Genomic DNA, 115343 nt, shown 5'->3' with positions numbered 1-115343 from the left:
TCCTTTTATTGAATATACAAAAGATGCTATTTACCTTGAAGATGGTGAGTTGGCAATTATCAAAAAAAACAAAGGAATAAAGGTTCGTAAAATTGAAAACGACAAAGAGATTGATGCGAATATTCAAAAACTACAGTTAAGCTTAGAACAAATTGAAAAAGGTGGTTACGATCACTTTATGTTGAAAGAGATATATGAACAACCTAAAGCTATTATAGACACCTACAGAGGTCGAATGTTAGCTAACGAAGGCATTATAAAAATGGCTGGTGTTGATGATAACATGTCTAAATTTTTAAATGCAGACAGAATCATTATTGTAGCTTGTGGTACTTCATGGCACGCAGGTTTAGTTGGAGAATATCTTTTCGAAGATATGGCTCGTATTCCTGTTGAAGTTGAATACGCTTCAGAGTTTAGGTATCGAAATCCTATCATAACTGCAAAAGATGTAGTAATTGCTATTTCTCAATCTGGAGAAACCGCTGACACTTTAGCTGCCATAAAGTTAGCTAAATCTAAAGGAGCTTTTGTTTTTGGAGTTTGCAATGTAGTAGGTTCTTCTATCGCAAGAGAAACACATGCTGGTGCTTACACCCATGCTGGTCCAGAAATTGGGGTTGCTTCAACCAAAGCATTTACAACGCAAATCACAGTACTTTCTTTAATAGCTTTAAAATTAGCGCAGGCAAAAGGAACTTTAGCTACATCTGTGGTAAATACTTATTTACAAACGATGCAGCAAATTCCTGCTCAAGTAGAGAATTTATTGAAAATAGATGCTCAGGTGAAAGAAATAGCTGCTGTTTATAAAGACGCTAAAAACTGTTTATATTTAGGTAGAGGATTTAATTTCCCTGTAGCTTTAGAAGGTGCATTGAAATTAAAAGAAATTTCTTATATCCATGCTGAAGGCTATCCTGCTGCTGAAATGAAACACGGACCGATTGCCTTAATTGATGAAAACATGCCTGTTTTTGTGATTGCGACAAGTAGAGGACATTACGAAAAAGTAGTAAGTAATATTCAAGAAATTAAGTCTAGGAGTGGAAAAATAGTCGCAATCGTTACTGAAGGTGACGAAACAGTGAAAGAAATAGCCGACCATGTAATTGAAGTTCCAGATACAGAAGAAGCTTTTTCTCCTTTATTAACCACCATTCCTCTTCAATTGCTATCATATCACATAGCGGTAATGTTGGGCAAAAATGTTGATCAACCAAGAAATTTAGCAAAATCAGTTACCGTTGAGTAATAATTGCTTTTATTTAAAATACAAATCCTGAGAAATTTCTCAGGATTTTTTTATTCCTCTTTTTCAAGCGTAATATAAACAGGAAAATGATCAGAGAAACCTCCTTTATAAAAAGGCCCTATAAATGTTCTAAATGGACTTCCTTCATACTTCCCTTTGTATATTTTTAACCAATCTTTATTATAAACTTTAGCATGTAAAAAACTATGCTTACTTTTTCCTAAATCAAAAAAATCCCTAGAAAATATAATTTGATCAAACAAATGCCATTCTTTATAGTGGGTAGTTGTTCCAATTCCCATATCATATAAGGATTTCATAGGGTTATACAAGTCGTCGGACATTAAGTACTCTGCTATACTTTTACTAATCGGATTATCATTAAAATCTCCCATGACAATAAATTTAGCCCCTCTCTCTTCCTCCTTGATTGCATCCATAACACTTCGTGTTAATTGCGCTGCTTTTATTCTATTCTTTTCCGTTTCCATTACTCCTTCTCTACGTGAAGGCCAATGATTGATTAAAACGTATATTATTTCATCATTAAACCTTCCTTTAACCACCAATAAATCGCGTGTATAATCTACCTCTCCATCATCATTTGTTAACAAAAGTGAGTGTGTTTTAGAGCATAGTATTTCAAAGAAGTCTTTATTATACATCAAGGCAACGTCTATACCTCTTTCATCAGGAGAATCATAATGAACATAATCATAATTAAACTTTGATAAATTTTGATGCTGTACTAAATCCTTAACAACATTGGCATTTTCCACTTCTACCAAACCAACTATAATTGGTGGATATGCTGATTGATTTTTTCCTAACTGACTAACTACAGATGTAATTTTTCTAAGTTTATGACTGTATTTATCCCTGTTCCATTTTAATTTACCATTTGGTGTAAAATCATTATCATAAGTATGGGGATTATCAACTGTGTCAAATAAGTTTTCCACATTATAAAAAGCAATTGTATACCTATTTTTTCTCTTGTTTCTTATCATTTAGAAAATATTTGTTTTTCGAAAATACGAAAATGAAGGACGTTATCTAACATAAAGCTAACCTTTATGATTAATGATTTGGACTAAATTTTAAAAACAACCTTATTGATTTTCATAAAAATTATTGAATTATTTAATAACTTCCTAAAGAAGAAAAGTAATAATGAAAAAATAGTCAATATTAATAAGATGTAAAATCGCTTACACCCTTCTATATGTTTTACTTTAAAACAATATTTTATTAACGAATAAAAACTACATAAACAACTCATTTACAATACTTTTACACTGTTATTTTTTAACACAAAAACTTAAACAAAACCCTAAACTTCTAAAAAATGAAAAAGTTATTCGTATTCGTGTTTGTTACTCTGATGAGTACCTCAGTATTTTCAATAAACGAAAATCCTGCTAAGAAACAAATTAGAACAAAAATTATCGAACTATTAGGAAACCCAAATTTCATCCTTGATAAGGAAGTAAAAACTACTGTAGAGTTTTTAATAAACAAAAACGGTGAAATAGTTATTTTAAATGTGAACTGTGATACTGAGCAAGTTTGCAACTATGTAAAAAACAGACTGAATTATAAATTAATTAATAAAGAGTTAACGGTAAAGAACCATATTTATAAAATGCCTTTAACTATACAGAAAAGCAGTAATTAGTCATTACCTACGATCATCCCCTAATAAAAAAAGCCTCATAGAATTCTATGAGGCTTTGATATGACTATTCGGTAAATTATACGACTCCTTGGTCAAGCATTGCATCTGCAACCTTAACAAAACCAGCAATATTTGCTCCTTTTACATAATCAACATACCCACCTTCTTGTGTACCATACTTTACACAAGCTTCGTGAATGTTATTCATAATAGAATGTAATTTAGAATCCACTTCTTCACGAGTCCAAGACAAACGTAAAGAGTTTTGAGACATCTCTAAACCAGATGTTGCTACACCTCCTGCGTTTGAAGCTTTTCCAGGTGCAAATAAGATTTTTGCATTTTGGAATACTTCAATAGCCTCAGGAGTTGATGGCATATTGGCTCCTTCTGCCACACAGATACATCCGTTTTCAACTAATGCCTTCGCTTCTTCTCCATTTAACTCATTTTGAGTTGCACATGGTAAAGCTACATCACACTTGGTTCCCCAAGGTCTTTCTCCTTTAAAGAATTTTGCTGATGGATATTTCTCTACATATTCGTGAATTCTTCCACGTTTTACATTTTTTAATTCTTGTACAAAAGCTAATTTTTCAGCATCAATACCCTCTTCATCGTAAATATACCCTGAAGAATCAGATAAAGTAACCACTTTAGCTCCTAATTGAGTTGCTTTTTCAGTAGCATACTGCGCTACATTACCAGAACCAGAAACAACTACAGTTTTACCCTCGAAAGAATCTCCTTTAGTTTTTAACATGTTTTCAGCAAAGTACACATCACCATAACCTGTAGCTTCAGGACGGATTAATGAACCTCCCCAAGAAGCTCCTTTACCTGTTAATACTCCGGTAAATTCGTTACGTAAACGCTTGTATTGACCAAACATGTAACCAATTTCACGACCTCCAACACCAATATCTCCAGCAGGAACATCAGTATCAGGACCAATATGACGTGCTAATTCAGTCATGAATGATTGACAAAAAGCCATTACTTCACGATCAGACTTTCCTTTAGGGTTGAAATCAGATCCTCCTTTACCTCCACCCATTGGTAAGGTAGTTAATGAGTTTTTGAATACTTGCTCAAATCCTAAAAACTTTAAGATTGATAAGTTTACTGAAGGATGAAAACGTAATCCTCCTTTATAAGGACCAATCGCTGAGTTGAACTCAACTCTATACCCTCTATTTACTTGAGTTTCTCCGTTATCGTCAACCCAAGGTACTCTAAACATAATAGTACGTTCAGGTTCCACCATACGCTCAAGTAATTTCTTATCTTGATATTTTGGATTATTTTCTATAAACGGAATTACTGTTTCTGCTACTTCATGTACAGCTTGCAAAAACTCTGGTTCATATGTATTACGCTCTTTTACGTAATCCATAAATGCTTGTATCTTAGATTCCATAAACTTAGTTGTTGTTCTGTTATTTTATAATATTAACAATTTTACTATGCAAATATAATTATTTTACGATTCGTTAATTTCTATTTTACTGTTTATTTCCCTTATTTTATTGGTGTTTTTGCAAACACTCTTAAAAGTCCTTTTTTTTACACAAAAAAACGTAAATTTGCACCTTAACTTTTGGAAAGATTATGTTAGACAAAGTAAAAGAATTGATTGGAGAGGTAAATGCTTTTAACACCACTTCGAAAGAAGAAATTGAAACCTTTAGAATTAAATATTTAGGAAGCAAAGGAATTTTAAAAGAGTTGTTTGCTGAGTTTAAAAATGTACCTAACGACCAAAAGAAAGAATTTGGGCAAACCATTAATTTACTTAAAAATTCTGCTGAAGAAAAGGTAAACACTTTAAAAGAGGCTATAGAAAATGCTGTTGAAGAAAAGGGTGTTTATGGTGATTTAACGCGTCCGTCAGAACCAATTAACTTAGGTTCACGCCACCCGATTTCTTTAGTGAAAAATCAAATTATCGAAGTGTTTAACCGTATTGGTTTTACCGTTTCTGAAGGACCAGAAATTGAAGATGATTGGCATAACTTTACTGCTTTAAACTTACCAGAATATCACCCAGCACGTGATATGCAGGATACTTTCTTTATTGAAAAGAATCCTGATACCTTACTAAGAACACATACCTCATCAGTTCAGGTACGTTATATGGAGAACAACGAACCTCCAATTCGTACCATTTCTCCAGGGCGTGTCTTTAGAAATGAAGATATTTCTGCTCGTGCACACTGTATATTCCATCAAGTAGAGGGATTGTATATTGATACTGATGTTTCTTTTGCTGACTTAAAACAAACCTTATTATACTTTACCAAAGAAATGTTTGGTAAATCTAAAATACGTTTACGTCCGTCATACTTCCCATTTACTGAGCCAAGTGCTGAAGTAGATATTTATTGGGGATTAGAAACTGAAACCGACTACAGAATTACCAAAGGTACAGGTTGGTTAGAAATTATGGGATGTGGTATGGTAGATCCTAATGTATTAAAAAACTGTAATATCGATCCAACTAAATATAGCGGATATGCCTTTGGAATGGGTATTGAGCGTATTGCCATGTTGTTATACCAAATTCCAGATATTCGTATGTTCTACGAAAATGACAAACGTTTCTTAGAGCAGTTTAAATCTGTAATTTAATCGCAGAGCGATAGCCAAGGGTATTGAGATTTGATTTAAATGCTAAGACGTATATCCTTTAAACATCTCGTAAGCTTCCCCCTATTTAATTGATTTTTAAATAAATTCAAACAATATAAAAGACGAAAGCACTCAACTTTCGTCTTTCCTTTTAAAGAAACATTCAATGAAAAAAGATATTGAAATTCCTAAAGTAACCGATGTAGAAATAGCCGTTGTTTTAGAAACCAATGAAATCGACGGTAAAGAGGATTGGAATGTATACATTCTTAACAAGAAAGATGTCGATTTAGAAATGGTCGTTATTGTTTCTCAAGGATTCTCAGACACTAAAACTACTTCTGTTTTCCGAAGAAAAATAGATAAATTACCTGCAAACAGCTATCAAAAATTTGAATTGATGCAACCTGAATTGTTCGATTTAGACAACCGTTTTCAGGTGACCTTTTTTGAAAACAATAGATTACATGATAAGACCTTTATTTTTCAAGCAGAAACTATTCAAGAAGGTTTTTTAAGAGATATTGAGTTCTTAGGAAAAAGAGGAATTGTTTGTAAGTAAAAATTCACAAAAGAACGATAGTTGTTAATTCGCAGCTATCGTTCTTTTGTTTATACTCACTTTTAGTACTTTCGCTTAAAATATCACTTTATGTTTGCAAACATTCAAGACTTAGTTGCTCAATTTTCTTCTTGGGTATGGGGAATTCCCTTACTAATTTTATTAATTGGTGGTGGTTTATACCTCTTTGTGTACTCAGGGTTAATTCCTTTTAGATACATCGGTCATGCTGTTGCCATTTTAAGAGGAAAGTATGACAAAGCTGATTCTCCTGGAGATTTATCACACTACGAAGCTTTATCTTCTGCTATCGCTGCTACAGTAGGAATGGGAAATATCAGTGGTGTTGCCATTGCCATTGCAACAGGTGGACCAGGTGCTATTTTTTGGATGTGGGTAAGTGCTTTTGTAGGCATGGCAACCAAGTTTTTTACCTGTAGCTTGTCGGTTATGTATCGTGGAAAAGATGAAGAAGGAAATGTAAAAGGTGGTCCAATGTATGTAATTACAGAAGGTTTAGGAAAGCGCTGGAAACCTTTAGCTGTATTTTTTGCTGCTGCTGGATTGGTAGGTACATTGCCTGCTTTTCAAGCAAACCAATTAACTCAGACATTGATTGATGTTTTTCATGTACAAGAAACCAATCATTTTACTGCAAAATTATTACTAGGTATTGCCATTGCCATTATTGTAGCTATGGTAATTTTTGGGGGAATTAAACGAATTGGTAGTGTTGCAGGTAAATTAGTTCCTGTAATGGTGGTCATATACCTTATTACAGTGTTAACTATTCTGTTTTTAAGAATGGAACAAGTTCCTGCTATTTTTTCTTTAATTTTTGAAGATGCCTTTTCAGGAAAATCTGTTTTAGGAGGTGCTTTAGGGGTTTTGATAATTACTGGTGTTAAACGTGCTGCATTTTCTAACGAAGCCGGTTTAGGTACCGCCCCTATGATGCACGGAACCGCAAAAACCAAAGAACCTATCCGTGAAGGATTGGTTGCTATGTTAGGCCCTGCTATTGACACACTATTGGTTTGTTCTTTAACTGCCTTGGCTATTTTAGCTTCGGGTGTTTGGAAAGGTTTTGAAGGCAACGGAATTTCGATGACCTTAGCTGCATTTGATGCGGTACTTCCTTATAACATAGGAAGTGTTATTTTAACCATTTGTGTATTGATTTTTGCGTTTTCAACCCTGTTTACTTACTCCTTTTACGGACTAAGTTGCTTGAGTTTTTTAACCAATACCAAAATAGGAAAGAATTACAACTACATTTATATTTTTACCATTGTAGTGGCTTCTATCATCAAATTAGACTTTGTTATCAATCTAATTGACAGTGCGTATGCTTTAATGGCAATCCCTACAGTATTATCCACGCTAATTTTAGCTCCAAAAGTAAAGAGAGAAGCTAGAAAATATTTTCAAAAACTAAAAACTAATTCGTTTTAATACGTGTAAGCTCTTCACTAATTTTAGACGATAGAGAATCTATTTTCTCTGATACCTCTTTTATATATTCTTGATGTTTTGTTGAACCCTTAACCACATCTAAGGTTGTCTTGGTTGAATTGATATACCAGTCTTTCCAAGCTGAAATAATGGATAATTGGGTTGATAACGAATCTCCCTTTTTTAATGCAATTTCGCTTTGCTTCTTTTCTTCTTGAAGTCTTGATATCGCTGCTTTTTCAATATCTTGAAGTATTGTTTTTGCTGTAACACCATCCGCATTTAATAAGGTATACGCTGAAGCTAATGAGGCAACCCCTACGTTTTTTAACGTTTTTTGAGATACTTTATCGATTCGATCGTTATCGGTATGATAAAATTGATCGGTAAAATGCCAGAACAAAACACTTGGAATGTTTCTTTTCAAAAAAGGCACGTGATCGCTTCCTCCTTCAAACGGATTGGTATTCACTACCCAATTTGTTCTCTTTCCTTGTTCTTTGAATTTATCAATTAAAAAATCATTCAAATAGTGCGGAGTCATTTCTTCCAACTTCATTTTTCGTCCTCCCCATTCAGTATGCTTATCGTTACCTCTTGTCCAAATTGCACTAGGATCAGGCATTTTTTCAATTAAAAATGTACCCCCTGTTTTTTGGGTATCTTCCCCAACCATGTCTAAAGAAATTCCCCATTTAATATCTTTTGCTCTTATACTATCTTCTTTCACATACCTGTTTGTTGAAATAATTTCATCACCCCATAAAAAAGTTAAGGTTCTGTTAGGTACAAATATGTTGTTTTTAATAAGTTCAGCTGTAAGTGTAGCCATTTCTAAAGCAACTCCAACTCCTGTAGCATTATCGTTTGCTCCAGGTTCTTGTATGTGAGCACTAAAAACCAACCGTTCTTTAGGGAACTTATTCCCTTTTATATCGGCAATAATTGTTAGTTCTTCTGATGGATAAATATTAGTTTCTATAGCTACATTTAAAGATACTTTTCCTTTTAATAATTCCTCTTTCAATTTTTCTTTAGCCTTATAAGACATGGCAATTGCCCACGATTTTACTTCTTCATTTAATGGGATCGTTCTAAATTGAATAGACGTAGTATTTTTTTGAGGTTGTAAGTATTTTGGGTTGCTATAGGTAATAAGTCCTAAAGCACCTCCTTTTACAATAGCTTGATTAAAAATGCTATGAGGACTTGTTTCTGCAAAAACAATTTTTCCTTTCACATCTAAGTCTTTTATTTTTTTTAAGTCTTTAACGTAAACAACCTCTGCATTAACTCCCTCTTTAGGGGTACTGTAAGAGTTTAAAGCAATCATATTTCTATTGGTGCTATGTTGTAAAAGAGGCATCTCTTCTCCAACTATCTTTACAGAAGCATTTACAGATTCCCAAGTAGGTTTTTTTAAGGATCTTTTTTCTATTCTGTAAGTTAAAACGTCATTATTCGCAGCGCTATCTTCCTTAACAAAACCTGATTTTTCTAATTCTTCAGCAATTTTGTACACACTTTTATTAAAGCCTGTGTTACCAACAACACGCCAATATTTTTCTACAAAAGAAGTTGTTTCATAGGCTAAATCTCCAGTAAACTTTTCATTTAAAATATCGAAATAATTAGAGGTATTTAAAACGGGAACTGTTTTTTCTTTTTTGCAGCTTATAAATAATAAAAGGACAACAGGTAATAGGTAACGTTTTTTTTGCATAACGGAGTTTTGTGGCTTTAAATGTACACTTTTTAAGTCTTCTTGTGCTTGTCTATTTTGCTTTCTTACTAACGACAACTTTTTTAAGTTGTTACAAAAAACTGTAAACTGTATTGAAATTAAAAGTGAATGAATTTTAAGAGGCTGTTGCTACTTCTTTATGTAGTTTTACTCTTTCCCTATCGGATGATCTTCATAAAAGTCTTCAAAAGTTTTATTGGTCGTGTAATGGTCTTTTAATACTTTGTAAACCATTAACACTACTAGTAACTGACCGATAACTGTAAGTATAAACACCCAGCTAAAGCCTATATTAGTATAGACCAAAGCAGTTAGCACCAATAAAAAAACAGTGACAAACAACACCAAAAACATCGCCGAAATCCTCATAACCATCAAATTACCCTATAATTTACGAAAAAATCAATAAACAATAAAGCTCTAATTACTTTATAAAGAGTTCCTTTGATATTGAAGCTGACTTTGGAATAGAAGAAACAGACTAACTCTCAAAAAAATCCTTAACGTTTTGTTAGCGCCACTCCTTCAAAAAATAAGCCTTCAAAACCAGTTTTTATAAAATTTCTAATGTTTTGATGATCTGTTCCTTCAGGATTTTTTAAAACATCTTCAAAATAATACTGTCCAAAACAAGCCAAGGTTTCTTCTTTACTGAACCCTTGTTGTATAGCAAACGAAAACACTTTACATGAACCTTGATTTTTTTCAGCTTCATTGTATAAATCTCCATTTTTAAAGGCAGTGGGTGTAAAATTATATACATTTTCAATCACTAACATAGTATCAGAAAATTCAACTTTTTCTGGTGTACTTTCTATGATTTGTTTAAATCTATCTAGTCTCATTTTAAAAAGGTTTTATGCTGCAAAACAAAAGATTAAAACTCGTAAAAACTAACCCGTAGTAATTTTTTACAAACTAACATTTATAGTTAAATTTGCACAGCAAAAATTTCAAGTTTCCGAAATACCTTCGGAATGACAATTTGTAGGAAATCTCGCTACGCGAGAAAAAAACTTTTAAAAATGTACAGAACGCATACTTGTGGCGAGTTAAGAGCATCGCACATTAATACTGAAGTAACCCTTTCTGGATGGGTACAAAAATCACGTGATAAAGGTTTTATGATTTGGGTAGATTTACGTGATCGTTACGGAATTACACAGTTAATTTTCGACGAAGAGCGTACTTCTAAAGAGTTACTAGATAAAGCAAAAACCTTAGGGCGTGAGTTTGTTGTACAAGTAACAGGTACCGTAATTGAGCGTCAATCTAAAAACCCCAATATTCCAACAGGTGCTATAGAAGTTTTAGTATCAACCCTAGAAATTTTAAACGAAGCGAAATTACCTCCTTTTACTATTGAAGATGAAACGGATGGGGGTGAAGATTTACGTATGAAATATCGTTATTTGGATATTCGTCGTAACCCAGTTAAAAACAGCTTGGTTTTCCGTCATAAAGTATCAATGGAAGTTCGCAAATATTTATCTGACAAAGGATTTATTGATGTGGAAACTCCCTATTTAATCAAGTCTACTCCAGAAGGAGCACGTGATTTCTTAGTGCCTTCTCGTATGAATGCAGGGCAGTTTTATGCCTTACCACAATCGCCACAAACTTTTAAACAGTTGTTAATGGTAGGTGGTATGGATAAATACTTCCAAATTGTAAAGTGTTTTAGAGATGAAGATTTACGTGCCGACCGTCAACCAGAGTTTACACAGATAGACTGTGAAATGGCGTTTGTTGAGCAAGAAGATGTGTTAGAGATTTTTGAAGGAATGACACGTCATTTACTAAAAGAAATCAACGGAGTTGAAGTAGACAAATTCCCACGAATTACGTTTGATGAAGCCATGCGTAAATATGGTAACGACAAACCAGACATCCGTTTTGGAATGGAATTTGGCGAGTTAAACGAAGTAGCACAGCACAAAGACTTTAAAGTATTTAACGATGCTGAGTTAGTAGTAGGTATTGCTGTTCCAGAGGGAGCTTCATACACTCGTAAAGAGATTGACAAATTAATCGACTGGGTAAAGCGTCCGCAAGTAGGAGCTTTAGGAATGGTATATGTAAAGTGTAACGAAGATGGAAGCTTTAAATCATCGGTAGACAAGTTCTACGACCAAGAAGATTTAGCTAAATGGGCTGAAGCTACAGGAGCTAAAGCAGGAGATTTAATCTGCATCCTTTCAGGAAATACTAACAAAGTTCGCGCGCAATTAAGTGCGTTACGTATGGAACTAGCAGAACGTTTAGGTTTGCGTAAACCTGATGAGTTTGCTCCGTTATGGGTTATCGATTTCCCATTACTAGAATTAGATGAAGAAACAGGGCATTACCACGCAATGCACCATCCATTTACTTCTCCAAAACCAGGTCAGTTAGCATTATTAGATACTGATCCAGGAGCTGTAAAAGCTAACGCTTACGATTTAGTGTTAAACGGAAACGAAATTGGTGGAGGTTCTATTAGAATTCACGATAAAGAAACACAAGCTATCATGTTTAAGCATTTAGGATTTACCGAAGAAGAGGCAAAAGCGCAATTCGGATTCTTAATGGATGCTTTTGAATACGGGGCACCACCCCACGGAGGTTTGGCTTTTGGATTGGATAGATTGGTAGCTATTTTAGGAGGTCAAGAAACCATTAGAGACTTTATTGCCTTTCCTAAAAACAATTCAGGGCGCGATGTAATGATAGACGCACCTGCTACTATAGACGATGAACAACTACAAGAACTAAGCATCAAACTAGCTGTAAAATCTTAAAAAAATAAAAACCCTGCAAAATTTGCAGGGTTTTTTATTACCTTTAATGTACGTCTTGAAAAGGTTAAACTTCACGAAAACAAACCAATAACATATTATGAAACAAGCTATCTCTAAAAAGCTTAATGAATTAGAGTCAACCGCTATTTGTGGTAACGACATCAGCTCCTCTGTTTTGTATGTATCAGCATTAGCTATTGCGTTTGCTGGTCAATATGCATGGATAACGCTATTAATCGTATCAGTAGTATTATTTTTATTTCGGAAAATTTATGGGGAAGTAGTTGGTGCAATGCCGTTAAATGGTGGTGCTTACAATGCTTTATTGAATACCACAAGTAAGTTAATGGCTTCTTTTGCCGCAACACTTACCATACTTTCTTATATGGCTACTGCTGTCATTTCTGCCAATGAAGCTATTCATTACCTACACCATCTAATTCCCTCAATGCCTATTATTATAGCAACTGTTGGACTTTTATTGTTTTTTGCTTTATTAACTATAGGTGGTATAACAGAATCGGCTAAAGTAGCTGTCGGAATTTTTTTATTTCACCTACTATCATTAGTCGTTCTTGCCTTTTTTATTGTTTTTTATTTATCTCAAAACGGAATTGACATTCTCTTTAACAATTGGAATCATCAATCTGAAAACAGTATTTGGTATGCTATCTTTTTTGGTTTTGCAGCATCTATGTTAGGAGTTTCTGGTTTTGAAAGTTCTGCAAACTTTGTTGAAGAACAACAGAAAGGGGTTTTTCCAAAAACACTAAAAAACATGTGGGTAATTGTAAGTATTATTAACCCTTTAATGGCTGTTTTTGCTTTATCTCTTTTCGCAATTCCTGTTTTACAGAGTACTGATTACCAAAATACTTTATTAGTTCAAATGGGAGAATTTGTGGGTGGTGATTGGGTTGCTGCTGTTATAGCTATAGATGCTTTTTTAGTATTAAGCGGAGCTGTTTTAACCAGCTTTGTAGGTGTTACAGGTTTGTTGGAACGTATGACATTAGACCGAATTATGCCTCAGTTCTTCTTAAAAAAGAACAAAAGAGGTAGTTCTTACCGAATTATTATTTTATTCTTTATTCTGGCAGTTTCTGTGTTACTTATAACGAATGGAAATGTTGCTTTATTAGCTGGTGTATATACTATTTCTTTTTTATCGGTAATGGCATTGTTTGCTATAGGAAATATTTTATTAAAAATAAGGAGAAATCAATTACCTAGACCAGAAAAGGCAACTTGGGCTTCTGTTTTATTAGCTATAGTTGCTGTATTATGCGCTTTAATAGGTAATATTTTAATGGAACCAAAAGATGGTTTACCTAGCAACACGTCTGTCTTTTTAAATTATTTTATCCCTACTATAATTTTTATCATAATTATGCTAAATCGTACTGTTTTATTAAAACTAGTACTACAAATAATTTATGCTCTTTTTAACCCTTTGAGACGTTTAGTTTCAAGCATGGATAGAAAAATTACTAAAACCATTAATAAAATAAACGATCAAGAGTTTGTCTTTTTTACCAAAGGAGATAATATTGCTACTCTGAACAAGGTTATGCTCTATATTATTAAAAATGAACACACTAAAAAAATAAAAATTGTATTAGCGCTTGACGAAGGGGATACAATTCCTGAAAACTTACCTAATGAGATTACTTTTTTAGATAGAGAGTACCCAAAGATTAAAGTAAACTTTCAAGTTGTTCAGGGAAAATTTAGCCCTGAGTTAATTAGAGAACTGTCTGAGAAATGGAATATCCCTATTAATTTTATGTTTATAGGAGCTCCAAGTAATAAATTTCCTTATAAAGTTGAAGAACTTGGTGGTGTCCGATTAATCGTTTGATAATTTTTTTTCTTCTTATTTAGTAAATCAAAAAGAGGATAGTATCTTTAAGTATTCTTAACTAGCTTTTCAAAAATTAACTAAGCATCTAAAAAACAATGCCTACATCTAAGGAAGCTTATAAAAAAATATTAATTTGGAGATACAAACATATCTCTGAACGACAGTTTGTATATGTTTTAAGTGTTTTAGTTGGTTTTTTAGCAGGGATTGGTACCTTAATTCTTAAGAACCTTACTTTTTACTTTCACCGTATTTTAGAAGATGGGCTTATTAAAGACTATCATCATTCTTTGTACTTTATTTTTCCTATTATCGGATTATTTTTAGTGTTTTACATCAAGAAATATTTCATCAAAAAAGATATTGGTCACGGTATTTCTACCACTTTACAGTCTATTTCTAAAAAAAATGGAATTATTGAGCGTTATAAAATTTATGCTTCGTTAATTACCGCTCCTATAACTGTAGGTTTTGGAGGTTCTGTAGGGTTGCAAGGCCCTGCTGTAAGTACTGGTGCTGCCTTAGGCTCTGGTGTTGCTCAGTTTTTTCATATGAATATGAGAACCCGTATGTTGCTAATTGGTTGTGCTACTGCTGGGGCAATGTCTTCAATGTTCAAAGCTCCTATTGCCGCTATCATTTTTGCAGTGGAAATTTTTAGCTTGGATCTTGCTTTTGCTTCGTTAGTTCCTTTATTATTAGCCTCTGTTTCTGCGGTAATTACTTCTTATTTCTTTTTGGGAAAAGATGTGTTGTTTAGTGTGCAACTGCAAGATGCTTTTGAAATTAACGATCTTATCTTTTACATAGCTTTGGCTATTTTTACAGGATTTTCTTCTGTATATTTTTCGAAAATCTATTTTAGAATCATTAATTTTTTCAAAAAATACACTCCCTTTAAACGATTAGTGTTTGGTGGAATTGCTATTGGTATAATGCTCTTTTTAATTCCTCCTTTATTTGGTGAAGGATACGGAATTATCAATAATTTATTATCTGAAAATGCTGGTGCTGCTCTCAAAAGTATTCATTATTCAATTGATTTTGACAATGTGTGGATGGTCATAATTTTTCTATTAATTATAGGTGTTTTTAAAGTAATTGCCATGACTACTACTTTTGCTGCAGGTGGAGTTGGTGGAATTTTTATCCCAACACTTGTTATGGGAAGTGCTTTGGGAAATGTTACTGCTAAAATTATCAATCAATTCGGATTTGATGTCTCGGAAACTAACTTCACGTTGATTGGCATGACAGGCTTAATGGCTGGTGTTTTACACGCACCTTTAACGGCTATTTTCTTAATTGCTGAAATAACTGGAGGTTATGATTTATTTGTTCCATTGATGCTCGTTTCAGCAGTTTCTTATGCCATTACCAAATACTTTGTTTCTAATTCAATTTACACTATTGAGCTAGCTAAACGCGGTGAACTTATTACACATAATAAAGATAAAAATGTAATGATGATGATGAAGATTAGTAAGATTATTGAAAAGAACTTTATTAAAATTTACCCTGATATGACCTTGGGAGAGATGCTTAAACAAGCTGTTTCTAAATCGAAACGAAACATCTTTCCTGTAGTGGATAGTGACAATAAGTTTAGAGGAATTGTTTTGCTAGATGATATCCGACCTATGATGTTTAATCAAGAGCTATACGACACAACTTCTGTTAAAGATATTATGAAAATAGCTCCCGCCATAATTTTTTATGATGATGGCACTGAAAAGGTGATGCAAAAATTTAAAGAAAGCGGTGCTTGGAACTTACCTGTAGTTAAAAATGGGGTATATGTTGGTTTTATATCCAAATCAAAACTGCTCTCTGTATATAGAAATAAGCTAATTGAGGTTACCGCTTAGTTCATTACTCTTAGTTCACATTTTGAAGTAAAAAAATAGCTTCCTTCTCTAGATTGCTTGGGTACTCTATTATCCACACACATATAACGCAATTCACAATCTCTACATTCATCTATTACATCTTTATTAATGCTCCAATACCTTTGAAACTGTTCTGAGTCTACAACCGCTTCCAGCTCCTTAAACCTTAATCTTGTGATGTTACCAAATAATTCTTCAGTTTCTGGAGCATTCAATACCCCCCCCTCTTTATTTATAAAAATCTTTTGATTAAAGTAGGTATTATATTTTTGAGATTCTGTAAATAAGGATATGTTTATCTTGAAAAAATATTCTTTTTTATTTACAAATCGCTTAGGTGATGTTATAAGAATTTTAGAAGATGCTGTTTTTAACTGTTCGTCACTTAAGAGAAAAATTGTCTCTATCCTTTTATTCTCAACTATAAGTTGTTCATAATCGGTTATTTTTTCTCCTTTGTTAAATGGTGTTTCAAACACAACAGAAAAAATAGCAGAGGTGGTTAATTTCTCCATAATATCTTTCATAAGAAGAAATGATGTAGGAGCATCAATTTTAAGATACAAATGTTCACAGCCTAATGCTGTAAGGTATGCTACTATTTTTTCGAACAAAGGGTATGTTGTTTCACTTATCTCAATAATTGCATTTGATATTTTAGCAGGAGAGGTCCATTTCATACTCAATTTAGGAAACAACTCTAGCTCATCTTTATCTATTAAAAATGTAAGTTCTTTTTTTGTTAAAAATTGAAAGTATTCTTCTACGACTTGCTCATTATCTTTTCCACATAATTCAAATATTTCTGAAATAGTATGTTTTTCGAATAACTGAATGAAGTTGTATAAATCGTTAGGAATATTAAACATTTGCTTTCTTTGCAAGTCGTATATAACAGATTTGTCTCTCCCCAAAACTGGAATGCAATTAGAAAACATTCTTACATATTTATTACTATTCTTCATTAATTGGGTGTTGTATTGTTATTGGCTTGTAAAAACTTCTTTTTAAAGCATACCTATCGTGATATTTGTCTATTGATATTCTATTGTGAATTAATGACATAGAATTGTTACTAATAGGTTTTATTTCTGATAAATAAATTACTGCCGGTAATTTGTTTTTATACTCTTCTTTCGTTTTGTTTAATAACTGTTGTGCTTCTTTTTGAGATATCATAGTTTTTGAGTTTGTACGCTATTTTTTCTTCTAAATAATAATTACATGGATAAGAAACCATACCAAATTGCCCTATAGGATTTACTTCTAAGAAAACATATTGTTTAGAGGGGGTGTAAATTAAATCGAAAGAACAACTCGTTAAATTCAGTTTTTCTGCCAACGTTTTTAATTTTATTTCAATGTCTGAAGGTAGGTTGAACGGAATTGTTCTATTGGGTTTTTGATTATTATAACATCTAAAATCTGTTTTAGTTTGTTCGTCTAACTGAGAGAAAATAGCCATTGAATAAAACTCTCCATCCAAAAAATAACTACGTATTTCGAGTATTTTTTTAATGTTTTCTTGAAATAAACTAACTCCGAAAGTATCGTCGAGTAAATCAGCTTTCTCTGTATTTATTGATGTTGTATAGGTAGGCAGCCAATAAGTATCTCCATACAAACTCATGGGGTCATTGATTGGCTTTGTAATTAACAATTTGTTTTTTAATTCTTCTCTTAAAACTTTTTTTTGATTTGTTATGGTGGTTTTAGGAATACACAACCCCAATTGTTTCGCTAAGGTTAATACAATAAGTTTATTAACTTTTTTAAAGTTATAATTATTTATAGAAGGTTTTTGATGTAGTAAAAAATGTAAGTACTCAAATAAATCTTTTTTTTCCTCATTATAAAACTCAGTTATTTTATCTCCTATAAAATCCTTTATCTCAATACAGTCATACAGGGTAAAGTTTCCTCTTCGATACCAAACCGAAGTAATTTCATTAAAATTAACAGTTGCGTCTTTAGTGCTAATAAATACCTCAGAGGTGTTTATATTTACGGTTAAGTTGCTTATAAGCTCATTATTGTTGAGCAGTATAAAATCTTCTTTTAAATAACTAAGCCATCTTATTATGTCAATGGTACTTTCATCTTGTTCTATCGATAAAATTAATATCATACTTCAACTATTTAACCCATTCTGCCAAAATAGAATTAACAGAATGGGTTATTAAGAACTAATTAATCTTTATAACCATCAGTTCCCATATTAAACCCGTCTACATAGGTTCCAATATTAAAACTTCCTACATAGTCTTCTTCTCTCTCGTCTCTCCAATAAACACCAGATCCGTAGTAAAGACCTCCTTTAGTTGTGTCCATCTCACTTTGAGACATTTCAAACTCTTTTAATGATTTCATTTTTGAATTCATAATAAAATATTTATTTGGTTACCTACTCTGTTTACTATGGGATTTTCGGCTTACTCCCTTTACTAACTATATCAATTCTTACGTATTTTTACGTCCCTTTTAAAAAAGGTTGAATACAAATATTGAATTTTTAGCAAGGTAAAATTGAAGTGTTAAGGAACTATTTATAAAATTAGGAGGTACTATTTAAAAATTATAACAGCTTAATAAAACTAATTTCTAATTCTAAAATCTTTTTTATGAGCGTCTCCACAAAACTTTTAAAACAGCATTAAACATTTTGCTTATTCTTAGACAAATGAGTGTGTCACAAACTTTTTTTTTGGGGGGGGTATAATAAAGTATTACACCTACAATCATCTCCAAAAAACTCTTGTTAACAGAATTCAAGTAATGTGGTTGTTACCATGACAACATAAGCTACATCTTTAAAAATTTTAAAAAATATAGTTCTCTCATTTTGGTAAACTGCCTGAAGTATATAGGCCTATTTATCTGGTTAAAAAAGTAACCATTTTATCAGGGAAGTCGGTAAAACCACCATCTGCATTAGCTTCAAAAAGTAATACTTGCAGCATTTCTTCAAAAGATGAAAATTCATCTAATTGATCAGCTCTAAAAGTGTACGGATGCACTTGTAACCCTAGTTTATGAGCTGCTTCAACCAATGTTGTAAACTGCCATTGAGCTCCTTCTTTCTCATCTAAAAGTTGTTTATACCAAGGCCCTAACCCGTCAGCATAAGTTGCAAAATGTTTCAGTTGTTTAGTTTCCTCTGGGAATTCAATTAATTGCACTAAAAACAAATCTGACTGTAATTCTTTTCGAACTCTCTCCAATTCTTTTGCATCAAAGCATTGAAACATGCATTTATCTTTCTTGGTTTTATACCCGTATTCTGAAAGAATGTTTAACGTGATTTTGGCAATGTCTTTTCCGTTTTGGTGATGGAATGCTGGATTTTTAATTTCAGGATAAATCCCGATATTTTTTCCTGAGGAAGCATTCAATCCTTGAATTAACTCTATTTCTTCTTGCAAGGAATGTAGTTTAAAATTGCCTTTTCCCTTCGGGAATCGATTTGGATACACCTGCTTCCCTGTTTTCGGATTAAAACGTTCTGTAACATTTAACTCTTGTAGTTCTTTAAAAGTAAAATCTATCACGTAAAACCGTTCATCTTCTCGCTTTCTTTCTGGAAATTTTTCAGCTACATCTGTAACATCATCCAAATAAATATCATGAATAACTACAGGAACATTGTCGTTACTCAATACCAAATCTTGTTCTATATAATCAGGACTCATAGCATGCGCCATCGCTTTGGCTTCCATAGTATGTTCTGGTAAATATCCTGAGGCTCCACGATGAGCAATTACAATCTTCTTTTGCATATTCGTCGGTTTTATTTCTGGATTACATCCAAAGAAAAGAGGTAAAAAAAACAGTACATGAATTTGTTTCATTATTTACAAATATACTTGAGCGGTTACAACCAGCATTGTAAAAACTGTTAAGATAATTACTAACGGAATTACAAACTTCAACCATTTATCATAACCAACCTTTACAATGGCTAAGGATGCTAAAATTAAGCCTGTTGGGTTGATAAAAGCAAATAAGCCCATACCGTATTGATATGTGTTTACAATTACCTCTCTACCTACTCCAACGGTATCTGCCAATGGCGACATAATAGGCATAGTTAAAACAGCCATACCTGATGAACTTGGAATAAAAAACGACAATCCTGAATAAATAAATAACATTACGTTTGCAAAAATACCTTTAGACATTCCTGAAGTCATCTCACTTGCGTGTTGTAAAATAGTATCGCTTATTAGCCCTTGTTCCATTAATACGGAAACTCCACGAGCAATACCAATAATAAAAGCGACTCCTAGCAAATCACCGGCTCCTTTAATAAACATATTAACAAAGCTTTCTTCTTTCATTCTAGCTAAAAAACCAATTAAAATAGCCCCTATTAAAAACACTACCGTCATTTCTTCAAACCACCAACCTAAGCGAGAAACTCCATAAATCATAATTATAAAGCACATCGTAAAAATGGTTAGTATAATTCGTAACCTACCTGTTAAGGTATGTGTATTTGATGTTGAGCTGCCAAAAAGATTTTCAATCATCTCTTTTTGATCGTAAATAATAGATTTTGTTGGATCTTTTTGAACTTTGTTTGCATAACGTAAAATGTAAATAACACAAATAGCAACACCTCCAATGAGCATTAACAATCTCCCAGTAAAACCAGTTGTCCAATTAATTCCAGCTGCATCTGAAGCTATTATAACACTAAACGGATTTACTGTTGAACACATTGTACCTATAGATGATCCAATATACACACAGGCTAATGCTACAATGGCATCATACTTCGCTGCTAAAAATATGGGAATTAATATTGGATAAAAGGCAATAGTTTCTTCTGCCAATCCAAAAGTTGTTCCTCCTATGGCTATTAAGGTTGTTACTACAAATATGAGCCAATACTCTTTTCCTTTTAGTGTTTTTGCTAACCAAGCTATTCCTGCATCAAAGGCACCCGTAAAATTCATTATTCCTATAACTCCTCCTAAAATTAGAACAAATAAAATTATATCAGATGATTGAATAATTCCTTTTATGGGGGATTTAAAAAAGTCTAAAAAACCTTGTGGTTTTGGGGCTAACTGGGTATATGTTCCTGGTACACTAATTGGTTTTGCTATGTCGCCATTTGTAAATTTCTCTAACGGAATGTTGATTCCTAAACCTTCAAGTGTTTCTTGATTTCCAGGCAACGTTTTTTCATCTTCTAAATGCAAATAGGTAAATGAATTACTGTTTTTCTGATACTGTAATGTATCAAATTTACCTGCTGGCACTAACCATGTTAAAATAGCTACGAACCCTGCTATTAATAATAAAATGGTATGTGGAGTTGGAAATTTAATTTTCTTCAAGACAATGAGTTATTATTTATCTCCATAAAAGTAAAAAAAACCAAGAGATGTGCATCTCTTGGCTTAATAATAATTAAAATAATTATTGAGAATATCTCGAAAAAAGACTTTGGTTTTCTAATTTAACATCACAACTCTTACTTTTTCTGATTGAATGATTGCTCTTATGCTGTTGTGTTATCCTTCTACAAACATCATTTGTATAATTTATATAAGACAATAATCTCAACAGCTAATTCTTGAGCCATTTCTTGCTTAGTATTCGTTTCACTCTAAGCATTAGTTAATGACCCTGTCATAATTACAAATCCTATAAAAATGGGGCATTCTTAAAGTCAGCGTTAACATTTTCATCTCATAGTTAGCCAATTTACAAATAACAACAACCAATAGAAACAGGAAAAACACCAAATAAACAACTCAACATCCTTTTGAGAAGATTTTATTTTTTACAACTAAAAAAGCCAAGAGATTTGGATCTCTTGGCTTTGTAATAATTGTAATAATTATTGAGAACGTCTTAAAAAAGACTATTGGTTTCTAGTTTAACATAGAAGCTCTAGCTCCTCCTGAAGCAAATAAAGCTCTCATTCTGTTACGTTGACCATCTGTAAACATATACATACAAGCATCGTTTGTATAATCCATGTAGTTCATAGTCATATCAGCAGACTTACAGCTAACATCTGGATAAGTTGGACATCCGTAGTTTGACGCATCAGAAGATGGAGTATCCGCTACGAAATCGTCTTGACGACATCTTCCGTCTCCCCAAATGTGACGTAAGTTTAAGTAGTGACCAACCTCGTGAGTTGCAGTTCTACCCATGTTATATGGAGCAGAAGAACCACCTGGTAAACTTCCAGCTAATAATACTACACCATCTGTAGATGAAGAACCTCCTGGGAATTGAGCATATCCTAAGATACCTCCTCCTATTTCACACACCCAAATATTTAAGTGAGTTGAAGGAGTAATTGGAGGGTAAGCAGCTTTAACAGCATCGTTAGTTCCCCAAGAAGACTTAGAGTCATTGTGTCTGAAAGTACCTGCTAATGTAAATTGGATTCCTGTATCAGTTGCATCATTGATAAAATCTGAAGCTCCTGAAGGAAGTTGATTTGTATTTGGATTACTGAAATCGTCATTTAACACATTCATTTGTGCTTGAATTTGATTATCAGAAACACTATTTGCATTTGGTAAAACAACGTGTACGTATACAGGAATATTTATTGTTCCTAAACCGTCTTCGATTGGTAATACATCTACATCTCCACCACCTGTGTCTCCACCTCCTGGTTTACCTTTTGCAGTTGTTAATTTTCTTGTAGCATACTCAATATTATACATTTTCTTGTATAATCCTGGGTTCTCCTTTACTTGTCTGTTTAAAACTCTCATTGAGTGACATTGCTCAGATCCTCCTTTGTGAGAAACTTCTTCAGTTTCTACATAGAAATCGCTCATGTCAATCGCTTCTTGGGTTGGTAACGCTTCCTCTTTTGCGTTCTCCTGACACCCTACTAGAACTGAGGCTGCTACAGCTAGTGTTAAAAAAATTCTTTTCATGTTGTGAATAATTAAAAAATTAGTTATTGAAAAACTGCCGAAGGCAATAAATTTGTTAAAAAACTCAAAATAAAAAAGGCTTCATTAATTAAATTGTTAAATACCTATTACTTTGATAATTATTTGAAGGGTTTTTTAACGATGTGCAATATATAATTTTTTTTTAATGCTAAAAAAAAGTTAAAAAAAAGTTAATTTCTTAGGTTTTATCACTTGCGAACCCCTATTTTTTAACAATATCTAAATGTTAAAATTTAACAAAAACAATAAAAAAACGTCAATTTTAAACAAATTAAATCATCAATACGATAATTTTAAAGTCACAAAACTTCATTTTTAACAACACAAACCTCTTGTTTTTAAATAATCTAAAAAGCATATCTTTACGTTTTAATAAAAAATTAATTATGGAAAACTCATTTAACTCAAAAGTGCTTGTTGCACAAGTCTCAGAAGCTGACAAAATTGCTTTTTACAAAAAAACCTATGCACATGTGGCGGGTGGGGTATTATTATTTGTACTGTTTGAATATTTATTTTTACAAAGCGCTACTATTGTTGAATTTGCTTTATCAATGACACAGGGGTATAAATGGTTATTGTTATTAGGTGGTTTTATGTTAATTACTAACTACGCTGAAAGTACTGCTTTAAAAACCTCTGATAAAAACTTACAATACTTAGCATATTCAGGATATATTTTTGCTGAAGCCTTTATTTTTATTCCGCTAATTTATATAGCTATAGCATACACTAACAACTTTGAAGTTATAAAACAAGCGGGAATTGTTACGCTGTCGTTGTTTGTTGGAATTTCATCAATCGTTTTTATTACCAAAAAAGATTTTTCTTTTATAAGAGCCGGATTATCTGTTGGATTTTTTATCGCTATTGGATTAATTATCGCAGGAGCTTTATTCGGATTCAATTTAGGGTTATGGTTTTCAGTTGGAATGTGTGTATTAGCTGCTGGTTCTATTTTATATCAAACATCTAACTTAGTTCACAAATTCTCTACAGATGATTACATTCCAGCAGCATTAGGCTTATTTGCTTCTTTAATGTTGTTGTTCTGGTATGTACTACAGATATTTATGTCAAGAGATTAAGAAAGGCTCTTATAAAAATTATAATAACATAAAAAAAGCCTCCAAAATTGGAGGCTTTTTTTTATTCTTATCTAAATTAAGTTTCTTTTAACTTAACATCATCTGTGCTTTCTTAACAGCATTTACCAATACATTAACTTCTTCTTTGGTATTGTAAAAAGAAAAAGAAGCGCGTACTGTTCCTGGAATACCGAAAAAATCCATAATAGGCTGTGCACAATGGTGACCTGTACGAACTGCTACTCCTAGTTTATCTAAAATAGCTCCAACATCATACGGGTGAATTCCTTCGAGATTAAAGGATATAACTGATGTTTTATTTGATGTTCCATAGATTTTTAATCCATCTATTTTTTCTAGCTCTTGCGTTGCGTACGATAACAGTTCGTTTTCTTGCTTCTCTATGTTAGAAAAACCAACTGAATTCATATAATCTACAGCAACTCCAAAAGCTATTCCTCCACAAATATTAGGTGTACCTGCTTCAAATTTGTGAGGTAACCCTGCATACGTTGTCTTTTCAAAAGTAACTGTTTCAATCATTTCTCCACCTCCTTGGTATGGTGGTAATAATTGCAATAGTTCTTCTTTCCCATATAACACCCCAACACCTGTTGGCCCACACATTTTATGAGCTGAAGCCACATAAAAATCGGCATCTAATGCTTGTACATCTGGTTTTATGTGCGGTACTGCTTGTGCACCATCAATCAACACATAAGCAGCAAATTTGTGTGCAGCATGAATAATTTCTTTTATGGGGTTAATTGTTCCTAGTGCATTTGATACATGATTACAGAAAACTAGTTTAGTTTTTGGAGTTAGTAATTCATGGTATAAATCCATGCGTAAAGAACCCTCTTCATCCATCGGAATTACTTTTAGAATAGCTCCTGTTTTTTCACATAACATTTGCCAAGGCACAATATTAGAATGATGCTCTAAAGCCGAAACAATTACTTCATCTCCTTCTTGTAAAATTGAGGCAAAACCAGATGCTACAATATTAACTCCATGCGTTGTTCCTGAGGTTAAAATAATTTCATACGAATGCTTCGCATTGAAATGTTTTTGAATCTTAATTCTGGCTTCCTCATACTTATCGGTAGCTTCCTGACTTAATGTATGTACACCTCTATGAATATTTGCATTATAATTAGAGTAATAATCTACAATAGCGTCAATTACTACCTGAGGCGTTTGTGAGGTTGCTCCGTTATCTAAATACACTAATTTTTTCCCATGTACTTCCCTTTTTAAAATAGGAAAATCAGCGCGAATTTTATCTATACTAAACATATAAAATATCAAATTTAGCACAAAGGTAGGGCTTGCATTTCAAATACAAACATCAAACAATTAAATTCTTACATTTGCTAGAAATCCGTCACATGAAAAACTTAAAAAGAATTCTTTTACTCATTCTGATTGCCTTGGCAATTGCTGTTTTTTACAATTATCCTAAGTTAAATATACTAGCAGGATATTCTGCAAAAAACACTGCTTCGTCTGTATTTCTCGCAGGAAGAAGTTTAGCCTTTACAGATGCTAATGACAATAATTTTTCTCCTATAAATATTACTTTTGATAAAATTAATACAGCAGAAAAATCGGCCACTGGTTCAGTATACGGATTACTCAAAAGAAAAGCTATTTACAGAGATGGTCTTGGTGCTGTTTTGGTTACTGATGATTTCGACATTACCAAACCTCAACTTACTCCAAAACGTTCAGAACCTGACAACGTTACTCCTTTTCCTTACGGAAATGCAGATCATAAAGACACTATTTTTGCTAACATTGATTATACAAAACTGAACGAAACCATTGATACCATTTTTAATGATAGAAATCAAACACGCTCGGTAGTAGTTGTATATAAAGGCAAGATTATTTTTGAAAAATACGATGCTGGTTTTACCAAAGAATCGAAACAGTTAGGTTGGTCTATGACCAAAAGTATTACAGGTACGTTGTTTGGAATTTTAAAATGTCGAGGAAAAATTAATCTTCAAGAAGACAATTTATTTTCTGAATGGGAAAATGACGACCGTAAAAACATTACAATTCATAATTTATTACAAATGAATTCTGGTTTGGAATGGAATGAAGATTACAATACTATTTCTGACGCTACTAAAATGTTGTTTTTAGAAAAAGACATGACCAAAGTTCAAGTAAACAAGCCATTAGTAGGCAAACCAAACGAAACTTGGAATTATTCTTCTGGAACTTCTAACTTATTATCGGGTATTTTACGAACAACATTCGATACACACCAAGAGTACCTTGATTTTTGGTACAGTGCTTTGATTGATAAAATAGGCATGAATTCAATGCTTGTTGAAACAGATATGAGCAATCATTTTGTAGGCTCTTCCTATGCTTGGGCAACAGCAAGAGACTGGGCTAAACTTGGATTACTATACCTACACAATGGTGAATGGAACGGAGAGCATTTATTTGATAAAGATTGGGTACGTTATGCTACAACTCCTACTCCTACTTCAGATGGTTGGTATGGTGCTCAAATTTGGTTAAATGCTGGTGGTAGATATCCTGACGCTCCAAAAAATATGTTTTCTTTTAATGGATATAAAGGTCAAAATGTATTTATTTTGCCTAGTCAAGATTTGGTAGTTGTTCGTACGGGACTTACCAAAAATGCAGATGTAAACACCTTACTAAAAGGAATTGTAAATTCTATTAAACACTAAACCATGAACCCTTTTTATTACGTGCTTTCTATAAACGGATTGCTTTTTTTATTCAGTATTATTTTTCATTTTTTCCCGCCTAAAAAAATCAATGCTATTTATGGGTATCGCACGAATAAAACTATGAAGAATGATACTATTTGGCAATTTGCCAACGCTTTTTTCACCAAAGAGTTTATGAAGTATTCAGCTATTTCGTTAGTTGCTGCTTTGGTATTGGCTTATATATCGAAAGAGTTAACATGGCAACCTATGGCAATTATGTTATTGTCACTAGCCGTATCTGTTGTTAAAACTGAACAAGAAATAAATAAGAATTTTGATGAGGACGGAAATAAGAAATAAAACTCCATCAAATTGTGTTACCCACAAAGACCCAGATGTTTTTATAAAAACATCTGGGTCTTTCTTTTTGTAATCAGAAATCCCTTTTGCACAGGCTTCTTTGAAAAATTACTTTTTATACTCTTCTTTAAGTAGTGCAATATCATCTATAATTTTCTGCATATTTTCTTTTTTGGTTCCATCATACGAACCTCTAATACGCCCTTCTTTGTCTATCAATACAAAGTTTTCAGTATGCACCCAATCATTCTCTCCTCCATCACCTTCATCCAACACCGCAAAATAATGCTTACGCGCTAAGTTGTATATATGCTTCTTTTCACCAGTAGTTACATTCCATTTTCCATCAATCACTCCTTTTTCAGTAGCATACTTTCGTAATTGTGGTACGCTATCCATTATTGGAGTTACGGAATGTGATAAAAACATAATATCATCATCATTTTTATAATGCTCTTGCAACTCACCCATATTATACGCCATGGCAATACAAATAGTTTGGCAGCGGGTAAAAAAGAAATCTGCTATGTAAATTTTCCCTTTATAATTCGCATTTGTGATGGTATCACCATTTTGATTAATTAGCTTAAAATCGCCTACTTTATGGTTTTTTGTTCTATTCCTTACAGAAACGTCCACCAATTTAGGGTTGATATCAGCAGGATTGTAAATCGGTAATTTATTGTCAACTTTTACTAAATGGTAAAAAACAGGTATGCCAATAGCACAAAAAACTAAAATAAAAATTAAGGTGCTTTTTGATTTTTTAAAGAATTTAATGTCCACAGTACTAAAATTTTCTACAAAAATACGACTTAAAACAGGGTTTATAAACCACTCCCCTAAAAACTTTGTTAAAACAAATGCCCATCTGTAACACAAACTTTTAGAACTGTGCTGAAAAACGTACATTTGTCAGATTTTAAATTTAGACGAACACCATTTATGGAAATTTTAATAAAAGCATCACAATTTATTTTAAGCTTATCGCTCTTAATTGTTTTACACGAATTAGGACATTTTATTCCTGCAAAATTATTCAAAACCCGAGTCGAAAAATTCTACCTCTTTTTCGATTATAAATTCTCTTTATTTAAAAAGAAAGTTGGAGAAACAGTTTATGGTATTGGCTGGATTCCATTAGGAGGCTATGTTAAGATTGCTGGAATGATTGACGAAAGTATGGATACTGAGCAAATGCAAAAACCTGCACAGCCATGGGAATTTCGTTCTAAACCTGCATGGCAACGTTTAATTATTATGTTAGGTGGAGTTATTGTAAACTTTGTACTAGGTATTTTAATTTATATCTCTTTAATGTGGGCTTATGGTGAAAAATACTTACCAAATGAAAGTTTAAAAGATGGAGTTTGGGTGCAAGACGAATTAGGAAAAGATTTAGGTTTAGAAACGGGAGATAAAATCTTAACAATTGACGGACAAAAAATAGAAAAGTTTAGAGAGCTTCCTCTTGAGTTTATCAATGGTACTACTTACACTGTTGAAAGAAACGGAACTGTTCTTGAAAAAGAAATTCCAACAGATTTTATCTCGAAGTTAGTAGATAGAGGTAAGGATGCTGGTGCTTTTATAACTCCAAGATATCCATTTGTTATTGCTGGTGTACAAAAAGATTCATTAAATGCTGATAGCAATATTTTACCAAAGGATATCATAACTGCTGTTAATGGACAAAATATAACTTATTTTGATCAAGCTAAACCTATTTTACATAGCTTAAAAGGACAAGAAGTTACATTATCTATAAGAAGAGGTAAAGAGAACTTAAGTGTTCCTGCAAAGGTTTCTAATTATGGAAATTTAGGAGTTGCTCTTGGTGCTGTTTCTTTGGTAGATTTAGAAAAGCTAGGTTACTATAACTTAGCTGAAAGAACCTATTCTTTTGGAGAAGCTATACCTGCTGGTACTCAAAAAGCGTGGACAACCTTAACTAATTATATTAAGCAAATGAAAAAGATTTTAAATCCTAGTACAGGTGCTTACAAAGGTTTAGGCGGGTTTATTTCTATTGGAAGTATATTTCCTTCTGAATTTAGCTGGGAAACTTTCTGGAACATTACTGCTTTCTTATCAATCATGTTAGGGTTTATGAATTTACTACCAATTCCTGCCTTAGACGGTGGTCACGTAGTATTTACCTTATGGGAAATGATTACGGGTAAAAAACCTGGTGATAAGTTTTTAGAGTATGCTCAAATTACAGGGTTTATCTTATTAATAGCATTACTACTATTTGCCAACGGAAACGATATATTTAGGCTATTCAAATAGCCTTCTAAACTATAAATAAAAAAGCATCGTACTATAAAGTACGATGCTTTTTTTATGCCATGTTTTAACTTAGTTCCTTTACTTATTTAAGTTCTCTGCCGCTCGACGTTCTAACTCTGCTTGAAATTCTTCCATAACAGGCTTTACGGTACTTTCTGGTATATCAGCTACCTTAATATACATTAACCCATCAATTGCGTTATTAAACTTCGGATCTACATTAAATGCAACTAAACGTGCATTTTGTTTTACGTATTTTTTAATCAATACCGGAATACGTAACTCTCCTGGTTCCAATTCGTCTATAATTTTATCGAACTTTTGCATATCAGCCTCAGTAGCATCAAATACAAAATCTTTATCAGCATCTTTTAATTTCACCTTGAATTCTTTCTTAGGGTGAATATATTGTGCTACATACGGATCGTAATAGTGAGATTTCATAAACTCAATCATCAAGGATTTTGAGAATTCAGAAAACTGATTACTTATACTTACCCCTCCCATTAAATATTTATGTTCAGGATAACGTAATGTAACATGTACAATTCCTTTCCACAATAAAAATAGTGGCATTGGTTTTTGTTGGTATTCTTTAATAATAAAAGCACGTCCCATTTCAATGGTTTTTTCCATCATTGGGTACAATTCAGGCTCTATTCTAAACAAAGTATGAATGTAAAAACCATTAACACCGTGTTTTTTATAAATATCTTTTCCTAAGCCCATTCTGTACGCTCCAACCAACTTTTTTTGTTCGTTATCCCATAAAAACAAATGGTGGTAATACTTATCAAACTTATCTAAATCAATAGGCTTATTTGTTCCTTCACCAACTTCCCTAAACGTTATTTCACGTAAGCGTCCTACTTCATGTAAAATATTTGGTATTTCTCTTGCGCTTGCAAAAAACACCTCATAGTTTTTGCTCTCTAACAACCTACTTCCTTTCTCTCTCAGAACATCTACTTCTTTTACAAATAAATCAGGTGACTTTTGAGAGGTAATATTTTTTGCCTTTTTAGGAATCTTAAGTTTTTGTGTTGACAATATTTTTTGAGATGCTTTCTCGTAAGGGTTGGCCAACATATAGGTTTTTCTACGTAAAAACTGATAAAAATCAGGAATCTCAGTAAATGAATCTTGATCTTTAACTGATATAGGCTTACCTATTCTTACTTTGATAACTCTGTTTTTCTGAGATAGTAACTCTGACGGAAGTTTTGCTGTTCTTAATGTATCACTAATTTTAGACAACGTGTAAAATAGCGGACTATTTTTAGCATGAAAATAGATAGGAATTACAGGTACTTTTGCTTTTTTTATCAAGCGTACAGCTCCTTGTTCCCATTCTTTATCTACCATTAATTTTCCATCTCGATACGTAGACACTTCTCCTGCTGGAAAAAGCCCTAACGGTTTTCCTTCTTTTAAATGTAATAAGGCATTTTTAATTCCTGCTACACTCGATTTAGCATCCTTATGGTTCTCAAAAGGATTTACCGGCATTACATAGGGCTTTAATGGCGCTATTCTATGCAGTAAAAAATTTGCTATAATTTTGTAATCAGTTCTGTGCTCTAATAAAAGCTTTAATAATAAAATACCATCTATCCCTCCAAGCGGATGGTTAGAAATCGTTATAAAAGGGCCTTCTTTAGGAATACGCTTTAAATCTTCTTCTGGAATTTCAAACTCAATCTGAAATTCCTCCAACAAGCCATTTAAAAAAGGTAAATCTTTCTTATGCTTATGCTTGTTATAAATTTCATTGGCGGTAGAAATTCGCAAAACTTTCATCAGCAACCAACCTGAAAACGTTCCGAAAACGCCGAACTTATCGGTTCCTATTGCTTTTGCAACTTCTTTAGGTGTTACTAATCCCATACATAGTTATCAATTGACATAACTGCAAATATAATCGATTTTTTGCAAGCTTTACATGTTTTCTTGAATCACTAATTGTGCAGTTTCTGTATTTATTTGACGAATGATTGATTTTCCCCGTTTTCTTATCGTTTTTATTGCTTCGTCATTGAAGTGACGAATTGTATACAAGGTCGTTTCTTTATATGCTCTTATGTTATAAGCCCCTTTTAAATCGTTGTAAAAATCTTCAAACTTATTGTACTTATCCTCTATACAAACAGAAAAACTAATCGCCGAATTTTGAATTAGATTTACTTTTAAATTATAATCATGAAGCTTCTTAAAAACATCACTAATATTGTCTTCTACCATGAAAGAAAAATCCTTTGCTGAAATCGCTACTAGAATTTGATTTTTCTTTACGATAAAACACGGAACCTCAGGTGTTATTTTTTTTCCTCTTCCAACACATGTTCCGGTCTTAGTAACATCTTCAAACGAACGCACGTATAGCGGAATGTTTTTTTGTTCTAAAGGCTGAATTGTTTTTGGGTGAATTACCGAGGCTCCGTAAAACGCCATTTCAATGGCTTCGGTATACGAAATTTCTTGTAACAAAGCAGTTTCCGAAAACACTCTAGGATCTGCATTTAATACACCTTGTACATCTTTCCAAATAGTAACACTATCAGCATCCAAACAATAGGCAAAAATACCTGCGGTATAATCAGAGCCTTCTCTTCCTAAGGTGGTTGTTTCTGTACCAAACCCACCTAAAAACCCTTGGGTAATATTTAGTTTTAATATATCAACCTTTTCTTGGATTTGCTGTTGTGTTTGCTCCCAATCTATTTTAGCATCGCGATAAGTTCCGTCGGTTTTTATGTACTCTCTTACGTCTAACCATTGATTCTCTACTCCTATTTCAGACAAATAAGCGCTTACTATAGTGGTAGATAGTAACTCTCCAAAACCAACCATTTGATCGTACACATAGTTATAATCTTTAGAAGTGTTTCGAGCCATGAAACCACTCAATTCACCAAATAAATGATTTACTTTATTATATACTTCATGATTTGGACTGAACAAATCGTTCAACATATTTTGATGAAAGTCTTCTACAAATTTCAAAGAGTCTTTAAGACTTTCTTTTTTATAGAAATAATCATTAACCACTTGCTCAAAAGCATTGGTCATTTTTCCCATGGCAGAAATTACAACCAACGTATTTTCTGTTCCTTCATGTTGCAATACTTTTGCAACATTTTTTACTCCATTCGCATCTTTTACCGACGCTCCTCCAAACTTAAATATTCTCATTACAAAACTGTTCTAAACTTTGTTCATTCATATGGCATACTCTCCACTCATCATATACGGTTGCTCCTGTATTTTTGTAAAAATCAACAGCTCCTGTATTCCAATCTAATACTTCCCATGCCACTCTTTTGCAATTGTTTTTATGCGCATAATTCATTACAGCACTATACAGTGCTTTTCCAGCTCCAATACCTCTTTTAGATTGTGTTACCATGAGATCTTCTAAATGAATTGCTTTTCCTTTCCATGTAGAATAACGTTCATAAAACAACGCCATTCCTATAATCTTATTACCTTCTTCAGCCACAAAGGTTTTAAACTTCGGTTCTTCAGAAAACCCATCTTTAATAATGTCTTCTACCGTAATTTTAACCGCGTTAGGTTCCTTTTCAAAAACAGCTAATTCAATAATTAAATCTAATATAGCTTGAGCATCTTTTTGCTCTCCTGACCTGATAATAAAACTCATTTCTTACTTTTTTGGGTAAAGATACTTCTCTTAAAACTTTCTGATAAAACAAATGAAAAATTAAAACACATCATATTTTTTTGTTGAAAATTTTAAATTACTAAATAAAAGTTGGCATCTTTGTACGCACAACACAAAAATTTGACATGAGTAACAAGCATATGACGCTGGGTGAGTTCATCATCAGCAAACAAAAAGACTTTAAGTATTCTTCTGGTGAATTATCTCGCTTAATAAATTCTATCCGCTTAGCTGCTAAAGTAGTAAACCACGAAATTAGAAAAGCAGGATTGGTTGATATTACTGGAGCTGCTGGTGATATTAATGTACAAGGGGAAGCACAACAAAAGCTAGATGTTTTAGCAAACGATTTATTTAAACAAACATTAATTAATCGTGAGATTGTTTGTGGTATTGCTAGTGAAGAAGAAGACGATTTTGTAATTGTTGAAGGTCAAAACAAAGCCAACGAAAATAAATATGTGTTGTTAATGGATCCTTTAGATGGGTCATCTAACATTGATGTAAATGTTTCTGTAGGAACTATTTTTTCTATTTACAGAAGAATTTCTCCAGTGGGAACTCCTGTTACCAAGGAAGACTTTTTACAAAAAGGTAGCGAACAAGTAGCCGCGGGTTATGTAGCTTATGGTACCTCAACCATGTTAGTGTTTACTACTGGTAATGGCGTAAACGGATTTACCTTAAATCCTGCTATTGGTACTTTTTACTTATCGCACCCTAACATGAGTTATCCTGAAATTGGTAGAATTTACTCGGTAAGTGAAGGATATTTTACGCATTTTCAAGAAGGAATGAAACGATTCTTAATTCACTGTAAAGAATTAAACGAAGCAGATAACCGTCCATACACAGCACGTTATATTGGATCGTTAGTTTCAGATTTTCATAGAAATATGATTAAGGGTGGTGTATATATTTATCCTGCTACTGCTATAACTCCAAAAGGAAAATTACGTTTGTTATACGAATGTAATCCGATGGCTTTTATTTGTGAGCAAGCAGGAGGCAAAGCTTCTGATGGGTTTACTCGTATTTTAGACATTAAACCAACCGAACTACACCAACGTGTTCCTTTTTATTGTGGAAGTATACAAATGGTTGAGAAAGCGGAAGAGTTTATGACTGAATTTTCTGCAGATGATAAACCAAACTATTAATCGTGGTAAAATGGCTTGTAATATTAATCTGTTTAATATTAGCAATAGGTTCTTTTTTTAAAGATAAAAACCTAGCTATTAACATACATGACACGTATTTTGTTATGAGTTATTGGCATTTAGCTATTATTATTTCAAAAATAATAGGAGTTATTACCTTACTACTATTCATCAAGTCAAAAATTAAATAATAGTTATTATTTATACTCAAATAAATTATCCCTAAGGCAAACAGTTGTTTGCCTTATTTTTTTGGGTTAAATTTACATTCGGAAAAACGAAAAAATTAATCTATTAAAAAACAAATAATTATGGCTTTTAACTTACCAGAATTAGGATACGCTTACGACGCTTTAGAACCACATATAGATGCTAGAACTATGGAAATTCACCATAGCAAGCACCACAACGGATATACCACTAAATTAAATGCTGCTATTGAAGGTACTGATTTAGAAGGAAAATCTATCGAAGATATTTTAACTAACTTAGATATGAACAACGCTGGTGTTCGTAACAATGGTGGTGGTTTTTACAACCACTCTTTATTCTGGACAGTAATGAACCCAGAAGATAGAGGATATTTATCTGGAGAATTAAAAGATGCTATCGAAGCTGAGTTTGGTTCAAAAGAAGCGTTTATCGATGCTTTTTCTAAGGCAGCTGCTACACAGTTTGGTTCAGGATGGGCTTGGTTATGTGTACACAAAGGAGGAAAAGTAGAAGTTTGCTCTACTCCTAACCAAGACAACCCATTAATGCCAGGTGTTACTTGTGGTGGAACTCCTATTTTAGGATTAGACGTTTGGGAACACGCTTATTACTTAAACTACCAAAACCGTCGTCCTGATTATATTGAAGCTTTCTTTAAAGTAATCAACTGGAACGAAGTAGAAAGAAGATATGCTGCTGCTAAATAATTAATAGCTTTAGCAATAAATACAAAAGACCTGCAAAAATGCAGGTCTTTTTTTATACCGTTTTTTGTAATCGAAAACTTTTTGTTCTTTCTTCAAAACTTGTTTGTGTGATTGGCAACACGGCTTTTTCAAATAATTCTAATAAATCTTCTGAGTGTTTTGCTGAAGTTAATTTTATCAAATCAAAATACACAAAAGAGCTCCAAAGTATCGCCTTTAAGTCAGTCTTATCCTCGTTCCACATACGTATTTCAACTAACAAATTTCTATCGCCATAATTGATTAGCTGAGAATCTATCGTTACGGTTTCCATTAAGGTTGCCGGTTTTAAATACGCTATTTGATGTGAACCTACCACCCAGCCTTTTCCTCTTTCTTTTCCGTGTTGGTAAATATCTAAGTTATAATTAGCTATTAATTGATCTTCTCTTGCATTGATAAGATAATTGAAATAGGATGCGTTATTTAAATGATTGAAAGGGTCGCAATCTTGGAATCTGATTTTTGTTTTGCTTTCTAAAATTTTTGGTATTTCCATGGTATTAAATTTAAAATATACCAATCGGTATATTTCTGATTAAAAAAATAGTTATTGTTGTAATTCTTGTTTTATGATTTGCTGTAATACTGCAGATACATCTTTTAAGTAACTGTCATCTTTCATAATATGTGTCATATACACCCCTCCTTCAATCATGTAAAAAAAGCGTTTAGCGTACAACATACTATCTATTGATTTTTTAATTTCATCAGTTTCTTTTGCTTTTTCAATTAGCTGAGAAAACTGCTCTAAAATTCTGTGATTGTACGATTGAACCAATTGAGCTATTACTTTGTTTTGATTGTTAGCATCTACACCAATATTTAAAATAGGGCAACCGCCAAATTGTTGATTATATTCATAATAACCTTCATAAAAAAGTGCCACATTGAATAACATCTTTAAAGGCGTCTTCCCTCTATTAACAGTTTCATTAAGGTCTTTTAGCACTTTTCTTACTGAAAACTTAAATGATGCTATGGCTAAGTCTTCTTTGTTTTCAAAATGTCCGTAAATGGCTCCTTTGGTTAAACCAGTCGCTTCTGTTATTTTTGATAAACTCATGGCTGCATAACCATTCTTATTAAAAATAGGAGCTACGGTTTCTATGATAAAAGCCTTTGTTCTTTCTGATTTAGACATTTTTCAAAAAAGTTTGAGATACAAATATATAAAAATATACTGAACGGTATATTTTGTTTTATAGAATAAAAAAACCGAAGCTTATATACTTCGGATTTTTCGTTTTTATTTTTAATAGTCTTTCTACTTTGAAAGCGCTTGTTCTAAATCAGCCAATAAATCGTCTATATCTTCTACTCCAACACTCAAACGAATTAAAGAGTCGGTAATTCCTATTTTCAAACGTTCTTCTTCAGGAATGGATGCGTGTGTCATGGTTACTGGGTGACTTACCAAGCTTTCTACACCACCTAACGATTCAGCCAAGGTGAAAATTTTAGTATTTTCTAAAAAAGTCAAAGCTGCTTGTTTACTTTCATCTTTTAAACGGAAAGAAACCATGCCTCCAAAATCATCCATTTGTTTTTTGGCGATTTCGTGATTTGGGTGACTTTCTAATCCTGGATAAAAGACTTCACTTACTTTTGGATGTGCTGATAAATATTGTGCTACTGCTTTTCCATTTTCACAGTGACACTGCATACGTAAGTGCAAGGTTTTTACTCCACGCAGTGCTAAAAACGAATCCATAGGTCCTGCAATAGCTCCTGCTGCAAACTGAATAAAATGTAATTGCTTAGCCAACTCCGCATTTTTAGTTATCAAAGCTCCCATTACCAAATCGGAATGCCCTCCTAAATACTTAGTTGCTGAATGCATTACGATATCAACTCCTAAATCTAACGGACGCTGTAAATACGGTGTTGCAAAAGTATTATCAACCGCTACTACAACATTTTTCTTTATTGTTTTTACCGCTTTGGTAATTTCCTCTACATCCGCAATTTTCATTAGCGGGTTGGTTGGTGTTTCAATCCAAATGAGTTTGGTGTTTTCAGAAATAGCATTGGTTACGTTCGCCACTTCGTTCATATCAACATACCGAAATTGCAATCCGTATTTTTCAAACATGTTGGTAAACATTCGATACGTTCCTCCGTAAATATCATCTCCTGCAATGACCTCATCACCTGGATTCAACGTTCTCAATACACAATCTATCGCCGATAAACCAGAAGCAAAAGCAAATCCGTGTGTTCCATTTTCTAAAGCGGCAAATGCGTTTTCTAGAGCAGTACGTGTTGGATTCGCTGAACGCGAATACGCATATCCTTTGTTCACACCCGGACTCGATTGTGCATAAGTGGACGTTTGAAAAATAGGAGGCATTACTGCACCTGTAGCTTCCTCAGGTTGTTGACCTCCATGTATGGTTTTCGTATTGAATTTCATCTGTTAACATTGGTTGATGCTTACTCCAAAAACAACATCAAATTATTAGAATTCTAAACCAATTTACTCAAGTTCATGATAATTCCTAAGTGCATTCCTTCATGTAGATTATTAAAGGCTACAGCACTTTCAAAAGAATCTATTACAAAACCTGTGCTTGTTTCGTATTCTTGATACTCTTTAAAAATACCTGCTTCAAAGTCTTCTTCTAAGGTTTCTGGCAAACCAATTAATAGTTCTTTTACCTCTTCAAATTCTTCTTCAGTAAAATCTTTGGTAGGAAAGGTTCCTTTTCTGTATCCTTCAATTAACTCATCAGGCGCTAAACAATCCAATCCAGATAATTTGTAATGTAATAATTGCTGTGTAACTACTAAATGTGCTACATTCCAAGCAATGTTATTGTTAAACCCTTCAGGAGTTATATGCAATTGTTCTAATGATAAACCTTCGATTCTTTTTAAAACTAAGTCTCTTGATCTTTTTAAAACTTCAAACTGTTTGTTCATTTTTCTACTTATTTTAGCTATTTCAAAGATACCTATTTAGCCATGAAAACCTGCAATGAGTGTTTGTTATTTAATGGTTAAAACTAAATTATAGCTAATACAATAAAACGTAAACAGATGAAGAAAGTGTATTTTTTACAAACCTGTGATACTTGTCGAAGAATTTTAAAAGACGTAAATATTGACGGTTTTGAAAAGCAAGAAATAAAAACCAACCCAATCACCGTTGCCCAATTAGAAGAAATGCGTGAGTTAACAGATAGCTACGAAAGTTTATTCAACAAGCGTGCTAAACTGTATCGAGAAATGGATTTAAAGAACCAGAATTTAAAGGAAGTTGATTACAAACAATATATCTCAGATGAATATACCTTTTTAAAACGCCCCGTTTTTATTGTTGACAACCAAATTTTTATTGGAAACAGTAAAAAGGTAGTAGAAAACTTAAAAGAACTTGTGGGTTAAAAAACTAACAAACTCCGACTGTAAAATATCGGAGTTTGTTATAAATTTATATACTTCCCTTCGACTACGCTCAAGGAATATAGAAAGCTTTATTAATTTGAAGCTATGCTTTTATTTTTTGTAGATGCTTCGACCATAGCAGATAATTCATCCATCGTAAGGTTGGTTTTAATTCCTAACAATACCATTTCGTCACTTTTATCATGAACATTGACAATAATTTCTTTAATACGGTCTTTTGTTTCTCTAAAATACACCGTAACTCTTTCGTTACCGTCTTTTACTCTTACTAAAGTTTTCAATTTATTTCTTCGTGCAAACTTTTGAAAATCTTTTTGTACAGAAGCCATGTTGTTATTAAACACCATGATTTTATAGTTTTTAGATTTCTTTAAGAAGACCCCAAACTCATCAGTATCTTCATCAGAGATGAACATGTTAGCAAAAAAACTAGGAATATTTAAAGATACCTCTGCTCTATCTTTATTAGATTGGTAAAATGTTTTAAAGTTTTCTTTTTGCGCAAAAGAACTTAACACAAAAAGGCAGCAAAAGATGGTTGCAATTCGTTTCATAATAAGAGTGTTTTAATTGAAGACGAAATGACTAAAGTTTTGTTACATAAAAATTATATTAGTGTTTAATAATTTTTATTGAGGTATTTTATTTGCTTTTTTGGTTAAGAGAATATTCCTATAAGTATTCCACCTATTATGTAAGCAATACTACCTACTGAAGAATAAAGGTAATATTGCCTAATTTTTCTTTTAAACTTAAATGTTTCAAATCTTTTAATATCTGAATTATGAGAATGAAGAAATACATTAATAATACCAAAAGGAACTAGTACATAAAAAAGCTTCAACTCAAGTTCTAAAGATTTATTAATTCTTTTGTAAGAAACATCAATATTATAAAGCAGACTTTCTGCTTCTTTTATAGTTAAAGAACTTTTATCATAAGCATTGATAAATGTATCTTTACTTATTTTATTATTATATATATACTCTATAAGTTCTTCAATTGAGTATTTTTTTACCTTTTCAATACTTACCATATAGCAATCCTCAATTTATTAATAACAACCCCAATTATACTCATTATAAATTTGATTAACTGTTCACAAAAAAAAAGCCTTAACTTATTCAGTTAAGACTTTTTAGTTGGCCCACAAGGACTCGAACCTTGAATATCGGTACCAAAAACCGGTGTGTTACCATTACACCATGGGCCAATGTTTACAGTGCAAATATAAAAACAAAGTTTTATATTTAGAAATCATTAAACACTTTTTATAAAAAAATCCTCACGAAGTTCGTAAGGATTTTGTTGGCCTACAAGGACTCGAACCTTGAATATCGGTACCAAAAACCGGTGTGTTACCATTACACCATAGGCCAATTGCTTATTGCGGGTGCAAATATAAAACAAAGTTTTATTTCAGCAAATTTTTTGTGCTTTTTTTCGTTTACTTCTTTTTCTACCTCAAAAATTTCATTTAACAGAACTTTATATGAGAGCTTATTTTAGAGAAACTGTTAAAATTATATTTTTGTTTTCAACGAAAAAATCATTAGTAATTAATACATTCGTACTTTATATCTAGATAAAAAACTATGACTGAGTTTAACTATAAAAAGTGGAACATCATTTTAGGATGGGTTTCGTTTGCGGTAGCGTTGATCACTTATACCTTAACCCTAGAACCTACTGTGAGTTCATGGGATTGTGGAGAATACATCGCAACTGCTGTAAATTTAGAAGTTGGACACCCTCCTGGTGCTCCTTTGTTTCAAATGTTAGGTGCTTTTTTCGCTATGTTTACTAGTGATCCTAGTCAGTTGGCAAAAATGGTCAATTTTATGTCTGGATTGGCAAGTGCTTTTACCATCCTCTTCATGTTTTGGACAATTACGAATTTGGCTAGAAGAATGGCTATAAAAAACGGAAAACTGGGAAATAATGAAGCTATTGCTGTATTAGGAAGCGGATTAGTAGGTGCTTTGGCCTATACTTTTTCTGATAGTTTTTGGTTTAGTGCTGTAGAAGGAGAGGTATATGCCATGTCTTCTTTCTTAATGGCGCTACTATTTTGGTTAGGATTACGTTGGGAAAGTGAATTAAATACTCCTAGAGGAAATAAATGGTTGGTATTAATCAGTTTTGTAGTTGGGTTATCTTTTGGGGTTCACATACTATCTTTATTAGTAATTCCTTCTATCGTTTTGGTATATTTCTTTAAAACGTATAAAGACATCAACATCAAAACAACGGCAATTGCTACCCTAGTTGCAATACTCGTCTTAGCATTTGTGTTTAAGTTTTTATTCCCTTTTACTTTAAAATTCTTTAGTGTTGCTGAACTATTTTTTATCAACCAAGTGGGATTACCTTATAACTCAGGAACCATTATTGCTGGAATTATTTTAATCGTTTTATTCTTTTACGGATTAAAATATACACGTAAGAAAAGCTTGGTGACTGCAAATACCTTGATACTATCTGTATTATTTATCATGGTTGGATTCTCCTCTTGGTTAATGTTACCAATTCGTGCGAATGCTGATACCATTATTAATGAAAATAACCCATCAAGTGCCCGCGAATTATTAGCATATTATAACCGTGAACAATATGGTGATTCTAATGTCTTTTATGATAATTACTATTCTGTAGCTTATGATAGAGAACAAGATGCCGACAATCCTTATAAAGACGACAAACCTAAGTACGAAAAAATAGATGGCAAGTATGTTATTGTTAACAAATACAAAAACGTACTTCCTAATTACTCAAGCAAACACAAAGGATTTATTCCTCGTATGGTAAATCCTGCTTCTGAGCAACAATACAAAAGCATTGCTGGAATTCCTGCTCGAAGTAAAAGACGTCCAACGTTTTTAGAAAACATCAAATTCATGGTTGACTTCCAATTCGGCTACATGTACGGGCGCTATTTTATGTGGAACTTTGTAGGTCGCCAAAACGATATTCAAGGACATTTAGACATTGAAAACGGAAACTGGTTAAGTGGTATTGATTTTATTGATGAAGCCCGCTTAGGCTCACAGCAAAAACTACCAGATGATGTTAAAAACAACAAGGGACGCAACACCTACTTCTTTTTACCTTTTATTTTAGGGCTTATTGGTTTGTTATATCAGCTCAATAGAGATAAAAAGAATTTTTATGTGTTAACACTGTTCTTTTTGTTTACTGGGTTAGCTATTATATTTTACACCAACCCTAAGCCTTTTGAACCTCGTGAACGTGATTACGCAGTAGTTGGTTCGTTTTATGTGTTTGCTATTTGGATTGGTTTCGGAGTGCTTGCCCTTTATGATTACTTTAAAAAGTATGCTAGTAAAAAAGTGGTAGCTATCGCTGTTTCAGTGGTTTCATTACTAGCTGTCCCTGCTTTAATGGGCTTCCAAAATTGGGATGATCACGACAGAGCTGATCGTTATTTAGCACAATTAAATGCACAAACCTATTTAGAGAGTTGTGACCCAAATGCAATCATCTTTACTATTGGAGATAACGATACGTTCCCTCTTTGGTACATGCAGCAAGTAGAGGGTATTCGAAGAGATATTAAAATAGTAAACACAAGTCTTTTTCAAACAGATTGGTACATCGACCAAATGAAAAAGAAAACCTACGATGCTGAGCCAATTCCGTCACAGTTAACACACGATCAGTACAAGTATGGAACCTTGGACATGGCATACTACTACCCACTTCCACAGTTAAAAGATTCTTTGCTTACCATAAAAGATTTTATGCGTTGGATAGCTAGTGATAATGATGCTACGTATTTAGATGCAGGAGATGGTGCTAAAGAAAAATTCTATCCAACTAACAAAATTCGCATTCCTGTTAACAAAGAAAATGCGTTAAAAACTGGGTTAGTAGCACAAAAAGATGCTGATAAAATAGTAGATTACATTGATATTACAGTAGATAATAGAGCTTTGTCAAAAGCAAGACTTCTAATGCTAGATATCTTAAATAATTTCGATTGGAAGCGACCTATTTACTTTACTGGTGGTGCCAATGCAGATGAAGAATACATTTGGTTAAAAGATTACTTACAATTAGATGGAATGGCGTACAAATTGGTGCCTATTAAAACCTCTAATAAAGGGCGAACAATTTTTGACATGGGACGTATAGATCCTGAAAAAATGTATGACAATGTTAAAAAATGGGATTGGAAAACAATCAATAACGGAGAAATTTACCTAGATGAGCAAAGTAAGCGTAACGCAATTTCATTACGTAATAACTTAATTCGTTTATCAGAAGAATTCTTACAAAAAGGAGATTCAGTAAATGCAAAAGACGTGTTAGATTTATCACTACACAAAATGCCTATCAAAGATTTTGATCACTACAACTTCTCTTTAGGTTATCCAGAGTTATATTATCGTATAGGTGATATTGAAAAAGCTCGTGAAACGGCTGAAACTTTGGCTGATATTTTCCAACAGAAGTTAAAGTATTATAGCACATTTAATACTCAGGACATTGATTTAATCGTCGATAATTTAGAAACAACTCTGTATATGTATCAAAACTTAGTTCAGCAAATCACTAGATATGACAAAGATGAAGACTACGGTAAAAAGTTTTTCGAAGGTTATATAACACATGCTCGTCTATTTAGTCATTTAATGCCAGAAGACGAACCTGAACTACCTCAAGAACTCGACACTATTAAACCTTAATTTAATGAGGTTATATTTTATAAAGACACCACGTATACTTAAACAACTTTTTGCTAAGTATACGTGGTCTTTTTTTACCAATAAGAAAGAAATATACCTCACTTTTGATGATGGCCCTATTCCTGAGGTTACTGAATTTGTACTTAATCAATTGAATAAATTCAATGCAAAAGCCACCTTTTTTTGTATTGGTGATAATGTTCGAAAACACCCTGCTGTTTTTTCAAGAATAGTTAACGAAGGACATTCGGTAGGAAACCATACTTTTAATCACTTAAACGGCTGGGAAAACAGTAATACGGCTTATATTGAAAACACGAGTAAATGTGAAAGCTTATTACCTAATCAAAGAACAAAATTATTTCGTCCTCCGTACGGAAAAATAAAGAGAAGACAAGCCAAGCAACTTCTTACTAATGGTTATAAAATTATTATGTGGGATGTATTATCAGCAGATTTTGATCCGACTATCACGAAGGAAACATGTTTACAAAACGTACTTAAAAACGTTGAGAATGGGAGTATCATCGTTTTTCACGACAGTATAAAAGCTAGCGACAACTTGTATTATGCGCTTCCAAAAGTTTTAAAAGAATTTTCGCAAAGAGGGTATGACTTTAAAGCAATCACTTAAACAAACTGCTGAACCAATCCTATTAGGGTATTTGCGTCTTGCTCTCCTGTTTGACGCCATTTCATCTCACCGTTTTTATAAATCATAAAAGTAGGATTCCCCTTAACTCGTAAGGCATCGGCAAGAATTTCATTCTTTTTAATATCTATTTTAATTACTTTGGCTTTATCACCTAATGCAGCAGCTACATCACGAAGTGTGTCTAAACTAGGTTCTAACTCACTCCAATCTGCATAAAAATCGATTAACACAGGTTTGTTAATGCTTATAATTTCACCAAACTTTGTCATCTTTTGCATACGTTTAATCACTAAAGAGTCTAAAATTACTAATTTTTTGTTAGGTAATTAGTATCAAATTCTTAAAAATACTGAAAATCAGGCTTTTTTTAACTCAATTACCGTAATTTCTGGCCAAATTCCTACCCTACCAGGAAAGGCATGATATCCAAAACCTCTATTTACATTAATATACCTATCGTACTCTTTATACAATCCTGCCCATTGCTTATAGACATATTTTGACGGACTCCATTTAATCCAACCAGGAATTTCAATACCAAACTGTAAACCATGCGTATGTCCACTTAAGGTTAAATGATAATTAAAGTCATCTTGTTTTACTTTATATTCCCAATGGCTTGGATCGTGCGATAGCAAAATTTTAAAATCGTCTTGTTGCACTTCTTTAGAAGCTACTTGCAAATCGCCTGCTTTGTTAAAACCCTTTCCCCAATTCTCTACTCCTATCAATGCTATTCTTTGCCCATCTTTTTCAATATATCTATGCTCATTTAACAATAAATCAAATCCTATTTTAGGATGAATCTCTTTTACCGCCTGAAAATTTGCTTTTTTATCTTCTGGTGTTTTCCAATCAGAATAATCACCATAATCATGATTCCCTAAAATAGAATATTTTCCCATAGGAGCTTTCAATTCAGAAAACACAGACATCCAATCGTCCATTTCATAAGCAAAATTATTCACAATATCTCCTGTAAATAAAATCATATCAGATTGTTGCTGATTGATTAAGTCTACTCCATATTTTATTTTTTCTTTATTATCAAAACTCCCTGAGTGAATATCGGTAATGTGAGATATGGTAAGTCCGTCAAAAGCCTCAGGCAAATCTTTAAAGCTTAACTGATATTTTAGTACTTTGTAATTGTATTTTCCTTTAAAAATACCGTATAGCATACTTGCAAATGGTAGTGCTGCCAACCCTAAGGCTAGTTTTGATATAAAAGCTCTTCTACCAACCAAGTCTTTGGTTTCTTCTTTGAACAAAAACGAGATTCCTTTTTGAGACCACCTAACTACATCTTCTCCAAACATCAATAAGAAAATTACCACTTTAGGAACCAAAACAAGTAAAAGCATACCCATTGCCCATTGAAATTCTCTTGTTTGCCCTGAACTCCTATCGTAACCAAAAATTACATAAAAAAAGTGTATGTAAGCTAACAACCCAATCAACAACCATCCATAACGAATAAGTTTACTTCTTGTAAGTGTTTTGATTGCTTGAAAAGCATACGCTTCAAACACAATAATTATTGCGGATATTATAATAACTGTAACTAACCAACGAGACATCTATTTCATTTTTAAGGAGAAACAAAGATACTGCGATTCTTAAAATTGATTTTTAACATCTTGTTAAAGTTTTGTAGCTTTACCTCCAAAGTTCATAGAAACAATAGTTTTTCTACTTTTTTTGTAAACACATCGGTATCAATATTTTATTTCAACAGGCTCAAAACACAACATGGCAAATTATAAACGACTTTTTTTACTCGACGCATACGCGTTAATTTTTAGAGGATATTATGCCTTTATAAAAAACCCACGTATCAATTCAAAAGGGTTAGACACCTCAGCTATTATGGGGTTTACCAACTCTTTACTAGATGTAATAAAGCGTGAAAAACCAGATTATTTAGCCGTTTGCTTTGACAAAGGAGGAAGTACTGACCGCGTTGAAGCTTTTGAAGATTACAAAGCAAACCGACAAGAAACTCCTGAAGCTATTCGTTTAGCAGTGCCTTATATTGAAAAAATATTAGAAGCCATGAATATTCCTGCCATTGTAAAAGAAGGGTATGAAGCTGATGATATTATAGGAACACTTGCTAAAAAAGCCGAGAAAGAAGGGCTTCACACCTATATGGTAACGCCAGATAAGGATTTTGCCCAACTGGTTTCTGAACATATTTTTATGTATCGTCCACCTCGTATGGGAAATGGATATGAAAAATGGGGTATTGAAGAAGTAAAAACTAAGTTTGGTGTTGAAAGCCCATTACAAGTAATTGACTTTTTAGGAATGATGGGTGATGCTGTTGATAACATTCCTGGTTTGCCTGGTGTTGGTGAAAAAACAGCCAAAAAATTCATTGCCGCTTATGGAAGTATGGAAGGCTTGTTTGAAAATATACATGAGCTAAAAGGAAAAATGAAAGAAAAAGTAGAAGCCAATCAAGAATTAGGCTTGCTTTCTAAAAAACTAGCGACCATTATGCTAGATGTTCCTGTTGAGTTAGAATTGGATAAATTGGTTTTTGAGCAACCCAATATTGAAGCGACCAAAGAAATTTTTACTGAATTAGAATTTCGTCGTTTAACCGAAAATTTCTTAAAAACATTTGCTCCTTCTGAAGAAACTACTACCACGACTGAAAAACCTAAAACAACAAAGGCTAGTACCGCAGGTCAGTTTGATTTATTTGCAACTCCTGGTAGTGGAAGCACTACTAAAGACACAAATATTAACGGTTTTAAAATCATTGAAAACACAAATCATTTCTATCAATTAGTAGAGACCCCTCTTTCAAGAAAATTATTGTTAGAGAAATTAATGCAACAAAGTTCTGTGTGTTTTGATACGGAAACAACCGGATTAAAAGCCTTAGAAGTTGAGCTAATTGGAATTGCTTTTTCATGGGAAGTAGGTAAAGGGTACTATGTTTCATTTCCAGAAGATCAAGAAGAAACAAAGACTATTCTAGAAGAGTTCCGATCATTTTTTGAAGCTGAAACCATTGAAAAAATTGGTCATAATTTAAAATACGATATCAAAGTATTATCAAATTACAACATGCCTGTAAAAGGGAGTTTGTTTGACACCATGATTGCGCATTACCTTATCAATCCTGATATGCGTCACAACATGGATGTGCTTGCTGAAACCTACTTAAACTATCAACCTGTGTCTATTACAGAATTGATTGGTAAAAAAGGTAAAAATCAACTTTCAATGCGACAAGTTGAACTCCCTAAGCAAACCGAATATGCTGTTGAAGATGCAGACATTACCTATCAGTTAAAAGAGCATTTTTCTAAAGAGCTAGAAAGTGGTAATGTTACGAAGTTATTCAACGAAGTAGAAACACCATTAGTTTCTGTACTAACAGCTATGGAGATTGAAGGTATTAATTTAGATACTGATTTCTTAAAAACACTTTCGATAGCCTTATCTAAAGACATCTTACAACTTGAGCAAAATATATACGAACAGGCCGGTGAAGAATTTAACATTGCATCACCTAAACAATTAGGTCCCATCTTGTTTGATAAACTAAAACTAGTTGACAAACCTAAGAAGACTAAAACAGGTCAATATTCAACAGCAGAAGATGTCCTTTCTTATTTAGCTAAAGACCATCAAATAGTTGCTGATATTTTAGAATATCGTCAGTATAAAAAATTACAAAGTACTTATGTTGATGCACTTCCTAATGAAATTAACCCTAAAACTAGAAGAGTGCACACCGTATACGCTCAGGCTGTTGCAGCTACAGGACGCTTAAGTTCTAACAATCCGAACTTACAAAACATTCCTATTCGTACAAAACGCGGACAAGAAGTGCGTAAGGCCTTTATTCCGAGAAATGAAGACTTTGTATTGTTAGCGGCTGATTACAGTCAGATTGAACTACGAATTATCGCTGCTTTAAGTGAAGAAGAAACGATGATTAAAGCCTTTCAACATGGTGAAGACATTCACGCTTCTACTGCTGCAAAAGTATTCAACGTTCCCATTGAAGAGGTAACCCGTGAACAACGTAGCAATGCTAAAACGGTAAACTTTGGAATTATTTACGGCGTTTCTGCCTTCGGATTGAGCAATCAAACCGATTTGTCTCGTAAAGAGGCGAAAGAGTTGATTGATACCTATTATGCAACCTATCCGAAACTACGAAATTATATTTCTAAGCAGGTAGATTTTGCGCGTGAACACGGATATGTAGAAACGATATTACATCGTCGTCGTTATTTAAAAGACATCAATTCTCGAAATGCTATTGTTCGTGGTGCTGCAGAAAGGAATGCGGTAAACGCTCCTATTCAGGGGTCTGCTGCCGACATCATTAAACTTGCCATGATTAATATTTACAAGCGATTTGAACAAGAAAACTTTAAGTCGAAAATGTTATTACAGGTACATGATGAATTGGTTTTTGATGCTCATAAAGATGAATTGGATACTATTAAACCGATTATTAAACACGAAATGGAAAACGCCTTTAAAATGAGCGTTCCGTTAGATGTTGAAATTGATACAGGAGCAAACTGGTTAGAAGCGCATTAAAGTTTAGCAATTGCCTTTGCTAAAATCTCTTTTACCTGAAGTTTTAAACTTTCTGGTTCAATGATTTTGGCATAATCTGAAAACACCATGTACCATCTTGAAAAACCGTGCTCTATATAAGATGTCATGAATGTCATTTCTACTTGGTTTCCTTTTACTTTTTCAGAGACAAAACCATGTTGCATTTTGCTATTGTTAATATATCGCACCACACTTTTATCAACAGAAATAACAACTTTTGTTTTGGGTATATTTTCATGCTGGTTGCGATATTCATCTAACGTAATGTGTTCTCTAGTAAAATTATGTTGGGTTGATTTTATCGCTAACATTCTATCGGTTCTAAACTGTCTGTAATCGCTTCTTAAATGACAAAAAGCCAATACATACCAAAATCCTGATTCGTGATAAATCCCCACAGGTTCCACAAAACGCTCAGAAGGTGCTTCTCTATTTAATGCTTGATATTTTAAAAATACCTGTCTTTTTTCTGCAATGCTTTCAAACAAGGTTTCAAGTGCATTTGGCAGACTATCATTAAACAATTTATTTGTAGGATCCACCAATATTTGTGATTCTAAGGCAGAAATCCAATCTTTTTCACGACCGCGCAACACTGATTTTAGCTTCATCATAGCAGATTCATAGTAGTTCCCTAAAGATTTATCTACAAACTTCTGCATTAATTTTTCGGCTGCCACAAAACTTCCTACTTCTTCTCTAGTAAACATAACAGGTGGCAAACGGTATCCTTCCATAATAGAATAACCAACTCCTGCTTCACTTATAATGGGTACTCCTGATGCTTCAAGGGTTCGTATATCACGATAAATGGTACGTAGGCTCACCTCAAATCTATCAGCTAATTCTTGTGCTTTTACTATACGTTTAGATTGTAACTGAATAAGAATGGCTACAATTCTATCAAAACGTTTTACCGTGTCTAAACTCATAATGTGATAACATATTTCCCAAAGATAGGATTTCAGGCTGAAGTATTTTTTAAATTTTAGCTTCAACATAATAACGATACTTTATACAAAGTAACATACAGTAGGTGACAACCGCTTGTCAATAGTCTTTTTTAAAGTTTATTTTTTCCTGCTGACATAAAGCTGTCACCACCCCATAGTATTTTTGGTTTCAAATAATAAAAATTATAATTATGGAATCAACAACGAACACATTATTAGAACAAGTAATTACACCTTCTGAGTTATTAGCACATTGGCAAGGACATCGAGGTCTAACCAGAAGAACTATTGAAGCTTTTCCTGAGGAAGCCTTTTTTAATTACTCTATAGGAGGTATGCGTACTTTTGCTGAGATGGTTATGGAACTTTTGGGTATAGCAGGTCCAGGTATTAAAGAAATTGCTACTGGAGAAATTCAAGAATTAATTGAAGAGGTTGATCACGGCAACAAAAAAGCAAAAATTCTTGAATTTTGGGATAAGGCTACAGATGAAATTAACACTTATTGGGCTAAGATAAAACCAGAGCAGTTTCAACAAAACATTAAAATCTTTGGTCAATATGAAGGTACGGTTTGGTCATCCATCTTTTATTTTATTGATAATGAAATCCATCATCGCGGACAAGCGTATGTGTATTTACGCGCTTTAGGTATTGAACCTCCATTTTTTTATGAACGTTAATCAAGCTAAAATGAAAACAGTTTTGGTATTTAAAACATCCGTTACAAAAAACAAAGAAATTAAAATTGTTCAACCTACTTTAAATCGTTTGATTACCGAAAATGACCGCTGGAATTTTGACTTAGAAGATTGTGACAATATTCTTCGGGTAGAGGCTCAAATGGTTAAAGCTGATGCCGTTTTAAAAGCAATACAACATCATGGTTTTTATTGTGAAGAATTGTTGTAAAAACAGCTATATTTTCTAGAAACAACAAAGTATAATGTAATAAGAAACCGAATAGAGAAGCAATTAGTTTCTTTATTCGGTTTCTTTATTCTTTCAAGATGGTATTATCTATTTTATTACAAATGTTTCATTTTGTATCCAGTTAGCCCTTAGTTTAAACACAGTTTCTAAATAGATAATTTGCTCTGGCTGTTTTCTTAACAAGAAATCTCCAGTATCCCACATACGATTGTTGTTTTTATCAACTATAGCCCTAACACTATATTCTTTCGGATCTAATAGGGTAAATTCTATTTTTTTAGACGAAGTAAGGTATCTTTTTTCTACGACCTTATCTTGACTTAATAGTTCAATAATAACAGGAAATTCTGTTTCTTTTTTAACATCCAATACAATACTTCCATAATCTTCTACAGTACGCGTTGTGAATTTATAATCTAACGTATCGTTTGTCGTTTCATAAAGATCAATTATTCCTTTGGGTACCCCTTTAAAAATGTATCCATATTTAGGTTTCTTTTCAAACAATACAGCTAATTTATTAATCGACTGCTTTTTCAACTCAAAAGGGACAGCAACAGTATCTTGATCAATCAATGAAAACTTTGACTTATCATAAGAAACAATTGGGTTGTTTGTTTGGATAAACATGGTGTCTTTTAAGTTTAAAATGCCATTTACACTAGATGACACAGATAAAGAGTCGATCTTCTTTTTTCTTAAAAACACGGTTACAGTGTCTTTAAAATTTTGGTTATTCACTATAAAATTTAAGGAATCTTTCTCTATAGGTGTATGCCAATAATTAAGTGTATCTTTATCTTCCTCAAACTGAGTAAATGATTTGTAATCTTGTGGAACTTCCGATAGCAATTCAATAGTCATGTCTTTTTGCTTACCTTCAAAACCGAACTGAATTTTTCCTTTTGTAACCTCTTTTCCTCTTTTAAATTTATACGGCTGAATTTCTTTAAAAAAACGAATGGGTTTGTTTAGTAAAGTATCTTTAGCTAACGTAATTGTATCTATTACAAAACCTATTTTATCTGTTCTACTATTAAATATATAATCGTTTGATGGTTCTTTTAACGCTAACATTAAATACTTTCCTTCACGCAGGTTACTAAACTCAAAATTTGTAGAATCTAACGTACTTGTTACATAGTTTGGTTTTTTCTTAAAAACAATAGAATCATTGTAGGTACTATCGAGCTTGTATAACAACACACTTACTTCTTTTACTTCTTTTTTATCAAAAGCATCAGCTACTGCACCTTTAATTTTTAAAGAATCAATATAATTTCCTGTTGAAAACACATATTTAAAACTCTCTAACTTATTGTTTTCATTGTTATCCTGAACAGCATTCCCAAAGTTAAAAGTATAGGTAGTATTTGGTTGTAATGTGTCTAATATTTTAATATTAATATACTTACTCGGTGTTCCTTGAGGCGTAATTAACAACGGGTTTTTCATTGGAGGAGAAACGACCAACTGTTTTTGCAAATCTTTTAAAATAATATACTCATCAAAATAAATACGAATATTATCCTCTTTAAAATGAATCGTTTCATACGGAGGATTTGCAGTAACCATTATAGGTGGAGTTTCATCTTTAGGACCTCCTTCAGGTCGTCCTTTACGTGCACAACTACTTATTAAAAAAGCGAAAAGAGTTACTAAGATAAAGTGTTTATTTTTCACAAATTAATGGTTTAAAATCCATTTTCAAAAGTAGTAAATTAAGATGGAATGGTATCAGTCTTTTTGTGTATACGCCATCGTTGCAACACTAATTGTAATGTTTTTTGTTTTTAAAAGCTCGTTTGCACAAGCTTCTAATGTTGCTCCTGTAGTAATAACATCATCAATCAGTAAAACATGTTTATTCTCAAAAAGAGTGGTATTAACAAGCTTAAATTTTGTGTTGCTATTAGAAAATCGTTCAAATCGTTGTTTTAAGGTTTGTGTTGTTGTTTTAGAGGTTCTAATAAGAACATTTGGTATATACTCTATGCTTAAAATATCACTCAATCGTTCACCAAACATAGTTACTTGATTATAGCCCCTACTTCGAAGCTTTTTTAAATGTAAAGGTACGGGAACAATGTAATCTACCTCTGCAAACGTATTCATTATTTTTAACTTCTCACCAAACCAGTCTGCTATGAATACCCCTATTGCCTGCTGCTTTTTATATTTTAACTCATGGATCAGTTTTTGAGTAACTCCATTCTTTTTGTAGAAAAGAAAAGAACGGACATTTTGAATAGGCACTTTTCCATAAAAATTTGACATTAATGTAACATTTATATGCTTATTATCGTCTATAATTGGTAAGTCGTTTTTACAGATAGTACATAAGAATGTTTCATTTTGTAACAACGTTATTTCACAATTAACACATAAATTGGGATAGAATAAATAGAATATCTCTTTTAAAAATTGCATCTTTACAAGCCTTTTTTAACAGAAAGATACAAAAAACAACAGAAGTTATATTTTGAGTAAAAAGTTTAATTTTTTCAAAGAAGCCGTAAAAAATTACAAAACATCAGGTACAATTGTTCCAAGTTCTAAATACTTGGCACATAAAATGCTAAAAGAAATTGACTTTAAAACGGCTGAAGTTATTGTAGAACTAGGCCCTGGAAATGGCGCTATAACTCAATATATTTTAAAAAAACTCCACCCAAAGACCATACTTATTTGCTTTGAAATAAACGATGCTTTTTACCAGGAGTTAAAAAAAATAAATCACTCCCAATTAATTGTTTTAAAAGCTTCTGCCGAAAACATAAAGTTAGAAATAGAAAAGTTAGGCTATACAAAAGCAGACTATATTGTTTCTAGTTTACCTTTAACTATAATTCCTAAAGAAATATCGCACTCCATCTTAACAAAAAGCTATAACTTTTTAACTACTACTGGGCTTTTTATTCAATATCAGTACAGTTTAACCTATTATAAAAAACTGAAAGAAGTCTTCGGCAATGCAATTAATTTAAGCTTTGAGCCTCTAAATTTTCCCCCTGCTTTTATTTACAAATGTGTTAAAAAATAAATAGTATATTAGCACAGAGCATAACCCTCATTACAACCCCTAAAATGATGCCTGTCTCAAAAATAAAAAACAACGGCTTCATTGCCTTTTTAATTTTACTAATACTTGTTATTGGGTTTTTATCTTATGAAAACGCCAGAGATTACTCTGAACTCAAAGCTGTTTTTGAGCTTGAAAAAAAGGAACTTGAAAGTGAATTAACAACTATTATTGAAGACTATGAAGAGGCTAGTTATAAGAAAAGTGAGTACTCATTAAAGCTAAAAGGTGAACTTCATAAAGTAATTCAACTCAGAGACTCTGTAACAAACTTAAAGGAAGTAGACTATAAATTTATTAGGTACTACAGAAAAAGAACTGGGATACTTATTGAGGAAAACAAAAAACTTTTTACTCAAATAAACCGCCTTAATTCAATTAACAATGAATTAATTACAAAAAACGATAGTGTTCAAGAAGCCCTATTAGTTAAAGAAAAACAAAATGCAAAACTCACCAATATAAATCATTTTTTAAGCAAAGAAAAACAAGCCTTAAAAAAGAAAATAGCTACTGCAGAAGTTATTGAAATTTCTACTATAAAAGCAGAAGCTATGAAGAAGAAAAAAAATGGAAGGTTTACCTCAACCTCCAGATCTAACAAAGTGAATGCCTTTAAAATAGAATTTGATTTGTTAGAAAACAAAATAGCATCTCCTGGCCCTAAAGAAGTTTATATTCAAGTAATAGACACCAACAAGAACGTTATTACCCCCATTAAAGAAGTAAGTTTACAAAACAATAAAAAAATATGGTGTAGTGATATTTTAATTGCAGAATATAACAACAAACAACTATCTATGATTTCTTTTGTAAATGTGGATAGTAAAATTAGTGCAGGCACTTATCATATAAACACATTTGTAAATGGTATTCTTACAGGCAATAAATCTTTAGCACTTAAATAAAAAACACTCAAATTAATAAATAACTTAATATAATCAATCCCCCCCTAAATCATGAATCAACAAAAAACCAAGAATGTTTCAATTTTAGTATTAATTATCTTATCTCTTTTCCTTTTTTATTACTCATTTCAAAAGTCAAATGAAAACAAAAATCTTCAAAACATATTCTTAGAAGAAAAAGCCGAGTTACAACAAGATCTCGACGAAATGATTAAAGACTACACCGATGTTGTAATTGGTAAAAAACGTTTAGCTGATAGACTAGAAATAGAGTTAACAAAAATGAAAAATTTAAGAGACTCTATAAAAGAATTAAAATCTGATAATTTTGGTCTTATTGGAAAATACCGAAGAAGGATTGCTAGTTTAGAACGCGAAAACAAAAAACTCTTCATTCAAATAGACTCTCTAAATAGTGCCAATGAAGCCTTAACACAAGAAAATGTTATCGCCAACGAAATTTTACAGCAAAAAGATAGTGTAAATGAAACTTTAACAGAAAAAAACAAAGAGTTGGAAGCCAAAGTAGCAATTGGCGGAGTTATTAAAACTAGTCCTGTAAGGGCTATTGCTATGAAAGAGCGTAGTAGTGGTAAATTAACCTCTACAAGTAGGTCGAGTAGAACAGATGCTTTCAGAATTAATTTCGATTTGTTAGAAAACCCAATTACTACTGCTGGTGAAAAAAATGTTTATATTCAAATTATTGATGAAAATAAAAAAGTAGTCGCTCCTAAAGGAAAAACTGACTTAAAAAACGGGCAAAAAGTTCAGTATACAGACTCTCTTGAAGTTAACTATAACAACAACCGTTTAAGTCTTGTTTCTTTAGTTTTAGTTAATAGAGACGATATTAAAAAAGGAAAGTATACTATTAGTGCTTTTGTTGATGGTGTATATTCAGGAAACACTACCATAAATTTACGATAAGAGTTGTTAAAAATAAAAAATGTAACTAAAGAGTGAAGAGTTTAATTAATTCTTCACTTTTTTCTTTTTACATACCTTTAGTTTAAATCCTTGTTTTATTTTTGCAACATGGCAAAACAAGAAGATCAATTTAAAAAAGTATTATCACACGCAAAAGAATACGGATATGTATTCCAGTCATCTGAAATTTACGATGGTTTAAGTGCGGTATATGATTATGCTCAAAACGGAGTAGAATTAAAGAAAAATATTCGTGATTATTGGTGGAAAGCAATGGTGCAAATGCACGAAAACATTGTAGGTATTGACGCATCAATACTAATGCACCCAACTACTTGGAAAGCCTCAGGCCACGTTGATGCTTTCAACGATCCTTTAATTGACAATAAAGACTCTAAAAAGCGTTATAGAGCAGATGTTTTAGTTGAAGATTTCAGAGAAAAAATTAATGAAAAAATTCAAAAAGACATCACTAAGGCAAAAAAACGTTTTGGAGATGCTTTTGATGAACATGAATTTAGAAGTACCAATCCAAATGTTTTAAGACGTCAAAAACAAATGGACGAGATAACTCTTGAACTTACAAGAGTGCAAGAAGAAAACGATTTAGAAGGGTTTAGAAACTTAATTATAAACTTAGGTATTACTTGTCCTGTTTCAGGTTCTAAAAACTGGACAGAAGTTAAGCAGTTTAACTTAATGTTTGGTACGCAACTTGGCGCTTCTGCAGACAGTTCTACTAAGGTATATTTACGTCCAGAAACCGCACAAGGTATTTTTGTAAACTTCTTAAACGTACAAAAAACTGGGCGTATGAAAATTCCTTTCGGAATTGCTCAAACAGGTAAAGCCTTTCGTAATGAAATTGTAGCACGTCAGTTTATTTTTAGAATGCGTGAATTTGAGCAAATGGAAATGCAGTTTTTTGTAAAACCAGGGACTCAAAAAGAGTGGTATGAAAAATGGAAAGAGAACCGCTTAAAATGGCATATGTCTTTAGGTATGGGAGAAGAAAATTATCGCTTTCATGACCATGATAAGCTAGCGCATTATGCTGATGCTGCAGCTGATATTGAATTTAATTTTCCTTTTGGGTTTAAAGAGCTAGAAGGAATCCACTCGCGTACTGACTTCGATTTGAGTCAGCATGAAAAATTTTCTGGTAAAAAACTTCAGTACTTCGACCATGAAGATAATACAAGTTATGTTCCCTATGTAGTTGAAACCTCAATTGGTTTAGACAGGATGTTTTTAGCTGTTTTCTCTAATTCTTTACAAGAAGAGGAGTTGGAAAATGGTTCTACACGAACTGTTTTAAAATTACCAGCAGTATTAGCTCCAACTAAAGCCGCTATTTTACCGTTGGTTAAAAAAGATGGGTTACCTGAGGTAGCTCGTAAAATTGTGGACGATTTAAAATGGGATTTCAATGTTGTTTATGATGAAAAAGATGCTGTTGGAAGAAGATATCGTCGTCAAGATGCTGTTGGTACACCTTTTTGTATTACTGTAGACCATGACACTTTAGAAGACCATACTGTTACCATTCGTCATAGAGATACTATGGAACAAAAACGTGTTAAAATAGAAGAATTAAGCAACATTATTAAACAAGAGGTAGATGTACGCTCTTGGCTACAAAAAATGGAAGCATAACTCTGAAAACGACAAAATAAAACAAGAATCCTAAACGTAACGGTTTGGGATTTTTATTTTTGCGATAGTAAATAACGTTACAAACCTTAACATTACTTAGAAGCTTTAATAGTAAACTAAAACTAAGAAAAATAGATGAAAACTATACTTAAAATATTATTCATCATCTTTTTAATTTGGATGATTGTAGGGGCTTATCTTTTAAACACAGAGCACCCTAAAGCTCAAGTCGTAATGGGCTTAGGCGTTTTATACATGTCTTTTATATTAATGCCTTTATTTATCTATTACAGATACAAAGATGGCAAGTATAAAAAATATGTAATGAATTCTGATAAAGACAAAAAAAAAGCTGAAGAGTAATCTTCAGCTTTTTTATTTTATATACAGTGCACTATTGTAACGTAGGCGAGTAATTTGTTGGGTAATCATCTGGTTTGGCTAAACCATCTTTACCAACAGTAAAGTTAGATCCGTAGGTAACATCAATAGCAGCTAACATTTTATTAGCCATTAAAGCATACCCTCTACCGGTTAAGTGAATTCCATCCAAACCAACTAAACCACCAGTTACTAAACTAGTATTCATATTGTAATTTCCGAACTCTAACCCAACTGTAGAAGCTTCTTCTAAAATAGCTTTAAAATCTACAAAAGCATATCCATTGGTATCTGCCATTGTTTTAAGACTTGTATTATACGCATCTGTTGCTACTTTTATTTCTGCTTGTTCACTAGGAACTAATACCCATTTGTCTTCTAATGGTAAAGACACTCCTTCTACAGAAAACATTCCTGCTAACTGTCCTGGTAAGCCTTGCATCATTAAAAACTGAACAGAATCCGTGTTTACTTCCCCTATTACATTCATGCTAGGCAGTACTAATAAATCATCTTCAGTTGCTTGTCTTGCTTGACCATAATAAGTACCTAATAACCCAGCTACTTTTTGTAAAGTGGTTACATCGGTAGGCAATCCAAAGCTCGCCACGAAAGGAGGGAACGTAGGACTTGCTAACAAAGCTCCCACAATTTGAGCCGTTTTATCTTCCAACGATTCATCCTTAATCACAACGGCACTTGCAGCATCTGTAGCAAATACAATTGATCTTTCTGGAACACCAATAGCCTCAAAAACTCCATTGATAGCTCCAAAAACATTATTTAATGTTGGTATTTGTGCACCAAAACTTGGATTGCTTGGATCTAAAGGAGCATATGGTACCGTCGTAAAATGAGGTAAACTAGTAATATATGGTAAGTTTGCTACTACACCTTTTGCTCCTGTTGATTTTAAGGCTGTTTCAACCGTACTTAAAGCAAAATCAAAGGTTGCGGTAGGTGTAATTGGACTAGAACCGTCTCCTCCAGAGATAGCATACCCTAACACATCGTTTCCTCCAAACTCAGACAACGTAAAAAATGTTGGACTTTGACCAACTGCCAATTCAATAATAGAAGCATTTGTATTGCCAGCTACTCTCACAGCATAAGGATTTGCAGCTGCTGGAAAATTAGCTAAACTACCATATCCTGGTGCGATAAAATGCGTACTCTTTGCTCCTGGCACTCCTACATTATTGAACGGTCCTGTTGGATTGTTCAATGCAAAATCTGTAGTAGACACTGCCATAGGATTAACATTACTTAAAGAGGTTGGCCCTTCACCATTAAAAGTTAGTCTTACATCAAATAACCTTTCTCCTGTTACTGGATGTAATACAGGGTTTCCTGCTAAAATTAAACCTCCATAATTATCATTCATTAAAGGCTGTGTAAAATCTCCGCCGCCTACCATCGCAAATTTTTTAGCTAAGGTATTTGGAAACGAATTTTGTTGCCCTGCTTTAAATAAAGCATTGTCAGTAAAACCAGCTGTAAAAGAGGCTCCGATAGCAACGTATTTTGAAAAATCTGCGCTTCCTGCTTGTAATGCTACGGTACTCTCTGCTTCCCCTTTTATTTCGGGTAATGTGTTATCTACATCACAGGCGGCTAACCCTAGAAATAATGCAGACAAAAAAGTATATTTAATTGTATTTTTCATTGTTTCTTTTTTTAGTTGTTGATTGTCCAAGAAATGTAGTACTGAGAACCTACTGCTCCTACTCCAGGTGCACTTAAATACTCTTCTCCTGTTAAATTAGACCCTCCTACTTTAAACACTGATTTAATTGAAGGAACAGAATAGTTAATTTGGGCATCAAGAACTGTTCTTTCCTCTACAGTACCTTCTAAGAAAGTAGACTGCCAGTAGAACTCATTTTGCCAACGAGCACTAACATTGAATCCGAAGTTTTCAAATAAATTTGAATGTCCAAATTGCATTTTTACTTTGTGCTCTGGTGTATTAAATCCAGCTTCAAAATCAGGGTCAGCAGCTTGATCAAAATCAAACTTAGACCATGTATAGTTTAATCCGACATCAAATCCATTAAATATTTTAGTATTCAATCCTAAACCAACTCCGTAAGAATCTACATCAACTGTTGAGTTCGTTTTTACACTAAATGTTCTAACTAAGTCTCTATTCGTTAAATTACCCACGGTTACTGGTGTATTTGGATCTACCAATACAACTACATCTTTATTAGAAATAAAGTCAGAATACATATTATAGTATGTACTAAAATCAATAGACAACTTATTCTCCCCTAAAGGAACCGCTGCACGATAACCAACTTCAAAAGATTTTACTTTTTCTGGCTCTACTAAATCTGTAGTTGCCAAAGTAGGATTTCCATTTGCAATAGAGTTAGCAGAATACCCTCTATCAAACACATCTTGTCCTGTTAAAACAAAACTTCCTGTTGTTGTAATTGCTGGTGCAGAAAAACGCCCAATATTATCCGGAGCTGTTCCTAAAATAAATCCTGCTCCTGTTGCTAAACCGATATATTGGTCCTGCGTTGTTGGGTTACGGAAACCTGTTTGGAAAGACGCTCTAAAGTTGTGATTCTTATTTTCTCCTGCTGCATATGCTAACGAAACTCTTGGAGTAAAGTTTCCATCAAAATTATCTGACTTATCATAACGAATAGATCCTGTAAATTTTAAACGATCATCCATCATTTTCTTTTGAATTTGAGTATACAACCCATATTCTCCATATTTAATTGGACCATCACTATCGGTATAAATAGTTCCATAAGAGTTCAATCTGTATTGTCTATATGACCCTCCTACTTGAACCTCTGCCCAATCAATATAATCGCGTAAATTTAAGTTACCATCTGCATGATAATAACTTGTATTATCTCTAAACTTTGATCCAGTTAATAAATCTGGATCTGCCGTTACTTCATTAAAAAGTCTTGTAAACTCAGCAGAACCAGGCTCTGGTCTTCCTGTATCAGCAACTGCTCTTGCCGCTGCATGATTTGATGCTGGCACTCCCGGAATAACCCCTAAATAGGCTGCTGCATACTGTCCGAACCAATCTGTATTAGATTTCCATTTGCTGTTGATATTAATGGCTGCAAAACGAGTATCATAAGAATCTCCTGCATCTTCTCCTGCATAATATCCTCGTATAAAAAAGTTTTTACCTCTTACTTCTAATTTATGTTGTTCCATAAAGAAGTTAGCTAAATTATAGCGGTTTTGACCTTGGTAAATTGTATTTCCTCTACCATATTTAGAATTCCAAATAATTTCAACACGGTCATTACCTAAAGGACGATAATGGATTGCTCCATTGAATTTTACACTTTTAGCTTCGTTAGACATTAGGTCTACTTCTCTATACCCTGTTCTACTAACCTTTCCGATAGCTCCTCCTAAATCAACAGAAACTTCGTCTCCATATACATTAGCTCCATCGTAGTTAGGATCGTCATTATGACTCATCCCTGGAATATAAGTACCTCCAATACCTGTTGTGTTTCTATAATCAGTTGCATGCCATTCTTCTCCTTTTAAGTAAGAAAAACTCGCTTTCACTGCTAAGTAATCATCAAAAGCATGTGCCATTTTAATAGTAGCATCATAATAGCCATTATCTCCTGCTGCTTCTTGACTTGTCAAACCTGTTTTTAAACCAACGCTGATTCCCTGCTCATTAAACGGGCTCTCACTACGCATTAACATAATACCATTAAATGCATTGGCTCCATATAAAGCAGAAGCTGCTCCTGGTAATATCTCAACACTTTTTACATCTACTTCAGAAATCCCTAATAAGTTTCCAATAGCAAAGTTTAATGCTGGAGAGGCATTATCCATTCCATCAACCAACTGTACAAAACGCTCATTACCAAAGGTAGCGAAACCACGTGTGTTTACTGTTTTAAACGTTAAACCTCCTGAGTTAATATCAACTCCTTTTAAATTTTCTAATCCATCGTAATATGAAGCTGAAGCTGTATTTTTAATTGCTCTTGAATCAAAACGTTCAATTGTCACAGGAGATTCCATCACACGTTCTGGAGTTCTCGAAGCCGATACAACTACCTCATCTAAAGAAGTGGCATTTTCTGTTAAGCTAACCTCAACAACTTGGTTGTTTTTTGTTATCTCAACTGTTTTTGTTTGATACCCTAAAGAAGAAATTTCAATGGTAAACGGAGGGATATCTGTTACCGTCATTGTAAACTTACCATCAAAATCAGTGGATGTTCCCACTGCTTTTCTCGAAACTTTAATGTTTGCTCCTGGTAGTGGTCCACCAAGCGAAGCATCATTAACCGTACCTGTAATGGTAGTTTGAGCAACCATCATTGCTGTACCAAATAGCACAAATGCAACAAGTAATAGTTTTTTCATCATAATGTAAAATAATTTGTTAACTGTAGTGCAAAATACAATTTTTTTTCATTTGCGAAATATTTACCCTGTTTTTTTGTAATTATACTAATTATTAAGATAAAAACTTACCAAAAGCTAATTTTAGTTTTTATTTATTAATTTATTATTTATCATCTTATACAAATTGTATTTTTGCCTAAACTTATTGGTAGTCTTGGAAATTATACATTCTATTTTTGATATTAGCCCCTCTCAAAAAACGATGGTTACCATCGGTACTTTTGATGGAGTTCATATTGGTCATCAAAAAATTATTGAGAAACTAGTTAGTGAAGCAAAAGCTAGTGATAAAAAATCGGTGTTGCTAACATTTTTTCCTCACCCAAGAATGGTGCTACAAAAAGATGTTTCTATTAAATTAATCAACACAATTGATGAAAGAGCACAGCATCTCGAAAAATTAGGTTTGGATTATTTAATCATTCATCCTTTTAGCAGAGAGTTTTCTAGACTTACTGCCTTAGATTTTGTTCGTGATATTTTAGTAAACCAACTACGTATTTCTAAATTAATTATTGGTTACGATCATCATTTTGGAAAAAATAGAGAAGGTAATATTGAACAATTAACCGAGTACTCTCACTTATACGATTTTACTGTTGAAGAAATTCCTGCTCAAGATATAGATGAAGTATCGGTTAGCTCTACCAAAATTAGAAAAGCCCTTGCCAATGGGCATTTAAAAACTGCTAATAATTACTTAGGGTATAACTTTTCACTTGCTGGGAAAGTTGTAAATGGAAAACAACTAGGTGGCAAAATAGGCTTCCCAACTGCCAATATTGATATTGCAGAAGATTACAAATTAATCCCTAAAACAGGGGTTTATATCGTAAAATCTATTATTAATACTAGCACTGTTTATGGAATGATGAATATTGGTAACCGACCAACAGTTGATGGAGAACATCAAACTATTGAAGTGCATTATTTCAATTTTAACCAAAACTTATATGGTAAAGAGTTAACTATTGAGCTACTTTACTATTTAAGAGACGAACAAAAGTTCGATTCTGTTTCTGGCTTAATTTCTCAATTAAAAAAAGACGAGCAAAACTCAATGCTTTTTTTAAAAAGTTACGCCAAGCTCTAACCTTAAAATCATACTCAAAGCCCCCCGGTTTCAAATAGCTTTAGAATTAGTATTATTGACGTAACTACATACAAAGTTAATTTTTTTAAAACCTACATAATGACAAGTATGTCATTATGTATTTCATATGTTTTTAAGATTTTGTATCGAAAAAGAATAATGCTGTCAAAAAAGGAGATTACCTTAAAAAAGGTAGCCCTTTGTGTAAAAACATTAAGGGAAGAGTATCATATTACTTCAAGTGAGTTTTATATTGATACAGGAATACATTTAGCGAGAATAGAACAAGGAAAAACAAATATCACGATTACTACTCTTCAGAAAATTTGTGATTATTTCAATATTACTCTATCAGATTTCTTTATGATGCTTGAAGAAATTTAGTACATAAAACACATTGCTTAAGTCTACAGCTTCTTTTATCTTTGCTATTCTTAAAAAATTAAAAAGATGTTACAGGTTCAGTTTATTAGAGAAAACAAACAAACTGTTTTAGACGGATTGGCAAAACGTAATTTTGCTAATGCCGAAACAATTATTGAAGAGGTATTAACTGCTGATGAAACACGTAGAACTACACAAGTTTCTTTAGATACTATTTTAGCTGAATCGAACAAAATATCCAAAGAAATTGGGGGGCTTTTTAAATCTGGTAAAATTGAAGAAGCAAATCAACTGAAAGCAAAAACAGGTGAATTAAAAGAGCAATCTAAACAATTCACAGAAGAATTAAACGCAGTTGTAGAGAAGCTAAACGAATTGTTATATCAAATTCCTAATGTTCCTCACCCGTCTGTAAAAGCAGGAAAGAGTGAAGAAGATAATGAAGAAGTTTTTAAGGAAGGAACAGTTCCTAATTTAGGAGAAAACGCATTACCTCATTGGGAATTAGCAAAAAAATACGATATCATTGATTTTGATTTAGGTGCTAAAATTACAGGGGCTGGCTTTCCTGTTTACAAAGGAAAAGGAGCTCGTTTACAACGTGCTTTAATCAATTATTTTCTAGATAAGAATACAGCTGCTGGATACAACGAGGTGCAGGTTCCTCATTTGGTGAATGAAGCTTCTGGTTTTGGAACAGGACAATTGCCTGACAAAGAAGGGCAAATGTACCATGTAACAGGTGATAACTTATACTTAATACCAACAGCAGAAGTACCTGTTACTAATATGTTTAGAGGTGATTTAGTACAAGAAAGTGATTTACCAATTGCTGTTACGGGCTACACCCCTTGTTTCCGTCGTGAAGCAGGTAGCTACGGAGCACACGTTCGTGGACTAAACCGTTTGCACCAGTTTGATAAGGTTGAAATTGTTCGTGTTGAGCACCCTGATAATTCTTACAACGCTTTGAATGGAATGGTGGAACACATCAAAGAAATTTTACGTGAATTAAAATTACCCTATCGTATTTTACGCTTATGTGGTGGAGATACTGGTTTTACCGCTGCCCTAACCTTCGATTTTGAATTGTATTCTACAGCTCAAGAACGTTGGTTGGAAATTAGTTCTGCTTCAAACTTTGAAACGTTTCAAGCAAACCGCTTAAAACTACGTTTTAAAAACAAAGACGGTAAAAGCCAATTGGTACACACTTTAAATGGAAGTTCTTTAGCACTACCTCGAGTATTGGCTGGTATTTTAGAAAACTACCAGACTGAAAAAGGAATTAAAATTCCTGAAGTATTAATTCCTTACTGTGGTTTTGATATGATTGATTAATTAATCTTCAAGATAAAAATAAAAAAATCCCAAGCCTCAATTACGATGCTTGGGATTTTTAATTAATCAATCCCCATTGAAAAAAATATGTTTAATTGGCAACCACTGCCACCATTAATCTCTTGTATTTATTCATTTCTAACAATGCTTCAAAGTATTGAGGTATTTGACCTTTTCTCATAAACTCATTTGCATTCTGCTTTGCTATTTCATATTGTGTCGTAAAATTTCTCATAGTTTACATTGTTTCGTTGTTTTACTAATAAGACAAAGTTCGTGCCAAAATGTTACACTGCTTTTCAAAAAAGCAACTCTTTTAATAGTATTTTAACAATTATGTTCTGTATTTTTGATAGATAGAATCCTCAAAAATGAATTAAGCCCCTCAAAAAACGCTTAAAATTTTTCCAAATGAAGAAAATCATTATCCTATTTAATTTATTGATTTTAAGCCTGTTTTGTCACGCACAACAAAACGAATTTATTATTGCTGAAAATTATTTTAGAAACAATGAATATGAAAAGGCAATTCAGTTATACAAAAAATTATACGACCAAAGCCCATTTAATACAACCTACTTAAAAAAGTTAATTACTTGTTATCAAGAAACTGAACAATTTACAGTTGCTGAAAATTTACTTATACAAAAACTAAAAGAAAAACCTAACTTATCTTATTTACACGTAGTTCTTGGTTATAATTTTGAACGTCAAGAAAAAAATGAAGATGCCAACAAGCAATATCAAAAAGCAATTGAATCTATTAATAAAAAAGCCAATTATGGTTCTTTAATCGCTGGGTTGTTTAAAAACTACAACAAATTAGATTTAGCCATTGAAGCGTTTAATAAAGTGATGACCGTTAACCCAAAGGCCAATTATGGGTTTCAATTAGCGCAGATTTATGGTGAAAAAGGAGATTTTGAACAGATGTTTAAATCTTATGTTGATTTGGTTGATAAAAATGAAGGTTACCTTAACAATGTTAAGCGCTACGCTGGTAAGTATTTAACCGATGATAGTGAAGATGAAAATAACCTTTTGTTTAAAAAAGCACTATTACGTAAGTCTATAAGCAACCCTAAAGATAGCTGGAACGATTTACTTTCTTGGTTGTTTATTAGACAAAAACAGTATAACAAAGCACTTATTCAAAACAAAGCATTATTGGCTAGAGACCCTAATAATTTAGGTAAAATTAATGACTTAGGTAAAATAGCTCTTGAAAATAAAGATTACACTGTTGCAAAAGAGTGTTTCGATTTAATTATTGAAAAAACAAATTATCCTAGAGATAAGTTTGGAGCCATAAATAATAACTTAAAAATTGCTATAGAAACCAAACAACCTGATATAGAAGGACGTTTTAATGCCATTTTCAAAGAATATGGAATTAATTCAAAAACGCTTTTCACACAAATAGAGTATGCTAATTATTTAACTTTTACCAAAAACAATCCAGCAGCAGCAGCGACTGTTTTAAAAAATGCTTTGAACTTTACCAATTCAAAATTTATAAATGCTTCTATAAAACTTAAACTTGGTGATGTTTTTGTGTATATGGGGAAGTTTAACAAAGGGTTAATTTATTTTTCTCAAGTTCAAACATTATTCAAAAACAATTACATAGGTCAAGAAGCCCGCTTTAAAGTAGCGCAAGCTTCTTACTTTAAAAATGATTTCACTTGGGCAAAAGCTCAGTTAAAAATTTTAAAAGGCTCTGCCACACAACTCATTGCGAATGATGCTGCTGATTTGTTCTTAACTATTTCAGATAACGAACCCAAAGACAGCATTACTACAGGCTTAAAAGAATATGCGAAAGCAGACTTATTATCCTATCAAAATAAAAATGACGAAGCAATTGCTATTTTTAACGACATCATTACTAATTATAGAGGACAACCAATTGAAGATGAAGCCTTGTTTAAGCAAGCACAATTGTTTGTGAAAAAGAAATCATACGATCAAGCTATTTTAAACTATACTAAAATAATAGCATTAGATAAAAAAGGAATTTATGTTGATAATGCATATTATCAGATGGCTGAATTATACAGCAACGAATTAAATAATCTTGAAAAAGCTAAAGAATACTATCAAAAGATTATTTTTGACCACCCATCGAGTATTTACCTCGTAGAAGCTCGAAAGAAGTTCAGAAAATTAAGAGGAGACGATATTTAATAAATCAATTTAAAGATGTATCAATTGCGATGCATTTTCCAAATTAAAAAAAATGTACATATACAACGTAACAATAAATATAGACGAAACTATACATGCTGAATGGTTAACTTGGATTGAAAGTCATATACCAGAAGTGTTAGCCACCGGACATTTTTTAAGCGCTAAAATGACACAGGTGTTGGTTGAAGAGGAAATGGGAGGTGTCACCTACTCTATTCAATATACTGCAAAAACACGTGAAGATTTGGATAACTATTATAAACATAGTGCAGACAAACTACGCAATGACGGATTAAAAAAGTTTGCTGACAAAATGCTTGCTTTTCGCACCGAATTAAAGGTTGTTAATGAATTTTTTCCAGCAGTGAATAGTAACTAGAATGCGAGAAAAAATTTATCGAAACAAAAAAGTAGTCTTACTTATTGGTATAAGTATAATTACTATTGGTGGAATAATGGGGTTTTATACCTACGGAAATGAGCCCGAGGAAACCATCAGTGGCATAGTTAGTGGAATAGGTTTTGGCGTAACATTTATAACACTAACATTAAAATCACCAAACAAGCAGATACTCTAAAAGATGACCGTAAGAGCAAAAAAACATTTAGGACAACATTTTTTAACCGATGAAAACATCGCAAAGAAAATAGCTGATACGCTTACCGAAAAAGGATATAATAATGTGTTAGAAATTGGTCCTGGAATGGGAGTTTTAACCAAATACTTGTTGGAAAAAAAACCAAAAGTAACAGTAATGGAGTTAGATTCCGAATCGGTAACTTATTTACAAGAAACGTTTCCTGTTGAACATATCAAACTCAATACTTCAAAAGAGAAATTTACCATTATTGAAGGAGATTTTTTAAAAAAGAACTTTGCTGAAATTTTTAATCAGCAACAAGTAGCCATTATTGGTAATTTTCCTTATAATATTTCTTCTCAAATTGTTTTTAAAGCTATTGAAAACCGTGAATTTGTTCCTGAGTTTTCAGGAATGTTTCAAAAAGAAGTTGCGCAACGAATTGCAGAAAAAGAAGGAAGCAAAACCTACGGAATACTCTCAGTATTAACCCAGGCTTTTTACGATGCTGAATACTTATTTACAGTACCTCCTACAGTATTCAACCCACCACCAAAAGTAGATTCTGGAGTTATTAGACTTATCAGAAAAGAAAATTATACGCTTTCTGTTGATGAAAAATTATTTTTTAGAGTGGTAAAAACAGCTTTCAACCAACGAAGAAAAATGCTGCGTTCTAGTTTAAAATCTTTCAATCTTTCGGATACCTTAAAAGAAGACCCTATATTTGCGATGCGCCCCGAACAATTATCGGTGCAAAAATTCATTGAGTTGACACAAAAAATAGCTCAAAACAATAGTTAATAGCCTATTTTAGAAGCATAAGTCTTCTTTTTGGGTTAGATGCTAACATATTCAAACCCTCGATAATCGAGCAAAATCGTAAGCGATGGCATTAGAAATCACTAAAGATTTATTAGAAAACGTACAAGATTTGATTAAACATCAAAAAGACTCAGCTCTTTATGAGGTTTTTTCAGATATTCACTATGCTGATATTGCAGAAGTTTTAGACGAACTTTCTTTTGAAGAAGCAGTTTATATTATACGTTTGTTAGATAGCGAAACAACTTCAGACGTATTGATGGAAGTTGATGAAGAAGTACGTGAAAAAGTTTTTGAACAACTATCTGCCAAAGAAATTGCTGAAGAGGTTAACGAGCTTGACACAGATGATGCTGCTGATGTTATTGCTGAGCTTCCTGAAGAACGAAAACAAGCCGTTATTCAGAAAATTGAAGATCGAGAACACGCCAAAGAAATTGTAGAACTACTCCGTTATGACGAAGATTCTGCTGGAGGATTAATGGCGAAAGAACTTGTAAAAGTAAATGAGAACTGGAATGTACTTACCTGTGTAAAAAAAATGCGTCAGCAAGCGGAAGAAGTTACTAGAGTTCACTCTATTTATGTGGTTGATGATGAGGGAAAACTAAAAGGACGTTTGTCGTTAAAAGACTTGTTAATGGCCTCTACTCGTTCTAAAATTTCAGATGTATACATTCCAAAAGTAGATTTTGTGCACGTACATGATGATGCAGAAGATGTGGCTAATATAATGCGTAAATATGACCTAGAAGCTATTCCTGTTGTTGATGAACTAGGGGTTTTGGTAGGACGAATTACCATTGATGATATTGTTGATGTAATTAAAGAAGAAGCCGAAAAAGATTATCAATTAGCAGCAGGTATTACACAAGATGTTGACTCTGAAGATGGTATTTTGCAATTAACCAAAGCTCGACTACCTTGGTTGTTTTTAGGTTTAATTGGAGGTATTGGAGCAGCAAGGATTATGGGCTTTTTTGAAGGGGCCTTAGAAGAAAACGCTGTTCTTTTTATGTTTACCCCTCTTATTGCCGCTATGGCTGGTAATGTTGGAGTACAATCGTCAGCTATTATTGTACAGGGCTTAGCTAACGATGATGTAAAAGGAAGCGTTACTAGTAGATTATTAAAGGAAATGTCTTTAGCAGCTGTAAACGGACTTGTTTTAGCTGTTATCTTATTTTTCTTTATCTGGATTTGGAAAGGAGATATAACCATTGCTTCGGCTATTTCATCTTCTTTATTCACCGTAATTATTGTCGCTGGTTTAGTTGGTACTTTTATCCCTTTATTTTTAGATAAGAGAGGGGTTGATCCTGCCATTGCAACTGGACCTTTTATTACAACGAGTAATGATATTTTTGGAATTTTAATCTACTTTTCAATAGCCAAAATAATTATTGGCTTTTAATCGATTGATTCTACTTTTTCAATTAAGTTATCAATCTTACTTTCAGGAATAAACCCTTTTAGCATTAATACCGCTCCAAAGACAATTAACAAGACCCCCATTCCTCGTTTTATTCTATAAATTACCAAGGGCGTTAACCTGCTTTTTAATTGCTTAGCAAGTAGTATCTTTCCTAAATCAGTAATTGCATACCCTGCTATTACAGTACCAAAATACCAAACTAAATACTTAGGATTCATATCATACGTAGGCCCTATAACTACAATTAGCCCCAACCAAAAGGCCAACACTCCTATATTTATAAAGTTTAAGAAAAAACCTTTAAACAATAGTTTTAAATAATTATTACTTTCTGGCAATGGTACATCAGGAGCTTGTGCTTCTTTCTTATTGTTTTTATCTAAATAAGTAATCAATCCATAAACAATAAGCACCAAACCACCGATAAGAAACAAACGCGGATCGTCTTTTATTTTTTCTAGCAAGCTTCTACTTCCAAAATAGGCTATTAACATAAAGGAAATATCTCCTAAAATTACACCTATATCGAAGGCAATAGCAGCTCGAGCTCCTTTTAGAATACTCGTTTTAATTAACATAAAAAATACTGGCCCTATCATAAAAGCCATGAAAACACCTACAAAAAAAGCATTTTTAAAGTCGTAAAAATCCATTCTATAAAGTTACGATTTTACCTATACATCATCAAAATCTACCACTATTTTCTGTGTCGTTGGATGTGCTTGACATGTAAGGATTAACCCTTCTTCTAATTCATCATCTGTTAAGATAGCATTTTTTGCCATTACAGCTTTTCCTTCAGTAACTTTTGCAATACAACTGCTACATACGCCTCCTTGGCAAGAATATGGAGCATCTAATTTATTACGCAAAGAAGCTGCTAAAATCGTATCGGTTTTTTCCATCATAAAAGTGTGTTCTTCATCATCTAACACCACCCTTATTTCCGATTTTCCATCAGGAATATCTAATGCCGCTTCTTCATCTGAGATACTCGCTGTAAACAATTCAAAGTAAATATCTCTTTCATCAAACCCATTTTCTTGAAGTGTATTAGAAACTGTTTGAATCATTTCTTCTGGCCCACATAAATATACCGAATCGAAAGAAACATCTTTGTGTATATTTTTTACGAAGTAGTTTACATGTCCTTTATCAATTCTACCAAACTTAGTATTGGTTCTCACCTCTTGACTAAACACATAGTGTAAGTTTAATTGAGAAGAATACTTTTCAGCTAACTCATTTAACTCATCATAAAAAATTGTACTTTCAGCTCTTTTGTTTCCAAAAACCAGTGTAATTGTAGAAGTTGATTTGTTTTCTAGCACCGTTTTTACCATTGATAGCACAGGAGTAATTCCACTTCCTGCAGCAAAAGCTAGGTAATTTTTTTGTGCTTGAGGCTCTAAAATAAACTTCCCTTCTGGTTCAGAAACTTCTAAAAAAGTACCTTCTTTCAGTTTTGTTGTTGCATAGGTTGAAAATGTTCCATGATCAACTGCTTTTACAGCAACTTTTATTTGTTTGCTATTAGGCGAAGCGCAAATAGAATAAGCTCTCCTTATTTCCTTATCGTCTAAAATTGCCTTTATGGTAATATATTGTCCTGCAACAAAAGTGTAGTTGTCTTTTAATTCTGCGGGGATATCAAATAAAATAGATACAGCATCTGCCGTTTCCTTTATTATTTTTTCAATACGTAGTTTATGAAATGTAGACATGTGATCTTTTTAAAGAACTACAAAAATAAGAAACTAAAGAAGAACAAAAGTTAGGGTTATTATAAAACTTTAACTTACTTACTTTTTCCCTTCAACCACAATAACAATTTCACCTTTCGGTGGTTTTTCAGTATAGTATACTAATACTTCTTTTATACTTCCTCGCTTGGTTTCTTCAAATAATTTTGTCAATTCTCTAGAAACCGATATTTGTCTATCCTCACCAAAATACTCCGAAAAATTTGCTAAGGTTTTTAATAGTTTATGCGGGCTCTCATAAAAAATCATGGTACGGGTTTCTTCTGCTAAGAACTGTAAACGAGTTTGACGCCCCTTTTTTACGGGTAAAAAACCTTCAAAAACAAATTTGTCATTCGGTAAACCTGAATTTACTAATGCAGGTACAAAAGCAGTTGCTCCTGGTAAACACTCTACTTCAATATTGTTTTGTACACACGCTCTTGTCAATAAAAATCCAGGGTCGGAAATGGCGGGAGTTCCTGCATCCGAAATTAACGCAAATGTTTCGCCACTTTGCAAACGTTTTACAATTGCTTCTACTGTTTTATGCTCATTATGCATGTGATGGGATTGCATTGGAGTAGCTATATCATAATGTTTTAACAATTTCCCGCTCGTACGCGTATCTTCAGCTAAAATATAATCTACTTCTTGTAAGATTTTTAACGCTCTTAGCGTAATGTCTTCTAAATTTCCAATCGGTGTGGGTACCAAGTACAATTTGCTCATACAACAAAACTACAAAGTTTTTAGCCTAAAAAGTTAGGAATCTCTACCTTTTTGTACTTTTGCTATATGTCGAACGACCTATTGAAAAACATTCAAATTCCTGCTGATTTACGTAAGCTAACATCAGAAGAATTACCTCAACTTGCCAAAGAATTGCGTGAGTTTATTATTGATGTGGTTTCCACAAAAGAAGGGCATTTAGGAGCAAGTTTAGGAGTAGTAGAGTTAACTATTGCGCTTCATTATTTGTTCGATACTCCTAACGATTTATTAGTTTGGGATGTGGGGCATCAAGCATATGGGCATAAAATTTTAACAGGTAGAAAAGATGTTTTTCATACCAATCGTCAATTTGGCGGGATTTCAGGATTTCCTAAACGCTCAGAAAGTGAGTACGACACTTTTGGTGTTGGTCACTCTTCTACCGCTATTTCAGCCGCTTTAGGGATGGCAATTGCCTCGAAATTACAAGATATTGAAAAACATCATATTGCTGTTATTGGTGATGCTTCTATCGCTAGTGGAATGGCTTTTGAAGCGTTAAACCATGCAGGAGATACCAATGCAAACCTCTTAGTTATTTTAAACGATAATGCCATTGGTATTGACCCATCGGTAGGTGCTTTAAAAGATTATCTAACAAAAATTAAAGCTCCACGATTGGAAATTGAGCAGCATAATATTTTTGAAGCTCTTAACTTTGATTACTCGGGTCCCATCGATGGACATAATTTTGAAGAGTTACTACGTGAACTAAATCGATTAAAAAAGATTCAAGGGCCTAAATTTTTACATGTAATTACCACCAAAGGGAAAGGGTTGCGACAAGCAGAACAAGATCAAGTAAGATATCATGCACCAGGGAAATTTGATAAAATTTCTGGAGACGTTTTACCAAAAGAAGCAAGTAAATACTCCAAGTTTCAAGATGTTTTTGGAAAAACGATTGTTGAACTAGCACAACTAAACGAAAAAATTGTAGGAATTACACCTGCTATGTTAACAGGTAGTTCGTTAAAATTTATGTTGGAAGCCTTTCCTGATCGTACTTTTGATGTCGGTATTGCCGAACAACATGCAGTGACCTTGGCTGCAGGTATGGCTACACAAGGGTTGATTCCGTTCTGTAATATTTATTCTACCTTTTTACAACGTGCTTACGACCAAGTAATTCACGATGTAGCTTTGCAAAACTTGCCTGTAATTTTCTGTTTAGACCGAGCTGGATTAGTAGGTGAAGATGGAGCAACACATCACGGAGTTTTTGATTTGGCTTATTTACGTTGTATTCCAAACCTACTTGTATTTGCTCCTCGTAATGAAATTGAGTTACGTAATATGATGTTTACCGCTCAACAGGGTCTTGAACATCCAATAGTTATTAGATATCCCAGAGGGAAAGGCAAATTAGAGCAATGGCAACTTCCATTCGAAACCATAGAAATTGGAAAAGGAACCTGTTTAAGAGAAGGAACTCAACTAGCAGTGCTATCTATCGGAACTATTGCCGATAATGTCTCTGAAGCAATCAATCAGCTTGAAAATAAAGAAGTCATTGCGCATTACGACCTACGTTTTATAAAACCTTTAGACACCCAACTTTTAGACACTATTTTCAACAAATTTGACACCGTTATTACCATTGAAGATGGTACCATAAAAGGCGGTTTTGGAAGTGCAGTATTAGCATATGCTTCTGAAGTAAACTACCAAGGAAAAATAAAATTATTAGGAATTCCTGATGAATTTATCCATCATGGAACCATTCAACAGTTGCAAGAAATCTGTGGAATAGATGTTACTTCAATTAAAAAAACAATTCAAAATTTATTATAAAAGAAAAGCGAACCAAATTGGTTCGCTTTTTATTGTTGTAAACTATTCAATATTAAATGTGATAGGCAAGGTATAACCAACTCTAACTGGTTTCCCTTTTTGTAACCCTGGTTTCATTTAAGGGAGTAGTTTTGCTATTCTAATCGCTTCTTCTTTAAGTTTTGGGTGTGGAGCCCTAGCAAAAACATCTTCTATTTTTCCTGTTTTACCTATTTTAAATTGAAGGTAAATTCTTTTTTTTCCTAGGCTAAGAACATTATCAATACAATGCTTTTCGTACACTTTTTTATCCTCATTATAAACCTCCTTTGTTTCTAAACAATTTAGAATATCTAGATTAAAATTACCATATACATGGTTAAAAATCATAGAGTTAAAGCATTTTCCTTTTTCCTTTTCAAGAAGAAATTTTTCACATCCAGGAAAAACAGGGACTTCTTCAATAACAGAAAATGGAACATCTGCATACTTTTTTTCTTTAGTTGTTATCTTTATAGTATCCTTTTCTTTATTCTCTACTATTTCTTGAGAACTACAAAGACTGGTTACAAACACAGCAATTATAAGTAATAGGTTCTTTTTCATCATTTATTTTTAATAAGGGCAAATTTAAAACAAAAAGACGAAAAACTATTAGTATTTCGTCTTTCCAACTATTAAAAATAGCTTCGCTTCTATCTCTTCATTATCTTCTCTGATAATTTTCTTTGTCCTAATTCATCATATATTTCAACAATGTAAATTGAATTACTTGAAACTGCAGAAACATCTATCGAATTATTAATTACAGGTACTTCTATTACTTTTCTTCCTGATACATCTACTATTTTTGCGATCCACAAAACTGTATTTTTTCCTCCTTTAATATAAATCCTGTCAACAGCTGGGTTTGGATAAATACTCATTTCTGAACTGTTTGTTTCTTCTATTTTTTGGCTTCTTAATTGTTCCTTTGCAACAGTAGAAGTATTCAAACAAACTTGTTTGGTTTCAGATGAGCCAAAACTTCCTCCTGAAGCTAATACGTCGCCTTTGCTATTTGTTATTTCATATGAACCACTTCCATAACTGCAACATATACCATCACCATATTCGTCATTAATTGTAAAATCATAACATCCAACAGGTACACATTTTGACACAGTAATAGACTCTCCATTTCCTTGAGTATAATCACCTCCGCTTATCACTGTTTGTCCATTGTTATCCTTCAAAGCCCAAGAAGTTTCATAAGAATATTTATCGAAGGTAATTGTTACGTTTATATCCTCACATTCTGGAGTTTCTCCTCCTCCATTATCAGGAGATCCTGTACTATAAGTAACCACAAGTTTTGGAGCACCAGCACTACTTCCATCATATGATTCTGCCGTTCGTTCACCTGTTCCAGAAATATAAAACATCATAGAGTTACCTGAATTCCAATTGGACTTATTCACAACATATTGTACCAATGCTTTTACATCAGGCGTTCTTTGTGCTGTTCCAGATGCTCCAACAGAACTCCATGAACTAGGATTCCAAGCAACCGATTGACTATAATAACTTCTTGAAGTTATATTATAGCTTTGTGAAGTAATGTCTGGTGCATTTGATGAGTCTTGAATTTTAATTGCTAATGATGTACTTCCCGAATTTGTCTCATCTGTCGTAAATTGTATATACGCATTCGTTATCGTAGCATTTGCCGGTATATTTAAGTTTCTAAATAGCATTCCTACATGCTGGTTTCCTTTTGAGCTTCCATCATACACCAATTCTAAATCAGAACTGTTCATATACATTTGCCCTGACGACTCATATTGTTCAGCATCATCATTGGTGCTATTAATTGTTGAAATTATCGTTTTAGAAACATTTCCTACAAAAACTGAAATTTCTTCAGAAGTAGTTTCGTATCCGTCATTATCTATAGCCGTTGCTTTAATAGTATATGATTGGTTATCAATTGTAGGTGTCCAGTTATAAGAATAAGGAGCACTCATATCAGTTTCTACTAAAGTAGTATTTACATAAAACTTAACACTTGAAATTGTTCCATCACTATCGGTTGCAGTAGTAGAAATTGTTATTGGAGTGTTTACGGTATGTGATGCGCCTGATGATGGACTTGTAATTGCAACTTCTGGATAGCTAACGTTACTACTTATAATTGTTACCACACTACCATTAGATGGATTCCATATATCTAAATTAGAGGGTATTGTGAATGGGTTTTGGTTTGAAACAGCCCCTACACTACTCGCATTATCTACCTTAATTGTTCTAATCTCTATTTTAGATTCTTCAACAAAAATCCATTTAAACTGATTAAAGGTACTCGCGTCTCTTGTCCAGTTTTTTGAATCATTCGATGATCGTAAAGGTGCTCCCCAACAACCTTCTCCTACATAAACGGTTCCGTTAGCATCGTCTCTAAGAAAACCCTCATCACAATTACTTCCGCTTGAACAAGGTTTTACTGGCCATGTTGTTTTTACGGTATGAGAATCCGATTCAAATACCAAGTTCACTCCCTTGTCATAAAACAATTGAGCCCAACTAGCGTATTCATCATTTCCTTCTGATTTTGATGATACGTGTGGGCGCATCGGTTTATGGTATTGAGCAGATTTCCAAATAGAGTTATTAGCATTCAACTTTTGACTTAGCCATGAATACTGAGTTCCTCCTGCTGAGATTTCTGAATTCAGCGTATAGATTGTATACAGATTGTTTCCAAAAGTTATATCATAATAAACACTTGTGGAAGGAACATTAAACAGGTTATAAATACTATTATTGGAACCTTCGTGGTTTCCTCTTGTCGGTACAATAGGAAACATTCTTCCGTCACTTGCTGTGGTATATTGCCAATCGTTAAACCAATCTTGCCATTCAGAACTAGAGTCTCCGTTAGTCATGTCTCCTCCAAAAAAAACAGCAGTTGGTTTTAATTTAGAAACTAACAGGTTAGCATCTCTTCTCGGTGTTCTATTGTTTCTTGAATCTCCTCCAGCAATAAACGACATTTTATCATTGGTATTTGGAGCTGTTTTAAACCAAAATCGACTACTTACCCCTTCACTGTCTTTAATCACAAAATAATAGTTAGTGTTAGGACTCAGACCTGTTAATTTAGCAAAAGTATTACTCATTCCTTTATAAGAAACGGAACGGTCTACTGATTTAGCGTTTGGATAATTTGACCAGTTGGTTCCGTTATCTGTCGTTCCATAATATATAACAGGATTGGCCCCTGAAATTTGATTCCAACCAATCATTATAGTAGTTGCTGGATTGTCTGTTATGATTAATCGGTACTTATCATTAGAGGCATGAATACTAAGAACTGCTAAGAATAACAGTGTTAAAATAATTTTTTTCATTGTGAGGGACTTTAAAGTTTACTAGTTACCACAAATATATTTTTTCCCTTTCAAATTAATCGGTTATTTTTATTAAAATTAATTATATAATAACCTGACTAACATTAACCTAACTATTGTTTTATAGTTTACTAATCTTATTTTAACAAACTACATATCCTCTATTTTTACTTTTGTTTAAACCCTAATTTATGAGTACTAAAACCCTTCTTACTTTTTTAAAAATTTCTTCTTTCTTTATTTTTTTTGGTAGAGCTTACCAGCATTTATTTTGGGATGCTCCATACAGAAGTTTCTTTTGGGATCAACATTTATTGGAACCTGTAATTAATTTTGTTTTTGGCATTAGTTGGCAATCATATGTTACTAACCTTAATACAGATTTTGCTATCCAAATTTTAACCAGAAGTATTGGTGTTTTATATCTAGTATGTGCTGTTATTTCAATTATAATTAATGAAAACTCAAAAAAATGGATGCGTAGCATTTTAAAATTAGGTGCAGTTAGTTTAGTCTTTTTAGCTTTAATGATTACCAAGAATAAGTTTTACCACCTCATTATGTTTTTTGAACACACCATTCAGTTTGGAGTTCCTATCGCTTTATTATATTTCTTAAAACACAAAAACACGCCTCTCTTATTTTTTTACCTAAAAGTTTTTATTGCCTTAGCGTTTACTTGTCATGGAATGTACGCTATTGGTGTTTTTTATCCGTTACCAGGTAATTTTGTTACTATGACCTTAAACATCTTACCTGTACAAGAAGAAATGGCTAAAAACCTATTATTTGTAGCTGGTATTTTAGATTTTATTATTGCCATTGCTATATTTATTCCTAAACTTTCAAAACCAGCCTTGCTGTATGCTTGTTTTTGGGGTCTTGTAACTGCTTTGGCTAGGATTTTTAGCGCTTTTCACTATGATTTTTCTTTGAGTATTATGCATCAATACTTATACTTAACAATATATAGGCTTCCTCACGGGCTCATTCCTTTGCTTGTATACTTATACCTAAATAAAAGCAGGTCAGAAAAAAGTAAGACTGTTAACAACTTAGTTTCATCTTAAATATATAGTACCATACTTAATAACAAATCTCAAGTTGTTTTATTCAACTTTCAAAAACTAATGGTTTGTAAAGTTTATATTCGCGAAAAATAACCCCCAAAATTTCAAAAATGAAACTATTATTTAAAACATTCGTTTGTTCTTCTTTTTTATTCCTTTCTTGTAGTGATAAGGAAAGTATTCCTAACATTGAGCTTACAACCTATTCATTTGATTCTGAAAGCAATTCTAGCTTAATGTTTCAAGACGGAGAATCTCAAGAAGTAATGACTTCTGAATCTCGTATGTACGAAATAAGTAAGGTAATAAGAGTTAAACCTATTGATAATAAAACCATTGAAGTTGCTAATTTTGCTCCAATAGCTATAGAAGACATAACTATTACCGCCACGATTGAAGTAGAAGGTTTTCATAAACCAATTAAATTATTTAAAATTGATAAAATAAGAGCTCATGGTAAACAAGAGATTAACTATCCGTTTATAAATAATTCTCCACTATTTTTAAACACCAGCAACCAAGAAGTTGATCTTTCTGTTTTTAAAGATACAGGTATAGCCCCAAATAATATTGCATTTGATTTTACTGGCGATAATGAAATTATCCAAAAGCTTAAAAGTTTACGTAAATTAAAGTGGATGATAAAATACCACGACTTCGACACAGAGAATAATCCTGATAATAATTGGGCCGAAGATATTACAGCAAAAGACATTCGCCGATTCACTGGGCTGATGATTAACCTTGGTGTTGTTTTTGCTTCTGATAATTTTAAAAATGAATTTACCAATGAGAATATTATTGGAAATGATGGCACAACTGCTTTAACTGAAAATGAGAAAAACGAAGCCTACAATATTATTTTAAACAAACCACGCTATAACTGTGGTAAGGTTGTTAATGTTTCTGGTTTAGGTGGTGGTGCGACCTTTGGTTTGGCTGAACATGTGCTTAGAGATTATATTCGTAAAGAAACCGGTTTTATAACTGCGCATGAAATAGGACATACTATTGGCTATAACCATTCTTCAAATATGACCTACCCTCATGAAGTAGACGGAGTAAATACTGGGATTAGTCCTGTTACTACTCGAATTATGAATCATTTTTTTGAAAGTGATTTATATCCAGTAACCTTAGAAAACTATTATTTAGCATCTGATTTTGAATAATAAAATGATAAAAAAAAAGAAAAGCGAACCAAATTGGTTCGCTTTTTTTATGCTAACTCTCAGAGTATTTCTGAGAAATGCTCTTTTCTTAGTTATTTAAAGCTTCTGCTCCACCAACGATTTCTAAGATTTCGTTTGTAATTGCAGCTTGACGTGCTTTGTTATAGGTTAATAATAACTCATCACGTAATTCTGTAGCATTATCAGTTGCTTTGTGCATTGCAGTCATACGAGCACCGTGTTCGGCAGCAAATGAATCACGAATTGCTTTGTATAATTGCGTCTTTAATGACTTAGGAATTAACTCTAAAATGATTTCTTCTTTAGAAGGCTCAAAAATGTAATCTGAATTAGCTTTTGATGCTCCTTCTACAGGTTGAATTGGTAAGAATTGTTCTACCTGTGGTATTTGAGTCGCTGCGTTTTTAAACCTGTTGTAAATGATTTCTATCTTATCATAAGAACCATCAACAAATAAATTCATTAACTGTTCAGCAACTTGAGCAACATTATCAAAAGTTAAGTCATCAAAAATATCGTTTCTATTTTCGATAACAGTATAATCTTTTGATAAAATATCGTTTCCTTTTTTACCAATTGTTAATAATTCAACAGTGGCATCGCTGTATTTTTTGTTAATCGTTTTAACTGTTTCTTTAATAATAGAAGAATTAAAACCTCCACATAAACCTCTGTTAGAAGTTACGGTAACTAACAATACCTTATTTACTTCTCTTTCTGTTGAATATACTCCACCTGCATCGCTATCTAATGTAGCACTTAAGCTTTGTAATAATTCGGTAAGCTTAGATGAATACGGACGCATTGCTGTAATAGCATCTTGAGCTTTCTTCAACTTTGCAGCCGATACCATTTTCATGGCAGAGGTAATCTGCATTGTTGATTTAATCGAAGTAATTCTGTTACGTATTTCTTTTAAGTTTGCCATTTAATTGAACTTAAAATTTATAAAATCCCCGTTATTACACGGGGATGCCTTTTTTTGTTTTTATTAAGCTGAAAATTTAGCTGAAATTTCTTTAGCAGCGTCTCTTAAAGTATCAATTACTTCATCCGTTAATTTTCCTGCTTTTAAAGTATCTAAAGTATCTCTATGCTTCGCGTTTAAGTACTCTAAATAATCTTTTTCAAATTCTTTTACCTTGTTTACAGGCACATCTTTTAACAAGTTCTTAGAACCTGCATAAATAATAGCCACCTGGTCTTCTACTGTATAAGGATCGTTTTGAGCTTGCTTTAAGATTTCTACGTTACGCTTACCTTTTTCAATTACATTTAAAGTTGCAGCATCTAAATCAGAACCAAACTTAGCGAATGCTTCTAATTCACGGTACTGAGCTTGATCTAACTTTAATGTACCAGATACCTTCTTCATTGATTTAATCTGAGCAGATCCTCCTACACGTGATACAGAAATACCTACGTTAATCGCTGGACGAACCCCTGAGTTGAATAAATCTGATTCTAAGAAAATCTGACCATCAGTAATCGAAATTACGTTTGTAGGAATATACGCAGAAACGTCTCCTGCTTGTGTTTCAATAATTGGTAAAGCAGTTAATGATCCTCCTCCTTTTACTTTAGATTTTAATGATTCTGGTAAATCATTCATATCTTTTGCGATAGAATCATCGGCAATTACCTTAGCAGCACGCTCTAATAATCTTGAGTGTAAGTAGAATACATCTCCTGGGTATGCCTCACGTCCTGGTGGTCTTCTTAATAATAAAGACACCTCACGATACGCTACTGCTTGCTTAGATAAATCATCATAAACAATTAAAGCTGGTCTACCAGTATCACGGAAATATTCTCCAATCGCAGCTCCTGCAAATGGTGCATATACTTGCATTGGTGCAGGGTCAGATGCATTTGCAGCAACGATAGTTGTATATGCTAACGCGCCTTTTTCTTCTAACATGTTAGCAATTGCTGCTACTGTTGAAGCTTTTTGACCGATAGCTACGTAGATACAGTACACTGGTTGTCCTGCATCATAAAATTCTCTCTGATTTAAGATTGTATCGATAGCAACGGTTGATTTACCTGTTTGACGGTCTCCAATGATTAACTCACGTTGACCACGTCCTACTGGAATCATTGCATCGATAGATTTGATACCTGTTTGCATTGGTTCTGTTACAGGCTCACGGAAGATAACTCCTGGTGCTTTACGCTCTAAAGGCATTTCAAAAGTTTCCCCTTCGATTGGTCCTTTACCGTCTATTGGTTGTCCTAAAGTGTTAACAACACGTCCTACAATTCCTTCTCCAGCTTTTAAAGAAGCAATTCTTTCTGTACGTTTTACAGTAGATCCTTCTCTTACTGAAGTAGAAGCTCCTAATAATACAACCCCTGCATTATCCTCTTCTAAGTTTAATACGATACCTTCTAACCCGTTATCGAATTCTACTAATTCTCCGTATTGTACGTTAGATAACCCATAAACACGTGCAATACCATCACCTACTTGTAATACAGTCCCTACTTCGTTTAATGAAGCTTTAGACTCAAAATTTGTTAATTGTTCCTTTAAAATTGCTGATACTTCAGCTGGTTTAATTGCTGCCATCTTATTTCTTTTGATGTATAATTAAATTTTTGGAATGTAATGACTGTTGTCAAACTCTCTCCTTAACTCATTAAATTGGCTAGAGATGCTTGCATCGTACTGCACATCTCCAACGCGTAAGATAAATCCTCCTAAAATATCAGGATTTACTATATTCTCAATACTAGCATTGTTTCCTGTAAGGGCTACAATTTTTGCTTGTATTTTATCTTCTAACTCTTTTGTTAAAGCTACTGCGGTAGTAACTCTAGCAACTTTCATGTTCTTGTAGTGATCATATATTACAGCATATTGCTTAGCAATAGGCTCTAACATCACCATACGCTTATTTTCCTCTAATAAATTAAATAACCCTTTTACAATGTTATCTACTTTATCGCCAAAAAGTGCGTTTAAAACTTTACGCTTATCTGCGGCTTTTATCACAGGACTTTTAAGCATAACATCTAAATCAGCGCTTTCAGCAATTGTATCAACGATGAACTTCATATTATCGTTTACTAAAGCTTCATTTCCTGATTCTTTAGCTAAATTTAAAATTGCTTTTGCGTAACGTAATGCTGCTCTTGCTTCTTTCATCTACTGATTAGTTTAAAGTAACCTCATCTAACATTCCTTCCACAAGCTTTAATTGATCATCTTGTGAAGCTAATTCTTTTCTTACAACCTTTTGAGCTATTTCAATAGATAAATCTCCTACTTTCTTCTTTAACTCAGCGATTGCTGCTTGTTGCTCTTGCTTAATCGTCGCTTTAGCATTTTCTACCATAGTAGTAGTTTGCTCTTCAGCTTCTTGCTTTGCATCAGCAATGATTTTATCTTTAATTTCACGAGCTTCTTTCATCATCGCATCTCTCTCAGCTCTTGCTTCTTTTAATAAACGCTCATTATCCGCTTGTAAATTTTGCATTTCTTTACGAGCATTTTCTGCTTGATCTAATGCATTTTGAATTCCTTCCTCACGCTCATTTAATGCGCTTAATATAGGTTTCCAAGCAAATTTTGCTAATAAAAATATTAATACTGCTAGAATGACTAGTTGCATGAAAAACAACCCTACCGAAAAATCATTAAATATACCCATTACTTATTGTATTCTTTTTGTTTTGTTTAATTTTTTAAAAACAGTTCTTTAGCCAACCGCTAAAGAACTGTTTTCGATTTTCTTGTATTATCCTAAAAGTAAAGCACCGAATGCTAAACCTTCTAATAATGCTCCAATAATAATCATTGCAGTTTGGATTTTACCAGCTGCTTCTGGTTGACGTGCGATAGCTTCCATTGCACTTCCTCCGATTTTACCTAATCCTAATCCTGCTCCGATTACGATTAAACCTGCTCCAACTAAATTAAGTGTCATAATAAATTGATTTATATATAATTAAACAAAATTTTAATTCTAATTTTTTCTTAGTGATGATCGTGTTCTTCAACCGCCATCCCTATAAATAACGATGATAACATCGTAAAAATATAGGCCTGTAAAAATGCTACTAAAACTTCTATTAACGTTAAAAATAAGGTTAATAAAAATGAAATGCTTGTTGCTCCTGCAGTTCCAAACTTCGCTTTCAATAATATCATTAATGCTGCAATACCCATAACCACTGAGTGACCTGCAGTAATATTTGCAAATAAACGCACAAATAACGAAAATGGTTTTGTTAACATTCCTAACACTTCAATAGGTGCTAACACAATTTTCATTAGCACAGGAACTCCTGGCATCCAAAAAATATGCTTCCAATAATCTTTGTTCCCTGAAAACTGAACGATAAAAAACGTGAACATTGCTAAACAAACAGTAACTGCAATTTGTCCTGTAACGTTAAACCCTAATGGGGTTAATCCTAATAAGTTTAAAGTCCAAATAAAGAAAAACACTGTTAATAAGAATCCCATAAATCTACGGTAATGTTTTTCTCCGATGTTCGGACGTGCAATTTCGTCTCTTACATATAACACTAATGGTTCTAAAACACGTGCAAAACCTGTAGGCACTGGTCCTTTCTTGTACCCACTTGCTAATCCTCTAAATCCAAAAAACATCAATAAACCCACTAACAACATACCAAACACACTCTTAGTAATAGAAAAATCTAACACTTTGTGTGCGTTTGTCGCGTGATGAGAGTCATCAAAAGCAACAGCTGTTGCTCCTTCGTTTAATTCGTATATTTTACTGTGAATTTTAGCAAATTTTACACCTCCGTTTTCTACGACAACATGACCGTCATCGTTGTGGTGAAATTCAGAAGACATAAATGTTTTTAATCCTTGACTTGTCCAAACAATTACAGGTAACGGAAAACCAATATGCTTACGCTCTCCTGCATCGTTTGTATATGAAAACAATGTAAAATCATGAGAGTCTGCTAAGTGGTGCTTAATGTATCCATCAATTTCACTCTTGGTGTTAACTCTTCCTCCATCATTTGAATTAGAAGTTGTATCTCCTCCTCCAGCGAATGCTGTAAATGAACTAAATACTATTGCTAGTACCGTTAAAAAATAGATAGGTTTTTTTGCTATCATCATACCTTGTTAAATATAGAATTATGGTCTCTAAATTTCCGTGCAAAGGTACACAATAAATTAAAACTACAAACGGTTTTTTTATTTAGTTTCACTAAGCTTAGAAAAGGGCACAAAAAACAGCGAACTATCTATTATTCAACAACTTTGAAACACTCGCAGCTTCAACAAATAAAAAAGTAAGAATAGGAATTAGTATCGATATTTTTTCTGGTTTGGTTAAACCTGTTTCAGAAAATATGGAATCTTGATATAACAAAATGAACACTCCAAACTTCACCAACATCAAACCAAGATACAAGTACCCTGTTTCATTAGGCAAATAATTTACCACAGCCTCAACAGCTATATAAATTACCAGTGAAGCAATTACATTGAACACATACACTGACAACAACGGAAAGGATAAATTTATCGTGTTTTTTTCTATGAAGTAACTATTAATAAAGAAGCCTATAGCAGCTAATATAATTGCAACTATAGTAAAAAGTATAATTCGTTTAATCATCTAATCATCATTATTTGTTAGTTTTATAACCTCTCTTATTACAGAGTACATAGATATAAATACTGCTGTAAGTGTACAAATTTTTACGTAAAGTTGATTGTCGTTTGGGTATTTTTGATCTAACCATTCACCTAGTAAACTTCCTAGGTAAATAGTTAGCCCCATTTGAAGTGCGATTCCTGTGAATCGTATGTATTTATTAAGCGGTTTTTTCTTTGAGTCTTTGCTCATTTTTATTCAATTCTTTTACCGCTCCTTTCATGGCACAAGTAGCATTGAATTCAGCTCCTGGCTCTACAGATAACTTTCCAATAACTACATCTCCAGTAATGTTTGCCGATGATTTTACTGTTAAGGTATTTGACACGAATAATTCTCCTGAAAATGCACCTTCAACATCTGCATTAGCGCACTCTACTTTTCCTTTAATAAAACCTGTGCTACCAATTATTACTCTACCATTAGTTTCTATAGTTCCTTCTAAGGTTCCGTCGATTCTAAAATCTCCTTCAGAAATGATTTCTCCAGTAATTTTAGTGTTTTTTCCTATAATGTTTCTCTCTGCAACTTTGTTTTCTCCTGTTTTTTTACTCTCTTTACCAAACATATTCGGGGAATTTAAGGGTGTTTATGTTTTATTTAATTGTTCTATGATTTCTTTTGCTTTCTTACCTTCTTGTGTAGTTGCATAACTAACCGCAACAAACTCTAATGCTTTTTTATAGGTATTTTTATCTTGATATTTACCTATAGCCAAGGCTTTTAGGAGGGCAAATTTAGGGATTAAATTTGAATTTTTTAGGGTAGTTGAAAAATTATCTATCTCATTAACAACCTCTTCAAACTTATTTTCTTTATATAAATAGTATATTTCTTTGTATTTATTTAAAACCTCATCTTCTTTGGTTTCTTCTACAAGTTTCTTATCAGGATGTAAGATTATTTGAGCAAAACTTGTTTCTGGATACTTCTGTAAAATAATAGTCTTGTACTCATTTGCCTTAGCTACTTCTCCTTGTTTTTTATAGATCTGATACAAATGGTAACTTATAGGCAATTCCAACGTGTCATCTGTGCTAACTTCTCTTAAACGCTCCAGGTTTTTAATGGCTAATGTTTCATTTGTAAACTGCTCTTTATAAATTAACCCTAGTTGATATAATGCGTCGTTGCGTTCTTTTACTAGCTCATTAATTATATTTTCATCTGTAGGTATGGCATCAAGATATGTTGAAAGCTCATACCTCTTATTTACTTTATTCCCATCTGTATCATTTGACACATTGTCTGCGACACCAATAGATTTGTCTGATAATCGCCAGTTGTCTTCTAGTGGGCGTGTTCCCCATATTTTTTGAAACTCTGCTCTCCCAAATCCTAAGGCTTGCGTATTGTAAAAGTACCACTTCCCTTTATTTGCTTTATTATTTATAGCTGTTCCACCTCCAAAACCGCTTCCAAAGTTCTGAGCATTGAGTATTTGTTGTCTTTTTTCTTCATCTTCTTTCTTTATTTTTTCTATGTACGCTTCAAAAAAAGAAGTTCTTTCTTCTGATGTCATAGCTACCAAGCCAAGAATACTATCATTCTTTTTAACTGTTTCTTCGTACTTCCTTAAAGTTGTGAGCCCTTTATTTTTTCTACGAACTCTACGAATTCTTTTTTCTTGATCGAATTCTTTGGAAACAACTTGCAATATACTATCGTAATATGAACCCGCTAACAAGTAGTTTTCTTTTTCAAAAGCCATGTTTGCTAAACGTTCATACGCATAGGTTTTTTGGTAGTTGTTATTGTGTTTCGCTTGTAACGATTTTTTATAATATTCTGCTGCTGCTTCAGGATTATTTCTCCCTTCCTGAATTACTCCTGCCTGATAATATAATTCGTTTAAAAACTTACGGTTATCAGAATTTTTAATCAGTTTTCTTAACCTCGCCAACATTAGTATTGATGTTGAATCATTCGGAGTATTTTTAGCAAGTTCAATATTCGCTCTTATACGGAATTTATCTGGTGCTCTTTTAAATTCTGATAGTTTTTGAAACACCATTCTTGCGGAGTCTTTTCTGTCTAATTCACTATAAACCTGACCTAAAACAAACATATTTCTAGCTGACTGCTCTCTGTTATAATGTGTTTTAGTAGCCAATTTTAGGTAGTCTACCATTTTTTGAATGGTATCAGTTTGCTCATAAGCCATTGCCATGGCGGTGTAAGCTTCCTCCTTGACTGATTTATTTATTCTTTCTTTCTCATCTAAAACATCTAATAGCAACAGCAGGGTTTCTATTGCTCTTTTTTCATTCCCTAAGCGAATATTTGCCTTAGCCCTCCAAATTTTTGTTTCGTAATTTAAGTCCGCTTTCGGATAATTAACTATTACGTAATTAAAAGCTTCTAAGGCAGGAATAAACCGTTGGGTATAGTATCTTGACTTTCCTAACAACAAATAAGCGTCATCTATCTGGCTATTTCTTTCATAGCCATTGATGTTCATTGAATGAGTTTGAACTGCTTTTATCGCTTTTTCTTCTGCTTTTTCAAAAGGCGTAAGGCTTTTATTCTCTTCTTCATCTACATTAAATCCTGTTCCAGGGTTGAGTACTTTTGTCGTTAGTTTGCTCTCATCAAAAGATATAGGTTCTATTTGTAAGCGTTTCCAAAAATTGTCTTCGTGCTTTTCTTGAAGTTCGTTAAGTCCTTTTAAATACGCTTGCTCTCCATTAAAAAGCACATTGTACTTTGTAGTAACTGCATGGTAACTTCGGTTCACAAAAGCATCTTTTTTAACACTACACGAATACACGATAGCTGCTAAAACACTGAATACTATTATCTTTACCCCTTTTTTCATATACTATTGTTTTTACAGTACAACAACGTAATAATTGTATTTTTTGTACGTAAAGAGGTAAAAATAATAATTATAAGATGATTTCTACCTTGTTTTATGCAGAAAAATAGCTTTCTAATTCTTGTAAGGTTTCTTGCGATGTGTTTATATCCTTTACAATGTTTCCTTTGTCTAAAACTACTATACGCTCACAAACCTCTGTTACATGACTTAAATCGTGGCTAGAAACCAATACTGTAACGTCGTTATTTTCTGTTAGTTTTTTGATGATTTTTTTTAGTCGAATTTGTGTTGTAGGGTCTAAATTAGCGAAAGGTTCGTCTAAAATTATCACTTGCGGATTCCCCATCATTGCAGCAACAATACCTACCTTTTTCTGATTTCCTTTACTTAAACTTCGTAAATACTTTTTCTTTCCTAAAATTTCATCATTAAAAAACTCATCAAATTGAGCTAAGAAGCTTTGTACATCAGCTTTATTCATTCCACGTAAGTCACCAACAAAATCAAAATATTCTTCAGGTGTTAAGTACCCTATTAAAAAAGTTTCATCTATAAACGACCCTGTAAACGTCTTCCAATTTTCACTTTTATTTACAGTAACTTCATTATTTATAATTTCTCCTGTAGTTGGTCTAATTAAATCTAACAGCAGGTTAAATAGCGTCGTTTTTCCTGCTCCATTATTTCCTACTAATCCAAAAGATTGTCCCTTAGGTATTTTTAACGCTTCTAAGTTTAAGACTTGTGTAGTTCCGTATGTTTTTGAAATGTTATTTATAAATATCATTTTGTTTCGTTTTTGGGTTGTTATGATTTTTGGCTGAATGCATGTATTACTGCGTACTTACTTTTAATGTATCTTTTTTCTATAAAGTTCATAAAGTAATTTTTGAACGCTAATGCTAGTACTCCTGCAATAGCAATTGCTAAAACTCCTGCATTAAAGCTGACAAACTTGTTGAAAACCCAGAATAGGAACATAGGAATTCCGATTATGGGAATTATGATTAAAAAATGGGTTGCACTGGTTCCTTGATAATTTGAAAACCCACTTTTATTTAGGTCTATACGTTTTCGGTTAAAAGAACCTGCAAATAACAAAAAGAGCGAGTTAAAACCAATATTAAATATTGCTCCTGCGGTTATCATTAAAAAAATGTTTACTCCATAGAAGTAAACATAAGGAATACTCAATAGGTATAATGCTCCTGACATTACAACCATTAAATACCACTTACTTTCTAAGAATTTTCGGTAACGAATATTTTGACTCATAAGCATGTTGTAGTACTCACTATCCCACGCAGGAATAAATTGTCCATAATTTATCGTAAAACCTCCTGTCACAAAAATTGCTGCAAAGACTAAGAAAGCAGGCATTTTTTCTCGATATGTTTCTTCTCCAAAGAAAATAGTTCCGTAAAAAAGAAATATAAACGACATAAAAAATACTGTTTTGGTACGTTTATTCCTCCAAATTTGACGAATATCATTTTTAATAAATGGTGCGACATCTCCTAGTCTATCAACAAAAGACAAATTAGACTCCTTGGCTACTTCATCTTTACTTTTTATGGCATCATCTAAATAGGCTTTTTCTCTTAATAGTTTAAAGTTTACATAATATAAACCTATCAATAGAACCACTCCTATTAATGCAAAAGCAGGAAAATTATATACTGATTGAAAAACAGGTGCAAATACATCGTTTACGTTAAATAGCTGGTATTTATTTGCAAAAAACAATATCGCTAGTACAGCAATCATTGCTCCCAGTGCGTAATTATTTTTATTGATTAGGAAATTTACATAGTTAGCACTTAACACCAGCGTAAGCATTAAAAACAACCACCCTAAAACCCCCATAACATCATAACCTTGCCCTATTAATACTATTGAAAAAGGCACATAAAAAAACAACGGCATTATATTGAAGAATGACACTGCTGATTTTCCTAATACAAAATGAACTAACTTTTCTTTTTTTACTGGTAAGTTTAGAAACGGCTTAATGTTTAGTACTGGTAATTTTTGCATTAAATAGCGAAAAATTAAATCTCCTAGTAGTAAAAAAACAAGAAATCCATTCACAAAAAAAAGAGGATCTATATCTGGATATTCTTTTTTAATGAAAAAATACCCTCCTATTCCTATCATTAAAAATGAAACTAGCATATACAATGCAAAAAGGCCCATGATAATTTTTAATGCAATACTTTTTCCGAAATAAGAGGAGCGAAAAAACTGCTTCCACTCTAACTTTAAAAAATGTGCAATCATTTGGTTTTGTTTTTGGTTGATTATCTTATTTGTCTTTTTCTACAGTTTTTTGTTACATAAAAAAAGCACCAATTTAAAAATTGATGCTTTTTAATATATTATTACAAGAGGTTTTTTACGCCCATTGACAAATTACTCCTCCCATTAAGGCTAGTGTAATAATCCAATACCCAGCATTAATAGCGACATATTTAACGCTTTTTCTTTCAAACAATGCCTGAGTGGCTAGAATAGGCAAGCCAATTAGTAGGCCTATCATCGTTCCGTGAAGGGCTCCGTGTTTAAATGTTCTAAATCGATCTCCAAAGTTTGCCATAAATTCTTGAAAATAAGCATAGGCTCCTCCTGTTTGCTCCATAAATCCTGCTTCTCCCATTAAAGTTGATTGTACTCCCCATTGATGAATTACTAATGTTTGTAATATAAAAGCTAACAAAAAACTAAATACATACGCTAAGCCAAAAATGAGCCCCATGTTTGACCCCTTCATAGATTCATCGGTAAAACCGACCTCTTTCATCCATGCGTTCTTAAAAAGCATCGGTCCATACCAAATAAAACCCATTATCATAGGTACTAATGCAGCAATTGCTGTAATTAAAAAATTAAATTTCATAAGATTATAACGTTTTGGTTGTCAATCAAATATAATAAAAAAAGCATCAAACTCACGTTTAATGCTTTTACTTATTTCTTATGGTATTATCTTTTTTATTTGATTTTTAACGACTTTGCTATCGCTTCTAGCTCAAAGATAAAGTCTCTTTTATTTACTGAGGGTGCATAGGTAAAACCTTCAAAAACAAGAACCCGTTTGTTTTTTTTATCGATTATTGTGTAATTAATAAATGGTCCTGCCATAAAATCATTTTTCACTTCCCATTTCCCTCTTGTTTCATAAGCTTTTCTTCCATCAATTTCTGCATCAAAAGTGAATGGTGTATATGCCTGCTCGGTAATCATGTGCATTCCTTCTTTGCTTCCAGGTATGTATTTTTTACCTATGGTATCTCGCATTCTTGTTATATTATCTTCTACCTTGCTTTCATCTTCTAATGGATAACTATACACTAAAATATTATTGGTTCCATCTCCTCTTGCAATTCCACTTTTTAAGTGCTGACGCAACCATAAAAAATCTCCAGTATCTTCAACTAATCTAAATCTTTCTGGGATGGTTAATGAAATCCCTAATTTTTTTATTGTGTTAAATTGAGTTTCATCTAATTTTTCTTTGTTAAAAATGCTTTGAGTAAATTTTACATCTTCGTCTTTAAATAATTTAATTATTTCTTTTCCTCTGTTGCGAATTAAATCAACCAAATCTCCTTTGCTTTTGGCCGTTGCATAAACTAATATCTGAGGATCAGCATATTTATTTTTTTCTACAGCTATTTTTTCTTTCTCTCCTTCTCTAAGAATTAAAACTGCTTTTGCATGTCTCATAAACCCACTAAATCCAACAGGGTCTATTTGACTTACAGAAAGTAATGTTTCTGGTTGAGGCAAGCCTACTTGATGCTCTCCAAAAACAGAACGGATCTCATCTCCTATTTTGCCTTCCCAATCATTTCCTTTAATAACTACTAATATTTTATTGGTGTTTCCATTTGATGTTGGTAAAACATAGTCGCTTTTCCCTCCTTTATTTTTACAGGAAACAGTTATAAATATTAGGACAAATAATGCTATTAGTTTATTCATAGTTTGTGGTGTTTAGTCGTTGTTTTTTTAGCTTTTAAAAATTTTAAGTTTCATTCCTGGTTTCAAACTTTTAACACTCCAAATATTGTTCCATTTTTTAATTTCTTCAACAGAAACTGATGGATACTTTTTTGAAATGGTCCATAACGAATCTCCTTCTTTAACAACATACACCTCATGCTTACCTGTTGGTGTTTTATATTTTTTCTTTGAAACCTCTTTTGGTACAGCCATTCTTTTAGGATAAATACTCAATCTTTGGCCTACTTTTAAGTGGTGAGTTCGTAAGCCATTCCACCGTTTAATATCACTTACGCGTACTCCAAACTTATTAGCTATTTTTCCTAAGTAGTCTCCACTTCGAACTCTGTAACGAATACGTTTATCCATTTCGAAGTATTTTGGCAATGGTTTCTCTCTTTTAGCATCGTCTTCATTTGCTAAAGTGTAAATTTCGTTTTCCTTTTCTAAGAAATCCATTAAGTTTCTTCGAGGGAGTCGAACTGCGTAGTTTTTTTCTTTTACATATGGGATAATATCTAGCTTATACGAGGGGTTTAAGAAAGCTAGTAAATCTGAGTCTATGCCTGTTTTTTCTGAAATCTGATCAAAACTTATGGTTCTTTTTACACGAACTGTATCTGTTTCAAAATTGAAGATTTTAGGTGCTTCAGGATAAATATGGTGCTTTTCTGCGTATTCAAAAATATACATCGTTGCATAAAATGCTGGTACATATCCTGCTGTTTCACGGGGTAAGAACGGACGTATATTCCAATAGTTTTTATACCCTCCTGAGCGCTTTATTGCTTTTGACACATTTCCAGGCCCTGAGTTATATGCTGCTAAGGCTAAATCCCAATCACCAAAAATTTTATATAGTTGACTTAAGTATTGACAGGCTGCTTTTGTTGATTTTACTGGATCTTGGCGTTCATCTACATACGAATTTACTTTCAAATCAAACTGAACTCCTGTTCCATACATAAACTGCCATAAACCTGTTGCTCCTACCCAAGACCGAGCATCTGGTCTCAAAGCAGATTCAACAATAGCCAAGTACTTCATTTCTAGCGGGATATTATACTGATCCAAGTACTGCTCAAACATTGGAAAGTAATATTGAGCACGAGCCATTAAGGCTGGATAATACTTTTTACGGTATTTTAAGTAACTGTTTATTACTTTTTCTAACGCAGGGTTGTACTCTAAATGAAACGGTGTTTTTACATTTAAATCTTGCAATCTTTTTTTTAATAAATCGGTTGTAAGAATTGTGGTTGTATTTCCTAGGATGTCTTTATCGTTGATTACATATTGAATACTATCAAACAATGATGAGTTGAATTTTTCTTCAATTAGTAAACTATCAATCATTTTTAAATCTTCCGTAGAAAATAGCTCTTGGTTTTGTGTTGGATTTATAGAATCGTTTACTACAATATTAACACTGTCTTTAGCTACGAATAAGCTATCAACAGGTTGTTGCGCAAAAATTGAAGTTGTAAAAAGGAGTAGTGTTAGTAATTTCTTCATCTTGGTTTTATAAATCTAATTCAACAGCAATTGGGCAATGATCTGAATGTTTTGCTTCTGGTAAAATATACGCTCTTGAAATTTTATTTTTTAATGGTTCGGTTACCATATTATAATCAATGCGCCAACCTTTGTTATTTGCTCTTGCATTCGCTCGGTAGCTCCACCAAGAATATTCTTGTTTTTCTGGATGTAAGTGACGGAAACTGTCAATAAACCCGCTATTGATAAATTTCCCTAACCATTCTCGTTCTTCTGGTAAAAACCCAGATACTCCTTTCATTTTTGGATTGTGGATATCTATTTCTTCATGACAAATATTGTAATCTCCACAAATAACTAAGTTAGGAATTTCTTTTCTTAACTCAGTAGCATAGGTTAAGATTTCATCCATGTAGTTGAATTTATAGTCTAATCGAGCACTATTAGTTCCAGAAGGTAAATACATACTCATTACAGATACCTCATCGAAATCTACACGAAGATTTCTTCCTTCAAAGTCCATCGATTCAATTCCCGTACCATACTCTACATGTTTTGGTTCTTCTTTACAGAAAATTGCAACTGATGAATACCCTTTTTTTTCTGCTGAAAACCAAAAATGATATGGATAGCCTGCGTTTTCAAACTCAGTTACATCTAATTGTTCTTTGTGAGCTTTGGTTTCTTGAATGCATATTACATCAGGATTTGCTGCTTGTAACCAATCTATAAACCCTTTTTTCAATGCTGCTCTAATTCCGTTTACGTTGTATGAGATTATTTTCATCTATTTGTTAAAATACAAAAACGTAAAGCATAGTGCTTTACGTCTTTTTTTTATCCTATAATTTTGTTAAATATCCATTTCTGGGATGTCTCCTTCCACAATTAAAGTTCCTTCTGTAGCTGCTTGAATTTCTTCTACAGATACTCCCGGTGCTCTTTCTAATAAGTGAAATTTATTGTCTTTAATTTCTAATACCGCCAGGTTGGTTACAATTTTTGTTACGCAACCTACACCTGTTAATGGTAAGGAACATTTTTTAAGCAGCTTTGATTCTCCCCTTTTATTGGTATGCATCATTGCTACAATAATGTTGTCGGCAGAGGCTACTAAATCCATTGCTCCTCCCATACCTTTCACCATTTTCCCTGGTATTTTCCAGTTCGCTATATCTCCATTTTCAGCTACTTCCATAGCTCCTAAAATAGTTAAGTGAACATGTTTTCCTCGAATCATTGAAAAACTAGTAGCAGAATCAAAAAAACTAGCTCCAGGCATAGTTGTTATCGTTTGTTTTCCTGCATTGATAACATCTGCATCTTCTTCTCCTTCAAAAGGAAAAGGTCCCATACCTAATACTCCATTTTCTGATTGAAATTCTACTTCAATATCATCACGAACAAAGTTGGCTACTAATGTTGGTATTCCGATACCAAGGTTTACATAATATCCGTCTTTTACTTCTTTTGCGATTCTCTTCGCTATTCCGTTTTTATCTAACATTTTTTAATTTGAAAATTTGTTGATTTGAAAATTTGATAATTACTTCTTTTTTGAAGAAGCTATTATTTTACTTATTATCTTAATAATTGTTTTCAAATCTGTTAGTAACTTCTTTTTTGGGCTTGGATAAAATTCTGATTGTTCACATAATAATAACCAATACTCTAATTCATCAGCTTCTTTCGCTGAAATTTTAAATTTATGAATAAAATCTGCTTTACTTTCTGCATTTTGTGCTGCTCTAATATTGGCTCCTATTGATCTTCCACTTCTAAAAACCTGAGATGCCATTTCATAACGATGTAAAGCCCTTATTTCTTCTGAAAACTTGATGATTTCAAGAGAAAACTCAAAAGTTAATTTTACAATTAAATTTTCTTTATCACTTCTCTTTGTTACATTTTCAAATTTTCAAATTGATCCATTAAAGACTAGTCTCGTTTGCGAACAGTTCGTTGTTCAATTCTCTTCTCATACTTTTCTCCTTGAAAAATACGTTGTACAAAAATTCCTGGAATATGAATTTGATTTGGGTCTAATTCTCCTACTGGGACTAACTCCTCAACCTCAGCAACTGTAATGGTAGCTGCCCCACACATATTTGGGTTAAAGTTTCTTGAAGTTCCTTTAAAAATTAAGTTTCCAGCAGCATCACCTTTCCATGCTTTTACAAAAGCAAAGTCTGCTTTAAATGCTGGTTCCAATACATACATTTTTCCATCAAACTCACGAGTTTCTTTTCCTTCTGCTACTTCTGTTCCATAACCCGCTGGGGTATAAAATGCTGGGAATCCTGCTTGTGCTGCTCTACATTTTTCGGCTAAAGTTCCTTGAGGTGTTAATTCTACTTCTAATTCTCCAGACAACATTTGACGCTCAAATTCATCATTTTCTCCTACGTAAGAAGAAATCATTTTCTTTATTTGACGATGTTGTAATAACAACCCTAAACCAAAATCATCAACTCCTGCGTTATTGGAAATACAAGTAACATCTTTTACTCCTATTTTTACTAACTCAGCAATAGCATTTTCAGGTATTCCACATAAACCGAACCCTCCTAACATAAAGGTCATTCCATCTTGTACACCTTGCAATGCTTCTTGTACGTTATTTACTTTTTTATTTATCATTATAGTTGTTGTTTTTAAGCTTTACTCACTAAGTGAGGTTTTAAATACTTTACAATTTACTAAAAATCTGTATCGTCTGGTACTGCTTCTTGTTCCTCTCCTTCTTTTGGTTCCTCAACTTTTGAACAGTCTAAGTTTATACTTATATCTTTAGGTTTTTCAAAACTTTCTTGACTAATATCTAATGTTTTATCTTCATAACACTTTCTCATAAAAATTGCCCAAGTTGGTAATGACATGGTCGCACCTTGTCCATATCTTAATCCTGCAAAATGTGTAGCTCTATCTTCTCCTCCAGTCCAAACACCAGTTGCTAAGTTAGGAACAATTCCCATGAACCAACCATCAGATTGGTTTTGCGTTGTACCTGTTTTACCTGCTATAGGATTTGTAAATTTGTAAGGAAACCCTGTTACTGCATCTCCCCCTGATGTCCATGTTGATCGTAAACGAGCTCCAGAACCTACTTGGGTTACTCCTTTCATAAGGTCTAAAATTACATATGCTGACTCTTCACTTAACACTTCTTTAGTTTCAGGTACAAACTCTTCTAAAACAGTTCCGTTTTTATCTTCTATTCGGGTAATCATTAATGGACTTACACGCAATCCTTTATTGGCAAAAGTTGAGTATGCACTTACCATTTCTAATAACGATAAGTCAATTGCTCCTAATGCAATAGACGGATTTGCCTCTAATTTAGATGTTATTCCTGAAGACTCTGCAAGTCGAACTACATTTATAGGTGAGACTTTATCAATTAATTGTGCTGTAATCACATTTATTGATTTTGCTAAGGCTTCTTTTAATGTCAGTTCACCTCCGTATTTACCTCCTGCATTTTTAGGTGTCCAATCTTCTGGCATTCCGTATTTTTCCTTAGGAATTGTATATGGAGTATTAGGTAACATATCACAAGGAGACATTTTTAGCTGATTGATGGCTGTGGCGTATACAAATGGTTTAAATGTTGAACCTACTTGGCGTTTTTGTTGCTCTACTGCATCAAACTTAAAGTATTTGTGATTGATTCCTCCTACCCACGCTTTTATATGACCTGTTTGAGGCTCAATAGATACCAAACCTGAACGCAAGAAATATTTATAGTAACGAATTGAATCGTAAGGGGTCATTACCGTATCGCGTTCACCTTTCCAAGTAAAAATGCGCATATCGGTTTCGGTCTTAAATGCTTTATCTATTTCCTCTTCAGATTTCCCAGCTAACTTCATTCGCTTGTAACGATCTGAATTTTGTTTGGCTCTTCTTATAATTTTGTCTATATCACTTTTGCTAATATCATAAAAAGGTGCCGTTTTATTTCTTTTTTGTTCTTTGTCGAAATATGATTGAAGGTTAGCCATGTGTTCATACACTGCTTCTTCTGCATACTTCTGCATACGAGAATCTATCGTTGTATAAATTTTTAATCCGTCTCTGTAAATATTATATTCTTCTCCGTTTGGCTTCGGATGTTCTTTTACCCATTCTTTCAAAATGCTTCTCAAATGTTCTCTAAAGTATGTGGCTAAACCATCACTATGACCTTCTCTATTAATATTGAGCCCTAAACCTAACTTTTGTAATGAGTCTTTTTGTTGCTGAGTGATAAATTCATTTCTATTCATTTGTTTTAAAACAACATTTCTTCGTTGCTTTACCATCTCTTTTCTTCTTAACGGATTAAACAAAGAAGAGTTTTTAAGCATTCCTACTAACATTGCAGACTCTTCTACATCTAACTCTTTGGGTTCTTTTCCAAAATAAATACGCGCTGCAGAACGAACTCCGACTGCCTGATTTAAGAAGTCGTATTTATTTAAATACATGGTTATGATTTCTTCTTTCGTGTATTGACGCTCAAGTTTAATAGCTACGACCCATTCTTTTACTTTTTGAAGTACCCTTTTTAAAATATTTCGAGAAGCTTTTCCTGTAAACAACATTTTAGCTAGCTGTTGAGTTATTGTACTCGCTCCTCCACTTCCCGGTTTAAAAATAGCTCTTGCTGTTCCTCTAAAGTCTATTCCTGAATGTTCATAAAAGCGTTCATCTTCTGTTGCCACTAACGCTTTAACCATGCTCTCTGGTATGTCTTTGTACTTTATGGGTGTTCTATTTTCAACAGCATATTTTCCTAAAGTTTTCCCATCTGATGAAATAATTTCTGTTGCTAAATTATTTTCTGGGTTTTCTAATTCTTCAAAAGTAGGCAGTGCTCCAAATACTCCCCAAGAAGCTAGCAAAAAAAGCAGGCTAACAAATAGAAAGCCTCCTATAATAATGCCCCAAAACCATTTAATATACTTACTAAAACTTGTTGTTTTCTTCTCTGTCATTACTTTATTTTTTCTATTCTAAACCCCACATGAGTTATTCCTTCTAATTCTTCAACACCTTCTATTTCTGCATTTTTCCGCATGGCTTGTCGAACCTTAAAAGTATACTCTCCTTTTCGGGGAAACGTTATATTTTCTTTATAAAAAAGTTTATTTTCTTTAATATCTGTAAAACCTTGTCCTAAAAATTTTCCTGTAACATCAGCCATATCATATTCTAACGTGTCTATGATTATTTGTCCATCAGGAAAATTCATTTGTGTAATTAAAAAAAGATTACTGTATGCATAATCTTTATTATTTCTAAGGTTTATAAAAAGGTTTTTCTTACCAATAGAGTCATTAATTGGAAATGTAAATTGTATTGTATTTCTTTTATTCCATGAGCTTTTAGGAAGCGCAATATAATTATCAAACTCACTATTTGAATCACATGAAGCTAATAGCATGGCTACTAAAAAAAAGAGGCCAATTTTATTTCTCATTATTGGTATTATTTTTATTATCGCTATTGTTTCTTTTTCGTTGATTGTTATTTTTCCTCCTAGGGTTCTTTGTTTTCTTTGGTTGCCCTTGCGGTTTATCCGTAGTTTTATTTTCTGGTTTTGGCTTTCTGGTTTTAAGGTTGTTTTTAGGTCTTGGTTTCCTATTATCAACTCTCTTTTTTTCTGTTTTTTGGCCTCCTTCAGTTTTTTCCGTTTTCCCTTGTGGTTTTTTCTTTTGCCTTTTATTTGTTTGCGGTTGTTTATCTACTTCCGTTTTACTTGTTGGTTTTCTTTTTCTACGTCTACTGTTTTTACGACTTTTTTTAGGTACATCAAAACGGGTTAAACTATCTTGACCAACAACATTTTCAAAGTCAACTGAAATTTCTTCGGTTATCTCCAATTCATATTCTTCTAACGGTAACGCAAGTTCATTATTTTTATTTAACTCTATAATTTCTTGAACTTGTTCTAACGATAGTTTATACCATTTAAAACTTTCTTCTTTATAAGTGTACCAAAGTAGTTTTTTAAAGATATCCATCTTAACAAAAACAGCGTCTCCTTTTTCTGTTTTTAGCACTTTATCTTGCTTTGGAAAGCTTTGTAATGCATCTAAATACGTATCTAATTCGTAGTTTAAACAACATTTTAACTTACCACACTGTCCTGCTAGTTTTAACGGATTTAATGATAGCTGCTGATAGCGGGCTGCTGCTGTATTTACTTTTCTAAAATCGGTTAACCAAGTAGAACAACATAATTCTCTACCACAAGAGCCAATTCCTCCTAAACGAGCTGCCTCTTGACGCATTCCTACCTGACGCATTTCTACTCTAATAGAAAAAGCGCTAGCTAAGTCACGAATTAACTGACGAAAATCTACACGTTCATCTGCTGTGTAATAAAACGTAGCTTTGGTTCCGTCTCCTTGATATTCAACGTCAGAAAGTTTCATTTTTAAGCCTAAACGGCTAACAATTTCTCTTCCTTTTCGTTGTGTTTCTAATTCTCTTCCTCTGGCTTCTTGCCAAACATCAATATCTTTTTGAGAGGCTTTTCTGTAAATTTTCTTTACTTCATCACTATCTACAGTAATTTTTCTTTTTTTCATTTGAACTCTTACAAGCTCTCCTGCTAAAGAAACAATACCAACATCGTGCCCTGAAGATCCTTCAACTGCAACTACATCTCCCATGGAAAGAGTTAAGTTTTCAGAGTTTTTATAAAAATGTTTTCGCCCATTTTTAAAACGGACTTCAAAAATATTAAATGGTGCTTCACCTGAAGGTAAAGTCATATTTGATAACCAATCAAAAACAGCGAGTTTATTTCCACTTCCACATGTGCCTGTTGCACAATTTCCGTTACTCTTACAGCCATTTGGCACACCGCTTTTGTTAGTTGAGCAACTGCTACAACTCATACGATAGTATATTTTTTTGAAATATTTTTTAAACCTGTGGTATTTACAGTATCAAAAAATATTTTTATTATTTGATTTTCAGTCGTATAAAATTTACTTTATAACAACTATCCTTAATCTGTAAAGATACATATTCTAATGAAAAGTGAAAATTGATTTTTTTGTTAAAAAAAATGCTGCTTTTAAGTTAAAAAGCAGCATTTTTTATTTGTTTTTATGTCTTTTAACCCTACTCGTTCTTTTTTGTCCAGTTATCTCTTAGTCCAACTGTTTTATTAAATACTAAATTTTCTGCTGTTGAATCATCATCTACATTAAAGTATCCTAAACGTTGGAACTGAAAACGGTCACCAATTTTTGCTGTTTGTAAGCTTGGCTCAACGTAAGCCGTAATTTTTTCTAACGAATTCGGGTTTAAGAACTCCATAAAGTCTTTGTCTTTATGACTATCTGGTGCTTCATCTGAAAACAATCTATCATACGCTCTTACCTCAGCCTTTACTGCGTGTTTTACAGATACCCAGTGTAAGGTTCCTTTTACCTTGCGCTTGCTTTCTTCCGTTCCACTTCCTGATTTCGTTAATGGATCGTATGTACAATGAATTACCGTAATGTTTCCATTTTCATCTTTTTCTACGCTATTAGCCGTGATAAAGTATGCATTCTTTAAACGGACTTCTTTTCCTAATTTTAAACGGAAGAATTTTTTATTTGCTTCTTCTCTAAAGTCTTCACGTTCTATATAAATTTCTCTTGAAAATGGAACTTCTCTTGTTCCTGAATTTTCATCTTCTGGATTGTTTTCAGCAATTAAAATCTCTTCTTGGTTTTCAGGATAATTATCTATTATCACTTTTACTGGGTCTAAAACAGCCATCACACGATTTGCTGTTTTGTTTAAATCTTCTCTAATTTTAAACTCTAGTAATGCTACATCAATCACATTTTCGCGTTTAGAAACTCCTACTGTTTCCACAAAGCTACGAATGGCTGCTGGTGTGTAACCACGACGACGTAACCCTGAAATGGTTGGCATACGTGGATCATCCCATCCTGAAACGATTCCTTCTTCCACCAATTTCATTAGCTTACGTTTACTCATTACCGTATAGCTTAAGTTTAAACGAGAGAATTCTCTTTGTTTTGGTGGTAATGGGTATTCTGATTGACTATACTCATACACGTTATCTCTAAACCAATTGTATAATTCACGGTGAGGTTTAAACTCTAATGAACATAGTGAATGAGAGATTTGTTCTATATAATCACTCTCTCCGTGTGTCCAGTCGTACATCGGATAAATTACCCAGTCATCTCCTGTACGGTGGTGTTCTTTTTTTAAAATACGGTACATGATAGGATCACGCATTAACATATTTGGTGAAGCCATATCTATTTTAGCACGTAATACATGAGAACCTTCTTCAAGCTCGCCGTTTTTCATACGTGTGAATAAATCTAAGTTTTCTTCAACACTTCTGTCTCTATTTGGCCCTGCTACTCCTGGTTGTGTTGGTGTTCCTTTTTGCGCTGCCATTGCTTCAGAAGATTGGTTATCTACATAAGCTTTTCCGTCTTTAACTAGTTGCACTGCCCAATCATATAATTGTTGGAAATAATCAGAAGAATAGCATTCTTTTTCCCATTGATACCCCAACCAAGAAACATCATGCTTAATAGCATCTACGTATTCTTGTTCTTCTTTTGCTGGGTTTGTATCATCAAAACGAAGGTTTACTGGAGCATTGTATTTCTCTCCTAAACCAAAGCTAATACCAATAGCTTTGGTATGCCCTATATGTAAGTATCCGTTTGGCTCTGGCGGAAAACGAAAACGCAAATTTTCTTTTGGCATTCCATTTGCCAAATCTTCTTCAACAATTTGCTCTAAAAAATTCAATGATTTCTTTTCTTCTGACATCTTTATAAATTATGTACGTGTTCTATTTTATAGCCTTTTATGGTTCTCTCTTAAAACATGGTTCTTTGAGAGCTGCCTGTAAGGTTTAAGCGACAAAATTACATAGAATCTATGAGATAATTACACAAAGAAAATTTTGGATTATTTTTTTTAATAAAAAAACGGAAAACCTATATGGATTTTCCGTTTTAATAATTTTATTTGGTTTGAACTTACTTCTCGAACGAGTTGTTTGCTTGATTTACATCTGCCATTAGTTTTGACGGATCAATTTCAACTGATTTCACCTCTTTTTTGGCTGTAAAAGTATAGGTTGGATGCGCAAAAGTCCAATCGGTAATAACTGTAGCATTGGTTGGTTTTTCTCCACGCATCATACGTAACGGAATATTAAATGATTCTTTTGAACCGTCTGTATACGTTACCTCAAGATCAATAGGCATTGGCATTTGACCAATACGTTCTAAGGTAATTTCTTTTCCGTTTACTGATTTAATTCCGTAATCGATAGTATGTGTTGTTTGCGTCCATTCATTCAAATACCAGTCTAACTGAAGTCCTGAAACTTTTTCAGCAGTACGTTTAATATCGTTTGGAGTTGGGTGTTTAAAAGAAAAATCTTCAAAATACTTCTTCAACGTTTTTGCTACATTTTCTTTTCCAATAATATATTCTAACTGAGATAAGAAAATATTTCCTTTAGAATAACTCGCAACTCCATACGCTGTATTTGTATGATACCTATCAGCATGTGTTGTTAAAGGCTCTTCCATATTATTTTTTACCACGTAATTATATCCTCTGTAAGATCCTGCGTGTGGATTTTCTTTTCCTTCTCCTAAAATTTCATTTTCTGCTTTGTTTGAAATATAGGTGGTAAACCCTTCATCCATCCAAGGGTGTTTACTTTCATTGGTTGCCAACAAGAATTGGAACCAAGTATGTGCTAATTCGTGTGCTGTTACACCAAATAAGCTTCCCCATTTACGTTGCCCTGTAATTAATGTACACATTGCATATTCCATACCTCCATCTCCACCTTGAATAACTGAGTATTGTTTATATGGGTATTGCCCAATATGCTTACTAAAATACTTCATTAATTCAGCTGTTTTAGGTTGTAGTTTTTTCCAGTTTTCTAAATACTCAGCATCTAATGTTTTCTTGTAAAGGAAATGTAAATCGATTCCATTATCCATCTTATAGGTATCATGAATAAACTCTGGATCTGCTCCCCATGTAAAATCATGTACGTTTGGCGCAGTGAATTTCCATGTTAATTTATCTCCTGAAGGAAGGTTTAATGGTTTTGTTTTGTCTTCGTAACCATGACCTACTTCTTGTGGATTTTGCACATACCCGGTTCCTCCAACTACATAATTTTTATCTATATGAAGTGTTACCTCAAAATTACCCCAAACTCCGTGGAATTCTCTTCCTAAGTACGGTGGTGTATGCCAACCTTCAAAATCATATTCAGCCATTTTAGGATACCATTGTGTCATTGACAAAGCAACTCCTTCAGCACTATTACGCCCAGAACGACGGATTTGTTTTGGTACTTGCGCATCAAAAATCATATCGAACGTTACACTTTCCCCTGGTTGAATTGGTTTATTTAATGTAACTTCTAAAATGGTTCCAACAGTTTCGTGTTTTACTACCGAACCATTTTGTTTTAAAGAATTTACTTTAATGTATCCTATTTCTGAGGGTGATAATTTACTAATACGATCTCCTACTCTTCTGTCTGGATCTTGAATATTTCTTGAACGAACATCCATTTGTGAGTTTGGTTGAAACGCATTGAAATATAAATGATAGAATACCTTATTTAACGCATCTGGTGAATTGTTTGTGTACACCAATTTCTGTGTTCCTTTGTATTGATATGTTTTAACATCCATATCAATATCCATAGTATAATCAACATGTTGCTGCCAATACCCTTGGTTAGATTGCTTGTGTACTTTTGTTTTTGTTACGGTTTTGTTTTTTGTACTATTTACAGTAGCACAAGAAATAACCGGTAACAATAAAAGGCTTAAAATTATTTTCTTCATATTAAACTGATTTAATCCCCATTAAGGTTAGTGTTCTCTTAAAATCACTTAGTTCTTTTTCATTTTTTAATACTGGAAAACTACGTCTTTTTCCATTACGTAATTTTAGAAAAACCCGATCTCTTCCGTTGGTTTTTCGGGTTTCTATCCCTTCTATTTCATTAAGTAAGTATTTAGATTTCCACGATCTTTTTACCACATAATAAAATATTACTACTACAGAAACTACTGCAAGCAAAAACATAAAAACAAAAAGAGTTTCATTGTTTTTATAACTCATTAAATACAACTGAACTCCCATATTAATTCCATTAATCAACATCAAAGAGATAATTAACCATGAATGCATGGGTACTTCATCTTTTATTGTTAATTCCTGTGTTTTTTTGTTGAATTCTAGTTGCATGTGTTTTCCTATAACAAAAAAAGAGCATCAAAAAATAATGCTCTTTTTTAGCTTGTTTATACTGGTTTTATTTTCTTCCGTTTACCATTCTATCAGCCATTCTAACAGCATTGTATGCATTTACAACACGCCCTGATACTGATAATTCTGAGAAAGGTACCATCTCATCTCTAGTTCCTGGTTTAACAACCTCTAAATCTATCTTCGTTCCAGAGTTCATTAAAATGTGCTTTACTTGACTTGCTGTTAACTCAGGATAATAAGAACGTACTAATGCTGCAACTCCTGCTGCTGCTGGAGAAGCCATTGACGTTCCATTAAACTTCTTGTATTCATTATCTGGAGTTGTTGAATATACCTGTACTCCTGGTGCAAATACATCTACATTCTTTTTACCGTAATTAGAGAAGTTTGCTGGTAATGTTTTATCATAATTAGCACTCATTGCTCCAATAGTTAAAAAGTTATCTGCAACTTCATTTAGTAAATCTGGTGCATCATTAGGAAAGGTTTTCTCTACGTCAATATTTTTACCATCATTTCCTGCTGCATTTACAATTAACACATCTTTAGATGCTGCATATTTAATTGCATCGTAAACCCATTCTTTATTAGGAGAGAAACCTTTACCAAAACTTGTGTTGATTACTTTTGCTCCGTTATCCACAGCATAACGAATCCCTAAAGCCACATCTTTATCATACTCATCTCCATCAGATACTGAACGAACAGCCATAATTTTCACATTGGCAACTCCGTTCATTCCTTTGTCGTTATTTCTTGTTGCTCCAATGATACCTGATACGTGAGAACCGTGCGCTTCTCCTTTTTCAGAGTGACCTGTATTACCGTTTCCGTATCCTGGTTTATCGTTAATATCATACGCATTATCACCAACAACTGTACGGTAATCCGTTTTTAAATTATCTCCATTAATAGTCTTTTGAGCATCTTTAATACCTTTTTCAAAGTACTCTTTTGCTTCTTCAAGTGTATCAAAATAACCAAACATTCTAGTAGCAAGGTTTTTTGCATTGCCTAACATTTCGTCATTGGTATTGATGGCTTCTACTTCTTCTTTAGTGTAGGTTGATTTTCCAAAGTATTTAGTAAAGGCTTTATCAGCATCCGAAATCATTCCTTTTAAACCTCCATAACGAGCAACTGTTTTCTTTGCTTCTGCTATTTTCTCAGCTTGATACGCTTTTACTTCTGCTAAGGTTTCAGCATCTGCAACCTCCGGCTTCATTAAAATACGCTCATACTCTAAATGCTCTTTGTACGCATCTCCTAAGAAATTCCATCCGTTAATATCATCAACATAGCCATTTTTATCATTATCAATTCCGTCTCCGGGAATTTCCTCCGTGTTTACCCAAGCTACATCAACTAAATCTTCATGTTTTAAATCAGTTCCTGAATCAACAACTCCAACGACAACTCCAACATGCTTTTTACCTTTTAAAAACTCATAGGCTTTATTTACACTCATTCCTGGAATTGTATCTGTAGCCAAGTCTAAATGTTGCCAGTTTTCTTGTTCGTAATCGGTTAACTCCGCTTTTTTCGCTGGAATATTCACTACGGTATTACTTCCTGCTGGCACAGGGATTTTGCTTACTGTTTTACAGCTAGCTAAGGTAGCCACTGCAATTGCCGAGTAAAATACGGGCTTTAAAACTCTCATAATCTCTATCTTAATTAAAAATATCTGTAAACTTAAATGTTTCTTTTAAACGAACTCCTTTTTCTGTATGCTTTACGGTTATTACTTCGTTGTAAGCATCGTGTTCTAAAAACAGGTAAAATTCTTTATCGGCTGCCTCGTTTAAAAAAGCTTCTTTTTCTTTTAAGGTAAGTAGTGGTCTTGTATCATACCCCATAACATAAGGCAAAGGAATGTGACCTGCTGTTGGTAATAAATCTGCCATAAACACCAATGTTTTTCCTTGGTATTCTATTTTTGGCAGCATTTGTTTTTCGGTATGTCCGTCTTTGAACAATACATCAAACCCAACATAATCTTTTGCATTTAGATGCAAAAAGTTTAATTGTCCGCTTTCTTCAATTGGCAAGATGTTTTCTTTTAAAAAAGAGGCTTTTTCTCTCGCATTTGGATGTACTGCCCAGTCCCAATGACGTTGGTTACTCCAAAAACGTGCATTTTTAAAAGCAGGCTCGTAGCCTGTTCTGTCTTTATTCCATTGAATTGCTCCTCCACAATGGTCGAAATGTAGGTGTGTTAAAAACACATCGGTAATATCATCTCTATGGAAACCATATTGTGCTAAAGAAGTATCTAATGAAAAGTCTCCATATAAGTAATAATATCCAAAAAACTTATCGGACTGCTTATTACCGATACCTGTATCAATTAGTGTTAAACGATTACCATCTTCAATTAACATACAACGCATGCCCATTGAGATCATGTTGTTTTCATCAGCTGGATTTGTCTTTTGCCAAATCGTTTTCGGAACTACGCCAAACATAGCACCTCCGTCTAATTTAAAGTTTCCTGTTTCTATCGGATAAATTCGCATAGCTACAAAGATGCAGAATTTTAACGAATTAATTTGTTAAGGAAAACAAAAAAGCACATCTAAACGATGTGCTTTTTGAGGTGTCGAGCGGATTCGAACCGCTGTAGATGGTGTTGCAGACCACTGCCTAGCCACTCGGCCACGACACCTTATATTGATAAGGACTGCAAATTTACAGCTTTTATCGTTTTTTGCAAGCTTTTTTTACTTTTTACGTACTTCTAATAAAACAATTGCTACCTCAGCAACATTTCCTCCAATGGGTGGGTTAATTTTTGCTACGCTAACTTCCGCTTCATCAACCAATTGTATCTCTTTAAATATTCTATCTAAAATTCGTTGAGCAACATGTTCTAGTAATTTAGAACGAATTGCCATCTCTTCTTTTACAATTTGATTCAAATGCACATAATCTACCGTATCAACCAGCTCATCAGTTTGTGCTGATTTTTGTAAATCGGCTTTTACTTCGATATCTACTCGGTATTCCGAACCGATTCTTGCTTCCTCATCTAAGCATCCGTGATTTGTAAAAACACGAATGTCGTTTACACGTATAATTCCCATGCCGCAAAAATAGTAATGTTTCTATTAGAATTCATCCAAATTTTTATCAGATTTCCTAGTTCGTAAAGAAATCGAATATGTTGCTTAAAGCACTCGTTCTCGCTTTGTAAAACTCAGTATAACTACATCTTTTACAAGTTACACTCGTAAACTTTTTGTTTTGTACATCAAAAATTTTAGATAACGTTCCTCCCGTTGCTCTCATTTCAGCTACTTCGTAGGTTTTATTATCACATTTTGGACAGGTATAATTTAATGGCTTACTCATAAATACTTTTAGTTTTTATTTATAAGAGTCAAAAAATTAAAAAATGTTACAAACTACTTTATTTCAAATGTTTGATTTAACTCACCCATCGTTACTTTATACTTTCCTTTTGGTAAATAGTATTTGTCATTCTTTGCTTTTTTTATCTCAGCATCTTTGTGTTTCTTTAAGTACTTTTTTCTTCCTTTTTCAGAAAAAGAAACATCATACACTACTTCATTAAACCCTTTCGTCGCATTCGTTTTTATAGTGTTTACCAAAACTTTATCTGAGTATACTTCTAACTCAACTTCTTTATCTGTACTTACATAAAACGGAATTGTGATTTTTGGTGTACTTGGTTCTAACCATTTACTCCAAGAACTACCCCAAGATTTTCTTTTCTTAATATCCTTCATACTGAAAATAGCTTCTTTATTATCAAATTCTTGTAACGAAGTAATATTTGCTTTGTATAAACTACGCCCATGCGTTCCTACTAATAAATGTTTTGCTTTAGGTTGAATTACTAAATCGTGTACTGCAACATTTGGCAATCCGTTGCTAAAAGCTTCCCATGTTGAACCTTGATTGAAAGAAACATACAATCCGTTATCTGTTCCTAGGTATAAAATGTTTTCCTTTTCTGGATCTTCCTTAATCACATTTACCGCAGAAGTTGGAATGTTACCGCTAATGTCTTTCCATGTTTTTCCGTAGTCATCAGACATGTATACATATGGTGTAAAATCGTCAAAACGGTATCCGTTTAACGTAACATATACACGCTCTTTCTTGTATTTTGAAGCGATTACACGACTTACCCATAAATTTTGGGGAAAAGAATTTGAAATCTTCTCCCAGCTTCCTCCTCCATTTTTAGTCACTTGTACCAATCCATCATCAGAACCTACGTAGATTAACCCAAATTGAAATGGACTTTCAGAAATTGTAGTTAAAGTTCCGTAAGCTACATTTCCTTCTTTTTCTCCTTTGGTTAAATCTCCTGAGATTTCTTCCCAATCATCACCTTTGTTTAAAGAACGATGTAACTTATTTCCTCCTAAATATAAAATATCTTGATTGTGTTTTGATAACTGAATAGGAGTTTGCCAATTGAATCGATATGCTGGCTTATCTTTTTTAGGTTTCGGCTGAATGTAGGTTTGTTTTCCTGTAGCTCTATCAATTCGATAATAGTTTCCAAATTGATATCCTGTATATACAATGTTTGGATTCCTATCATCAACGGCTACTTGCATACCGTCACCTCCCATTAAACTTTCATAAGGATTCTTCCCTGTTTGATGCCATCTTTTATCAATTTTAGCATTATGGTCTCCAACCCAAACGCCATTATCTTGCATTCCTCCATACACCTTATAGTTTTCTTGATTATTGGCATATACCGTATAAAACTGCCCAACTGCTGGCTGATTTAATTTAATCCAGCTTTCACCATCATCGTATGAAATATTTAATCCACCATCATTTCCATCAATTAAGTGTCCTTGTTTTTTAGGATTTACCCATAAAGCCTGATGGTCTGCATGCACATTTTCTTTACTAATGGATGTAAATGTTTTTCCTCCATCTTTCGATTTTAAAATTGGAACCCCCAATACATAAATTCCGTTTTCATCTTGTGGATCTACGCGAACTTCACCAAAATAGTATCCATACGAATAGTATAAATCATCTAAATATCCTTCATGTGTTTTTTTCCACGTTTTTCCTCCATTAGTTGTTTTAAAAACTTCTGCTCCTATAACAGGAGTATCAAACAGCGCTGCATTAGCATCTTTTAAGTAACCAATTAAATCGCTTGGTCTCATTTCTCCTGGACTTGCACGGATGATTTGCTTAATATTTTCTGCACGATATTTCTCTTGAAGTCCGTTCATTTTGATATATGAATTTAATTTTTTGTCTTTCATATTCAAAAGTTCATCAACTGAAATCGATGCAAGTTCTTCTTTTGTCAAAGCTCCTGAGCCTTTAGCTTGTTTGGTAGAATCCTTTTTTCTTCTGAATTGATTATCATGAAACGCATATACTATATTTTCATTAAACACCGCTAAGCCAATCCTTCCTACTCCATCTCCATTAGGAAAACCATTGTTATCCGAAATTTTAGTCCATGTATTTCCTGCATCGGTCGATTTATATATTGCTGAATTTTTTCCGTCTCCATCAAAATTCCATGCTTTACGTTCACGCTCCCAAGCAGCAGCATATAAAATATTGAAGTTGTTCGGTACTGGTTGAATATCTATAATCCCTGTGTTTTCATTAATAAATAAGGTTTTTGCCCAAGTTTTTCCTCCATCAGTGGTTTTAAAAACTCCTCTTTCTTTGTTTGATGAGTATAAATGACCAATAGATCCAACGATTACCTCATCTGGATTTTTCGGATTGATTAAAATTCGTCCAATATGATGTGAATCAAGCAACCCTACGTTTGTCCAAGTTTTACCTTTATCAGTAGATTTTAAAATTCCGATTCCTGCATACGATGAACGAGAAGAATTGTTTTCTCCTGTACCAACCCAAATTGTTCCATTTTTCCAATCTACAGCAATATCACCTACATTTTGTGTAGGAGAGTTGTCTAAAATTGGAGTAAAAGTAGTTCCGTTGTTATTAGTATACCATACTCCTCCTGAGGCATATCCTACATAAAACTCTGTAGTATTTTCTGGGTTTACATCAATGTCCACCACACGCCCACTCATTACTGTAGGTCCAATATTTTTAAACGGTATATTTTTTACCGTAGAGTTTCTAATTAAAACTTCCTTTTGTTGTAACGCTTGTTGCACCTTTTCTACAGGTGTATGTTGTTGTGCAACAATTGCCAGAGGAAATAAAGCGATAAAAAATTTGGCTACGATTCTCATTATAATTTGGTTTAGAAGAAGTGAAAATACTGTAAGCAAATACTATTTCAAAAAAATTAACAGAATATTGAGAGACTTCTTTTAGAAATTTTTGTCAAACAAAAAAATTAGTAGCTTTGTTTAACCTCAAATTTTTAGGCGTATGACTATTTTTATTCTTTCTGTTAGTGACCAAATTTATTCAACACAGAGAATATATAAAGAAGCTCGTCGTCGTGGACATAAAGTTGAAATTATAAACCATTTAAAATGTTCTATAAAACTTGGCGATGGTAAGCCTGCTATTCTATATCAGGGTAAAAATATTATTGATATTCCTGATGTTATTATTCCTCGAATAGGTGTTTCAGCCATGAAACACGGAGCAACAGTTGTAAAAGAATTTGAAATGAACGGGGTATATAGTACTGCTAGTTATTTAGGTATTGTTAACGCACAAAACAAAGCTCGTACCTTACAAATAATGAGCCGAAATAGACTTCCCATTCCACAGACTGTTTTTTCAGTAGATACTGAAAATATAGCTGAGCAAATAGATGTATTAGGTGGTGCTCCTCTAATTATCAAATTACAAGAAGGAACCCACGGTTCTGGAGTAATTTTAGCTGAAAGTAAAAAATCTGCCATGTCTATTATTGACACCATGCACGGAACAAATACCAGTATTTTATTACAAGAATTTATCAAAGAAAGCAATAGTGAAGATATTCGTGCTTTTGTTGTAAACGGTAAAGTGGTGTCTTCTATGAAACGTAAAGGACTAGAGGAAGATTTTCGTTCTAATATTCATAAAGGTGGCAGTGGACACAAGGTTACTTTAACTGCTGAGGAAGAAGAAATAGCTATCAATGCAGCTCAACATCTAAACTTACCTATTGCTGGCATTGATATGATACGATCTAAAAGAGGTCCTTTATTAATTGAAGTGAATTCTACTCCTGGATTACAAGGAATTGAAGCTTACACCAAGGATAATATTGCTAAGGCTATTATTAAATTTTTAGAAGAAAAATGTTCGAACAAAATTTTAAAAACGCAACTGTAGAAATTCGTGGACAAAAAATTGGTTTAGGTGAATCTAAATTAATTAAAATTCCAATTGATAGACTACCTACTGGTACACTGATAGAAATTCCTGTGTATATTTTTAATGGTGATCAATTAGGGCCAACTATTCTCCTACAAGGTGGTTTACATGGTGACGAAGTAAATAGTATTGAATTGGTTCGAAGAATGCTAATTGATAAATCATACCAAATACATCGAGGTTGTGTTATCGTAGTTCCTTTATTGAATGTCTTTGGTTTTTTAAATATGTCAAGAGACATGCACGGTAAAGACGTAAATAGAAGCTTTCCCGGTTCAAAAACGGGTTCTTTAGCAAGCAGAATGGCGTATTACTTAATGAAAGAGATTACAAATAATGTAGATTTTGCTATTGATTTCCATACAGGAGGAGAACAACGAAACAACTTTCCACAAATACGATATACTCCTGAAGATAAGATAGGATTCCAACTCGCCAACATTTTTAATGCACCCTTCTTATTTGGTTCTAAACTTATTCCAAAATCTTTTAGAAATCAATGTTATAAAAACAATATTCCTGTAATTGTATATGAAGGGGGAGAATCATTAAGACTAGAAGAAAAAGCTATTCAGCAAGGTATAAATGGAACACTTCGTATTTTAAAACACTTTAAAATGATAAACGAGAGGATTGAAGTTTCTGAAAACAGCCCCTCTATTCACATTAACCAAAGAAACTGGATTCGGGCCAAAGTTGCTGGGTTATTTACAGCAACTGTTCATAATGGTGCCAAGGTTGAAAAAGGACAAATTTTAGGCCATATTATGGACACCTATGGTGAAACAAACTTTGTCATAAAATCTCCTACAAGCGGTTATATTATTGCTAAAAACAACTTTCCTATTATTAATATGGGAGACGCTTTGTTTCATCTAGGGAAAATATAATACACTGATTTTATTTGTTTTATACATTAATTTTTACTTTCTTTAATTCCAATTAACTAATCAAAAATTATAAATTATGGAATTATTAATTAGCTTATTAAGTGGTGCCATTGGTGGTAACATTGCTGGGGCTTTGTTAAAAAAGTTTTCTCTAGGTACCCTATGGAATTCGGTGGTAGGAATTTTAGGAGGGGGGCTTGGTGCTCAATTACTAGGAATGTTAAATATTGATATTTCTGGTATTATTGGTAATATTGCTGGTAGTGGTGTTGGTGGAGCTGTTTTATTAGTTATTGTTGGTATTATAAAAAGTGCCATGGCTAAAAGTTAAACACATATTAAAACTTTAAAAAAAAGACGTCTAAATAAGGCGTCTTTTTTATTTATAGCCAAAGCCCAATAAAATAGCAGTACCTTTGTTGGCTCATAGTGGTATTTTCTTTAGATACTACTGAAGAATTATATATGACATTTACATCGTTAGGTTTATCAAAAGCTTTAGTGAAAGCTGTAACCGAAAAAGGGTATGAAACTCCCTCCCCTATTCAAGAAAAAGCAATTCCAGTTATTTTAGAAGGCAAAGACGTATTAGCTTCTGCACAAACCGGAACTGGAAAAACGGCCGGATTTACCTTGCCTATTTTACAGAATATCTCAGAAAAAAAGAATCCAAAATATCGTCCAATCAAAGCATTGGTACTAACACCAACAAGAGAGCTAGCGGCACAGGTATATGATAATGTACGCGAATACAGCACCCATTTAAACATTAAGTCCACCGCTATTTTTGGTGGTGTAAAACCAAGCTCTCAAATCGCAACACTTAAAAACGGAATTGATGTTTTGGTCGCTACGCCTGGTAGATTAATCGATTTACACGAACAAAATCAACTTTCTTTAAAACGTGTAGATGTTTTAGTTTTAGATGAAGCAGACAGAATGCTCGACATGGGTTTTTTACGAGATATTAAAAAAATCATCTCTTTTTTACCTCAAAAACGTCAAAATTTATTGTTTTCAGCTACTTTTTCAAAAGAAATAAAAAAATTAGCCCAAGGTATTTTACACAATCCTGTATTGGTTGAAGCAGCTCCTGAAAATACGACTGCTGAAAAAGTAAATCAGAAACTATACAAAGTTCCAAAAAGCAAGAAAACCGAATTAGTTGGTCAATTAATTTCAAAAGGAAATTGGAGTCAAGTCTTAATTTTTACTCGAACTAAACATGGTGCTAACAGGTTGACTGAAAAACTAGTTAAACGAGGAATTTCTGCAGCCGCTATTCACGGAAACAAAAGTCAAGGAGCAAGAACTAAAGCCTTAAAAGGTTTTAAAGACAACTCTATCCGTGTTTTGGTAGCTACTGATATTGCTGCACGTGGATTAGACATTCCATTGCTACCCCATGTTATTAATTTTGAACTTCCAAACGTTCCTGAAGATTATGTACACCGAATTGGTAGAACAGGAAGAGCCGGTGCCAGTGGAGAAGCGATTTCATTAGTAGCTCAAGAAGAGGAAGCATACTTAAAAAGTATTGAGAAGTTATTAGGACAAAAAATCACTATTTCCGAGTTAGAAGGGTTTGATTTATCTACTATAAAAAATGAAGTTAAAACTGAACGACCAAAGCAGCAACCTAGAAATAAACCTGCTAAAAAACCGTTTAAAGCCTCTTCTAATCCAAATAAAAAAAACAAAAAAACCTCAACAGAAAGTTCAAAAAAACATACCCCTAGAAAACGAAATAACCGTAACAGAAGGAATAACAACAAACCATCTTAAGAGTTAATAAAATAACATTTTATCTGTTTAATTATCAGTGTTTTTGACACTTTACTCACTAAGTGAAACAATATTTTGGTATAAATCTTGTTATAATTACTGTGTATTACAAAAACCAATAATTATGAAAAAACATGTTTTATTACTCGTTGCATTAGCAACTTTTTTTACCGCATTTGTTAGCTGTTCTAGTGACGATCCCCAAACGTCTCAAGTAGCAGTTCGCTTAGTAGATGCTCCTGGAGATTACGATGAAGTAAACATCGACGTACAGGACGTTATGGTTAACGCTGGAGACGAAGAAAATGGTTGGCAAAGCCTTGGAAACGTTACTCCACAAGTATACAACTTACTTGAGTTAACTGGTGGAATTGACGCTTTATTAGTGGATACTGAAATCCCTGCTGGTAAAATTGGGCAAATTCGCTTAGTTTTAGGTAATAACAATTCTATTGTTGTAAATGGAGAAACGTATCCATTAGCAACCCCTAGTGCACAACAATCAGGATTAAAATTAAACGTACACCAAGATTTAGTAGGTGGTGTAAAGTACACGTTTATCTTAGATTTTATGGTTGATAAATCAATCGTAGTTGAAG

At 33.1% G+C, this 115343-nt stretch carries 107 protein-coding genes and 3 tRNA genes (2 of these 110 cut by a window edge); 41 read left to right on the top strand and 69 right to left on the bottom strand.

Annotated features, from left to right (window positions below; genetic code table 11):
* Positions 1-1255, top strand: partial view of a glutamine--fructose-6-phosphate transaminase (isomerizing) gene (gene glmS, locus V1T75_RS07235; protein ID WP_330487878.1) — the 3' portion only. 602 nt of this gene lie to the left of the window's left edge; 1255 of the gene's 1857 nt are visible here — the last part of the coding sequence; its start codon lies beyond the left edge, outside the window; it ends in the stop codon at positions 1253-1255.
* Between the two features lie 50 nt (positions 1256-1305).
* Here the strand turns inward: glmS and V1T75_RS07230 are convergent, their stop codons facing one another.
* On the bottom strand, positions 1306-2265 hold the full coding sequence (locus V1T75_RS07230) for an endonuclease/exonuclease/phosphatase family protein (RefSeq protein ID WP_330487877.1): 960 nt from the start codon (positions 2263-2265) through the stop codon (positions 1306-1308).
* Between the two features lie 338 nt (positions 2266-2603).
* Here V1T75_RS07230 and V1T75_RS07225 point away from each other — a divergent pair, with 338 nt between their 5' ends.
* Positions 2604-2933, top strand: coding sequence for a hypothetical protein (locus V1T75_RS07225; protein WP_330487876.1), 330 nt, complete (start codon positions 2604-2606; stop codon positions 2931-2933).
* A gap of 76 nt (positions 2934-3009) precedes the next feature.
* Here V1T75_RS07225 and gdhA read toward each other — a convergent pair whose 3' ends face one another.
* Positions 3010-4353 carry an NADP-specific glutamate dehydrogenase gene (gene gdhA / locus V1T75_RS07220; RefSeq protein ID WP_330487875.1) on the bottom strand — a complete coding sequence of 448 codons (1344 nt, stop codon included), beginning with the start codon at positions 4351-4353 and terminating at the stop codon, positions 3010-3012.
* A gap of 191 nt (positions 4354-4544) precedes the next feature.
* On the opposite strand from gdhA, the gene pheS reads away from it, so the two are divergent.
* The 3 genes from pheS to V1T75_RS07205 all read left to right on the top strand — a co-directional run bounded on the left by pheS (position 4545) and on the right by V1T75_RS07205 (position 7581).
* A complete protein-coding gene (gene pheS / locus V1T75_RS07215) occupies positions 4545-5564 on the top strand; it encodes a phenylalanine--tRNA ligase subunit alpha (protein ID WP_330487874.1) in 1020 nt (339 codons plus the stop codon).
* 166 nt (positions 5565-5730) lie between these two features.
* Entirely contained in the window at positions 5731-6126 is a 396-nt protein-coding gene (locus tag V1T75_RS07210; protein ID WP_330487873.1) for a hypothetical protein, read from the top strand.
* A gap of 90 nt (positions 6127-6216) precedes the next feature.
* The gene (locus tag V1T75_RS07205) at positions 6217-7581 is read left to right on the top strand and encodes an alanine/glycine:cation symporter family protein (protein ID WP_330487872.1); all 1365 of its coding nucleotides are present in this window, start codon (positions 6217-6219) and stop codon (positions 7579-7581) included.
* Here the strand turns inward: V1T75_RS07205 and V1T75_RS07200 are convergent.
* The 3 genes from V1T75_RS07200 to V1T75_RS07190 all read right to left on the bottom strand — a co-directional run bounded on the left by V1T75_RS07200 (position 7568) and on the right by V1T75_RS07190 (position 10170).
* Positions 7568-9304, bottom strand: coding sequence for a M28 family peptidase (locus V1T75_RS07200; RefSeq protein WP_330487871.1), 1737 nt, complete (start codon positions 9302-9304; stop codon positions 7568-7570). The genes V1T75_RS07205 and V1T75_RS07200 overlap by 14 nt on opposite strands.
* A 168-nt stretch (positions 9305-9472) precedes the next feature.
* A complete protein-coding gene (locus V1T75_RS07195) occupies positions 9473-9694 on the bottom strand; it encodes a hypothetical protein (protein ID WP_330487870.1) in 222 nt (73 codons plus the stop codon).
* Between the two features lie 131 nt (positions 9695-9825).
* Positions 9826-10170 carry a HopJ type III effector protein gene (locus V1T75_RS07190; RefSeq protein WP_330487869.1) on the bottom strand — a complete coding sequence of 115 codons (345 nt, stop codon included), beginning with the start codon at positions 10168-10170 and terminating at the stop codon, positions 9826-9828.
* Between the two features lie 180 nt (positions 10171-10350).
* Here V1T75_RS07190 and aspS point away from each other — a divergent pair, with 180 nt between their 5' ends.
* The 3 genes from aspS to V1T75_RS07175 all read left to right on the top strand — a co-directional run bounded on the left by aspS (position 10351) and on the right by V1T75_RS07175 (position 15837).
* Positions 10351-12105, top strand: coding sequence for an aspartate--tRNA ligase (aspS, locus tag V1T75_RS07185; protein ID WP_330487868.1), 1755 nt, complete (start codon positions 10351-10353; stop codon positions 12103-12105).
* Between the two features lie 97 nt (positions 12106-12202).
* Positions 12203-13966, top strand: coding sequence for an APC family permease (locus V1T75_RS07180; protein WP_330487867.1), 1764 nt, complete (start codon positions 12203-12205; stop codon positions 13964-13966).
* Positions 13967-14064: 98 nt separating this feature from the next.
* Positions 14065-15837 carry a chloride channel protein gene (locus V1T75_RS07175; RefSeq protein ID WP_330487866.1) on the top strand — a complete coding sequence of 591 codons (1773 nt, stop codon included), beginning with the start codon at positions 14065-14067 and terminating at the stop codon, positions 15835-15837.
* On the opposite strand, the gene gwsS is transcribed toward V1T75_RS07175, so the two are convergent.
* The 7 genes from gwsS to V1T75_RS07140 form a co-directional block, all read right to left on the bottom strand.
* Positions 15834-16823 carry a grasp-with-spasm system SPASM domain peptide maturase gene (gene gwsS, locus V1T75_RS07170; protein WP_330487865.1) on the bottom strand — a complete coding sequence of 330 codons (990 nt, stop codon included), beginning with the start codon at positions 16821-16823 and terminating at the stop codon, positions 15834-15836. The genes V1T75_RS07175 and gwsS overlap by 4 nt on opposite strands.
* The gene (locus V1T75_RS07165; RefSeq protein WP_330487864.1) at positions 16813-17037 is read right to left on the bottom strand and encodes a hypothetical protein; all 225 of its coding nucleotides are present in this window, start codon (positions 17035-17037) and stop codon (positions 16813-16815) included. The genes gwsS and V1T75_RS07165 overlap by 11 nt, the downstream gene beginning before the upstream one ends.
* Positions 16982-17986 carry a grasp-with-spasm system ATP-grasp peptide maturase gene (gene gwsG, locus V1T75_RS07160; RefSeq protein WP_330487863.1) on the bottom strand — a complete coding sequence of 335 codons (1005 nt, stop codon included), beginning with the start codon at positions 17984-17986 and terminating at the stop codon, positions 16982-16984. Before gwsG ends, V1T75_RS07165 begins: the two co-directional genes overlap by 56 nt.
* A gap of 62 nt (positions 17987-18048) precedes the next feature.
* On the bottom strand, positions 18049-18240 hold the full coding sequence (locus tag V1T75_RS07155) for a hypothetical protein (RefSeq protein WP_330487862.1): 192 nt from the start codon (positions 18238-18240) through the stop codon (positions 18049-18051).
* A gap of 491 nt (positions 18241-18731) precedes the next feature.
* Complete coding sequence (gene glpQ / locus V1T75_RS07150) at positions 18732-19706, bottom strand: glycerophosphodiester phosphodiesterase (RefSeq protein WP_330487861.1); 975 nt, start codon at positions 19704-19706, stop codon at positions 18732-18734.
* A gap of 3 nt (positions 19707-19709) precedes the next feature.
* Positions 19710-21203 (bottom strand): YfcC family protein, encoded by a 1494-nt coding sequence (locus V1T75_RS07145; protein ID WP_330487860.1) that lies wholly within the window; start codon positions 21201-21203, stop codon positions 19710-19712.
* Between the two features lie 540 nt (positions 21204-21743).
* Positions 21744-22775: a zinc metalloprotease gene (locus V1T75_RS07140; RefSeq protein ID WP_330487859.1), complete on the bottom strand. Its 1032-nt coding sequence runs from the start codon at positions 22773-22775 to the stop codon at positions 21744-21746.
* Positions 22776-23182: 407 nt separating this feature from the next.
* Here V1T75_RS07140 and V1T75_RS07135 point away from each other — a divergent pair, with 407 nt between their 5' ends.
* The gene (locus tag V1T75_RS07135) at positions 23183-23884 is read left to right on the top strand and encodes a Bax inhibitor-1/YccA family protein (protein WP_330487858.1); all 702 of its coding nucleotides are present in this window, start codon (positions 23183-23185) and stop codon (positions 23882-23884) included.
* A gap of 87 nt (positions 23885-23971) precedes the next feature.
* Here V1T75_RS07135 and V1T75_RS07130 read toward each other — a convergent pair whose 3' ends face one another.
* Positions 23972-25183: an aminotransferase class V-fold PLP-dependent enzyme gene (locus V1T75_RS07130; protein WP_330487857.1), complete on the bottom strand. Its 1212-nt coding sequence runs from the start codon at positions 25181-25183 to the stop codon at positions 23972-23974.
* Positions 25184-25275: 92 nt separating this feature from the next.
* Here V1T75_RS07130 and V1T75_RS07125 point away from each other — a divergent pair, with 92 nt between their 5' ends.
* Positions 25276-26601, top strand: coding sequence for a serine hydrolase domain-containing protein (locus tag V1T75_RS07125; RefSeq protein WP_330487856.1), 1326 nt, complete (start codon positions 25276-25278; stop codon positions 26599-26601).
* Positions 26602-26604: 3 nt separating this feature from the next.
* Positions 26605-26946: an SdpI family protein gene (locus V1T75_RS07120; protein ID WP_330487855.1), complete on the top strand. Its 342-nt coding sequence runs from the start codon at positions 26605-26607 to the stop codon at positions 26944-26946.
* 108 nt (positions 26947-27054) lie between these two features.
* Here V1T75_RS07120 and V1T75_RS07115 read toward each other — a convergent pair whose 3' ends face one another.
* Complete coding sequence (locus V1T75_RS07115) at positions 27055-27732, bottom strand: SCO family protein (RefSeq protein WP_330488008.1); 678 nt, start codon at positions 27730-27732, stop codon at positions 27055-27057.
* Between the two features lie 159 nt (positions 27733-27891).
* On the opposite strand from V1T75_RS07115, the gene rseP reads away from it, so the two are divergent.
* Complete coding sequence (gene rseP / locus V1T75_RS07110) at positions 27892-29238, top strand: RIP metalloprotease RseP (protein ID WP_330487854.1); 1347 nt, start codon at positions 27892-27894, stop codon at positions 29236-29238.
* A gap of 78 nt (positions 29239-29316) precedes the next feature.
* Here rseP and V1T75_RS07105 read toward each other — a convergent pair whose 3' ends face one another.
* From V1T75_RS07105 to V1T75_RS07095, 3 genes are read right to left on the bottom strand one after another with little or no spacing between them, the layout of a single operon-like run.
* Entirely contained in the window at positions 29317-31125 is a 1809-nt protein-coding gene (locus tag V1T75_RS07105; RefSeq protein WP_330487853.1) for a lysophospholipid acyltransferase family protein, read from the bottom strand.
* A 51-nt stretch (positions 31126-31176) separates the two neighbouring features.
* Complete coding sequence (locus V1T75_RS07100) at positions 31177-32430, bottom strand: aspartate kinase (RefSeq protein ID WP_330487852.1); 1254 nt, start codon at positions 32428-32430, stop codon at positions 31177-31179.
* The gene (locus tag V1T75_RS07095) at positions 32417-32899 is read right to left on the bottom strand and encodes a GNAT family N-acetyltransferase (protein WP_330487851.1); all 483 of its coding nucleotides are present in this window, start codon (positions 32897-32899) and stop codon (positions 32417-32419) included. Before V1T75_RS07095 ends, V1T75_RS07100 begins: the two co-directional genes overlap by 14 nt.
* Before the next feature lie 146 nt (positions 32900-33045).
* Between V1T75_RS07095 and fbp the strand changes: the two genes are divergently transcribed.
* Positions 33046-34080 carry a class 1 fructose-bisphosphatase gene (gene fbp / locus V1T75_RS07090; protein ID WP_121146567.1) on the top strand — a complete coding sequence of 345 codons (1035 nt, stop codon included), beginning with the start codon at positions 33046-33048 and terminating at the stop codon, positions 34078-34080.
* Positions 34081-34391: 311 nt separating this feature from the next.
* Positions 34392-35000 carry a superoxide dismutase gene (locus V1T75_RS07085; RefSeq protein WP_047788194.1) on the top strand — a complete coding sequence of 203 codons (609 nt, stop codon included), beginning with the start codon at positions 34392-34394 and terminating at the stop codon, positions 34998-35000.
* A 52-nt stretch (positions 35001-35052) separates the two neighbouring features.
* Here V1T75_RS07085 and V1T75_RS07080 read toward each other — a convergent pair whose 3' ends face one another.
* The 4 genes from V1T75_RS07080 to V1T75_RS07065 all read right to left on the bottom strand — a co-directional run bounded on the left by V1T75_RS07080 (position 35053) and on the right by V1T75_RS07065 (position 37964).
* Positions 35053-35538: an acyl-CoA thioesterase gene (locus V1T75_RS07080; protein WP_330487850.1), complete on the bottom strand. Its 486-nt coding sequence runs from the start codon at positions 35536-35538 to the stop codon at positions 35053-35055.
* Between the two features lie 51 nt (positions 35539-35589).
* Positions 35590-36183 carry a TetR/AcrR family transcriptional regulator gene (locus V1T75_RS07075; protein WP_330487849.1) on the bottom strand — a complete coding sequence of 198 codons (594 nt, stop codon included), beginning with the start codon at positions 36181-36183 and terminating at the stop codon, positions 35590-35592.
* Positions 36184-36306: 123 nt separating this feature from the next.
* Positions 36307-37455, bottom strand: coding sequence for a cystathionine gamma-synthase (locus V1T75_RS07070; RefSeq protein WP_330487848.1), 1149 nt, complete (start codon positions 37453-37455; stop codon positions 36307-36309).
* Between the two features lie 53 nt (positions 37456-37508).
* Positions 37509-37964: a DinB family protein gene (locus V1T75_RS07065; protein WP_330487847.1), complete on the bottom strand. Its 456-nt coding sequence runs from the start codon at positions 37962-37964 to the stop codon at positions 37509-37511.
* Between the two features lie 117 nt (positions 37965-38081).
* On the opposite strand from V1T75_RS07065, the gene V1T75_RS07060 reads away from it, so the two are divergent.
* The gene (locus V1T75_RS07060; RefSeq protein WP_330487846.1) at positions 38082-38429 is read left to right on the top strand and encodes an arsenate reductase family protein; all 348 of its coding nucleotides are present in this window, start codon (positions 38082-38084) and stop codon (positions 38427-38429) included.
* Positions 38430-38521: 92 nt separating this feature from the next.
* Here V1T75_RS07060 and V1T75_RS07055 read toward each other — a convergent pair whose 3' ends face one another.
* From V1T75_RS07055 to V1T75_RS07040, 4 genes are all read right to left on the bottom strand, one after another.
* Complete coding sequence (locus V1T75_RS07055) at positions 38522-39004, bottom strand: DUF4252 domain-containing protein (protein WP_330487845.1); 483 nt, start codon at positions 39002-39004, stop codon at positions 38522-38524.
* A gap of 104 nt (positions 39005-39108) precedes the next feature.
* Complete coding sequence (locus tag V1T75_RS07050; RefSeq protein ID WP_330487844.1) at positions 39109-39486, bottom strand: hypothetical protein; 378 nt, start codon at positions 39484-39486, stop codon at positions 39109-39111.
* A 106-nt stretch (positions 39487-39592) separates the two neighbouring features.
* A tRNA-Gln gene (locus V1T75_RS07045) sits at positions 39593-39663 on the bottom strand.
* A gap of 95 nt (positions 39664-39758) precedes the next feature.
* Positions 39759-39829: transfer RNA gene (locus V1T75_RS07040), tRNA-Gln, on the bottom strand.
* Between the two features lie 216 nt (positions 39830-40045).
* Here V1T75_RS07040 and V1T75_RS07035 point away from each other — a divergent pair.
* The gene (locus V1T75_RS07035) at positions 40046-43159 is read left to right on the top strand and encodes a DUF2723 domain-containing protein (protein WP_330487843.1); all 3114 of its coding nucleotides are present in this window, start codon (positions 40046-40048) and stop codon (positions 43157-43159) included.
* A 4-nt stretch (positions 43160-43163) separates the two neighbouring features.
* Positions 43164-43793: a polysaccharide deacetylase family protein gene (locus V1T75_RS07030; RefSeq protein ID WP_330487842.1), complete on the top strand. Its 630-nt coding sequence runs from the start codon at positions 43164-43166 to the stop codon at positions 43791-43793.
* On the opposite strand, the gene V1T75_RS07025 is transcribed toward V1T75_RS07030, so the two are convergent.
* Positions 43790-44083, bottom strand: a complete 294-nt coding sequence (locus V1T75_RS07025) for a thioredoxin family protein (protein WP_099215056.1) — start codon at positions 44081-44083, stop codon at positions 43790-43792. The genes V1T75_RS07030 and V1T75_RS07025 overlap by 4 nt on opposite strands.
* Before the next feature lie 87 nt (positions 44084-44170).
* Complete coding sequence (locus V1T75_RS07020; protein ID WP_330487841.1) at positions 44171-45394, bottom strand: metallophosphoesterase; 1224 nt, start codon at positions 45392-45394, stop codon at positions 44171-44173.
* 172 nt (positions 45395-45566) lie between these two features.
* On the opposite strand from V1T75_RS07020, the gene polA reads away from it, so the two are divergent.
* Complete coding sequence (gene polA / locus V1T75_RS07015) at positions 45567-48389, top strand: DNA polymerase I (RefSeq protein ID WP_330487840.1); 2823 nt, start codon at positions 45567-45569, stop codon at positions 48387-48389.
* Here polA and V1T75_RS07010 read toward each other — a convergent pair.
* On the bottom strand, positions 48386-49342 hold the full coding sequence (locus tag V1T75_RS07010; RefSeq protein ID WP_330487839.1) for a helix-turn-helix transcriptional regulator: 957 nt from the start codon (positions 49340-49342) through the stop codon (positions 48386-48388). The two genes, polA and V1T75_RS07010, sit on opposite strands and share 4 nt — an antisense overlap.
* Positions 49343-49554: 212 nt before the next feature.
* Here V1T75_RS07010 and V1T75_RS07005 point away from each other — a divergent pair, with 212 nt between their 5' ends.
* Positions 49555-50046, top strand: a complete 492-nt coding sequence (locus V1T75_RS07005) for a DinB family protein (RefSeq protein WP_330487838.1) — start codon at positions 49555-49557, stop codon at positions 50044-50046.
* Positions 50047-50056: 10 nt separating this feature from the next.
* Positions 50057-50275 (top strand): hypothetical protein, encoded by a 219-nt coding sequence (locus V1T75_RS07000; RefSeq protein ID WP_330487837.1) that lies wholly within the window; start codon positions 50057-50059, stop codon positions 50273-50275.
* A gap of 108 nt (positions 50276-50383) precedes the next feature.
* On the opposite strand, the gene V1T75_RS06995 is transcribed toward V1T75_RS07000, so the two are convergent.
* Together V1T75_RS06995 and V1T75_RS06990 are read right to left on the bottom strand one after the other, a co-directional pair.
* Positions 50384-51979, bottom strand: coding sequence for an Ig-like domain-containing protein (locus V1T75_RS06995; protein ID WP_330487836.1), 1596 nt, complete (start codon positions 51977-51979; stop codon positions 50384-50386).
* A gap of 54 nt (positions 51980-52033) precedes the next feature.
* Complete coding sequence (locus tag V1T75_RS06990; protein ID WP_330487835.1) at positions 52034-52726, bottom strand: ComF family protein; 693 nt, start codon at positions 52724-52726, stop codon at positions 52034-52036.
* A gap of 52 nt (positions 52727-52778) precedes the next feature.
* Between V1T75_RS06990 and V1T75_RS06985 the strand changes: the two genes are divergently transcribed.
* The 5 genes from V1T75_RS06985 to V1T75_RS06965 all read left to right on the top strand — a co-directional run bounded on the left by V1T75_RS06985 (position 52779) and on the right by V1T75_RS06965 (position 57235).
* Positions 52779-53339: a class I SAM-dependent methyltransferase gene (locus V1T75_RS06985; RefSeq protein WP_330487834.1), complete on the top strand. Its 561-nt coding sequence runs from the start codon at positions 52779-52781 to the stop codon at positions 53337-53339.
* A gap of 44 nt (positions 53340-53383) precedes the next feature.
* Positions 53384-54286: a hypothetical protein gene (locus tag V1T75_RS06980; protein ID WP_330487833.1), complete on the top strand. Its 903-nt coding sequence runs from the start codon at positions 53384-53386 to the stop codon at positions 54284-54286.
* Positions 54287-54337: 51 nt separating this feature from the next.
* A complete protein-coding gene (locus V1T75_RS06975) occupies positions 54338-55216 on the top strand; it encodes a hypothetical protein (protein WP_330487832.1) in 879 nt (292 codons plus the stop codon).
* Between the two features lie 108 nt (positions 55217-55324).
* Positions 55325-56872 (top strand): glycine--tRNA ligase, encoded by a 1548-nt coding sequence (locus V1T75_RS06970; protein WP_330487831.1) that lies wholly within the window; start codon positions 55325-55327, stop codon positions 56870-56872.
* A 135-nt stretch (positions 56873-57007) separates the two neighbouring features.
* Positions 57008-57235 (top strand): hypothetical protein, encoded by a 228-nt coding sequence (locus tag V1T75_RS06965; protein WP_330487830.1) that lies wholly within the window; start codon positions 57008-57010, stop codon positions 57233-57235.
* A gap of 31 nt (positions 57236-57266) precedes the next feature.
* Here V1T75_RS06965 and V1T75_RS06960 read toward each other — a convergent pair whose 3' ends face one another.
* Together V1T75_RS06960 and V1T75_RS06955 are read right to left on the bottom strand one after the other, a co-directional pair.
* Complete coding sequence (locus tag V1T75_RS06960) at positions 57267-58919, bottom strand: G-D-S-L family lipolytic protein (RefSeq protein WP_330487829.1); 1653 nt, start codon at positions 58917-58919, stop codon at positions 57267-57269.
* Between the two features lie 11 nt (positions 58920-58930).
* Complete coding sequence (locus V1T75_RS06955) at positions 58931-61639, bottom strand: TonB-dependent receptor (RefSeq protein WP_330487828.1); 2709 nt, start codon at positions 61637-61639, stop codon at positions 58931-58933.
* 193 nt (positions 61640-61832) lie between these two features.
* Between V1T75_RS06955 and V1T75_RS06950 the strand changes: the two genes are divergently transcribed.
* The 3 genes from V1T75_RS06950 to serS all read left to right on the top strand — a co-directional run bounded on the left by V1T75_RS06950 (position 61833) and on the right by serS (position 64496).
* A complete protein-coding gene (locus tag V1T75_RS06950) occupies positions 61833-62771 on the top strand; it encodes a bifunctional riboflavin kinase/FAD synthetase (protein ID WP_330487827.1) in 939 nt (312 codons plus the stop codon).
* A 99-nt stretch (positions 62772-62870) separates the two neighbouring features.
* Complete coding sequence (locus tag V1T75_RS06945; protein WP_330487826.1) at positions 62871-63155, top strand: helix-turn-helix domain-containing protein; 285 nt, start codon at positions 62871-62873, stop codon at positions 63153-63155.
* 66 nt (positions 63156-63221) lie between these two features.
* Positions 63222-64496 (top strand): serine--tRNA ligase, encoded by a 1275-nt coding sequence (serS, locus tag V1T75_RS06940; RefSeq protein WP_330487825.1) that lies wholly within the window; start codon positions 63222-63224, stop codon positions 64494-64496.
* Between the two features lie 91 nt (positions 64497-64587).
* Here the strand turns inward: serS and V1T75_RS06935 are convergent, their stop codons facing one another.
* A complete protein-coding gene (locus V1T75_RS06935; protein WP_164506679.1) occupies positions 64588-64731 on the bottom strand; it encodes a hypothetical protein in 144 nt (47 codons plus the stop codon).
* Positions 64732-64907: 176 nt separating this feature from the next.
* Between V1T75_RS06935 and V1T75_RS06930 the strand changes: the two genes are divergently transcribed.
* The 5 genes from V1T75_RS06930 (at position 64908) to mgtE (ending at position 69506) form a co-directional block, all read left to right on the top strand.
* A complete protein-coding gene (locus V1T75_RS06930; RefSeq protein WP_330487824.1) occupies positions 64908-66683 on the top strand; it encodes a tetratricopeptide repeat protein in 1776 nt (591 codons plus the stop codon).
* 52 nt (positions 66684-66735) lie between these two features.
* Positions 66736-67065, top strand: coding sequence for a DUF4286 family protein (locus V1T75_RS06925; protein ID WP_330487823.1), 330 nt, complete (start codon positions 66736-66738; stop codon positions 67063-67065).
* 1 nt (position 67066) lies between these two features.
* Entirely contained in the window at positions 67067-67264 is a 198-nt protein-coding gene (locus tag V1T75_RS06920) for a hypothetical protein (RefSeq protein WP_330487822.1), read from the top strand.
* Between the two features lie 3 nt (positions 67265-67267).
* Positions 67268-68071 (top strand): 16S rRNA (adenine(1518)-N(6)/adenine(1519)-N(6))-dimethyltransferase RsmA, encoded by an 804-nt coding sequence (gene rsmA / locus V1T75_RS06915; protein WP_330487821.1) that lies wholly within the window; start codon positions 67268-67270, stop codon positions 68069-68071.
* Positions 68072-68156: 85 nt separating this feature from the next.
* Complete coding sequence (mgtE, locus tag V1T75_RS06910; RefSeq protein WP_330487820.1) at positions 68157-69506, top strand: magnesium transporter; 1350 nt, start codon at positions 68157-68159, stop codon at positions 69504-69506.
* Here the strand turns inward: mgtE and V1T75_RS06905 are convergent.
* The 3 genes from V1T75_RS06905 to rsmI all read right to left on the bottom strand — a co-directional run bounded on the left by V1T75_RS06905 (position 69503) and on the right by rsmI (position 72001).
* Positions 69503-70180 (bottom strand): LysE family translocator, encoded by a 678-nt coding sequence (locus V1T75_RS06905; RefSeq protein ID WP_330487819.1) that lies wholly within the window; start codon positions 70178-70180, stop codon positions 69503-69505. The genes mgtE and V1T75_RS06905 overlap by 4 nt on opposite strands.
* 21 nt (positions 70181-70201) lie before the next feature.
* The gene (locus V1T75_RS06900) at positions 70202-71251 is read right to left on the bottom strand and encodes a ferredoxin--NADP reductase (RefSeq protein WP_330487818.1); all 1050 of its coding nucleotides are present in this window, start codon (positions 71249-71251) and stop codon (positions 70202-70204) included.
* Between the two features lie 78 nt (positions 71252-71329).
* Positions 71330-72001 (bottom strand): 16S rRNA (cytidine(1402)-2'-O)-methyltransferase, encoded by a 672-nt coding sequence (gene rsmI / locus V1T75_RS06895; protein ID WP_330487817.1) that lies wholly within the window; start codon positions 71999-72001, stop codon positions 71330-71332.
* Positions 72002-72067: 66 nt separating this feature from the next.
* On the opposite strand from rsmI, the gene V1T75_RS06890 reads away from it, so the two are divergent.
* Positions 72068-73837 (top strand): 1-deoxy-D-xylulose-5-phosphate synthase, encoded by a 1770-nt coding sequence (locus tag V1T75_RS06890; RefSeq protein ID WP_330487816.1) that lies wholly within the window; start codon positions 72068-72070, stop codon positions 73835-73837.
* Positions 73838-73954: 117 nt separating this feature from the next.
* On the opposite strand, the gene V1T75_RS06885 is transcribed toward V1T75_RS06890, so the two are convergent.
* Positions 73955-74425, bottom strand: coding sequence for a hypothetical protein (locus V1T75_RS06885; RefSeq protein ID WP_330487815.1), 471 nt, complete (start codon positions 74423-74425; stop codon positions 73955-73957).
* An 86-nt stretch (positions 74426-74511) separates the two neighbouring features.
* Complete coding sequence (locus V1T75_RS06880; protein ID WP_330487814.1) at positions 74512-77205, bottom strand: Ig-like domain-containing protein; 2694 nt, start codon at positions 77203-77205, stop codon at positions 74512-74514.
* A gap of 191 nt (positions 77206-77396) precedes the next feature.
* Here V1T75_RS06880 and V1T75_RS06875 point away from each other — a divergent pair, with 191 nt between their 5' ends.
* Both V1T75_RS06875 and V1T75_RS06870 read left to right on the top strand, forming a co-directional pair.
* Positions 77397-78275, top strand: coding sequence for a hypothetical protein (locus V1T75_RS06875; RefSeq protein WP_330487813.1), 879 nt, complete (start codon positions 77397-77399; stop codon positions 78273-78275).
* Positions 78276-78385: 110 nt separating this feature from the next.
* On the top strand, positions 78386-79447 hold the full coding sequence (locus V1T75_RS06870) for a hypothetical protein (RefSeq protein WP_330487812.1): 1062 nt from the start codon (positions 78386-78388) through the stop codon (positions 79445-79447).
* A gap of 88 nt (positions 79448-79535) precedes the next feature.
* Here V1T75_RS06870 and atpG read toward each other — a convergent pair whose 3' ends face one another.
* The 31 genes from atpG to V1T75_RS06715 form a co-directional block, all read right to left on the bottom strand.
* Positions 79536-80396, bottom strand: a complete 861-nt coding sequence (gene atpG, locus V1T75_RS06865) for an ATP synthase F1 subunit gamma (RefSeq protein ID WP_330487811.1) — start codon at positions 80394-80396, stop codon at positions 79536-79538.
* 63 nt (positions 80397-80459) lie between these two features.
* A complete protein-coding gene (gene atpA, locus V1T75_RS06860; RefSeq protein WP_330487810.1) occupies positions 80460-82040 on the bottom strand; it encodes a F0F1 ATP synthase subunit alpha in 1581 nt (526 codons plus the stop codon).
* A 21-nt stretch (positions 82041-82061) separates the two neighbouring features.
* Positions 82062-82619, bottom strand: coding sequence for an ATP synthase F1 subunit delta (gene atpH, locus V1T75_RS06855; RefSeq protein ID WP_330487809.1), 558 nt, complete (start codon positions 82617-82619; stop codon positions 82062-82064).
* A 7-nt stretch (positions 82620-82626) separates the two neighbouring features.
* A complete protein-coding gene (locus tag V1T75_RS06850) occupies positions 82627-83124 on the bottom strand; it encodes a F0F1 ATP synthase subunit B (protein ID WP_330487808.1) in 498 nt (165 codons plus the stop codon).
* Positions 83125-83211: 87 nt separating this feature from the next.
* Positions 83212-83400: an ATP synthase F0 subunit C gene (gene atpE, locus V1T75_RS06845; protein ID WP_303505964.1), complete on the bottom strand. Its 189-nt coding sequence runs from the start codon at positions 83398-83400 to the stop codon at positions 83212-83214.
* 50 nt (positions 83401-83450) lie between these two features.
* On the bottom strand, positions 83451-84578 hold the full coding sequence (gene atpB / locus V1T75_RS06840) for a F0F1 ATP synthase subunit A (protein ID WP_330487807.1): 1128 nt from the start codon (positions 84576-84578) through the stop codon (positions 83451-83453).
* Positions 84579-84702: 124 nt separating this feature from the next.
* Complete coding sequence (locus tag V1T75_RS06835; RefSeq protein ID WP_330487806.1) at positions 84703-85083, bottom strand: DUF6168 family protein; 381 nt, start codon at positions 85081-85083, stop codon at positions 84703-84705.
* A complete protein-coding gene (locus tag V1T75_RS06830; RefSeq protein WP_330487805.1) occupies positions 85084-85314 on the bottom strand; it encodes an AtpZ/AtpI family protein in 231 nt (76 codons plus the stop codon). It abuts the gene before it with no gap.
* Positions 85283-85690 (bottom strand): bactofilin family protein, encoded by a 408-nt coding sequence (locus V1T75_RS06825; RefSeq protein ID WP_330487804.1) that lies wholly within the window; start codon positions 85688-85690, stop codon positions 85283-85285. The genes V1T75_RS06830 and V1T75_RS06825 overlap by 32 nt, the downstream gene beginning before the upstream one ends.
* A gap of 21 nt (positions 85691-85711) precedes the next feature.
* Positions 85712-87940, bottom strand: coding sequence for a type IX secretion system periplasmic lipoprotein PorW/SprE (porW, locus tag V1T75_RS06820; RefSeq protein ID WP_330487803.1), 2229 nt, complete (start codon positions 87938-87940; stop codon positions 85712-85714).
* A 94-nt stretch (positions 87941-88034) separates the two neighbouring features.
* Positions 88035-88730, bottom strand: a complete 696-nt coding sequence (locus tag V1T75_RS06815; RefSeq protein WP_330487802.1) for an ABC transporter ATP-binding protein — start codon at positions 88728-88730, stop codon at positions 88035-88037.
* A gap of 20 nt (positions 88731-88750) precedes the next feature.
* Positions 88751-90223 carry a DUF5687 family protein gene (locus tag V1T75_RS06810; protein ID WP_330487801.1) on the bottom strand — a complete coding sequence of 491 codons (1473 nt, stop codon included), beginning with the start codon at positions 90221-90223 and terminating at the stop codon, positions 88751-88753.
* A gap of 115 nt (positions 90224-90338) precedes the next feature.
* Positions 90339-90839 (bottom strand): DUF1761 domain-containing protein, encoded by a 501-nt coding sequence (locus V1T75_RS06805; protein WP_330487800.1) that lies wholly within the window; start codon positions 90837-90839, stop codon positions 90339-90341.
* A 95-nt stretch (positions 90840-90934) separates the two neighbouring features.
* The gene (locus tag V1T75_RS06800) at positions 90935-91927 is read right to left on the bottom strand and encodes a DUF4837 family protein (RefSeq protein WP_330487799.1); all 993 of its coding nucleotides are present in this window, start codon (positions 91925-91927) and stop codon (positions 90935-90937) included.
* 27 nt (positions 91928-91954) lie between these two features.
* Complete coding sequence (locus V1T75_RS06795) at positions 91955-93463, bottom strand: lytic transglycosylase domain-containing protein (RefSeq protein ID WP_330487798.1); 1509 nt, start codon at positions 93461-93463, stop codon at positions 91955-91957.
* Between the two features lie 7 nt (positions 93464-93470).
* Entirely contained in the window at positions 93471-94232 is a 762-nt protein-coding gene (locus V1T75_RS06790; RefSeq protein WP_330487797.1) for an exodeoxyribonuclease III, read from the bottom strand.
* 66 nt (positions 94233-94298) lie between these two features.
* The gene (locus tag V1T75_RS06785) at positions 94299-94952 is read right to left on the bottom strand and encodes a 3-oxoacid CoA-transferase subunit B (protein ID WP_330487796.1); all 654 of its coding nucleotides are present in this window, start codon (positions 94950-94952) and stop codon (positions 94299-94301) included.
* A gap of 39 nt (positions 94953-94991) precedes the next feature.
* Positions 94992-95321 (bottom strand): four helix bundle protein, encoded by a 330-nt coding sequence (locus V1T75_RS06780; protein WP_330488007.1) that lies wholly within the window; start codon positions 95319-95321, stop codon positions 94992-94994.
* A 62-nt stretch (positions 95322-95383) separates the two neighbouring features.
* Positions 95384-96085: a CoA transferase subunit A gene (locus V1T75_RS06775; protein ID WP_330487795.1), complete on the bottom strand. Its 702-nt coding sequence runs from the start codon at positions 96083-96085 to the stop codon at positions 95384-95386.
* Positions 96086-96144: 59 nt separating this feature from the next.
* Positions 96145-98424 (bottom strand): penicillin-binding protein 1A, encoded by a 2280-nt coding sequence (locus tag V1T75_RS06770; RefSeq protein ID WP_330487794.1) that lies wholly within the window; start codon positions 98422-98424, stop codon positions 96145-96147.
* Positions 98424-98909 carry a gliding motility lipoprotein GldH gene (locus tag V1T75_RS06765; protein ID WP_330487793.1) on the bottom strand — a complete coding sequence of 162 codons (486 nt, stop codon included), beginning with the start codon at positions 98907-98909 and terminating at the stop codon, positions 98424-98426. Before V1T75_RS06765 ends, V1T75_RS06770 begins: the two co-directional genes overlap by 1 nt.
* Positions 98899-100335, bottom strand: coding sequence for a PSP1 domain-containing protein (ricT, locus tag V1T75_RS06760; protein WP_330487792.1), 1437 nt, complete (start codon positions 100333-100335; stop codon positions 98899-98901). The genes V1T75_RS06765 and ricT overlap by 11 nt, the downstream gene beginning before the upstream one ends.
* A 229-nt stretch (positions 100336-100564) precedes the next feature.
* Positions 100565-102256: a glutamine--tRNA ligase/YqeY domain fusion protein gene (locus tag V1T75_RS06755; RefSeq protein ID WP_330487791.1), complete on the bottom strand. Its 1692-nt coding sequence runs from the start codon at positions 102254-102256 to the stop codon at positions 100565-100567.
* Between the two features lie 212 nt (positions 102257-102468).
* Positions 102469-104319, bottom strand: a complete 1851-nt coding sequence (locus V1T75_RS06750) for a M1 family metallopeptidase (RefSeq protein WP_330487790.1) — start codon at positions 104317-104319, stop codon at positions 102469-102471.
* A 1-nt stretch (position 104320) separates the two neighbouring features.
* Positions 104321-104725 carry a hypothetical protein gene (locus V1T75_RS06745; RefSeq protein WP_330487789.1) on the bottom strand — a complete coding sequence of 135 codons (405 nt, stop codon included), beginning with the start codon at positions 104723-104725 and terminating at the stop codon, positions 104321-104323.
* A 67-nt stretch (positions 104726-104792) separates the two neighbouring features.
* Positions 104793-106412 carry a S8 family serine peptidase gene (locus tag V1T75_RS06740; RefSeq protein ID WP_330487788.1) on the bottom strand — a complete coding sequence of 540 codons (1620 nt, stop codon included), beginning with the start codon at positions 106410-106412 and terminating at the stop codon, positions 104793-104795.
* 10 nt (positions 106413-106422) lie between these two features.
* Positions 106423-107268: an MBL fold metallo-hydrolase gene (locus tag V1T75_RS06735; RefSeq protein WP_330487787.1), complete on the bottom strand. Its 846-nt coding sequence runs from the start codon at positions 107266-107268 to the stop codon at positions 106423-106425.
* Between the two features lie 78 nt (positions 107269-107346).
* Positions 107347-107417 (bottom strand) — tRNA-Cys (locus tag V1T75_RS06730).
* Positions 107418-107472: 55 nt separating this feature from the next.
* Positions 107473-107835, bottom strand: a complete 363-nt coding sequence (folB, locus tag V1T75_RS06725) for a dihydroneopterin aldolase (protein ID WP_330487786.1) — start codon at positions 107833-107835, stop codon at positions 107473-107475.
* A 55-nt stretch (positions 107836-107890) separates the two neighbouring features.
* A complete protein-coding gene (locus V1T75_RS06720) occupies positions 107891-108103 on the bottom strand; it encodes a zinc ribbon domain-containing protein (protein WP_121146520.1) in 213 nt (70 codons plus the stop codon).
* A gap of 53 nt (positions 108104-108156) precedes the next feature.
* Positions 108157-110982 carry a VPS10 domain-containing protein gene (locus V1T75_RS06715; protein ID WP_330487785.1) on the bottom strand — a complete coding sequence of 942 codons (2826 nt, stop codon included), beginning with the start codon at positions 110980-110982 and terminating at the stop codon, positions 108157-108159.
* A gap of 142 nt (positions 110983-111124) precedes the next feature.
* Between V1T75_RS06715 and V1T75_RS06710 the strand changes: the two genes are divergently transcribed.
* The 5 genes from V1T75_RS06710 to V1T75_RS06690 form a co-directional block, all read left to right on the top strand.
* Complete coding sequence (locus V1T75_RS06710) at positions 111125-112027, top strand: RimK family alpha-L-glutamate ligase (protein WP_330487784.1); 903 nt, start codon at positions 111125-111127, stop codon at positions 112025-112027.
* On the top strand, positions 111994-112959 hold the full coding sequence (locus V1T75_RS06705) for a succinylglutamate desuccinylase/aspartoacylase family protein (RefSeq protein ID WP_330487783.1): 966 nt from the start codon (positions 111994-111996) through the stop codon (positions 112957-112959). Before V1T75_RS06710 ends, V1T75_RS06705 begins: the two co-directional genes overlap by 34 nt.
* Positions 112960-113035: 76 nt before the next feature.
* Positions 113036-113290, top strand: a complete 255-nt coding sequence (locus V1T75_RS06700) for a hypothetical protein (RefSeq protein ID WP_330487782.1) — start codon at positions 113036-113038, stop codon at positions 113288-113290.
* A gap of 134 nt (positions 113291-113424) precedes the next feature.
* Positions 113425-114744 (top strand): DEAD/DEAH box helicase, encoded by a 1320-nt coding sequence (locus tag V1T75_RS06695; protein WP_330487781.1) that lies wholly within the window; start codon positions 113425-113427, stop codon positions 114742-114744.
* Between the two features lie 124 nt (positions 114745-114868).
* A protein-coding gene (locus V1T75_RS06690; protein WP_330487780.1) for a DUF4382 domain-containing protein crosses the window boundary here: on the top strand, positions 114869-115343 show its 5' portion. The gene runs 305 nt beyond the window's last position; the window shows 475 of its 780 coding nt (coding positions 1-475); its start codon is at positions 114869-114871; its stop codon lies beyond the right edge, outside the window.

It is taken from the genome of Tenacibaculum sp. FZY0031, assembly GCF_036350695.1.
In the GTDB taxonomy this organism is placed as follows: domain Bacteria; phylum Bacteroidota; class Bacteroidia; order Flavobacteriales; family Flavobacteriaceae; genus Polaribacter.
The sequence above is the reverse complement of the archived record's forward strand: the minus strand, read 5'-3'. Positions and strand labels throughout refer to the sequence as shown.

Coding starts and splice junctions, on each gene's coding strand:
- V1T75_RS07230 (WP_330487877.1), bottom strand. CDS start 2,265: ATGATAAGAAACAAGAGAAAAAATAGGTATACAATTGCTTTTTATAAT.
- V1T75_RS07225 (WP_330487876.1), top strand. CDS start 2,604: ATGAAAAAGTTATTCGTATTCGTGTTTGTTACTCTGATGAGTACCTCA.
- gdhA (WP_330487875.1), bottom strand. CDS start 4,353: ATGGAATCTAAGATACAAGCATTTATGGATTACGTAAAAGAGCGTAAT.
- pheS (WP_330487874.1), top strand. CDS start 4,545: ATGTTAGACAAAGTAAAAGAATTGATTGGAGAGGTAAATGCTTTTAAC.
- V1T75_RS07210 (WP_330487873.1), top strand. CDS start 5,731: ATGAAAAAAGATATTGAAATTCCTAAAGTAACCGATGTAGAAATAGCC.
- V1T75_RS07205 (WP_330487872.1), top strand. CDS start 6,217: ATGTTTGCAAACATTCAAGACTTAGTTGCTCAATTTTCTTCTTGGGTA.
- V1T75_RS07200 (WP_330487871.1), bottom strand. CDS start 9,304: ATGCAAAAAAAACGTTACCTATTACCTGTTGTCCTTTTATTATTTATA.
- V1T75_RS07195 (WP_330487870.1), bottom strand. CDS start 9,694: ATGAGGATTTCGGCGATGTTTTTGGTGTTGTTTGTCACTGTTTTTTTA.
- V1T75_RS07190 (WP_330487869.1), bottom strand. CDS start 10,170: ATGAGACTAGATAGATTTAAACAAATCATAGAAAGTACACCAGAAAAA.
- aspS (WP_330487868.1), top strand. CDS start 10,351: ATGTACAGAACGCATACTTGTGGCGAGTTAAGAGCATCGCACATTAAT.
- V1T75_RS07180 (WP_330487867.1), top strand. CDS start 12,203: ATGAAACAAGCTATCTCTAAAAAGCTTAATGAATTAGAGTCAACCGCT.
- V1T75_RS07175 (WP_330487866.1), top strand. CDS start 14,065: ATGCCTACATCTAAGGAAGCTTATAAAAAAATATTAATTTGGAGATAC.
- gwsS (WP_330487865.1), bottom strand. CDS start 16,823: ATGAAGAATAGTAATAAATATGTAAGAATGTTTTCTAATTGCATTCCA.
- V1T75_RS07165 (WP_330487864.1), bottom strand. CDS start 17,037: ATGATATCTCAAAAAGAAGCACAACAGTTATTAAACAAAACGAAAGAA.
- gwsG (WP_330487863.1), bottom strand. CDS start 17,986: ATGATATTAATTTTATCGATAGAACAAGATGAAAGTACCATTGACATA.
- V1T75_RS07155 (WP_330487862.1), bottom strand. CDS start 18,240: ATGAATTCAAAAATGAAATCATTAAAAGAGTTTGAAATGTCTCAAAGT.
- glpQ (WP_330487861.1), bottom strand. CDS start 19,706: ATGAAACAAATTCATGTACTGTTTTTTTTACCTCTTTTCTTTGGATGT.
- V1T75_RS07140 (WP_330487859.1), bottom strand. CDS start 22,775: ATGAAAAGAATTTTTTTAACACTAGCTGTAGCAGCCTCAGTTCTAGTA.
- V1T75_RS07135 (WP_330487858.1), top strand. CDS start 23,183: ATGGAAAACTCATTTAACTCAAAAGTGCTTGTTGCACAAGTCTCAGAA.
- V1T75_RS07130 (WP_330487857.1), bottom strand. CDS start 25,183: ATGTTTAGTATAGATAAAATTCGCGCTGATTTTCCTATTTTAAAAAGG.
- V1T75_RS07125 (WP_330487856.1), top strand. CDS start 25,276: ATGAAAAACTTAAAAAGAATTCTTTTACTCATTCTGATTGCCTTGGCA.
- V1T75_RS07120 (WP_330487855.1), top strand. CDS start 26,605: ATGAACCCTTTTTATTACGTGCTTTCTATAAACGGATTGCTTTTTTTA.
- rseP (WP_330487854.1), top strand. CDS start 27,892: ATGGAAATTTTAATAAAAGCATCACAATTTATTTTAAGCTTATCGCTC.
- V1T75_RS07105 (WP_330487853.1), bottom strand. CDS start 31,125: ATGGGATTAGTAACACCTAAAGAAGTTGCAAAAGCAATAGGAACCGAT.
- V1T75_RS07100 (WP_330487852.1), bottom strand. CDS start 32,430: ATGAGAATATTTAAGTTTGGAGGAGCGTCGGTAAAAGATGCGAATGGA.
- V1T75_RS07095 (WP_330487851.1), bottom strand. CDS start 32,899: ATGAGTTTTATTATCAGGTCAGGAGAGCAAAAAGATGCTCAAGCTATA.
- fbp (WP_121146567.1), top strand. CDS start 33,046: ATGAGTAACAAGCATATGACGCTGGGTGAGTTCATCATCAGCAAACAA.
- V1T75_RS07085 (WP_047788194.1), top strand. CDS start 34,392: ATGGCTTTTAACTTACCAGAATTAGGATACGCTTACGACGCTTTAGAA.
- V1T75_RS07080 (WP_330487850.1), bottom strand. CDS start 35,538: ATGGAAATACCAAAAATTTTAGAAAGCAAAACAAAAATCAGATTCCAA.
- V1T75_RS07075 (WP_330487849.1), bottom strand. CDS start 36,183: ATGTCTAAATCAGAAAGAACAAAGGCTTTTATCATAGAAACCGTAGCT.
- V1T75_RS07070 (WP_330487848.1), bottom strand. CDS start 37,455: ATGAAATTCAATACGAAAACCATACATGGAGGTCAACAACCTGAGGAA.
- V1T75_RS07065 (WP_330487847.1), bottom strand. CDS start 37,964: ATGAACAAACAGTTTGAAGTTTTAAAAAGATCAAGAGACTTAGTTTTA.
- V1T75_RS07060 (WP_330487846.1), top strand. CDS start 38,082: ATGAAGAAAGTGTATTTTTTACAAACCTGTGATACTTGTCGAAGAATT.
- V1T75_RS07055 (WP_330487845.1), bottom strand. CDS start 39,004: ATGAAACGAATTGCAACCATCTTTTGCTGCCTTTTTGTGTTAAGTTCT.
- V1T75_RS07050 (WP_330487844.1), bottom strand. CDS start 39,486: ATGGTAAGTATTGAAAAGGTAAAAAAATACTCAATTGAAGAACTTATA.
- V1T75_RS07035 (WP_330487843.1), top strand. CDS start 40,046: ATGACTGAGTTTAACTATAAAAAGTGGAACATCATTTTAGGATGGGTT.
- V1T75_RS07030 (WP_330487842.1), top strand. CDS start 43,164: ATGAGGTTATATTTTATAAAGACACCACGTATACTTAAACAACTTTTT.
- V1T75_RS07025 (WP_099215056.1), bottom strand. CDS start 44,083: ATGACAAAGTTTGGTGAAATTATAAGCATTAACAAACCTGTGTTAATC.
- V1T75_RS07020 (WP_330487841.1), bottom strand. CDS start 45,394: ATGTCTCGTTGGTTAGTTACAGTTATTATAATATCCGCAATAATTATT.
- polA (WP_330487840.1), top strand. CDS start 45,567: ATGGCAAATTATAAACGACTTTTTTTACTCGACGCATACGCGTTAATT.
- V1T75_RS07010 (WP_330487839.1), bottom strand. CDS start 49,342: ATGAGTTTAGACACGGTAAAACGTTTTGATAGAATTGTAGCCATTCTT.
- V1T75_RS07005 (WP_330487838.1), top strand. CDS start 49,555: ATGGAATCAACAACGAACACATTATTAGAACAAGTAATTACACCTTCT.
- V1T75_RS07000 (WP_330487837.1), top strand. CDS start 50,057: ATGAAAACAGTTTTGGTATTTAAAACATCCGTTACAAAAAACAAAGAA.
- V1T75_RS06990 (WP_330487835.1), bottom strand. CDS start 52,726: ATGCAATTTTTAAAAGAGATATTCTATTTATTCTATCCCAATTTATGT.
- V1T75_RS06980 (WP_330487833.1), top strand. CDS start 53,384: ATGATGCCTGTCTCAAAAATAAAAAACAACGGCTTCATTGCCTTTTTA.
- V1T75_RS06975 (WP_330487832.1), top strand. CDS start 54,338: ATGAATCAACAAAAAACCAAGAATGTTTCAATTTTAGTATTAATTATC.
- V1T75_RS06970 (WP_330487831.1), top strand. CDS start 55,325: ATGGCAAAACAAGAAGATCAATTTAAAAAAGTATTATCACACGCAAAA.
- V1T75_RS06965 (WP_330487830.1), top strand. CDS start 57,008: ATGAAAACTATACTTAAAATATTATTCATCATCTTTTTAATTTGGATG.
- V1T75_RS06960 (WP_330487829.1), bottom strand. CDS start 58,919: ATGAAAAATACAATTAAATATACTTTTTTGTCTGCATTATTTCTAGGG.
- V1T75_RS06955 (WP_330487828.1), bottom strand. CDS start 61,639: ATGATGAAAAAACTATTACTTGTTGCATTTGTGCTATTTGGTACAGCA.
- V1T75_RS06945 (WP_330487826.1), top strand. CDS start 62,871: ATGACAAGTATGTCATTATGTATTTCATATGTTTTTAAGATTTTGTAT.
- serS (WP_330487825.1), top strand. CDS start 63,222: ATGTTACAGGTTCAGTTTATTAGAGAAAACAAACAAACTGTTTTAGAC.
- V1T75_RS06935 (WP_164506679.1), bottom strand. CDS start 64,731: ATGAGAAATTTTACGACACAATATGAAATAGCAAAGCAGAATGCAAAT.
- V1T75_RS06930 (WP_330487824.1), top strand. CDS start 64,908: ATGAAGAAAATCATTATCCTATTTAATTTATTGATTTTAAGCCTGTTT.
- V1T75_RS06925 (WP_330487823.1), top strand. CDS start 66,736: ATGTACATATACAACGTAACAATAAATATAGACGAAACTATACATGCT.
- V1T75_RS06920 (WP_330487822.1), top strand. CDS start 67,067: ATGCGAGAAAAAATTTATCGAAACAAAAAAGTAGTCTTACTTATTGGT.
- rsmA (WP_330487821.1), top strand. CDS start 67,268: ATGACCGTAAGAGCAAAAAAACATTTAGGACAACATTTTTTAACCGAT.
- mgtE (WP_330487820.1), top strand. CDS start 68,157: ATGGCATTAGAAATCACTAAAGATTTATTAGAAAACGTACAAGATTTG.
- V1T75_RS06905 (WP_330487819.1), bottom strand. CDS start 70,180: ATGGATTTTTACGACTTTAAAAATGCTTTTTTTGTAGGTGTTTTCATG.
- V1T75_RS06900 (WP_330487818.1), bottom strand. CDS start 71,251: ATGTCTACATTTCATAAACTACGTATTGAAAAAATAATAAAGGAAACG.
- rsmI (WP_330487817.1), bottom strand. CDS start 72,001: ATGAGCAAATTGTACTTGGTACCCACACCGATTGGAAATTTAGAAGAC.
- V1T75_RS06890 (WP_330487816.1), top strand. CDS start 72,068: ATGTCGAACGACCTATTGAAAAACATTCAAATTCCTGCTGATTTACGT.
- V1T75_RS06885 (WP_330487815.1), bottom strand. CDS start 74,425: ATGATGAAAAAGAACCTATTACTTATAATTGCTGTGTTTGTAACCAGT.
- V1T75_RS06880 (WP_330487814.1), bottom strand. CDS start 77,205: ATGAAAAAAATTATTTTAACACTGTTATTCTTAGCAGTTCTTAGTATT.
- V1T75_RS06875 (WP_330487813.1), top strand. CDS start 77,397: ATGAGTACTAAAACCCTTCTTACTTTTTTAAAAATTTCTTCTTTCTTT.
- V1T75_RS06870 (WP_330487812.1), top strand. CDS start 78,386: ATGAAACTATTATTTAAAACATTCGTTTGTTCTTCTTTTTTATTCCTT.
- atpG (WP_330487811.1), bottom strand. CDS start 80,396: ATGGCAAACTTAAAAGAAATACGTAACAGAATTACTTCGATTAAATCA.
- atpA (WP_330487810.1), bottom strand. CDS start 82,040: ATGGCAGCAATTAAACCAGCTGAAGTATCAGCAATTTTAAAGGAACAA.
- atpH (WP_330487809.1), bottom strand. CDS start 82,619: ATGAAAGAAGCAAGAGCAGCATTACGTTACGCAAAAGCAATTTTAAAT.
- V1T75_RS06850 (WP_330487808.1), bottom strand. CDS start 83,124: ATGGGTATATTTAATGATTTTTCGGTAGGGTTGTTTTTCATGCAACTA.
- atpE (WP_303505964.1), bottom strand. CDS start 83,400: ATGACACTTAATTTAGTTGGAGCAGGTTTAATCGTAATCGGAGCAGGA.
- atpB (WP_330487807.1), bottom strand. CDS start 84,578: ATGATGATAGCAAAAAAACCTATCTATTTTTTAACGGTACTAGCAATA.
- V1T75_RS06835 (WP_330487806.1), bottom strand. CDS start 85,083: ATGATTAAACGAATTATACTTTTTACTATAGTTGCAATTATATTAGCT.
- V1T75_RS06830 (WP_330487805.1), bottom strand. CDS start 85,314: ATGAGCAAAGACTCAAAGAAAAAACCGCTTAATAAATACATACGATTC.
- V1T75_RS06825 (WP_330487804.1), bottom strand. CDS start 85,690: ATGTTTGGTAAAGAGAGTAAAAAAACAGGAGAAAACAAAGTTGCAGAG.
- porW (WP_330487803.1), bottom strand. CDS start 87,940: ATGAAAAAAGGGGTAAAGATAATAGTATTCAGTGTTTTAGCAGCTATC.
- V1T75_RS06815 (WP_330487802.1), bottom strand. CDS start 88,730: ATGATATTTATAAATAACATTTCAAAAACATACGGAACTACACAAGTC.
- V1T75_RS06810 (WP_330487801.1), bottom strand. CDS start 90,223: ATGATTGCACATTTTTTAAAGTTAGAGTGGAAGCAGTTTTTTCGCTCC.
- V1T75_RS06805 (WP_330487800.1), bottom strand. CDS start 90,839: ATGAAATTTAATTTTTTAATTACAGCAATTGCTGCATTAGTACCTATG.
- V1T75_RS06800 (WP_330487799.1), bottom strand. CDS start 91,927: ATGAATAAACTAATAGCATTATTTGTCCTAATATTTATAACTGTTTCC.
- V1T75_RS06795 (WP_330487798.1), bottom strand. CDS start 93,463: ATGAAGAAATTACTAACACTACTCCTTTTTACAACTTCAATTTTTGCG.
- V1T75_RS06790 (WP_330487797.1), bottom strand. CDS start 94,232: ATGAAAATAATCTCATACAACGTAAACGGAATTAGAGCAGCATTGAAA.
- V1T75_RS06785 (WP_330487796.1), bottom strand. CDS start 94,952: ATGTTAGATAAAAACGGAATAGCGAAGAGAATCGCAAAAGAAGTAAAA.
- V1T75_RS06775 (WP_330487795.1), bottom strand. CDS start 96,085: ATGATAAATAAAAAAGTAAATAACGTACAAGAAGCATTGCAAGGTGTA.
- V1T75_RS06770 (WP_330487794.1), bottom strand. CDS start 98,424: ATGACAGAGAAGAAAACAACAAGTTTTAGTAAGTATATTAAATGGTTT.
- V1T75_RS06765 (WP_330487793.1), bottom strand. CDS start 98,909: ATGAGAAATAAAATTGGCCTCTTTTTTTTAGTAGCCATGCTATTAGCT.
- ricT (WP_330487792.1), bottom strand. CDS start 100,335: ATGAGTTGTAGCAGTTGCTCAACTAACAAAAGCGGTGTGCCAAATGGC.
- V1T75_RS06755 (WP_330487791.1), bottom strand. CDS start 102,256: ATGTCAGAAGAAAAGAAATCATTGAATTTTTTAGAGCAAATTGTTGAA.
- V1T75_RS06750 (WP_330487790.1), bottom strand. CDS start 104,319: ATGAAGAAAATAATTTTAAGCCTTTTATTGTTACCGGTTATTTCTTGT.
- V1T75_RS06745 (WP_330487789.1), bottom strand. CDS start 104,725: ATGCAACTAGAATTCAACAAAAAAACACAGGAATTAACAATAAAAGAT.
- V1T75_RS06740 (WP_330487788.1), bottom strand. CDS start 106,412: ATGAGAGTTTTAAAGCCCGTATTTTACTCGGCAATTGCAGTGGCTACC.
- V1T75_RS06735 (WP_330487787.1), bottom strand. CDS start 107,268: ATGCGAATTTATCCGATAGAAACAGGAAACTTTAAATTAGACGGAGGT.
- folB (WP_330487786.1), bottom strand. CDS start 107,835: ATGGGAATTATACGTGTAAACGACATTCGTGTTTTTACAAATCACGGA.
- V1T75_RS06720 (WP_121146520.1), bottom strand. CDS start 108,103: ATGAGTAAGCCATTAAATTATACCTGTCCAAAATGTGATAATAAAACC.
- V1T75_RS06715 (WP_330487785.1), bottom strand. CDS start 110,982: ATGAGAATCGTAGCCAAATTTTTTATCGCTTTATTTCCTCTGGCAATT.
- V1T75_RS06710 (WP_330487784.1), top strand. CDS start 111,125: ATGACTATTTTTATTCTTTCTGTTAGTGACCAAATTTATTCAACACAG.
- V1T75_RS06705 (WP_330487783.1), top strand. CDS start 111,994: ATGTTCGAACAAAATTTTAAAAACGCAACTGTAGAAATTCGTGGACAA.
- V1T75_RS06700 (WP_330487782.1), top strand. CDS start 113,036: ATGGAATTATTAATTAGCTTATTAAGTGGTGCCATTGGTGGTAACATT.
- V1T75_RS06695 (WP_330487781.1), top strand. CDS start 113,425: ATGACATTTACATCGTTAGGTTTATCAAAAGCTTTAGTGAAAGCTGTA.